This is a genomic window from Blautia sp. AM47-4 (assembly GCF_003479865.1).
GTDB lineage: Bacteria > Bacillota > Clostridia > Lachnospirales > Lachnospiraceae > Fusicatenibacter > Fusicatenibacter saccharivorans.
Genome location: NZ_QUHY01000004.1, coordinates 1 through 115,343, shown reverse-complemented (window position 1 = coordinate 115,343; position 115,343 = coordinate 1). Strand labels below are relative to the sequence as shown.

Here is a 115,343-nt window from a genome sequence, read left to right as displayed (position 1 = left end):
GCTGTGGCGATTCTGATGGTTGTTGCGGGACATTGTGATGGTGGTGGAATTTCTTTGGACTTTGCGCAATGGTTTCCGTATGAGGGAATCCATCTGGCGCTGTTTACTTTTTGTTCAGGATATTTTTTTAAAGATGCAGCACTGAAACGACCGGGGAGATATGTCTGTAAAAAGCTTCGTACCCTGATACTTCCAATGTATGGGTATACGATTGCGTATGGGCTGCTTGTCAGGTTATTACATCGGTGGGGCTTTCAAATCGGTGGAAAATTTAATTTGCACAATATTCTGATTTCACCTTTAAACGATGGGCATCAGTTTGTCCTTAATATGGCCGGCTGGTATATTGTGCCCTTGTTTATGGTAGAAATATTAAATTGTATGATTCGGGCATTTTTTAAGCGAAAAGGATGGCAGATACCGGAATGGATATTTTTTGCAGGGGCAGTACTTATTGGAATGGGCGGCAATTTTTTGGCGATTATGGAATATCGCACCAGCTGGTGGCTGACAGTGGTCAGAATTCTGTATTTTGCTCCGTTTTATGCAATGGGTATTTTTTATAAAAAGATACTGGAGAAATATGTGGACAGGATTCCATCTGTAGTGTATTTTGCGATTGTGTTTGCTGCAAAACTTATGATTTTTCTTCATTATAAAACTAGGTTGGCTTATACGCCAGCGTGGTGCAATGACTTTAATCAAGGACCGGTCATGCCAATTATTATTGGTTTTTTGGGAATTGCACTTTGGATGCGGATTGCAACGATAATGGAACCAGTATTTGGAAGAAAAAAGTGGATTAATCTTCTTGCAGACAACACATTTTCGATTATGGAAAATCAGTTTTTGGGTTTTTTACTTGTAAAAGTTGCTTTCGGAACAATTGCGAATGGCACAAAGCTGTTTTTGAAGTTTGACTGGTCAAGATGTAAAAGTGATATTTGGTGGTATTATATGCCGAAGGACGTAGAACAGACAAAAATTCTGTATTTATTAGCAGCGATTTTTGTTGCCTTACTGATCCAGTGGATCCTTACACAGGTGAAAAAAATGGGAAAAAACATATTTTTGTACGTAAGACAATAGTTAAGCGTATACTGCTTTAAATATTTTGACAAAATAAAATCCCGCAGAAAAAGAAATGAAAACTTTTTCTGCGGGATTTTATTTTATATTGCATAGATCTGAATCGTTATCAAATTTTTATTGATAATCGATAGGAGACAGGTCGTGAGGATCATCTTCCGCAGAAGAGCCTAGATGTCTGATGGTTTTGGAATTATCCTCATTTTCAGAGAAATCGTCCTCATCTATTCCAGAAGAAGAACTTTCGACTGTGGAATCCAAATCGTTTTCTGTAAAAGAAGAAGCGGAGGAAATGTCACTTACCGAAGTGGAGTCGGGTGTTTCCTCTTCCAATTCAGGATTTGTATCGCAAGGACCCTCGATGAGATGGTAATCCGACTCGGAAAAATGATACCATTTCCCATCCTCAAGCTTTTGCCAGCCGGAAACCGCGTGGCCGTCCTTATCAATAAAATAAGACTGCTTACCGTCAGCCCAGAGCTGATGTGGATTGTAAGTTACCCATTCGTTATTGGCAAATCGATCTTCTTCCTTAATATAAAATTTCTGATATTCGCCATCGCCGACCCAGACGGGGGTAAGATCAGCATCAAGTTCATCGAAGAATCGGGAGCCCATAGAGAGCTGGCGATTCAGTTCATCGAAGCCAAGTTCTTCGGCAAGTGTAGGCTTGTCTGAAAAAAGATTCGTACCAAGTCCAAGACGGTCACCGTCAATGACAGCTCCAAGGCTTGCGAGAGTAGTTGGGAACATATCCATCGTGGTGAAAATCCGATTTTTTTCATGAACCGGAAGAATGGGTGAATTTAAAATAGCGTTATAAGTAGAACGTTGATAATCTTCATCGATGTTTTCACAAAAATCAGAGTCCATGGTCAGATGATCACCGGAAAGAATTATAGTCGTGTTTTCATAAAAAGGCTGTTCCTTGATCCAGTCTATAAACTCACTGACACGGGAACTGGAGCAGTCAATCACCATACCGTAGTGGTCATCTCCGTACTGCTTTTCATCACACTCGTCACATTTGTAGCCGTCCTCGAAGTGGGTGGCAACAGTCAGCATACTGAAGTTGAACGGTTCGTCATTCTTGGAAATCTCCGTCAGTTTATCTTTTGCATACTCAAACAGTTTGGCATCTTCATAGCCCCACCACTGGTAGTAGCCTTCCGGGATCAGTCCCTCGCTGATCGCCCAGTAGTAATCGTCAATTTCATAATCACCGTGCGAAGTGAAGTAATTCTTCCGTCCGCCGAATGCGGCATCGGAACCCATCATAAAGTACTGTTTGTAGCCGGCTTCATTGAGAACGTCGCCAAGTGTTGAAAGCTGCGGAAAAAAGCTGTCCTGATAAGCCATCTCATTGCCTTGAATCGAAAGCTTCAGCGGAAGACCGGAAGTCTGTGCAAAGAGACCGCCCATGGTCCAGGTGGTTCCGGTTGTCGGATAAGCGCCGCCCAGCTTGTCGGAGTTGGAAAAATTGATATTGTCCAGGGCAAGATTAGTCAGGGCGGGAATAAAATTGTGGTCGTAAGCACCGCCGTCTTTTTTATCAGAATAGGTGCTTTCCATTGATTCCAGATAAATATAGATCAGATTCCGTTTCTTTTCCGGGAATGTAATCGTTGTCTGGGACGGATTGACGTAATTATCTTCGATCAAAGTGCTGTAGCTGTTCTGAATGTGCAGGTAAGTATCGATATCCAGCGTCGTCCAGACATTATAAAGAGAATAGGAAGAAAGAGCGATTCCCAGGGCAATGCAGATGCAACCGAGAATGATTTCCACTTTCTTCCGATGGCGCAGGATAATAAAAAGCGCGATCAGAATAGCAAGAACGGCAAAAGAGATCATGCCGCAGGACCAGACGTAACTCCAGAGCACATCCTTGCTGGTACCCTCAAGGGGTGCCTTTAAGTGATAAACAAGTTCTTCCATATCAAGATGCGCCCAGGTCGCGAGCATCCAGCGGGAAGACGTAAAAAGAAGGATCCCAAGGAATCCTAACAGAACGGAAAGAATGGAAAAAAGTATCTTTCCAACATGCTGTACTTTTTTGCGAGACACAGTAAATAACCTCCAGTTTTCTTTAGTGTTTTATAATAGGTAACAAACAGGTAGCGTTAGGTATAAAATATAACTGGGAACTTACGATATTATAACAGAAACTTTACGAAAAAAATAGTATTTTCTTAAAAAATACGAGTGGAAAATGAAAATCCGGGAATTTACATAAAAAGCGGCGGGGCGGGCGTGAAAATGGGTTCTTGAGTTTCTCAGAAAGAATGGTATAATAGCAAAGATTGTAGACACAAAAGAGGTCAAAAAAAGATCTGTTCACATTTTTGTGGAGAAGAGAAAGGAAAGAAAAATGGGAAAAATTAAAGTAGAATCTTGTGAAATTGAAGGATTAAAAGTAATTACCCCAACCGTATTCGGCGATGAGCGCGGATATTTTATGGAGACATACAATTACAATGATTTTAAAGAAGCCGGCATTGATGTCCAGTTCGTACAGGATAACCAGTCTGCATCCAAAAAAGGTGTCCTGCGCGGACTTCACTTCCAGATCAATTACCCGCAGGACAAACTGGTACGCGTGGTAAACGGTGAAGTATTCGATGTTGCAGTTGACCTTCGCGAGGGATCCAAAACCTACGGAAAATGGTTCGGCGTGCTGCTTTCAGCAGAAAACAAGAAACAGTTCTTTATTCCGAAGAATTTTGCACACGGATTTATCGTACTCTCTGACTACGCAGAATTTGCTTATAAATGTACGGATTTCTATCATCCAAACGATGAAGGCGGTCTGTATTTTGACGATCCGGAGATCGGCGTGGAGTGGCCGATGCCGGAAGGAATGACAAAAGAAGATCTGATTATTTCGGAAAAAGATCATAAATGGGGCGGAATTAAGGATTTAAAGAAATAAGGAGTAAAAAACATTTATGAACGTATTCAAAGAACTTTATCAGAACCGGAAACTGATCTGGAAACTGTCGAAAAATGATTTCCGCAACAAATTTGCCGGAGCGTATTTTGGCATCGTATGGGCATTCATTCAGCCGATGGTGACGGTTGCTGTTTATTTTGTCGTGTTTCAGCTCGGACTGCGTGTACAGCCAGCTGCCACTGGATATCCGTATATCTGCTGGCTGGTTTCCGGTATTATTCCGTGGTTCTTCTTTTCTGATGCACTGCCAAGTGCGTCAAATTGTCTGCTGGAATACAGTTACCTGGTAAAGAAGGTTGTATTTAAGATCAGTGTGCTTCCAATTGTGAAGGTGATTTCTTCCCTGTTTGTACATCTGTTCTTTATTGTGTTTGCTATTTTGATTTTTGCACTGATGGGAAAACTTCCGCCGGTTCAGATTATCCAGATCGGGTACTATACCTTTGCGGTGATCTGTCTCGTCGTTGTACTTTCCTATCTGACCTGTTCCATCACACCGTTTTTCCGCGATTTCGGCCAGATTATCAATGTAATTCTGAATGTCGGCATGTGGGCAACCCCGATTCTGTGGGATACCACAACAATTCCGAATATTCCGAACTGGCTGAACAGCCTTCTGAAGCTGAATCCTCTGTACTATATTGTCCAGGGATATCGTGACAGCTTTATGAATGGACTCTGGTTCTTCGAGCATCCATGGCACACCCTTTACTTCTGGGCTTTTGTGCTTATGGCAGGACTAATCAGTTCCAAAGTGTTCAAGCGCCTCCGGGTTCATTTCTCAGATGTATTATAGGAGGATGGAATGAGCACAGAAAATACAGAAACAGTAATTTCAATTAACCATGTCAGCAAGGTCTACAAGCTGTTTGAAAAGCCGATGGACCGTCTGAAAGAATCGCTTTCACTGACACATAAAAACTATCACACCGATCATTTTGCGCTGGAGGATATCTCGCTCGAGGTGCACAAAGGCGAGTGTGTCGGTATCATTGGAACGAACGGTTCCGGAAAATCCACACTGCTGAAAATCGTCACAGGTGTCTTAAACCCGACGAGCGGAAACGTGGAGTTAAAGGGAAGAGTCAGTGCCATTCTGGAACTGGGTGCAGGCTTTAACATGGAGTATACCGGTATTGAGAACATTTTCCTGAACGGAACGATGCTTGGCTATACCGAGGAGGAGATGAAGGCAAAGCTCGACGATATCATTGCGTTTGCAGAGATCGGTGACTTTATCAATCAGCCGGTTAAGACGTATTCCAGCGGTATGTTTGCCCGCCTTGCCTTCGCGGTTGCGATCAATGTGGATCCGGATATTCTGATTGTCGATGAGGCCTTAAGCGTCGGAGACATTTTCTTCCAGTCCAAGTGTTACCGGAAATTTAACGATCTGAAAGAAGCAGGAAAAACGATCCTTTTCGTTTCCCACGATATGGGCAGCGTCATCAAGTACTGTGAGAGATGTCTTCTGATTAACAAAGGAAAACAGGTGATGGTTGGAAAATCGTCGGAGGCAGTCGATGTCTACAAGAAGATTCTTGCCAACCAGTACGATGACGAGACAAAAGAAGAGGAAGAGACCGAAGAGAGTGCAGAACAGACCGAAGAGAGAACCGAAGCAGATGCATCCGGTGCCGTATCGGCAGAAAAGCCGAAAAAAGGCCTCTGGAGAGAACGCCTGATTGCGAATGCGCAGCTGGTAGAGTATGGAGACAAGGCTGCGGAGATCGTGGACTTTGCGATTATTGACCACAAAGGTATGATTACATCTTCTGTGGATAAAAACCAGAGATTCCGCATCAAGATGAAAATCAAGTTCCATGAAACGATGGAGCATCCGATTTTTGCCTTTTCGATCAAAGACCGGAAGGGAACGGAGATTACCGGAACGAATACGGCGCTGGAGGATTACACAAAAGACGTGGTGGAAGCGGGAAAGACCGTCACGGTATGCTTTGACCAGATCATGCCGCTGCAGAGCGGACAGTATCTGATGTCGTTTGGATGTACCAGCTACCATCTGGAAGAGCTGGTGATCCACCACAGACTGTACGATGCTTGCTTCCTGGAAGTCTTCTCCATGAAAGACACCGTAGGATTTTTTGATATGAACTCTACCGTGACCTACGAGTAGGATGCGGAGGATAAACGACGGGGGTTATATGAAAGAAACAATAGGAAATGTTCTTTTGAACCTGGATTATTATGACGGCGAAGATGCTTACAGCGACGGCAGCATTGAGGACCGGCTGCTGGAGATCGTCAAGACGACGCCGAAAGAGGATTACCAGAAGGTAATCCTCACAGAAAAAAGCTGGCCGATTTTTTATCATCTCTCTCCGGAACGGGAAAATATTCTGGACTGGTATGAGTGGAAAGACGATGCTTCCGTATTTGAAGTCGGAGCCGGCTGCGGAGCCATTTCCGGCGTGCTCTGCAGAAATGCAAAGCGGGTAGTGGCAAACGATCTGTCGAAGCGGCGCAGTACGATCAATGCCTACAAAAATCAGGATGCGTCCAACCTGGAGATTATGGTTGGAAACTTTAATGTTGTTGCAGAAAAAATGGAAGAACGCTTCGATTACGTGACACTGATCGGTGTTCTGGAGTATGCAAAAAGCTATATTGGAAAGGATAATCCGTATCCGGAATATCTGGAAAAGATCAATCGTCTCTTAAAACCGGGCGGAAAAATCCTGATTGCGATTGAGAACCGTCTGGGACTGAAGTATTTTGCCGGCTGCAGGGAAGACCATGTGGGCCGGGAATTTGTCGGAATTGAAGGATATCCGGGGATCGATTTTGTCGAGACATTCAGCAAACCGGAGCTGGAGCAGATGCTGCAGGAAAACGGTTTTTCGAAGTTCAAGTTTTATTATCCCTATCCGGATTACAAATTTCCGGCGGTCATTTATTCGGATGAATATCTGCCGAAGCCGGGTGAATTGAGAAAAAATCAGCGGAATTTTGATGCTGACAGGATCACACTTTTTGACGAAGGCAAAGCATTTGACGGAATCCTGAAGTCCGGTCTGTTTCCGGTTTTTTCCAATTCCTTTCTGATTGAAGTGGAGAAAAAGGAGTAAACGTATGAGGAAAGTTCTGTATACGAAATTTTCGAGAGAACGTCGGAACGAATTTCAGATTATGACCCGGATTACAGAAGAGGATGGGATCCGGCGTGTGTGGAGCTTCCGCTGCAGAAAGAGGGAGAACTCCACATCCGGCATATGTATGAAAACTATAGAAAGCTGGAGCATCTGTACGCCTATGCGGGCGTACAGATCTGCCCATGCGAACTGGATGAAGAAAAATGCGCGCTTGCATTTCCTTTTGTAGAAGGGGAAAGTCTGGAAACGCGCATTTCCCGTCATGGAAAAGAAAAAGATTTTGCATCGCTGAAAAAGGATTATGAACTGCTGTATCAGATCATTGCATCGGCAAAAGGGAAGAAATCCTTTGTGGAAACCGATGCGTTCTGTGAGGTGTTCGGCCATCCGGCATTGAAAGAAGGACTTGCCGCAGCGGAGATTTCCAATATTGACATGATTCCGGGCAACCTTCTTCTGGATGGAGAAAAGGTCTGGGTGGCAGACTACGAGTGGGTATTCCCGTTTGCCGTACCGATTGCATTTATCTATGCGCGGAGCGTCTTTTTACAGGAGGCGGCGAGTGCACTGACGAAGGAAGAGCAGGAAGAACTGTACGCCATTGGCGGTATTTCCATGGAAGAGATTCCGGTATACTACCATATGGAAGAGTGCTTCCAGGAATTCGCGGCCGGAAAGGGTGAGCCAAATGCGCTCGCCACGTTCTATGGAAAACTGCACCGGCACAATTATCCGCTTTCTATCTGGGAAAAAGAAAAAATGATGTACCGGTTGTGCTCACCGAAACAGCACCGGAGGAGAGAGAACTCTATTATGAGGACTGCTTCGGCTTGGATGAGCAGAAGGTGATGATGCTTGAAAAGGCAGACGCGGACGGAGAGCTTTCCCTTCAGCTGATGCAGGAGGGGGCTGTCATTAAAATCCGTTCTCTCGCGGGCGTATGCAGCGATGGAAAGACGGAACGTATCGCTTTTTCGCACAACGCCGAGCTTGAGATTATCGACGACTATTATTTCCTTGGAACGCCGGTTCTGAAATTCCGGAATGCCGGTTATGAACAGATCCGGATTGATTACCGGATTTACTACAAAGGCGATGGCGTTACGTCCCAGTTTATTCAATATATCCGTCAGAATAAAGATCTGAGGGATGAACTGAACGGGGAGATTTATCGGAAAGGCCAGCTGCAGGCAGAAATCGAAGCAGAAAAAGCGGCACTTGCACACAGGGAAGAAGAACTCCAGGAAACGAGAAAACAGAAGCAGTTTCTGGAGGAAGAGCTGGAGCGGATGCGCCAGCGTAAGGTTGTGCGTATGGCAGATAAAGTGCAGCATGTGATAAAAAGGAGTAAATAACTATGGATGTATCCATTGTCATTCCTACCAAAAATGGTGGGCATCTGTTTGAAAAAGTGCTGGATGCCGTTTTCAAACAGAAGACAGAGTATGAATATGAAGTAATTTGCGTGGATTCCGGGTCAAAGGACGGAACTCTCGATGTGATCCGCAAATATCCATGCCGTTTGTTTCAGATTGAGCCGTCCGAATTTGGACATGGAAAAACGAGAAACTATGGTGCTTCCAAAGGAAACGGAACGTATATCATCTTTATTACGCAGGATGCGCTTCCAGCGACCGATACCTGGCTGCAGAATTTCATTGATGCCATGAAGATGGACCCGGAAATCGTGGGAGGATTCGGGATTCATTATCCGTATCCGGACTGCAATCTGCTTGACAAGCGTGATCTGGACGGCCATTTTAAAGGATTTGGAGAAACTAATACGATTTTCCACCTTGATGATCCGGAACGCTACGAAAGAGAAGAAGGATATCGTCATTATCTGGCGTTTTTCTCCGACAATAACTCCTGTATCCGAAGAGATATTTTTGAAAAATATCCGTATGAGGATGTCAACTTTGCCGAGGATCAGATCTGGGCGAGAAAGATGATTGAACTCGGATTCAAAAAAGTATACTGCCCGTATGCACCGGTATATCATTCCCACAATTTCAAACTCAGAACGTATTTCAAACGGTATTATGATGAGCAGAAGGGATTATATGAAGTTCATCAGTATATGATTGCACAGAAATGGACGCAGCTTCCGGGCATGCTGTACCGGCAGGTGAGAGGGGACTGCGTGTATATCCGTCAGCAGCCGCTCAGTAAAAAAGAGAAAATCCACTGGGCATTTTATTCCCTGTTTCGCAATTTTGACCGCTTTGTGGGCGGCTATCTCGGCGGAAAATACCATCTGTATTCCAAACGGAAACAACAGTTCCTGGATCGTCACATTTCGCAGCAGTACGATCAGAGACATGCATAGAAGAAAGGAAAAAGAAACGTGAAAAAACCAAATGTAGCATACCGTGCGTTACGGTATCTGAAGAATCATGGATTAAAAGAAACGATTGAGCGCGCAAAACAGGGCAATGAGCCGGCTGTACCGCCGAAGAACAACGTCATCGGATTTTACAGATTTGTCGTAGACAACGATCCGATCCCGTTCAATCAAAAAGAGTATGAGAAACATAAAAACGACAAGAAAAAGATCCTGAATTGGGTTGTACCGGAAATGGGACCTGGTTCCGGCGGTCATACCACCATTTTCCGTTTTATTTCCAACCTGGAGCGCCTCGGTTTCCACAGTAGAGTTTATCTCTACATGTCCCCGAATTTTCAGGATAATGCGTCCATCCGCAAATTCCTAAAAGAGTACTTCCCGCTTCTTGTGCCGGAAGTAGAAGTTTACTGCGATGTATCCCAGATGAAATTTGCACATGCAACCGTAGCAACCTCCTGGACCACCGCTTACTACGTAAGAAAATTCCAGAATACGATTTCGAAGTTTTACTTCGTACAGGATTTCGAGCCGCATTTCTATGCACACGGTTCCGAGTATGAATTTGCTGAGAACACCTATAAGATGGGATTCCGCGGAATCACTGCAGGTGATTGGTTAAGAGACATCATGAGAAATGAGTACGGCATGCAGGCAGACAGCTTCCATTTCTCCTACGATGACAAAGTATATCAGCCGAAAGAAAAACCGGACAACGAAAAGAGAGTCTTTTTCTATGCGCGCCCGGTTACCCCGAGACGTGATTTCGAGCTCGGTATGCTGGCACTCAATGAGCTGTGCCGCAGAATGCCAGAGATCGAGGTTGTTTTCGCGGGATGGGATGTCAGCGGCTATGAGATTCCGTTCAAACACAGAAATTTAGGTATCGTAACACCGCAGGTGCTGGCAGATTCCTATGCGATCTGTGATATGTGCCTTGTTATTTCGAATACCAACCTTTCCCTCGTACCGTTCGAGGTTATGGCCTGCAACTCGGTCGCTGTCTGCTCCAAGGGTGCAAACAGCAGCTGGATGGTAAATGAGGAAAACTCCATTCTGGTTGACTATGATCCGATCCAGATCGCAGACAGAATGGAATATTACTTCAACCACCCGGATGAGCTGGCTACAATCCGCAAAAAGGGAATGGATTTCGTAAAGGGAACCTCCTGGTACAAAGAAGCAGAAAAAGTTTATGCAAGCATGTTAAAGGGAATTGAGGAAGATGAGAAAAAACTGCAGTAAGGATGTGAGCAGAGAACACAGAATAGAAATTCTGTTTGTGTTCGGTGTATTCCTGTTTTACTTTTTATGGTCCTGTACGCAGCGATACAATTTTTCGGCGGATGAATCAATGCGCTATCAGATTGCACAGTTTATCTATGAACACGGAAGTCTTCCGCGCGGAGATGATCCACTGATCCGGAATGAGGACTGGGGAACCTCCTATGCGTTTAATCCCATCCTTTCTTACATGGCATCAGCCGTTCTGATGAAAGGCATGAGTCTTTTTACAACAAATGAATGGATGCTGCTGCTTTCCGCCCGGTTTGTTAATGTACTGCTTGGAGCGTTGATGGCATGGGTTGTGTTGAAGGCAGCAAAATTGTTGTTTCCGAGGCGGTATGCATGGATGTTTACCGCACTGGTTGTCTTTCTGCCGGGAAATGTGATTCTGTATTCTTACGTCAACTGCGATGCGCTCGCCATGTGTTCAACGGCTATTATTTTTTATTCCTGGGTCAAGGCGTATAAGGAAGGATGGAACTGGACAACTTGTGCAGTGTCTGCCATTGGAATGGGCCTTTGTTTCCTGTCGTATTACAATGCGTATGGATTTATCCTGACGACATTTTTCTTCTTTGTGGGAACGATGCTGACCGATCAGGAAAAGGCACCAAAAGAGCGTTGGAAAGAGATGATCCAGAAAGGTCTTTTTATTCTTGTGATCGTCTGTGTCATTGCTTTGTGGTGGTTTATTCGAAATGCAATTCTCTATCACGGGGATTTTCTGGGAAGAGAGACATCGAGTGCGTGTGCGGAACTGTATGCGAGAGCTAAGTACAAGCCATCGAACAGCAAAACATTCCAGAAAAAAGGCGACTCCATGCTATGTATGATCTTCTACAGACCAGTTTATCTGGAGCATGACTGGCTTGTGACAGTGCTGTACAGCTTTGTCGGTGCTTTTGGCTATAATAGGATTTATCTTTCCAAAATGATTATTGTTCCATACCTCTGCTGTCTTGGCATCGGCCTCATTCTGATGCGGAACTGTTGCCAGAGAGACTTTTTCTTCTGGAATGCCGATGGCACACAGACGGCGATTGCTGGTAAAACAAAGAGAAAATGGAGTAAAACAGGATGGTTTACCTGGGCAAATGTGTTTGCACTGCTGATTCCAAACTATCTGAATGCATATTATTCCTACAGCTCTGATTTTCAGCCGCAGGGACGATACAGCATGCCGATGCTGATTCCGCTGATGTATTTCGTGACGAAGGGTGTGCAGGCGTTCCTGAAACGGGAGAAAAAACTACAGAAGTATGAAAAATTGTTCTGTATTCTGGTCTGTGTGGCGGCAGCGGCATTAGCGGCATTCACTTGGGCGAGAATCATCTATCCGATGTACTTGCAGAACTACTACGGATTGCGGTAAGCGGAACAGAGAAAGAAAGCGGTGAAACGTTTGGAAAAAATTTCAGTGCTGACAGCAAAATTAAAAAAAGCTGTTGCAGAAGAAGGAATCGGCGGTCTGGCTGGGCGTACGAAAGGGTACCTTGCGCGGGCAAAAAAAGAAAAAGAGTTTCAGAGAGAAAAATCCCGGGTCTACCGGGATATTCTCTTTATCAGTGGCTGCAATGAACAGCTGCCGCATCCACACCGGTACCGCGTGGTGCATCAGATGGAGCAGCTGGAGGCAGGCGGATATACGTGTGATACGGTTTATTTTCAGGAGCTGAAGCCCTGGATGGTACGCTGCTACGGCGCGTTCGTGATTTTCCGCTGCCCGATGACGGACACCCTGCGGGAATTTGCCACAATGGCAAAGCAGATGAACAAGCCTCTGTGGTACGATGTGGATGATCTTGTGATCGATACGAAATACACCGATCAGATTCCGTTTCTCGACCGGATGCAGCCGGAAGAACGGCAGGCATACGATCAGAATGTCCGAAACATGGGCGAGCTGCTTTCCCTCTGTGATGCGGCGGTTACGACGACAGCGGCGCTGGCAGAAGAACTGAAGCAGTACGTACCGGAGGTGCTGATCAACCGCAACTGTGCGTCAGATGAGATGCTGCTACTGTCCGAGGCGGTGTTAAAAGAAAAACAGAAAAAGAACGAAGCAGATGGAACGGCGAAAAAAGTACGCCTTGGCTATTTCAGCGGCAGTGCGACGCATCTGGACGACATCGAGATGATCGTTCCGGTGCTGAAACAGCTGCTTGGCAAAAATCCGAACCTGGAACTCCTCATCGTGGGAATTCTGGAACTCCCGGTGGAGCTGAAACTGTTTGCTTCCCAGATCCAGATGGAGGGATTTGTCGATTACCAAAAACTGCCGGAGCGGATTGCGTCGGTGGATATCAACTTGGCTCCGCTTACCGATACGATTTTTAACCGTGCGAAATCGGAAAATAAATGGGTGGAAGCGGCTCTGGTGCAGACCGTGACAGCAGCCAGCAATCTCGGCGCTTTTGCTGAGATGGTACAGGATGGAGAAGACGGCGTACTCTGCCGAGACGAAGCGGAGTGGTTGGAAAAACTGCAGTGGCTGATCGACGACGAACCGGCACGAAAAGCCATTGCCGGACGGGCATATGGCCGGTGCAGCCGCGAGTGTGTCACAATCTTTCATGCCACCGGGATTTGCGAGTGGGTGGAGCGCCACTGGAATCTACGCTGTGCCTTTGTGCTTCCAGCGATGGAGATCAGCGGAGGCATCCGCGTTGCACTTCTTCATGCGGAAATGCTGGTAAAAGCAGGAGCGCAGGTCAGCCTCTTTACTCTGGAAGGGGAGGCGGAGTGGTATCATGAGGGTGATTTCCATTTTCCGGTGCTGTCGGCCGAGCGAGAGAAACTGCAGGGAACGCTGGATCTTGCGGTAGCGACGATGTGGAATACCGCAGAGTTCGTCGAACAGTCCAGTAAGATCCGAAAGAAAAAATATCTGGTGCAGAATTTTGAAGTTGGATTTTATCCGCCGGGAAGCCCGTACCGGATCGCAACTTCGGCGACTTACCGGATGAGGAGCCCGATGGAGTACGTAACCATTTCCAAATGGTGTCAGAACTGGCTGCGGGAGGAATACCATACCGAAGCAGTCTATCTTCCGAACGGCATCGATCCGTCCTTCTATCCGAAACGGGGGCGGGATCTGCAGGGAAAAATTCGGATTCTGATCGAGGGAGACTGCAGCGCGGAGCATAAAAACGTGGACGAGAGCTTCCGTATCGTGGAACAGCTGGATCTGGAAAAATTCGAGATCTGGTACATGTCCTACAATGGAAATCCGAAATCCTGGTACCGTGTGGACCGCTTTTTACACCGGGTTCCGTATGAAAAAACACCGGAAGTCTATGCGGCGTGTGATATCCTGCTGAAAACAAGCCTGCTGGAGAGCTTTTCCTATCCGCCGCTTGAGATGATGGCGTCCGGCGGCTACGTCGTTGCTGTGCCGAACGGTGGCAATCTGGAATACCTGAAAGATGGGGAAAACTGTATTCTCTATCCGCAGGGAAATCTCGCGGAGGCAAAAGCGGCGATTGAGCGTATTCTGACAGATGCGGAACTGAGGAAAAAACTGGATACGGGAGCAGAAGAGACGGTAAAGGAAAGAAACTGGAAAAGAATCGAACCACAGATTTTAGAACAGTATCTTGGAAAATAAATAAGCAACAAAAAGGGCTGTCGCACTAGCAAATATTTCTGGCGGTAGCTCTGCTTTATACCCAAATGGCATCGAAATCGGTTGCGTTTTCGATGCCATTCTTTACTTCTTATAGGAAAGTTCGACTTCCGTCGAACTCTTGAATCAGGATCACCCGTTGGACGGGAGGTCCTGATTGCTTATAAATTAGAAGATCAGTGCCGTTTGTTTCGGTTATTGCGGCGTCTGTTTCTGCGTTTCCGTCTCTTTCTCGCGTTGTTGATCACGACAATGATCAGAATCAGAAAAGCGACACCGTTCAGGCCAAGCAGAATATAGAGCAGTGTGGAGAGAAAAGAAATTTTCTTGGTTTCTTCCGGTGTTGGAATATCTGTGCTGTCGGTTTCTTCTGATGAATCGGAGGAAACCGAAGAACTGTCGGAAACAGTACATGGAGCGGAAACCTCGGCTGTTCCGATGAAGTGATCATCGAAAAAATACTGGCGGGTGTACGGTTCCTCAACGGAAGCGCCGTCCGGATCGGTGTAGGTTGCAGTTTCAATTTTCGCATTCTTTGGAAGCGTTACCACACCGGAAAGACTTTCCTTTTTTGCGTTCTTCAGGGTATAATGTGTAAAATTATCATAACCGAAATCAAGTACGGTACGGGTATCGTTGATATAATCGAGGTTATCACAGGTTAAAACAACGCAGACCAGCGTCATATTGCCTCGCTTGGCAGCGGTAACGAGTGTGTTGTGTGCCTCATCGGTATAACCGGTCTTTCCGGCGAAAGCACCCTTGTATCCCCACTGACCGTCCTGGAACAGCAATGCGTGGTGGTTCTGAAGATCACGCGGTGTCGAGGTCATATTGGTCGGCTGAATTGTGTAGGTCAGATCGGACTCGATGCGGCAGAAGGTCTCGTTTTTGATGCACTCCTGCATAATGAGTGCCATATCGTGTGCACTGGTGTAGTGGTTCGGATCTGGCAGACCGTTTGCATTGACAAAATGGGTATTCGTGCAACCAAGTGCAGCGGCGCGTTCGTTCATCATGGCGGCGAAACCTTCCTCGCTTCCGGCAATGTCGATGGCAAGCTGTGTGCAGACCTCATTTGCCGAGGCAAGAAGAATCGCGTGAAGAGCATCCTCCACTGTGATCGTTTCGCCAAGCTGAACGTTGATGCGGGCATTTCCCGGAATGGATTCGCTGACAGCATGTTCGCCGAAGGTAACGGTGTCGGTCATCTGCTTGTTTTCAATGATCAGCAGAGCCGTCAGAATCTTGGTGATGCTGGCAGGATAGCGCTGCTCGTCCATGTTTTTATCGTATAAAACAGCACCAGTATCGGCATCGAGTAAACAGACAGCGCCGGAATTGTTTTCCGGTCCTTCGGGCCAGGTGGTGACTGTTTTTTTATCGGTTGTGGCAAAAATCGTCTGCGGGAGGCAGGACGCGGCAAAAACAAAAGCAAGCAACAGGCATAAAAATGTGCGGGCTGCAGAATTCTTTCTAATCATAACTCACTCCTTCTGATCCAGCGGGTACAGCTGCATAAGACTGTCCGGGCAGCGGATCTCTCTAAAATGTATTAGACACACTTTTATTATTATAACATAAAGCGAGCAGGGAAGAAACACATAATTTCTTAATATTTTCAGTCGGGATTTGCAAAATGCAGTAAAATAGAGTATAATGCGAACGAGTTCATACGGAAAAAACAAAAAACCTGAAAAACAAAAACCCCAAGGAGTTAAAAAAAGTGTCAGATATGAAATGGCTCCGTTTTATACGGAAATTGAAACCTTACAACATACAGAAGGGACTGCGTTACCTGAAACATTATGGCCCAAAGGAATTCCTGATCCGTCTTTCGGAGAGGATGGAGCCGGAGGAGGTTCCGTACGGACCGTGGCGGGAGCAGTACTGCGCAAAAGAGGAGGACCTGGCGTGTCAGAAAAATCATAAATTTTCTTATTGTCCGAAGATCAGCGTTGTTGTTCCGGCTTACCGTACGCCGGAAATTTTTCTGCGTCAGATGATCGAATCCCTGGAAAAACAGAGTTATGAAAACTGGGAACTGGTGATCGGAAATGCCAGCCCGGAGGATGAGACTATGGCGCGCATCCTGAAAGAGTATACCGGAAAAGATCCGCGCGTAAAGAACGTTCCGATTCCGGAAAATATCGGCATTGCAGAGAATACAAATGCAGCGCTTGCCGCAGCAGCGGGAAATTTCGTCGGTTTTATGGATCACGACGATCTGCTTGCGCCGGATGCACTCTTTGAAATTGCCATCCGTCTGGAAAAAGATCCGTCCATCGATGCTTTTTATACCGATGAGGACAAGGTACGGACCGATCTGTCCGAGTATTTCCAGCCGCATTTCAAACCGGATTTCAATCTGGATCTGCTGCGGTCAAACAATTATATCTGCCATTTCTTCGTTGTACGGCGGGAGATTGCGGAGAAAACCGGCGGCCTCGTCCGGAATACAATGGGGCGCAGGATTATGATTATATCTTCCGCTGCACGGAAATGGCGGGAAAAATTGTACACATTCCGAGAGTTTTATATCACTGGAGGGTCCACAGCGCTTCCACCGCAGACAATCCGGCAAGCAAGCTGTACGCGTATGAGGCCGGAAAAAAGGCAATTGAGGGAAACCTTGCGCGCTGCGGCGAAGAGGGAACCGTCACACTGCGTTCGGATTATGGCTTCTACGATGTAGATTATAAACTGCAGGGAACGCCTCTGGTTTCGATTCTGATCCCGAACAAGGATCAGGCCGATACGTTACGCACCTGTCTGGAATCCATTAAGAAGAAGTGCATGTATCCATCCTATGAGATTCTGATTATTGAGAACAACAGCACTGAGGAAGCAACGTTTTCCTATTACAAAGAACTCGAAGCACAGGGCATCCGTGTCCTGAAGTATCCAAAACAGGGCTTTAACTATTCTGCGATCAATAATTTCGGCGTCAAAGAGGCAAAGGGAGAGTATCTCCTGTTTCTCAATAACGATATGGAAATCATCACACCCGATTTTATGGAAAAGATGGTGTCCAATCTGCAGAGACCGCAGATCGGGGCGGTCGGCGCGAAGCTGTATTATCCGGACAACACGGTGCAGCATGCCGGCATTATCATCGGGATAGGCGGCATTGCGGGCCACGCCTTTTTAGGACTGGCGCGCGGAAGAAGCGGCTATCTGCATAAGGCATCGCTCCAGATGAATGTGAGTGCGGTGACAGCAGCGTGCATGATGATGAAAAAAGAGGTCTTTGAGGAGGTCGGCGGCTTTGAAGAAGAACTGTCCGTCGCTTTCAATGATGTTGATCTGTGCCTGCGCATTGGAAAAGCAGGTTATAAAATCGTATACAATCCGCACGTGGAGTTGTACCATTATGAATCGAAATCCAGGGGAGCAGAGGATGACGAGAAGAAGGTGCGCCGCTTCCAGTCGGAAATCGAATTTATGCGCAGCCGCTGGATTGGGCTGTTAAAGGCAGGAGATCCCTGCTACAATCCAAATTTAACGCTGGCATCGTGGAACTATGGACTGCGTGCCGACGGCAGGGGAGTAAAACCATGGATAAAGTAGCAGTTGTAATACCAAATTATAATGGATACCGGTATCTGGAGACGTGCTTTGCAGCGCTTGCAAAGCAGACCTTTACGGAATTTACCACATATTTCGTGGACAATGGTTCACAGGATGAGAGCTGTGCGTTTCTGCGGGAACACTACCCGGAGACGAAAATCATCCAGCTCGATGATAACTATGGCTTCAGCCGTGCGGTCAACGAAGGCATCCGCCGGTCGAAGGAGCCGTATGTGATCCTTTTAAACAACGACACCGAAGTGTTCCCGGACTTTGTCGAGCGCCTTTATGAGGGAATCTGTAAAAGAAAGAATGCGTTTGCATGCAGCGCAAAGCTGATTTCCTATCAGGAGCGTGATAAAATCGACGATGCGGGAAATTACTATAATATGCTGGGATGGGCATTCGCAAGAGGAAAAGGAAAACCGGTCAGTGAATTTGAAACGTCCGACCGGATTTTTGCGGCCTGCGCCGGAGCAGCGATCTACCGCCGGGAATTTCTGGAAAAGACCGGACTTTTTGACGAAGAACATTTCGCTTATCTGGAAGATACCGACATCGGCTATCGTGCGCGGCTTTTGGGCTACGAGAACTGGTATGAGCCGTCCGCGAAGGTTTACCACGTCGGAAGCGGAACGAGCGGCTCCCGGTATAACCTCTTTAAAATCCGTTATTCTTCCAGGAACAATATTTATCTGATCTATAAAAATATGCCGGTTTTACAGATTTTGCTTAACCTGCCGGTCTTTATCCTCGGTTTTTCGGCAAAACTGGTCTTTTTTGCATCGAAGGGATACGGAAAAGAATATCTGGCAGGAATCAAGAATGGTTTTTTCATCTGCCGGAAGCCGGAAAACAGAGCAAAAAAGATCCGTTTCGAGTGGAAGCGCCTCGGCACGTATTTTGTCATCGAATGGGAGCTTTTTATCAATGTGTTCCGGAGATTTCTGGAGAGGGCATAAGGATTCTTTCAAAAGATTACGAAAAAGTTAAAAAGTTTACGGAAATAAGAAGAATGTTAGAAAAATATGATTGCTCTTTTTTGGAACTTATTGTATAGTTAGGGGTAGGGAATTTTTAAATCCCGAAAAAAACAGATAAGGTGAACGAATTTGATCAACGATAATCAGAAATATTTTGACCGGATGCACGTTCTGATCGATGCCCTGGTGCTCGCACTTTCCTATGTACTGTCCTGGTACTGCTATGTGCGGCTGGGCGTTATGAATAATCATCCGGAGAGGGGAATTCTGCCGCCGGCGACGTATATGATGGCACTGCTCTATATCGTGCCCGGCTATCTGCTGCTTTACTATGCATTCAATCTCTATGCATCCAAGCGTTTTCAGGGAAGACGTCTGGAATTTGCCAATATCTTAAAAGCGAATACGGTTGGATTTCTGGTCTGGCTGGCCAGCCTTTACATGGTGCGCCAGGTTCACTTTTCCCGTGGTATGCTCTGCATCTTCTTTGTGCTGAATGTGACACTGGAACGATCGTAAGAAATCTGATCCACTATATCTTAAGCAATATGTGGAAACACGGCCGCAACCAGAAGCAGATTCTGATGGTCGGCTACAGCCGTGCGACCGAGGAATACATTGACCGGATCATTGCAAACCCGGAGTGGGGCTATCTCGTCCGCGGAATCCTCGATGACCATGTCAAAGCGGGAACGATGTACCGCGGTATCAAGGTTCTTGGAAGAATCAACAATCTTTCAGTCATTCTGCCGGAAAACAAACTGGATGAAATTGCCATTACCCTTGGACTGAACGAATACTTCCGCCTGGAGGAGATCGTTGCCATGTGTGAAAAATCCGGCGTACATACCCAGTTTGTGCCGGATTACCACAACATCATTCCGACAAAGCCGTACACAGAAGACCTGCAGGGACTTCCTGTCGTCAATATCCGCTATGTGCCGCTTTCCAACACGTTCAACGCGATGCTGAAACGGATTGTGGATATTTTCGGCGCGCTCGTGGCGATCATTCTGTTCTCACCGGTGATGCTGTTTTCCTGCATCATGATCAAGCTGACCTCACCGGGTCCGCTGATCTACCGTCAGACACGCGTCGGACTGCACAACAAACCGTTTGAAATGTACAAGTTCCGTTCGATGGAAGTTCAGACGGAGGAGAAAGAAAAGAAGGCATGGACCGTGAAGAATGACCCGCGTGTGACGGGATTTGGAAAATTCATGCGCCATACCAGCATTGATGAGCTTCCACAGCTCTTTAACATCTTAAAAGGAGATATGAGCCTGGTCGGACCGCGGCCGGAGCGACCTTTCTTTGTGGAAAAATTCCGGGAGGAGATCCCGCGTTATATGGTAAAACATCAGGTGCGTCCCGGTCTTACGGGATGGGCGCAGGTGAATGGATACCGGGGGGATACTTCTATCCGCAAGCGTATTGACTGTGATCTGTATTATATTGAAAACTGGACGCTGGGACTTGATTTTAAAATTCTGTTCCTGACCTTTTTCAAAGGATTTGTGAATAAAAACGCTTACTAAAAGATAAGGGGAAAAGAGATGTCGAAGAAGAATTACAAAAAGAGCAGAAAATACAAAAAAATGCGCCGCAGAAAAATAATTTTCGGAATTGAAATCACCGTTCTGCTGATTCTTTCCGGAATTCTGTTCGTCTACGCATGGATCAACCGTTCGATGGATAAGATGAATCAGGATACGCTGGACAGCTCCCAGATTCAGATCAACAGTGAAGTAAAGGCAAATACCGATCTCTCACAGATGTCCGGTACACAGGTCATCGCGCTGGTCGGCGTGGATGCCAGAGGTGTGGAAGGCTCCGAGCTGGCAGAAAGCATGAACAGTGACACGATTATTCTCTGTTGTATTGATCATGACAAGCAGGAAATCCGTATGGTGTCGATTATGCGTGACACCTGGATGAATATGGCGAAATATACCGATGAATATTATGAGTTTGACAAAGCCAATTCCGCATACAACCGCGGCGGCCCGGAGAGTATGCTCTCCATGCTGAATACAAACCTTGACTTTGCACTGACCGATTACGTTACCGTAAACTTCAAGGCACTCGCCGATGCGATTGATGTCCTGGGCGGTCTCGACATCGAGATGACAAATGCAGAGTGTGTTCATGCAAACAACTACAACAGAGAGGTATCGGAAGCACAGGGCGTAGAGTATGAAGCTATTCCGTATGATGAGGACCTTGGGGATGATTACAGCGAAGTACGTCATGTCAGCGGTGCGCTTGCTACCTCCTATGCGCGGATCCGTTATGGCGGCGGTGATGATGCGAAACGTACGAGCCGTCAGCGAATCGTCATCAATCTCATGGTACAGAAGATTAAACAGAATCCGACCAAGATTCCGGAGATTCTGGATAAAGTGATGGGAAATGTCAGCACCAGCCTTACCAAAAACGAAATTCTGGAGCTTGGCATGCATGCAGTAACGTACAAAATGGGAACATCTTATGCATATCCGTTCCAGCTGTGTTATGGAGAAAATGTAGAAAGCGCACTTGGCGTTGATGTCGTAATTCCGGTTACACTGGAACACAATGTAAAGGAACTGCACGCTTATCTGTATCCGGCGATGAGCTATGATCCATCTGCAGCCGTGATAGAGTACAGTGACTATATTGCAAGAGAGAGCGGCTACGATGATGATATGATTGAGTATGTACTGAATCAGGGACCGGGCGCTGCAACAGATTCTGTGGTAGCAGGAGATTAAAATACAGGGAGAATACGACAAGATGAGTCAATATACCGTTGATGTCATGATACCAACGTATAAACCAGGGCAGGAGTTCGCAGAACTTCTGCCCCGCCTTTTAAAACAGACTTACCCGATCCGTTCGATCCGGGTCGTGAATACGGGGAAAAAGTTCTGGAATCCGGCGTGGGAGCAGCTTTCAGACAAGATTATGGTGGAGCATATTCAGCCGAGCGAGTTCGACCACGGCGGAACGAGAAGGGAGATGGCAGAAAGTTCAGATGCGGATCTTCTACTTTTTATGACCCAGGATGCCATGCCGTACGATAATGCGTGCGTGGAACATCTGGTGGAAAAATTTTCACTGCCGCATGTGAAGGCGGCCTATGCGCGGCAGCTTCCGCGGGATGACTGCCGTACACTGGAACGGTTTACGAGAGGCTTTAACTATCCGGAGGAGAGTGATATCAAGGATGCCGGTGATCTGCCAAAACTTGGTGTTAAGACTTTTTTCTGCTCCAATGTCTGTGCAATGTATGACCGCAGGACATATGAAGAGCTGGGTGGATTTGTAGAAAGCACCTTGTTTAACGAAGATATGATCTATGCCGGGCATCTTGTGCAGGCGGGCTATGCGATTGCCTATGCGGCAGATGCGAAGGTGGTACATTCCCACAATTACGGCTGCATGGCACAGCTTCACCGCAATTTCGACCTCGGTGTATCCCAGGCACAGCATCCGGAGATCTTTGATGCGTATCCGTCTGAGGGTGAGGGAATCCGTATGGTGAAAAAATCGGCATCCTACGTCTGCAAAATTCATAAGCCGTGGCTGCTCGTCACGTTATTTTTTCAAAGCGGATTCAAATATGTGGGATACTTCCTCGGAAAACGATACAAAAGCCTTCCGGACGGTGTGATCCGCTGGTGTACCTCAAACAAAACGTGGTGGGAATATCACGGAAAGATAAGAAAAAAACGAAATAGAAGATAAGTGAAAGTAAAAAACAAAAATAAAAAGATTTTGTAAGTAAATACGAAATGCTCCATAAGGTTGACAGAGAACGGAGCAGCGTGGTAAAAAAGTAAAGAACAAGAAATTAGAAGGCGGCATAACCTGAAAACAGAACAAGGGTGCCGCCTTTTGCTGTTAGGAGGAAAAAATCTATGTGTGGAATTGTTGGATATATTGGAACCTGCCAGGCTGCCCCGGTGCTGCTGGACGGATTGTCAAAGCTGGAGTACCGCGGATACGATTCGGCCGGAATTGCTGTATACGATGGAAACAAAATTCAGATGCAGAAAGCAATGGGCCGTCTGAAGGTGCTTGAGGAAATGACACAAAATGGAGCGACACTTCCGGGTACCGTAGGAATCGGACATACGAGATGGGCAACGCATGGGGCACCTTCCGATCTGAATGCACATCCGCATTTCAATAAAGACCACTCGATTGTCGTTGTACACAATGGAATTATTGAGAATTATCTGAAATTAAAGAAAAAACTGATGTCCAAAGGATATGAGTTCCTTTCGGAGACAGATACCGAGGTAATTGCCCATATGCTGGATTACTATTATAACGGCGATCCGCTTGCAACGATCACAAAGGTTATGCACCGCATGGAGGGATCGTATGCACTGGGTATCCTGTTCCGCGACCATCCGGATGAGGTGTATGCGGTCCGTAAAGACAGCCCGCTGATCGTTGGTACAAGTAAGAGCGGAAACCTGATTGCATCCGATGTTCCGGCTGTCCTGAAATATACAAGAGATGTCTATTTTCTGGAAAATGAGGAGATCGTGAAACTGACCCGCGATGGCCTTCACTTCTACAATATTGACGAGGAGGAGCTGGAGAAAGAGGCAACCCACATCGACTGGGATATGAATGCGGCAGAAAAAGGCGGCTATGAGCATTTCATGCTGAAAGAGATGCATGAGCAGCCAAAAGCCGTAAAAGATACCCTGACGCCGCGTATTAAGAACGGTGATGTTGTGATCGAAGAACTCGGCATGACCGATGAGGAGATCCGCGCGATCCGCAAAATCTTTATCGTTGCCTGCGGTTCTGCATACCACACCGGTGTAACCGCAAAATACGTCTTCGAAAAGCTGGCAAGAATCCCGGTTGAGGTAGATCTGGCAAGCGAATTCCGCTACCGTGATCCGATTCTGCAGGAAAATACGCTCGTGGTCATCGTCAGCCAGTCGGGTGAGACGGCCGATACCCTCGCGGCTCTCCGCCTTGCAAAAGAAAAGGGCGTGCGTACCCTTGGCATCGTAAACGTAGTTGGAAGTTCGATTGCAAGAGAGGCAGACAATGTCATGTACACCTGGGCCGGTCCGGAGATCGCTGTTGCGACAACGAAAGCGTACAGCACACAGCTTATCGCGCAGTACCTTCTGGCGATGAAGTTTGCCAAAGTACGCGGAACCGTTTCGCAGAATGACTTCGATGCGATGATCCAGAGCCTTGAGCGCCTGCCGGAGCAGATTTCCCTGCTGCTGTCCCACAAGGAGAACGTACAGCGTTTTGCCAACCGTTATCTTGCGGCAGAACACGTCTTTTTCATCGGACGCGGCATCGACTATGCAATCTCGATGGAGGGCTCCCTGAAGCTGAAAGAGATTTCCTACATCCACTCCGAGGCGTATGCAGCCGGTGAGCTGAAACACGGAACCATTTCCCTGATTGAGGACGGACGCCTTGTCGTAGCTGTGCTGACTCAGCCGGAGCTCTACAAGAAAACGATCAGCAATATTCAGGAAGTGAAGACACGAGGCGCGTTTGTCATGGCGGTAACGACCGTTGGCAATACAGAAGTGGAAAAAGTAGCCGACTACGTAGTTTACCTGCCGGAGACAAATCCGATTTTTGCAAACTCCCTGGCGATCATTCCGCTGCAGCTCTTTGGCTACTACGTATCGATCGGCAGAGGCCTCGATGTGGATAAACCGAGAAACTTGGCGAAATCGGTTACGGTAGAATAAAAACCGCAGCATAAAATTCCTCTTTTTTCAAAATTATCACAGTTTCAACACAATTCTAACGTACAATAGGCAGTAGAAAATAAAGAAAGAAATAAGAGCACTGTGTATTGGTGCCTGAGATAGAAAAGAGAAAGAGGGATCAGCCATGAGTGAAGAATTCAAAAAAGAAGAAATAAATGGTGAGGCAGCAGAGGAAACCAAAGCTGCAGAGCATACAGAAGAAGTAAAAGCAGAAACGACAGCAGAGCAGAGCGCGGCAGAGACGGAAAAACCGCAGGAAACCGCAGAAGCGCCGAAGGCGGAAGAAAAGAAAACGACAACCTACAGCTGGGTGAATCCGAAAATCAGCGGAAAGACCGGCGAGGAGAATAACAGCGCTTCCTACACCGGAAAACCGGACCCGTCGGAGGCAAAGGCAGAGCAGACATCTTCTGCAAAGACAGAACATTATCAGTACCAGTCACAGACACAGAGTGCTCCGAAGCAGGAAAAACCACAGTTTTCTGCCGTTACGCAGCCGCAGGATCACAAAAAGAAAGCGAAAAAACCAATGTCAGCCGCAAAAAAATGGGGCATGACACTTGCCATGGCAGCGTGCTTCGGACTCGTGGCAGGCGGTGTTTTCATTGGGACTGCAGCAGTCGGTACGAAAGTGATCGGTACAGCAACAGAGCAGAAGCAGGAAGTTACAATTCCGACGACCACCACAACAACGGCAGCAGACAGCAGTGATACCTCCGATACCGTAAAAGCAACCGGCGAGATGTCCGTGAAAGATGTTGCATCGAGTGCGATGCCGTCTCTGGTAGCAATTTCTACGACAACGGTGGAAGAAGTTGAGACATTCTTCGGAACCACAAGCCAGGAAGTTCCTGCAAGCGGAACCGGAGTTATTGTCGGACAGAACGACGATGAGCTCCTGATTGCGACAAACAACCACGTTGTCAGCGGTGCGACGTCTCTTTCCGTCAGCTTTATCGACGATGAGACGGTAGAAGGCCAGATCAAAGGTACCGATGCGGACAATGACCTTGCTGTTGTTGCAGTAAAACTTTCCGACATCAAGGACGAGACAAAGAGCCAGATCAAAATTGCCGTGATGGGAAATTCCGATGACCTTGAGGTCGGTGATCAGGTTGTGGCAATCGGAAATGCACTGGGAACCGGCCAGTCCCTGACGAGCGGATATATCAGTGCAAAAGACCGTACGATCTCCAGTCAGGATGAGAGTACCGGCGAGACGATTACTTCTGAGGGACTGATCCAGACCGATGCAGCCATCAACCCTGGAAACAGCGGCGGCGCCCTTCTGAACATGAACGGTGAACTGATCGGCATTAACGAAGCAAAATACAGCTCCACACAGGTCGAGGGCATGGGCTTTGCGATCCCGATTTCGAAAGCGGAGCCGATTCTGCAGAACCTGATGAACCTGACAACAAGATACAAAGTCAGCGATGATAAGGCCGCTTATATCGGAATCAACATGGCGGATGTCAGCGCAGATGTTTCCCAGAACTACGGTATTCCGACCGGTGTCTGCATCATGAGCGTTGTGGACGGCAGCCCGGCAGCCGATGCGGGCTTCAAGAAAGGCGATGTTATCACCACGTTTGATGGAAGAAGCATCTCGAACGCCAAAGGCTTAAAAGAGACACTGACCTATTATGCGGCAGGCGAGACCGTAGATGTCACCGTACAGCGTGCGGACAACGGTGAGTACAAAGAAGTAACACTGACGTTGACCCTTGGCTCTGCAGCAGATATGCCGCAGACGAGCGGAAGCAGCAACGGAACCACAAACGATGGAACCGGAAGCTCCGATCAGAATGACCAGGGTATTCAGAATCCGTTTGGCAACAGATAAAAACTCGAAATAACTATTTCCTAAGAGAAAAAAGACGGACAGCACAGGAATATGAACGCCTGGCTGTCCGCCTTTTTCTGCATTTTTTGATATAATTTTTTGAATTTGTAAAATTCTTAAAAAAGTTGGTAATTTTTAAGAAAGTTTTTACTTGTGACCCTATGGCTTTTGGGCTATAATCAAGCTAGACCAAGCGATCTATTACAGAAAGGAATTTGAAAAATCATGTCAGAAGAGAAAGACAGAGTGGACGGTACCGCGGACGAAACGAAGGCGGAAACAAAAAGCTCTGACCATCATACAGAAGATACCTATGAAAAAGTCTGCTTCATGTGCCGCAGACCGGAGAGCAAAGCCGGAAAGATGATTACCCTTCCGGGAAACATCAATATCTGCCCGGACTGCATGCAGAAGAGCTTGATGCCATGAACCAGAACCCGGGCCAGATCAATGAGATGATGAATAATATGAACAACATGCCGAATATCGGCATGCTCGATCTCTCCGGGCTTTCCAACCAGATCCCGAACCGGCAGCGGGTAAAGAAAAAAGAAGAAAAGAAGAAAACAAAAGAATTTTCCATCAAGGACATTCCGCCGCCGCACCGGATCAAGGCGATGCTTGACGAATACGTCATCGGCCAGGACCGTGCAAAGAAAGTCATGTCGGTTGCCGTTTACAACCATTACAAACGTGTCTTTGCACCGCAGGACGGAAATATCGAGATCGAAAAATCCAACATGCTGATGATCGGACCGACCGGTTCCGGAAAAACGTATCTGGTGCAGACACTGGCACGCCTCTTAGATGTGCCGCTTGCCATCACGGACGCCACATCCCTTACCGAAGCGGGTTATATCGGTGATGATATTGAAAGCGTGGTATCTAAGCTTTTAGCGGCCGCAGACAACGATGTGGAGCGCGCGGAGCACGGTATCATCTTCATTGACGAGATCGACAAGATTGCGAAAAAGAAAAATACAAACCAGAGAGACGTCAGCGGAGAAGCCGTACAGCAGGGAATGCTGAAGCTCCTCGAGGGCAGCGATATCGAAGTTCCGGTGGGAGCCAACAGCAAAAATGCGATGGTTCCGCTCGAGACCGTCAATACCAGAAACATTCTCTTTATCTGCGGCGGTGCCTTCCCGGATCTGACGGACATCATCAAGGAGCGTCTGAACAAGACAGCTTCCATTGGCTTCCAGGCGGATCTGAAGGACAAGTATGATGGGGATAAGAACCTGCTGTCACAGGTGACCTTAGAAGACCTTCGGACTTTCGGTATGGTGCCGGAGTTCCTTGGCCGTCTGCCGATCGTATTTACGCTGGAGAGTCTCAATGAGGATATGCTGGTCGAGATCTTAAAAGAACCGAAAAATGCGATCCTGAAGCAGTATAAGAGACTGCTCGAACTCGACGAGGTGAAACTGGAATTTGATGATGATGCACTTCGCTCTATTGCAAGAAAAGCGCTGGAAAAAGATACCGGTGCGAGAGCACTCCGTTCGATCATCGAGGATTTCATGCTGGATATCATGTATGAGATTCCAAAGGACAGCAGCATCGGAGAGGTTATCATCACAAAAGACTATATTGAAAAGACCGGCGGGCCGACGATTCTCCTGCGCGGTCAGGAAGTTCCAAAGTTAGAGCAGAAATAAGGTAACTGGAAAACACAGCGGAGCAGACGTGAAACTGGCGTTTTCTTGAAATAAGAGATAAGAAAGAGAGGGTTTTAACTATGGCAGAGGATTTTTTTGGAAATTTAAGTAAAACACTGAAAAAAACAGTGGATACTGTGGGAAAGAAAACAGATGAATTCGTAGAAATTCAGAAGATCCGCACCCGTCAGCATGCGCTTGAGGATCAGATTGAGAAGAATTACCAGGATATCGGACAGATCATCTACAACCGCTATCTGAACGGCGAAGCATTCGACGAGAATCTTGCCGGCATCTGCAAAGATATCACCGATCTGGAAAAAGAGATTGCAGACTGCAGGGAAGACGTGGCAAACAAGAGAGGCCGCATCGTATGCCCGGCCTGCGGCGCAAGTGTTCCGAAAGATGCAGCTTTCTGCATGCGCTGCGGTGCTGCTATGCCGGAGAAGGAAGAAGAGCCGGAGGATGCCGAGTTTGTACACGTAGAACCGGAAGAAAAAGCAGAAGAAACCGAAGCGGCAGCGCCGGAAGAAGAGCCGGAAGAAGAGCCTGAAAAAGAAGCAGAGGTACCGGAAGAGGAATGATCTGGACCCTGCTGCCGGGAGCGGTTTTCCTTGCAGACGGATGCCTGAAAAAGAAGGCAGAAGAGGAGTTAAAGGAAAATGAGCAGATCCCGGTCTGTAAAGGACATATTGTCCTGCGGAAATGTCATAACCGCGGCGTAGCGGGCGGCGGCTTCGCGGACAGCACGAAGAAGGTGGAAATTCTCACCTTCTTTTTGCTGTCCGGACTGTGGGCGCGTCTCGGAGCGCTGGCGGGCAGACGTAAGTGTAAGGTGAAGAAGCTTGGGCTTGCGCTTACGATTGGCGGCGGCATGTCGAACTGGTATGACCGGCATAAGAGAGGTTACGTGACCGACTATGTCAGCTTCCGGTTTGGACCGGAGAAGTTCCGCAGACTTGTGTTCAATGTTTCTGATTTCTGTATTTTCTTCGGAATTGCGCTGCTGACGGCAATTTCCTGCCGGGAGTCCAGGTGATGCAGGATCTCCCGAAAAGCCCTGCAGATGGCGGGCTTTTCGGGGCAAAAAAGAAAATTTGAAATTTTTTGAAAAAATTTGAAAAAAGCTGTTGACAGATTCGGAATCATCTGGTAATATATGTTTTGTTGAACGGCACATGAGAGCCGCAAGACAAGAAATGCAGGAGTGGCGGAATTGGCAGACGCGCAGGCTTCAGGTGCCTGTGGTCGCAAGATCGTGTGGGTTCAAGTCCCATCTCCTGCATTATTTTTTCGCTTTGCGTATCAAGAATTGGTCCGGTGGACCAATTCGGATTGCCCTGATGGGAAGTGTGAAAACTTTCCGTCAGGGTATTTTTATTTTTCCAGAAAAGAAAATAATTCCGACAGGACATTTTATGCCCAATACACACTTCAAAAGTATTCCAGAAAAGAAATTTCCGTAATTCGACAAAAATAGTTGAAATGTTTCCCTGGTTGTGATAGAATCTGAAAGATTAAAGTATGAGATGCATATTTCATACAAACTCAAAACCGAACGAAAAAGAAAGGAAAACGGTGGAATGATGAAAGCTTTTCTAATCTTAGAAGACGGGCATGTCTTTACCGGAACCAGCATTGGTTCACAAAAAGAAGTGATCAGTGAAATCGTATTTAATACATCCATGACTGGATATCTCGAAGTGCTGACTGACCCATCCTATGCGGGACAGGCAGTATGTATGACGTATCCTCTTATTGGAAACTATGGAATTTGTTATGATGATCAGGAGTCCTTAAGACCCTGGCCGGATGGCTATATTGTAAGAGAATTATCCCGTCTCCCCAGCAACTTCCGTTGCCAGGACACCATTCAGAATTTCCTGAAAAAGTTCGATATTCCCGGAATCGCCGGAATCGATACTCGTGCTCTCACCAAAATTCTTCGTGAAAAAGGTACCATGAACGGTATGATCACGACCAACGAAAATTATCACCTCGATGAAATTATTCCAAAATTAAAAGCGTATAATACCGGAAAAGTTGTAGAAAAGGTAACCTGCTCTGAAAAATCAGTTTTAAAAGGAGAAGGCTTTAAAGTTGCACTTCTGGATCTTGGCGCAAAGAACAACATCGCACGTTCCTTAAATGAGCGCGGATGCGAAGTGACCATTTATCCGGCGCTTACTACAGCAGAAGAGATCCTCGCCGCAAATCCGGACGGAATCATGCTGTCCAACGGCCCTGGAGATCCGAAAGAGTGCGTATCCATTATCAAAGAGATTAAAAAACTGTACGATTCCAATGTACCGATCTTTGCAATCTGTCTTGGACATCAGCTGATGGCACTGGCTACCGGCGCAGATACCCACAAGATGAAATACGGCCACCGCGGCGGAAACCACCCGGTCAAGGATCTGGCAACCGGAAGAGTTTATATTTCTTCCCAGAACCACGGCTACGTTGTAGATACCGATACCCTGGATCCGAATGTGGCAGTTCCGGCCTTTGTGAACGTCAACGACGGCACCAACGAGGGACTCAAATACGTCGGCAAAAACATCTTTACCGTACAGTTCCATCCGGAGGCATGCCCTGGCCCGCAGGATTCCGGATACCTGTTTGATCGATTCCTTGAGATGATGGGAGGTAACAAATAATGCCAAAGAATCCGAATATTAAAAAAGTTCTGGTTATCGGTTCCGGTCCGATCGTCATCGGACAGGCAGCAGAGTTCGACTACGCAGGAACACAGGCGTGCCGTTCCCTGAAAGAAGAGGGAATGGAAGTTGTTCTTCTGAACTCCAACCCGGCAACCATCATGACCGATAAAGATATCGCAGACCGCGTTTACATCGAGCCGCTGACCGTAGAAGTGGTAGAGCAGCTCATCCAGAAGGAAAAACCGGACAGCGTTCTTCCGACTCTGGGAGGCCAGGCAGGACTGAACCTTGCGATGGAACTCGAAGAAAAAGGCTTCTTAAAAGAAAACAACGTACGCCTGATCGGTACCACAGCACAGACCATCAAAAAAGCAGAGGACCGTCAGGAATTCAAAGATACCATGGAAAAAATCGGCGAGCCGGTAGCGGCATCCCTGGTTGTCCATGATGTACAGGCTGGTATCGATTTCACCAACAAGATCGGTTATCCGGTTGTACTGCGTCCGGCTTACACCCTCGGCGGAAGCGGCGGCGGTATCGCTTACAACGAAGAAGAGCTGATCGAGATCCTCTCGAACGGACTCCGTCTTTCCCGTGTCGGCGAAGTACTCGTTGAAAGATGTATCGCCGGATGGAAAGAGATCGAGTACGAGGTAATGCGGGACAGCGTAGGAAACTGCATCACCGTCTGCAACATGGAGAACATCGACCCGGTCGGCGTTCACACCGGAGACAGTATTGTCGTAGCACCGTCCCAGACCCTGGGAGATAAAGAGTATCAGATGCTGCGTACTTCCGCACTCAACATCATCACCGAGCTCGGTATCACCGGCGGATGCAACGTACAGTATGCGTTGAATCCGGACAGCTTCGAGTACTGTGTTATCGAGGTAAATCCGCGTGTCAGCCGTTCTTCCGCACTGGCTTCCAAAGCGACCGGTTATCCGATTGCAAAGGTTGCTGCAAAGATCGCACTTGGCTACACTCTGGATGAGATCCCGAACGCCATTACCGGAAAAACCTACGCAAGCTTCGAGCCGATGCTGGATTACTGTGTTGTAAAAATCCCGCGTCTGCCGTTCGATAAGTTTATCAGTGCAAAACGTACCCTGACCACACAGATGAAGGCAACCGGTGAGGTTATGAGTATCTGCAACAACTTCGAGGGTGCGCTGATGAAAGCCATCCGTTCCCTGGAACAGCACGTAGATTCCCTGATGTCCTATGACTTCAGCCACCTGTCAAAAGACGAGCTGATCGAAGAGCTTCACATCGTAGACGATATGAGAATCTGGAGAATCGCAGAGGCGATCCGTCAGGGCATCTCCTACGACGAGATCCACGAGATCACCAAAATCGATGTATGGTTCATCGATAAGCTGGCTATCCTCGTTGAGATGGAGCAGGCATTACAGGCCAAAGAGCTGGATGAGGATCTGCTGCGCGAAGCAAAACGCCTTGAGTTCCCGGATTATCTGGTGGCAAAACTGGCAGGAAAGACCGAAGAAGAAGTAAAAGCGTTAAGAAAACAGTATGATATCACCGCAGCTTACAAGATGGTAGATACCTGTGCCGCTGAGTTCGCAGCAACCACACCGTATTACTATTCCGTATACGGCGGCGAAAACGAAGCTGTCGAGACAAACGACAGAAAGAAAGTCCTCGTCCTTGGTTCCGGCCCGATCCGTATCGGACAGGGTATCGAGTTTGACTTCTGCTCCGTACATTGTACCTGGGCATTCAAGAAAGAGGGCTATGAGACCATCATCATCAACAACAACCCGGAGACCGTCAGCACCGACTTCGATATCGCAGATAAACTGTATTTCGAGCCGCTGACACCGGAAGATGTAGAAAATATCGTCAACATCGAGCATCCGGACGGAGCCGTTGTACAGTTCGGCGGCCAGACCGCGATTAAGCTGACCGAAGCACTCCTGAAAATGGGTGTGCCGATCCTTGGAACATCTGCAGAGAACGTAGATGCCGCAGAGGACCGTGAGCTGTTCGATGAGATCCTGGAGCAGTGTGAAATCCCGCGTCCGAAGGGACACACCGTATTCACCGCAGAAGAGGCGAAAAAAGCAGCCAATGAGCTCGGCTATCCGGTACTCGTCCGCCCGTCCTACGTCCTTGGAGGACAGGGTATGCAGATCGCCATCAGCGATGAGGACGTCGATGAATTTATCGGCATCATCAACCGGATCGCACAGGAGCATCCGATCCTGGTTGATAAATATCTGCAGGGCAAGGAGATCGAGGTTGATGCAGTCTGCGACGGCACCGATATCCTGATTCCTGGTATCATGGAGCACATCGAGCGCGCCGGCGTTCACTCCGGAGACAGTATCTCCGTTTATCCGGCACAGAGCATCAGCCAGCATGCAAAAGACACCATCGTAGAGTATACGAAACGTCTGGCAAGATCCCTGCATGTCATCGGTATGATCAACATCCAGTTCATCGTATGCGGTGAGGATGTTTACGTCATCGAGGTCAACCCGCGTTCTTCTCGTACCGTGCCGTACATCAGCAAGGTAACCGGAATCCCGATCGTGCCGCTGGCAACGAAAGTCATCCTCGGCCACACGATCCGCGAGCTTGGCTACGAGCCGGGTCTGCAGAGAGAGGCAGATTACATTGCCATCAAGATGCCGGTATTCTCCTTCGAGAAGATCCGCGGCGCAGATATCGCCCTTGGACCGGAGATGAAATCCACCGGTGAGTGCCTTGGTATTGCAAAGACCTTCAACGAGGCTCTTTACAAAGCATTCCTCGGCGCCGGAATCAACCTGCCGAAATACAAAAACATGATCATCACCGTAAAGGATGAGGATAAAGAGGATATCGTTCCGATCGCACAGAGATTCCAGGCTCTCGGCTACAAGATCTATGCGACGAGAAATACCGCGAAAGCCCTGAACGAGAACGGCGTCAATGCGATCCGCACCAACAAGATCGAGCAGCCGTCCCCGAACCTGATGGACCTGATCCTCGGCCACAAGATCGACCTCGTCATCGATACTCCGTCCCAGGGTGTTGAGCACTCCAAAGACGGATTCGTCATCCGCCGGAACGCGATCGAGACAGGTGTCAACGTACTGACCTCTCTGGATACCGCAACCGCACTCGTAACCAGTCTGGAAAATACAGATGTGAAGAAGCTGACCCTGATCGATATCGCAACGATCGACAAGAGATAAGCATGATAGAAGCATAAAGCAAAGAAAAGCTCTCTGCTGCAGAAACAAAGCGGCAGAGAGCTTTTTTGGCCGAATGTGGGTTTGAATGGATTTTACAAAAAAGAAAACGTGACGCGCTTGTGTTTTTAGCATAAGTATGATAGATTTTTAATAGAATGCCAGAAAAGGGCATCCAATTCAAAAAGAGAAAGGTACATATCGTATGAACATCATTGAGTGGTTAAAGGTTATCCTGCTGGGTATCGTAGAGGGCATTACCGAGTGGCTTCCGATCAGCAGCACCGGCCACATGATTCTGGTAGATGAGTTTATTAAGCTGAATGTGACAGCTGATTTCAAGAATGTTTTTGAAGTTGTTATCCAGCTCGGTGCAATCCTTGCGGTTGTCGTCATCTATTTCTGGGATCTCTGGCCGTTTCATGGCAAAAGCAAAGCGAAAAGCAAGAGCTATTTTGCCAATCCAAGCGACAACAAGGTCTTTGCAGGTATGCAGAACTTTGTAGACAATTACTGTTATCTGGACAAAATTATCATGTGGTTCAAGATCGTCGTATCGTGTCTGCCGGCAGCCGTGATCGGACTGGCATTCAACGACTGGATCGAGGCCCATCTGATGAATTACGTGATCGTAGCACTGATGCTGATCATCTATGGTGTCCTCTTCATCATCATTGAGAATTACAACAAGACGAGAACACTGTCTGCAACAAAAATCAAAGAGATTACCTGGAAAAATGCGCTGTATATCGGTGTTTTCCAGCTCCTTTCCATCGTACCGGGAACTTCCCGTTCGGGAGCAACCATCATCGGCGGTATCCTGCTGGGATGCTCGAGAGAGCTGGCATCGGAGTACACGTTTTTCCTTGCCGTTCCGGTTATGTTCGGCGCGAGCCTTTTAAAACTGGTAAAACACGGCTTTGCCTTTACCGGTGTTGAGGTGGCGATCATGATCGTCGGCATGCTGGTGGCATTTGCGGTATCGATTTTTGCCATCAAATTCCTGATGCAGTACATCAAGAAGCACGATTTCAAAGCCTTCGGCTGGTACCGTATCGTACTCGGTGTGATTGTGCTGCTGTATTTCGTAATCAAAACCGTAATTCTGAAATCATAAAATCGAACAATTCCGAAAATTTACCAGGAAAAATAGAAGAAGAAGTATCGTAAAATGAAAAAAATTGTGCGATACTTCTTTTTTTACGCAAAAATTACAAAAAACCCTGTAAAAAGTAACCAAAAGCTGATATAATAGGACACAAGAGGGACGCAGAACCAGAAATTAAAAAAAATACCGAAAATTTGCCATATTTTTATTGACTAAAGATATTCTTATGGTAAAATAAATGTGTGCGCCCCGAGGATATCTTTATTTTCGGTGCAATCAGTATAGGGTGAACGTATCATCCAGGGCAATCTGGAAATACTTTACTATAACCTATCAAAATTACAAGTAGGAGGAAAAGTAACAATGGCAAAATGGGTTTACATGTTCACTGAAGGTAATGCAGACATGCGTAACCTTCTCGGTGGAAAAGGCGCAAACCTGGCTGAGATGACAAACCTGGGACTTCCTGTACCACAGGGATTCACGGTAACAACCGAGGCTTGTACACAGTACTATGAGGATGGCAGACAGATCAACGACGAGATCATGGGTCAGATCATGGAAGCAATCGATAAAATGGAAGGAATCACAGGAAAGAAATTCGGAGACGCTAAGAATCCGCTGCTCGTTTCTGTACGTTCCGGAGCAAGAGCTTCCATGCCAGGTATGATGGATACCATCCTGAACCTTGGTCTGAACGAAGAGGTTGTTGAAACTCTGTCACAGGCTTCCGGCAACCCACGTTGGGCTTGGGACTGCTACAGAAGATTCATTCAGATGTTCTCTGACGTAGTTATGGAAGTTGGTAAAAAATACTTCGAAGAGCTGATCGACAAGATGAAAGAGGAGAAAGGCGTAAAACAGGACGTAGATCTTGACGCAGATGACCTCAAAAAACTGGCTGAGCAGTTCAAAGCTGAGTACAAAGCTAAAATCGGTGAGGATTTCCCGACCGATCCTAAGGTACAGCTGATGGAGCTGTAAAAGCCGTATTCCGTTCCTGGGACAACCCGAGAGCAAACGTTTATCGTCGTGACAACGACATCCCGTATTCCTGGGGTACCGCTGTTAACGTACAGATGATGGCATTCGGAAACATGGGAGATGACTGTGGTACAGGTGTTGCCTTCACCCGTGACCCTGCTACAGGAGAGAACGGACTGTTCGGTGAGTTCCTTACCAACGCACAGGGCGAGGACGTAGTTGCCGGTGTTCGTACACCTATGCACATTTCTGAGATGGAAGAGAAATTCCCGGAAGCTTTCAAACAGTTCAAAGAAGTTTGCAAAACTCTGGAAACACACTACAGAGATATGCAGGACATGGAGTTCACTGTAGAGCACGGTAAACTGTACATGCTGCAGACACGTAACGGTAAGAGAACAGCAAAAGCTGCTCTGAAAATCGCCTGCGACCTTGTAGATGAGGGAATGAGAACAGAGGAAGAGGCAGTTGCAATGATCGATCCTCGTAACCTTGACTCTCTGCTTCATCCGCAGTTCGATGCAAAAGCACTGAAAGAGGCTACTCCAATGGCAAAAGCACTGGGAGCATCTCCGGGAGCTGCTTGCGGTAAAATCGTCTTCACAGCTGATGACGCTGTTGCATGGGCTGAAAGAGGAGAAAAAGTTGTTCTGGTTCGTCTTGAGACATCCCCAGAAGATATCACAGGTATGAAATCTGCACAGGGTATCCTGACTGTTCGTGGTGGTATGACTTCCCACGCAGCCGTAGTTGCCCGTGGTATGGGAACCTGCTGTGTATCCGGTTGCGGTGATATCGTAATGGACGAGGCAAACAAGAAATTCACACTGGCTGGCAAAGAGTTCCACGAGGGAGACTGCATCTCTCTGGATGGTTCTACAGGATGCATCTATGACGGACTGATCCCGACCGTAGACGCTACCATCGCTGGCGAGTTCGGAAGAATCATGGGCTGGGCAGATAAATACAGAACCATGAAAGTTCGTACAAACGCTGATACTCCGGCAGACGCTAAAAAAGCTCGTGAGCTTGGCGCAGAAGGTATTGGTCTTTGCCGTACAGAGCATATGCTTCGAAGGCAACAGAATCGATGCATTCCGTGAGATGATCTGCGCTGAAACCGTAGAAGAGAGAGAAGCAGCACTTGCTAAGATCCTTCCGGAGCAGCAGGGAGACTTCGAGAAGCTGTATGAAGCTCTGGAAGGCAACCCGGTTACCATCCGTTTCCTGGATCCGCCGCTTCATGAGTTCGTTCCGACTGAGGAAGAGGACATCAAGAAACTGGCTGACGCACAGGGCAAATCTGTTGAGCAGATCAAAGCAATCATCGCTGGTCTGCATGAGTTCAACCCGATGATGGGTCATCGTGGATGCCGTCTTGCTGTAACTTATCCGGAAATCGCTAAGATGCAGACAAGCGCAGTAATCCGCGCAGCCATCAACGTGAAGAAAGCTCATCCGGATTGGAATGTTAAACCGGAAATCATGATCCCGCTTGTTGGCGATATCAAAGAGCTGAAATACGTTAAGAAATTCGTAGTAGAGACCGCTGACGCTGAAATCGCAGCTGCAGGCAGCGACCTTGAATACGAAGTTGGTACCATGATCGAGATCCCGAGAGCAGCTCTGACTGCAGATGAGATCGCAAAAGAGGCAGACTTCTTCTGCTTTGGAACCAACGACCTTACTCAGATGACTTACGGATTCTCCCGTGACGATGCTGGTAAATTCCTGAACGCTTACTATGACGCTAAGATCTTCGAGAACGATCCATTCGCAAAACTCGATCAGGACGGCGTTGGCAAGCTGATGAAGATGGCTATCGATCTTGGAAGACCGGTTAACTCTTCTCTGCACGTAGGTATCTGCGGTGAGCACGGTGGAGATCCGAGCTCCGTAGAGTTCTGCAACAAACTGGGTCTGGACTATGTTTCCTGCTCACCGTTCCGTGTGCCGATCGCCCGTCTGGCAGCAGCTCAGGCAGCTATCGCTCAGAAGAACGCTTAATTTAAGCAGAATCTGTCCGAATCAGGATTTTCATGCAATAGCATGATTTGTGTTCAAACGTAAGGAGACCCCGGCGGTCTGTAGAAATACAGGCGCCGGGGTCTTTTTTATCAATCGTTTAAAATCAAAGTGGGAGGGAAAACGGATGCAGAATGAAACAGCCAAAGAAAACCTGCTGCGGCAGATCCGGGAATACCGTCCGTACAATGAGCAGGAAGAGCGGGATCGGGCGATTCTGCTGAAATGGATGGAGAGCGGATGCGATATTTTGACGCGGGAAAATGAGACCGCACATCTGACTGCCTCCGCCTGGGTCGTAAGCCCGGATCGGAAGCAGGTGCTGATGGCGTATCACAATATTTACCATTCCTGGGCATGGCTCGGCGGCCACGCGGACGGAGATGCGGATCTTTGCAGCGTGGCGGTAAGAGAAGTGAAGGAGGAATCCGGGATTGAAGAGGTGAAGCTCTTATCGGATCAGCCATTCTCGCTCGAAATCCTGTCGGTGGACGGCCATGTGAAGCGCGGAAAGTACGTGACGACACATCTCCATCTGAATGTGACATATCTCATGGAAGCAGACCCGGTACAGGAAATCCGCTGCAAGCCGGATGAAAACAGCGCAGTCGGCTGGATTCCGGTGGAGCAGATCGCAGAAAAATCGACAGAGCCATGGTTTGTGGAGCGTGTGTATGGCAAGCTGTGTGAGAAAGTGAAAAGAGATTTCTGTGAAGTGTAATATGCAATCCGCGTATGAACTGCCATTTAGAATAAGCATTAGACAAATGAGCTGTTAGATGTCTAAAATAGAGACAGAAAGAAAAATGGCAGGAGGGGTTTTATGTTTACAAATCAGGATTTGAAAAAGCTGATTATTCCGCTTTTCCTAGAGCAGCTTCTGGTGGCTCTGGTCGGAATTGCGGACGTGTTTGTTATCGGATTTGTCGGAGAGGCGGCGGTTTCCGGTGTGTCACTGGTCAATGCGTTCAAAAGGTAGACTTAAGCTTCCAGAAAACGATCCTCTTTTTCTGACGACAGAAAAGTTGTTGGGAAAAGGGGATTTTTGGGGTAAAAGGGATTATTTCGGCGCGTTGAAAATCATGCCGGGGTATGGTAAAATGGACTCCGAAAAACAGCAAAAGGAGGACGTGACAGAAGATGAATGATATGAGCGTCTGCTCTCGTATGCAGGTCCCTACAAGCGGGATATGATTTTCGGAGCAGTGCTGGTATTGGTAGAAACGTGTTTTGAACTTTTTATTCCGATTCTGATTTCCAATCTGATTGACATCGGCGTTGCGAACGGCGATATCCCTTACATTTACCGCAAGGGAATCCAGATGGGAATCTGCGCGCTCTGTGCGCTTGTGACCGGAATTTTATACGCGCACTTTGCGGCGCGGGCGACGTACGGCTGGGGAGCTGAGATCCGGAAGGCGGAGTATGAGAAAATGCAGCAGTATGCATTTTCCAACCTCGACCACTTTGCGGTATCATCCCTGATCACCCGTATGACGACGGATGTTACCGTCATCCAGAATATGGTAAGCGCCGGCTTCCGCCCGATCACGCGCGGACCGTCGCTTCTGATTATGGGAATCGGCCTTTCATTCTATATGAATCCGCGGCTGGCATTTGTATTCCTTGTATGTACCCCGCTTCTTGGCTTTATTCTCTCCCTGATTGTGCGGAGAGTTGCCCCGATGTACACAAAACTGCAGTCCATGGTGGACCGCCTGAACAACGTTGTCCAGGAGGGGCTGACCGCGATCCGTGCCGTCAAAGCTTTCGTGCGGGATGAGTACGAGGAAGACAAATTCAACGAGGTCAACACCGACCTGACCGCAGCGAGCGAGCAGACGTTCCACTACGCCGTGCTGAATCTGCCGGCATTTCAGGGCGTCATGTATACCGCGATCGTGCTGATTCTGTGGTTCGGCGGAAATATGATTCTGAAAAAACAGCTTGCCGTCGGAAACCTGACCGGATTTCTAAGCTACGTCATGCAGGTCATGAACTCGATGATGATGATTGCAAACGTCTTCCTGCTCCTGACCCGTTCCATGGCGAGTGCACACCGGATTGTCGAGGTGCTCGATGAGAAAATCGTGCTCACCTCGCCGGAAAATGGTGTAGCAGAAGTGACAGAGGGCAGCGTGGAGTTTGACAACGTATCGTTTAAATACAAAGAAGAAGCAAAAGAGTACGCACTCTCCGATGTTACGCTGAAGATCAAAGCCGGTCAGACGGTAGGAATCCTCGGAGGAACAGGTTCTTCGAAAACGACGCTGGTGCAGCTCATTCCGCGTCTGTATGACACTAGCCGCGGCACCGTCCGCGTCGGCGGAAAGGATGTGCGCGCGTACGATCTTGCCGCTCTCCGCGATGCAGTCAATATCATTCTGCAGAAAAACGTGCTGTTCTCCGGAACCGTGCGTGAAAACCTGAAATGGGGCAATGTGGATGCATCCGATGAGGAGATCTGGGAAGCATGCCGCGCGGCGTGTGCGGATGAATTTTTGAACCGCATGCCGGACGGCCTCGACACCGTGCTCGAGCAGGGCGCAAGCAACCTCTCCGGAGGCCAGAAGCAGCGTCTCTGCATCGCGCGTGCGCTGATCGGAAAGGCAAAAATCCTGATCTTCGATGATTCGACAAGTGCGGTCGACACGGCAACGGAGAAAAAGATCCGCGAGGCACTGGCGGCGCGGAAGAATGTCACAAAAATTATCATTGCGCAGAGAGTAACATCCGTCATGAATACGGATCAGATCATCATTCTTGATGACGGAAAAGTACACCGGATCGGCACGCACGCTGAACTGCTGGCGGATGACCCGATTTATCAGGAAATTTACGCCTCACAGATGAAAGGAGGAGACGAAAATGGCAGCGAGAGCTTATAGCGGAAAGAAACCAAAGAACCTGAAACACACGCTGCGCGTATTCCTGTCTTATCTGGGACGGCACAAAAAAATGCTCGCAGTCGTAGCGGTACTGGTAACAATCAGCGCGGGAGCCAACCTCCTTGGAACGTATATGATCCGCCCGGTTGTCAACGGACTGGCGGACGGAGATGTGCACACACTGCTGCGCGGCGTGCTGATTACGGCACTCATTTTCGGGTGCGGCGCACTCGCAGCATACGGCTACACGCAGACCATGGTAAAAGCAGCACAGCAGGTTGTCTTTGATATCCGCCGCGATCTGTTCGAACACGTCCAGACACTGCCGCTGCAGTTCTTCGACAGCAGACGCCACGGCGATATCATGAGTCTTTTCACGAACGATATCGACACGATGGCAGATGCCCTGAACAACAGTTTTGCGATGGTTATCCAGAGCTTCATCCAGATTGTGGGAACACTGACCTTGCTGTATATCCTAAACTGGCGGCTCTCGCTGATTGTAACGGTGTGCTACGGTATCATGTTCTGGTATATCAAGTTCAGCGGAAAGCGCAGCAAGGGTTATTATACGAAGCAGCAGAACAGCCTCGGAGAACTGAACGGCTATATTGAGGAGCTGATCACCGGACAGAAAGTCGTCAAGGTGTTCCACCACGAAGAAGAGAGCTTTACGGAATTCTGCAAAAAGAATGAGGAGCTCCGGAAAGCGGGAACCGGCGCGCAGGGGTATGCGGCGACGATGGTTCCTGTCGTTGTCAGCATTTCGTATGTCAATTATGCGATTGTGGCAGTGCTCGGCGGCCTTCTCGCCCTGCACGGAAAAGCCGATATCGGAAGCCTGGCAAGCTACCTTGTCTTTGTCCGCCAGGCGGCGCTTCCGATCAACCAGTTCACCCAGCAGAGCAACTTCCTTCTCTCAGCGCTCGCCGGTGCGGAGCGTGTCTTCGACGTGATGAGCCTGGAGCCGGAAATCGATGAGGGAAAAGTGGAACTGGTCAACGTAAAAGAAGAGAACGGCGCACTTGCCGTCTGCGAAGAGACAACAGGCCGCTGGGCATGGAAGCGCCCGGACGGAACGATGACGGAATTAAAGGGCGATGTGCGTTTTGAAAACGTGGATTTCGGCTACACGGCAGACCGTCTGATCTTAAAGAACATCAGCCTGTATGCCAAACCAGGCCAGAAAATTGCTTTTGTCGGTTCCACAGGAGCCGGAAAAACGACGATCACGAACCTGATCAACCGTTTCTACGACGTCCAGGGCGGCGCGGTTGTCTACGACGGCATTGACGTAAAAGATATCGAAAAAGACGCTCTGCGCCACTCCCTCGGTATCGTTCTGCAGGATACCCATCTGTTCACGGGAACCGTAGCAGAAAACATCCGTTTTGGAAAACTCGATGCCACGCAGGAAGAAATTGAACGTGCGGCCAAAATTGCGAATGCGGATTCCTTCATCCGCCGTCTGCCGAACGGCTACGACACGATGCTGACCTCCGACGGAGCCAACCTCTCCCAGGGCCAGCGCCAGCTTCTCGCGATTGCCCGTGCCGCCGTTGCCGATCCGCCGGTGCTGATTCTTGACGAGGCAACATCCTCCGTTGACACCAGAACCGAGGCGCTGATCGAAAAAGGAATGGACCAGCTCATGGAGGGCAGAACCGTATTTGTCATCGCCCACCGCTTAAGCACCGTGCGAAACGCCAATGCGATCATGGTGCTGGAGCAGGGAAATATCGTAGAGCGCGGCGACCACGACGCACTTCTGGCACAGAAAGGAAAATATTATCAGCTCTATCATGGAATGTTTGAGCTGAGTTAAAAAGAAAGGAGTAAAGAGTATGAGAAAATATAACCGTATTTTTCTGATCGTCCTGGATTCTCTCGGAATCGGGGCGATGGCGGATTCGGAGAAGTTTGGGGATGTCGGTGTCAATACCTTCGGCCACATCTGGGAGAGTCAGGGAGGCCTTGAAATCCCGAACCTGCGCCGCCTTGGCATGGGAAATCTCTGCGGTGTGACAGAGGATGAGGCAAAGGGTTACGCCAGAAGGCTGAACGAGGCGAGCAACGGAAAAGACACCATGACCGGCCACTGGGAGATGATGGGAATTTACACGACAAAGCCGTTCGTTACGTTCACCGACCACGGATTTCCGAAAGAACTGATCGACGAGCTGGAAAAACGAACCGGCAGAAAGATCATCGGCAATAAGGCGGCGAGCGGAACGGAGATCCTCGATGAGCTGGCAGAGCGCGAGATCGAAAACGGAGAACTGATTGTCTATACCTCGGCGGATTCCGTACTGCAGATCTGCGGCAACGAGGAGACGATGGGACTGGAGACGCTGTATCATTACTGCGAGATTGCCCGTGAGCTGACCATGAAAGACGAGTGGAAAGTCGGCCGTGTCATTGCAAGACCGTACGTCGGAAAGAAAAAAGGAGAGTTCGTCCGCACCGCAAACCGTCACGACTACGCTGTCAAACCGACGGGAAAAACCGTGCTCAACGCGATGCAGGAGGCAGGATATGATGTCATCAGCATCGGAAAAATCAACGATATTTTCTGCGGCGAGGGCATCACGGAGAGTCTGAAATCCAAGAGCAGCGTCCACGGCATGGAGCAGACGATTGAGACGGCAGGAAAAGATTTTACCGGACTGTGCTTTGTCAACCTCGTCGATTTCGATGCACTCTGGGGCCACAGAAGAAACCCGGAAGGCTACGGAAAAGAGATTGAAAAATTCGATGTGAACCTTGGAAAGCTGCTGGAGCAGTTAAAAGACGATGATCTGCTCCTGATCACGGCAGACCACGGCAACGACCCGACTTATACCGGAACGGACCACACCAGAGAACAGGTGCCGCTCCTTGCGTACTCACCGTCTATGAAGGAGAGCGGCCTTCAGGAGACAAAGGACACCTTCGCTGTGATCGGCGCATCCGTTGCAGAGAACTTCGGCGTAAAAATGCCGGAGGGAACGATCGGAACATCGATCCTGGAATCGTGGAAATAAGGAAGCGATGGCGTTTTCAGCTGAGGCGGTAAGAACCTTTCGAAAGTTTCACAAGCTGTCCTTCTTCGAGCAGCTTCTTTAAAACTCGCTGGAGCTGGCGGCGGCTGCAGTGGAGCTGCATGGCCATCTTTTCCACGCCGGAAAACGTCTGATCAGGACAGCGCTCTGAGAGATAAGAGAGGAAGGATTCCTCGAGCGTGGAAAAATTCGACTGGGAGCTGGAATAAAGCATCAGCTTTTCGGTGACAGAGTTTAAAAGATATCGTAAAAAGCGGTTGTCGTTCAGCAGAAGCTCTTTCGTGGAAGCGAGCGGCAGAACAATACAAAGCGCGGTGGTGCGTGCCTCGATCTGGTGCGTATCATCGCGTTTTCCGCAGAATTCCATATCGCCGATGCAGGTAAAGCCGTCGAGATAGCCGATCGGGTAGCTCGTGCCGTCGGCGCGGTTGGCGCTGATCTCGATGGAACCGTCCACGAGGAACGAGAGGTATTCCTCCGGATTCAGCGTGTCGAGCCGTTCGCCTTTTTCAAACTGATACAGAGAAAATGCGAGATCCGGGGTATCGAAAAGAGATGGGATCTCATGTTTCTGAAGATAAAAGTCCAGCAGAGCCGGATCAAAAATTCGTTTCATAGGAAAATCCTTTCACAGAAAAATTTTTTGGAAAACTTTTTCTTTATTGTGACATATGACACAAGAAAAAGCAAGAAAGTCTGCTAAGATAAACCAGAATGAAAAATGTTACAGTTCGCTGGGTACCAGTGAACTGTAACCGAAAAAGAGGAAAGGGGAGTTTTCAAAATGGAAAACGAATTATTTGAGAAAACAAAAGTGTCCAAAGCATATATGACGCTCGCACTTCCGGTCGTGCTCGGCATGGTCGTGTCGCTGATCTATAATATGGTAGATACTTTTTTCATCGCGCGGACCGGAAACACGGCACTGATTGCCGGCGTATCGCTCGGCACACCGATTTTCACGCTGATGATTGCACTCGGTGACATCTTCGGTGTCGGCGGCAGTTCCGTCATTTCGCGCCTCTTCGGTAAAAAAGAGTACGAGGACGGAAGACGGATCAGCGTATTCTGCTTTTACGCGGCGATTGCTGTCGGCATTGCGGTCAGCATCATCCTGCTTGCCGCCAAACAGCCGATCCTTGGCCTGCTTGGCTGTGATGAGACGACGTGGCAGTATGCGGGGGACTATTACCAGTGGATTGCACTCGGCGCACCGTTTATCATCCTGCAGCTGACGCCGAACAATCTTCTTCGGACCGAGGGCTTCGCAAAAGCCTCGATGATCGGAACAATGCTGGGAGCCGTTGTCAACATCATTCTTGACCCGATCTTTATTTACACGCTCGGCATGGGAGCAGCCGGAGCAGCGATTGCAACGGTGATCGGCAACATCTGCGGTGATATTTTCTATGTTATCTTTATGATAAAGAAATGCCGCTATCTCTCCGTCGATTTCCGAAAACTGAAAATGACCGGAGCAGAGGTGCTCGCCGTTCTTGCCATCGGCATTCCGGCATCCGTCACAAACTTCATGCAGAGCATCGGCGTGACGCTGACGAACCGATTTTTGCAGCCGTATGGAACGGACAAAGTTGCAGCGATGGGAATTGCTTTGAAAATTATTATGATTTCTGTTCTTGTGATGGTCGGTTTCGCTTTTGGCGGACAGCCGCTGGTCGGATACAATTATGGAGCGAAAAATAAAAAACGTCTCAGTGAGACGATCCGCTTTGCCTTCCTCCTGGAAGTGCTGACCGGTGCCGGAATGGCGGTTGTGCTCGGTGCGGCGGCTCCGCTTCTCGTGGGACTGTTCTTAAAAGAGGCGGATGTCATTGCAGTGGCCCAGCAGATCCTTCGCGTCCAGCTCATTGGTATGCCGTTTGTTGGTATCGTACTCGCATCGACCTGTATTTTCCAGGCGATCGGAAACGGGGCAGGAGCAATGATTCTTTCAGCAGGACGTCAGGGCGTGATTTTTGCCATTGTAATTTTCTGCGCTTCAAAACTTGCCGGTTTTTCCGGTGTTATTGCCTCCCAGCCGGTTTCTGATTTTCTGACCGCATCGGTGGCTGTGATGATTCTGCTTCAGTGGAAAAAGAAAGAATTTGCAAAATAAGAAAGAACAGCAAAGCGGCTGCGGCACAGCGTTCCGGAACGGGAACCTGCCGCAGCCGCTTTTGGCGTGCGCAAAAAAACAGAATTCCTGCACAGGCGGCCGCCATGTCAAAAACACGTAAAAGTGATGAAAAAACGTCTCTTAATTCGGCAGTATTACGGGATTGCATTCTGAGAAAACAAGATATAAAATGGCATGAGATTCGACAAAAAGGGGAAGCAAAAACATACGACAATAGGGAGGACATCACATGGCAACAAAGAAAAGTGCAGTAAAAGATCTGACAAACGGCAGCCCGGTAAAACTGATTCTGGGGTTTGCACTGCCGCTGCTGCTCGGCATGCTGTTCCAGCAGTTTTACAGCATGGTCGATACGATTATTGTAGGAAAATTCTTAGGCGCGAAAGCGCTCGCGGCTGTTGGCAGTACAGGTTCGATCAACTTCATGATCGTGGGATTCTGTATGGGAGTCTGCAGCGGATTTGCAATTCCGGTTGCGCAGATGTTCGGGGCAGGAGACCGGAAAGCGCTGTGCCGGTATGTAGGAAATGGAGCCGTCCTGGCCGGTATTCTTTCCGTGGTGATGACCGTTCTTGTCTGCATCTGGTGCCGCGACATTCTGATTCTGATGAAAACCCCGTCCGATATTCTGGACGGTGCATACGCTTACATCTTTGTTATTTTCCTCGGAATTCCGCTTATGGTGCTCTATAACCAGACATCAGCAATCATGCGGAGCCTCGGCGACAGCCGCTCCCCACTGATTTTCCTCGGTATCTCTTCAATACTGAATATCGTGCTAGATCTTGCGCTGGTCCGCCCGATGGGAGTAGCGGGAACCGCGTGGGCGACGATTATCGCGCAGGGAGTCTCTGGATTCCTGTGTCTCTTTTATATGAAGAAAAAATTCACCATCCTTGCTTTTACGAGAGAGGACTGGAAGCTGCACAAGCATTATGTGCTTAATCTGTGCAATATGGGAATCCCGATGGGACTGCAGTATTCAATCACCGCGATCGGAAGTGTTATTTTGCAGACCGCTGTCAACGGCCTTGGTTCCACTGCGGTTGCATCTGTTACGGCTGCCGGTAAAATTTCCATGTTCTGCTGCTGCCCGTTCGACGCGCTCGGCTCCACTATGGCGACGTATGCCGGACAGAACGTCGGTGCGAAGAAGATGGATCGTGTCAACACCGGTATTTTGACAAGTTCCATTATTGGAAGCGTGTATTCCGTGGTCATTTTAGGAGTTATGTTTCTGTGGTCCCGCCAGATTTCGCTTCTCTTTGTAGATGCATCCGAGACGGTCATCCTCGACCAGGCGCGTCAGATGCTGCTGATCAACATGGTATTTTACATTCCGCTGACCCTTGTCAATGTCGTACGCTTTACCGTGCAGGGCATGGGCTTCAGCAAATTTGCAATCCTTGCCGGCGTCTGCGAGATGATCGGCCGTTCGGTGGTAGCCTTTTTCCTGGTTCCGTATTTTGGTTACACCGCAGTCTGCTTCGCAAGCCCGGTGGCATGGATTCTCGCCGATCTGTTTCTCGTTCCGGCGTACCTGTACTGCGCAAAAACGCTTCGTTCTCTTTTTGAGAAAAATGCGCAGATGATGTAAGCCGTGCCGCAAGATGGACAAGCTGTTTCAATTCTGGTATAATGGAGCCTGGATTTTAGGAAAGCTGAAAAAGAATCCCATAGAAGAGAGGAAGATATCCTATGAAACAGTCGGTATTAGAATATAAGAAACTTCTGGAGCAGGAAGGCCTTCTGGTGGAATTTGCAGAGCCGGAAGGAAAAGAAGGAGAGGACAGACCCGTTACCCTCGTAACGTATTTTTCGGGCGGAGCGGATCAGGGAACGCTGTTTCTCTGCAAAGGAGCTGCATTCAAAGAGGCATACTTAAAAGACGCCGTAAACCGCGGTGCTGTTGCCTATGTAAGTGAAAAAAAATACGAAGCGGGAAAAGAAATTCCGGCGCTCATCGTCAACGATGCCAGAAAAGCACAGTTTGTGCTGGGTGAGGCGTTTTACGATTATCCGGCAAAGTCGCTGCATGTCACGGCGCTGACCGGAACAAAAGGAAAGACAACGACAGCCTACTACCTGCAGTCGATGCTCGATGCCTGCCTGAAAAAACAGGGCGGAAACGGATGTGCACTGTTAAGTTCGATTGAATATTACGACGGAAAGACGAGAGAAGCATCAACGCTCACCACGCCGGAATCCCTGGAGCTGTGCCGTCATATGCGCAATGCCGTAGATGCAGGCCTTTCCCATATGGTGATGGAAGTATCCTCCCAGGCGCTCAAATACGAGAGAGTCGGAAACACGCATTTTGATACCGCCATTTTCCTGAACATCTCCAAGGACCACATCAGCCCGACGGAGCACAAGGATTTTGATGATTATTTCCAGTCGAAATTAAAGATCTTCGACCGCTGCACCTGCGCCTGCGTGAACCTGGACAGCGACCATATCGGGGAAATCCTGAAAGCTGCGGCAAAATGTGAGCGCGTCGTTACGTTTGGATCGAAAGAAAATGCTGTAATCCGCGTGAGTGATATCAAGCCGGGCAGAGGAAAATTCTATTTCCATGTGGCAGGACCGGATTTCTCGGAAGATTTTACCCTGCCGGTGCACGGAGCCTTCAATGTGGAGAATGCCGTAGCTGCCATTGCGGCTGCCTGGTCGATGGGAATCCCGGTTTCGCTGATCAAGGAAAGCCTCCTTGGCGTCACCGTTCCGGGAAGGATGGAGACGTATGAGAGCAGCGCGGGCGAGGTCACGGCGATCGTGGATTTCGCGCACAATGGCCTGAGTTTTGAAAAAATGTTTGATACCGTAGCACTCGAATATCCGGGGAGCCGCGTAAGCGTTGTGTTCGGAACCCCGGGCGGAAAAGCATTCAACCGCAGAAAAGATATGGGTGAGATTTCCGGAAAACGGGCGGACCGGATTTTCCTCGTACCGGATGATCCGGGAAACGAAGATCCGCAGGCGATCTGTGAGGAGATCGGCGGGTACATAGCAAAGGAAGGTGCATCCTTCCAGATCCGCATGGACCGCGGAGAAGCAATCCGGGAGGCGATTCTTGGCGCCGTACCGGGAGAGGTTGTTCTGATCCTTGGAAAAGGCGCGGACGTGACGATGCACGTCGGAAACGGAAATGTGCCGTACCGGTCAGATGCCGTCTATGCAAAAGAGGCGCTTGCCGAATATGGAAATGCATTTGCCGAAGCGGCAACGGCTCGTGAAACAGAAGAATAGAAGCAAAAACAGAAAAAAACAGAGCAAAAAAGACACGGAACAGAAAAATCCGTGTCTTTTTTGCGTCTGGCGGCAGCAGAAATGAAAATCAGACAGGAAATTTGGCGGATACATCCTACAAAATGTAGAAAAGAAGGACAGAAACTAGCCCGTATGACGAAAAGTTGTTAAAAATATAACGAACGAAAGTTAGACGTGTGAAACTAAACACAGAAAGCAAAAACCCGGGAACCATGCGGAAAAAGACGAATTCTGCGGGATGAAGGACAAAGCTGTAAGTTTTTGGAAAGAATTCTTGTGAAAAAGAACAAAAAATGGTATAATTGTATTGAAATATATCCAGAACACCCCTTCTGGAAGCGTACGGGCTCAGTGAGAAAAAAGATTTCACGAAAATGCTCGAAAAAAACACTTGTTAAATTCTTGTCATAGTGCTATGATAAGGAAAGTGAAAAATTTATCAATCACAAAAACCAACTAGGGGTATTTTAGAAAGGAGTATTTATGAGCAGCAAGATTACCATCATTGGAGCTGGAAGCGTTGGATCTACGATCGCCTATACACTGTCGAACGAAGACATCGCGTCTGAGATTGTTCTCATCGATATTAACAAGAAAAAAGTAGAGGGAGAGGTTATGGATATCGCGCAGGGTACCTGCTTCCGCGATCCGGTCTCCATCATCGCAGGTGAGTATGAGGATGCCAAGGACTCTGATATCGTAATTATTACTTCCGGTATTGCAAGAAAGCCTGGCCAGACCCGTATTGAGCTGACCCAGACCAACGTAAACATCTTAAAATCCATCACACCGGAAATCGTAAAAGCGGCTCCGAATGCCATCTACATCATTGTAAGCAACCCGGTTGATATCATGACCTACGTGTTTACAAAGATCTCCGGACTTCCGGAAAACCAGATCCTTGGTTCTGGTACCATGCTGGATTCCGCGAGACTTCGCTGCGGACTGTCTGAACACCTCAACATTGCCCAGAAAAACATCCACGCTTACGTATTCGGTGAGCACGGCGATACTTCCTTCATTCCGTGGAGCGGCGCTTACGTTTCCGGTGTCAGTCTGGACGAGTACTACGAGACCGTAGAAAAAATGGGCAGGAACGTAACCAAGATCGACAAAGATGCTATGCTGGAGTACGTAAGAACTTCCGGCGGACAGGTTATTGCAAACAAAGGAGCTACTTTCTATGCAGTATCTGTTGCAGTATGCAAACTGGTAGCAACCATTCTTTCTTCTTCCGATTCTGTAGCAACCGTATCTTCCATGATGCACGGTGAGTACGGCATCGAGGATGTATGCTTAAGCACACTGACCCTCGTTGGACCGAAAGGCGTACAGGGCAAGATTCCGATGCGTATGACAAAAGAGGAAGTAGAAAAACTCAAAGCAAGTGCCGACGCATTAAAAGCAGTTATCGCACAGATCGAGCACTAAGAGCGGGCAATAAGCTCAAAACATAAAATTTATGGCAGTGGCAGAAAGTGCGAAAGAGCGGTATCTCCCACTGCCTTAACGTGCGCCTGAAGAAATTTTCCGCCGGGTGTACATAAAAAGAGTACCGGAAACTTTTCCGGTGCCGGACAGAAGATACCGCAGGCAAAATGGAAACCAATAGGAGTAACAAGAAAGGAGCAATTCCATGACCTACAGTTATTTTCCGGGCTGTACGCTGAAGAACAAAGCAAAAGATCTGGATCACTATGCCAGAGAATGCGCAAAAGTTCTGGGATTTGAACTGGAAGAAATTGAAAACTGGCAGTGCTGCGGAGCTGTGTATCCACAGGCATCCGATGAAATCGCTACCAAACTTTCTTCGGTTCGCGCCTTAGCAGACGCCAAAGAAAAAGGACAGGATCTGATCACAGTCTGTTCCGCCTGTCATCACGTGATCAAACGCGTAAACGATGACATGGCGAATGTAGAAGACATTCAGACAAAAGTAAACAACTACATGGCTCTTTCCGAGCCATATCTTGGCGAAACGAAAGTACTTCATTATCTGGAAGTGCTGCGTGACGTCGTTGGATTTGACAAGATCAAAGAGAAAGTGGTAAACCCATTAAAAGGAAGAAAAATCGGCGCATATTACGGCTGTATGCTGCTTCGTCCGAGCACCACAATGCAGTTTGACGATCCGGAAAATCCGACAATCATTGAAGACTTTATCAAGGCCCTTGGCGCAACACCGGTCGTATATCCGATGAGAAATGAGTGCTGCGGCGGCTACATATCCCTCAAAGAAAAGAAAATGGCATCCAACATGGTAGACCAGATCATGGCATCCGCATCCTACAAAGGAGCAGAAGAACTGATCACTGCATGTCCGCTTTGCATGTACAACCTGCGCAATAACGGAACAAAAGAAGGTCTTCCGGTTACCTACTTTACCGAGCTTCTTGCAGAAGCACTCGGCATCAAAGAGGAGGTGCAGGCATGAAAATTGCAACATCCGATGAAATCCGTGCCATCGCCGGTGTGGATACCAGAAAATGTATGAAATGCGGTAAATGTTCCGCATCCTGTCCTGCTTATAACGAAATGGACATCCGTCCGCATCAGTTGTATCTTACGTACAGAACGGCGATGTGGAAGCACTGATGAACTCCAAGTCCATCTGGAAATGCCTCTCCTGCTTCGCATGTGTAGAGCGCTGTCCAAGAGACGTAAAACCTGCCAAACTGATCGAGGCAGTTCGTCTTTCCGTGATCCGTCAGAGAGGAGAGAATTATCTTTCTCCGGATGAAATTCCGGCTCTTCTGGATGATGAGACTCCGCAGCAGCTTCTGATGAGTGCATTCCGTAAATATAGAAAGTAAAAAACAACCCATCCACAGAAAGGTGAGAGAAAAGTGCAAAGAATAGGAGTATTTGTCTGCCACTGCGGTACAAATATTGCGGCTACGGTTGATGTCAAAAAAGTTGTTGACGTCATCAGCAAAGAGCCGGGTGTTGTTCATGCAGAGGATTATCAGTATATGTGTTCCGAAACGGGTCAGCAGAAAGTGATCGATGCCATTCAGAACGAGCATCTGACCGGCGTTGTCATCTGTTCCTGCTCTCCGCGTATGCATGAAGGAACGTTCCGCAAAGCAGCAGAAAAAGCGGGCCTGAACCCGTATCAGCTGGAGATTGCAAACATTCGTGAGCAGTGTTCCTGGATTCATAAAGACATGGAAGAGGCTACCGAGAAGGCCGTAATTCTGGCCCGTGCAGCCGTTGCTAAAGTTATGCTGGATACCCCGCTTACCCCGGGCGAGAGCCGCGTTGTAAAACGTGCGCTGGTGATCGGAGGCGGTATCGCAGGTATTCAGACTGCACTGGATATCGCAGATGCAGGCTATGAAGTAGATATCGTAGAGAAGACCCCGAGTATCGGCGGAAGAATGTCCCAGCTCGATAAAACATTCCCAACCCTTGACTGTTCTTCCTGTATCCTGACTCCTCGTATGGGAGAGGTAAACGCCCATGAGAAGATCAATATCTATACCTACAGTGAAGTAGAGAGCGTTGGCGGATTTGTCGGTGATTTCAAAGTAGATATCCGCAAAAAAGCAAGATACGTAGATATGGACAAATGTACCGGATGTGGTCTCTGCCAGGAGAAATGTCCATCTAAGAAAAACTTAAGTGAGTTCAACCGCGGACTGTCCACACGTACTGCAATTTACACACCGTTCGCACAGGCAGTTCCGAATGTACCGGTCATTGATACTGCAAACTGTATCCATTTCAAAACCGGAAAATGCGGTATCTGTTCCAAAGTCTGCGCAGCAGGTGCAGTAAATTACGATCAGAAAGATGAAGTAATTACAAGAGAGTACGGTGCTATCGTTGTTGCAACCGGTTTTGATACCATCAATCTGGATAAGTTTGATGAATATTATTACAACCAGAGCAAAGACGTTATTACCTCTCTTGAAATGGAACGTCTGATGAACGCTGCCGGCCCGACAGGCGGTAAAGTAGTACGTCTTTCCAATGGCGAGCATCCGAAGGATATCGTATTTATCCAGTGCGTTGGCTCCCGTGACGTAACCTGCAGAGGAAAGAGCTATTGCTCCAAGATCTGCTGTATGTACACCGCAAAACAGGCCATGCTGGTGCGTGACCATTATCCGGATGTCAATGTACATGTCTTCTACATTGATGTTCGTACCCCGGGTAAGAACTTCGATGAGTTCTATCGCCGTGCAGTAGAAGAGTTTAGCGTAGATTATATCAAGGGTCAGGTAGGAAAAGTATCTGAGGCTCCGAACGGACGTCTTCTGGTACAGGGATCCGACCTTCTGGACAACCGTCAGATCAAGATGGAAGCAGACCTTGTTGTCCTTGCAACGGCAATCGAGCCGAGTAAAGATGCAAGAAAACTGGCTACCATGCTGACTGCAAGTATGGATACCAACGACTTCTTTACCGAGGCACACGCAAAACTGCGTCCGGTAGAGTCTCCGACCGCAGGAGTTTTCCTCTCCGGTGTATGCCAGGGACCGAAAGATATTCCGGAAACCGTTGCACAGGCCGGAGCAGCTGCTGTCAAAGTAGTCGGACTGCTTGCAAAAGACAAACTGACCACCAACCCGTGTACAGCAGAATCCAATCCGCTGTTCTGTAACGGATGTGCATCCTGTGAAAAAGTCTGCCCATACGGCGCGATTTCTTACGAAGATCGTCAGGTCAACGACCACGGAATCCGCGAAACCAGACATGTGGCAGTCGTTAACGGCGCACTTTGCCATGGATGTGGTGCATGTACCGTTGCATGTCCGTCCGGCGCTATGGACCTGAAAGGATTCTCCAATAGACAAATTCTCGCGGAGGTAGATGCAATATGCCGATAGATAACAACGAAAACAAAGAATTTAAGCCAGTCATCGTGGCATTCTGCTGCAACTGGTGCTCCTACGCAGGAGCAGACCTAGCAGGTTCCAGCCGTCTTTCCTATCCGGCAGACGTAAAGATCATCCGTGTTCCATGTTCCTGCCGTGTCAATCCGCTCTTCATCTTAAGAGCATTCCAGAAGGGCGCTGACGGAGTCATCCTCTGCGGATGCCATCCGGGAGACTGCCATTACAGCACAGGAAACTATTATGCAAGAAGACGTATGACCCTGCTGTTCTCCATGCTGGATTACATGGGCGTTGAGAACGGACGTACCCGTGTGGAATGGGTATCCGCCGCAGAAGGTGTGAAATTCTCCCAGACCATGAACGAGTTCATCGAGCAGGTTACAAGCCTTGGTAAGAATGTCAGATTGGAGGATTTACGATGCAAGAAAAATTAGTATCCCGCGCAAAAGAGCTTCTGTCTGACGGTACCGTAGTCCGTGTTCTTGGCTGGAGAAAAGGTGACACTGATTTCAGTGCAGAGCCTGCATTCTTCGAGACTGCCGAGAGCCTTTCCGAGTTTACCTACGACGGATTCTGCGGCGCAAACCTTAGCAAATACATGATTAAAGCATCGAAAGAAGAAGGAAAAACACTCGTTTTCTTAAAACCGTGTGATACTTACAGCTTTAATCAGTTAATCAAAGAGCATCGTGTGGATCGCGAGAAAACCTATATCGTCGGCATCGGCTGCGATGGAAAACTCGATATCGAAAAGATCCGTGAAGCAGGATGCAAGGGTATTACCGCTGTAACAGAAGACGGCGATACCATCAAAGTGGCAACTGTTTACGGCGACAAAGAGCTCGCAAGAGAGGATGTTATCCTGGAAAGATGCAAAGCCTGCAAGGGCGGAAAACACGTTGCCTACGACGAGCTGGCAGAGAACTGCGACGAAGAGAAACCGGCAAAAGAAGGCCGTTTTGAACTGGTTGAGAAGCTCGAGGCAATGGCTCCGGAAGAGCGTTTCGCATTCTGGCAGAACGAACTGTCCCGCTGTATCCGCTGTAATGCATGCCGTAACGTATGTCCGGCCTGCAGCTGTATCAAATGTGTCTTCGATAATGACCGTTACGATACCGCACAGAAAGCAAATACGACTACATTTGAAGAGCAGATGTTCCACATTATCCGTGCATTCCACGTTGCCGGACGCTGCACCGACTGTGGCGAGTGTTCCCGTGTATGTCCGCAGCACATTCCGCTGCACCTGCTGAACCGTAAATTCATCAAAGATATCGACGAGTTCTACGGAGAGTATCAGGCAGGCGCCGATACCGACAGCCGTGCACCGCTCACCAACTTCACACAGGAAGATGTAGAGCCAAGTATCGTTAAGGAAAGGGGTTAAGGGATGTATCAGATTAGCAGAGAAAAAATGCCGGAGCTCCTTGCCGCTGTTGCAAAGGAGATGGATCTTTTCCTTCCGGTACAAAACAATGGAATTACCAATTTCGGTTTCTGGACCGAGGACGCAGACGTGGATCTCGATACCTTAAAAACCGTAAAATCCCCGAAAGATGCCTTTTTCCCGCAGAGTGAAATTCTTTACTCCTGCTATCAGAAGGCAAATAAAACCAGCATTGAACCGGCTGCATTAAAAGACGCACCGTTTGCTATCTTCGGCGTTCGTCCGTGCGATGTCAGAGCGTTCGATGTTCTGGACCGCGTTTTCTTAAGCGAGCCTGCAGACGTTTACTATGCAGCAAGAAGAGAGCACGGCATCGTTGTTTCCCTGGCTTGTCATGAGCCGGAAGACAGCTGCTTCTGTAAAACCTTCGGCATCGATGCTGCAGAACCGGCAGCAGATGTTGCTATGTGGCAGGTAGCTGACGGTTATGCATGGGAAGCAAAAACCGAAAAAGGCCAGAAACTGACCGAGCTTGTAAAAGCTTACCTGACCGAGCAGGATCTTACCAAAGAAGTAGAGGCTGAGAAAGAAGCAATCCGTACTCTGATCGACAAGATGCCAAACAGCAACCTTTCCCTCGAGGGATGGGGCGTTGGCAAGACAAAAGAACGTTTTGACGATCCGAAGTGGAAAGAACTTTCCGATGCCTGCTTAGGCTGCGGAACCTGTACGTTCTCCTGCCCGACCTGCCAGTGCTACGATATCAAAGACTTTAACACCGGAAACGGTGTACAGCGTTACCGCTGCTGGGATTCCTGCATGTACTCTGATTTCACCATGATGGCAGCAGGAAACAACCGTACCACACAGCTGCAGCGTTTCCGTCAGCGTTTCATGCACAAACTGGTATACTTCCCGGACAACAACGACGGAATGTATTCCTGCGTCGGATGTGGACGCTGCGTAGAGAAATGCCCGCAGTCGCTGAACATTGTCAAAGTAATCAAACGCATGGGAGGTACCAAGTAAATGTGCAATTGTAGTTGTGGAAGCGAAGAAAAGAAAAACGCTTTGCTGCCGCAGGTCGGTATCATCACAGATATCCGCCGCGAAACACCGGACGTAAAAACATTCCGTATCGTTCGTCCGGACGGCACCAAGCTGTTTGAACATATGCCTGGCCAGTGCGCAATGCTCTGTGTACCGGGTGTCGGAGAGGCACTGTTTTCCATTACCTCTTCCCCGACAAACAAAGAGTACCAGGAGTTCTCCATCAAGGAGTGCGGTACTTTAACGAATTATCTTCACAACATGTCCGTAGGAGATGAAATCCTGGTTCGTGGACCGTATGGAAATCATTTCCCGGTAGAAACCGTATTAAAAGGACAGGATCTGCTGTTCATCGCCGGAGGTATCGGACTTGCTCCACTGCGTTCTGTTATTAATTACGTACTGGACAATCGTGATAACTACGGTACCGTAGATATCGTTTACGGTTCCCGTTCCAAAGACGATCTGGTACAGTTAAAAGAGATCCAGGAAGTATGGGCGAAAGCAAAAGATGTCAACGTGCATCTGACGATTGACCGTGAACAGGAAGGCTGGGACGGCCATGTAGGATTCGTTCCGAATTATGTGAAAGAACTGAACATGTCCGTTGACAAAACAGCTCTGATCTGCGGACCGCCGATCATGATCAAATTTGTCCTTCAGGGACTTCAGGAGCTGGGCTATGAGAAAACACAGGTTTACACTACTTTGGAGCTTCGTATGAAATGCGGTATCGGAAAATGCGGCCGTGCAACATCGGAGATAAATATGTCTGCAAAGACGGCCCGGTTTTCCGCTGCGACGAGATTGACGAATTACCGAACGAATATTAAACGGAGGTTGAAGAAAATGCAGGAAATGGTAAATATTTACGTTTACGGCAAGAAGTATTCCGTACCTGGCGATCTGACCATTATGACCGCTATGGAGTATGCCGGATATCAGTTAAAACGCGGATGCGGATGCCGTCACGGATTCTGCGGTGCATGTGCGACCATCTACAGAATCAAAGGAAAGAATGAGCTGAAAACCTGTCTGGCATGTCAGACACAGGTAGAAGACGGTATGTATATCGCAAGCCTTCCGTTCTATCCGATCGACAAGAGAACCTACGATATCGAAGAGATCAGCGCAGAGCAGAGAGTCATGATGGATCTGTATCCGGAAATCTACAGCTGCGTTGGATGTAATGCATGTACCAAAGGATGTCCGCAGAGCCTGAACGTTATGCAGTATATTGCATACGCACAGAGAGGCGACTTCAAGAAATGTGCAGAAGAGTCCTTCGACTGCATCGGCTGCGGAATCTGTGCATCCCGCTGTCCGGCTGGTATCTCCCATCCGATGGTAGGAGAACTGGCAAGACGTCTGAACGGAAAATACATTGCTCCGAAGTCTGAACATGTAAAGAACCGTGTAGCAGAGATCAAAGAAGGAAAATTCGATGATCTGATCGAGCAGGTTATGCAGAAACCGATCGAAGAAATGCAGGAACTTTACAACAACCGTGAGATCGAGAAATAAGGAGGGAATTTCGAATGTATACACTGGCCAATATGCAGGACTCTATTAAAAAGGTAGAAGCTACCAGAGCCCAGAGAATGGCAACAGAGCCAAGAAGAATGACAGCGGATGAGAAAGATGCCCTTCTTGCAGCATATCATCCGGACTATAAAGAGGAAGGCTTCATCACCCTGAAAGTCGGTCCGAACAAAGGCGAGAAAGTTCCGACAGAGCTCGGCTATCTGCTGGAGTCCAACAGCCGTATCCTCGGTGTTGACATCGACCTTGACAAAGTAGATTATGACGTAGATGTACTGGTTATCGGTGCCGGTGGAGCAGGTTCTTCTGCAGCTATCGAGGCTCACGAGGCTGGCGCAAACGTTATGATTACCACCAAACTGAGAATTGGTGATGCAAACACCATGATGGCAGAAGGTGGAATCCAGGCAGCGGACAAAGAAAACGATTCCCCGGCACAGCATTATCTGGATGCGTTCGGCGGCGGACACTTTGCTGCAAGACCGGAACTGCTCCGCAAGCTCGTAATGGAAGCTCCGGATGCAATCTCCTGGCTGGAAAACCTCGGCGTTATGTTCGATAAAGATGAGAACGGCCGTATGGTAACTACGCACGGCGGCGGAACTTCCAGAAAACGTATGCATGCATGCCGTGACTACTCTGGAGCAGAGATCATGAGAACACTGCGTGATGAAGTCATCAACCGCGGTATTCCGGTGATCGAGTTCTCTTCCGCAGTAGAATTGATCAAAGACGATAAGGGACAGGTTGCAGGTGCTGTTCTCCAGAACATGGAGACTGGCGAGTACCAGGTAGCAAAGGCAAAAACCGTTATCATCGCAACCGGTGGTGCGGGACGTCTTCACTACAACAACTTCCCGACATCCAACCATTACGGTGCAACCGCTGACGGTCTGATCCTTGGATACCGTGCAGGCGCTCCGCTTCTGTATCAGGATACCATTCAGTACCATCCGACCGGAGCTGCTTACCCGGCTCAGATCTTCGGTGCTCTGGTAACCGAGAAAGTACGTTCTCTGGGCGCAATGCTCGTAAACGTAGACGGCGAAGCATTCATGCATCCGCTGGAAACCCGTGATGTATCTGCAGCAAGCATCATCCGCGAGTGCTCCGACGACCGCAACGAGGGCGTTGAGACTCCACAGGGCAAGGCTGTATGGCTGGATACTCCAATGATCGAGCTGATCCACGGAGAAGGCACCATTGAGAAGAGAATCCCGGCTATGTTCCGTATGTTCATGCAGTATGGCATCGATATGAGAAAAGAGCCGATCCTGGTTTACCCGACGCTGCATTATCAGAACGGTGGACTGGAAATCAACGGCGAAGGCTTTACCAACACCGTAAGCAACCTGCTCGTAGCAGGTGAGGCAGTTGGAGGAATCCACGGAAGAAACCGTCTGATGGGTAACTCTCTGCTGGATGTTATCGTATTTGGCCGTGATGCAGGAAAAGCTGCAGCAGCAAAAGCAAAAGACGTAACACTTGGAAAGATGAATCTGGATCATGTGGAGAAATATGCTGAGACCTTAAAAGAGGCAGGCATTGACACCGGTATGGTATCTCCGCAGCTTCTGCCGGATTATGCAGGAAAGAGACACCTGTAAAATGCAGTAACCGCGAAAAAGCGTGTCGGAAGGGGGCGGCGTTTAAAAGCCGCTTCCGGGACACGCTTTCCGTGCTGAAATCCAAAAGGTTTTTCGGTACGATAAATCATAGAAGTAAAGAAAGGTGGAGAACCCCATGCGTGAAATTCAGGCTAGTACCATTACGGATGTGGTAGAGAAACTTTGTATCGAAGCAAACTACCATCTTCCGGAAGACGTAAAATGTGCCATCACAGGCTGCCGTGCCTGCGAGGATGGCGAGATTGCAAAAGGTGTTCTGGACAAAATCGTAGAAAATTATGAGATCGCAGACGCACAGAACGTGCCGATCTGCCAGGATACCGGAATGGCATGTGTTTTCCTGGAAATCGGACAGGATGTGCACATCGCAGGAGGAGATCTTGCAGAGGCAGTCAACGAAGGTGTCAGAAGAGGATATGACAAAGGATACTTAAGAAAATCCGTTGTCAAAGATCCGGTCAGAAGAGGAAACACCGGCGACAATACACCGGCTATGCTCTACACCGAGATCGTTCCTGGCGATCAGATCAAAGTAACCGTAGGCCCGAAAGGCTTCGGAAGCGAAAATATGAGTATGATCCGTATGTTCAAACCGTCCGCAGGTCTTCAGGGAATCAAGGATTTCATCCTGGAAGTTGTTGAGACAGCAGGCCCGAACCCATGCCCGCCTATGGTAGTCGGCGTTGGTATCGGCGGAACCTTCGATAAATGTGCACTGCTTGCGAAAAAAGCACTGATGCGCCCGATCGATTCCGAGAACCCGGATCCGTTCTACGCAGATCTGGAAAAAGAAATGCTGGAGAAAGTCAACAAACTCGGCATCGGACCGCAGGGCTTTGGCGGAAAAACCACAGCCATCGGCCTCAATATCGAGACAATGCCGACTCATATTGCGGGAATGCCGTGTGCAGTCAACATCAACTGCCATGTTACCCGTCATAAAACGGAGGTGATCTGATCATGGAAAAACATATTCAGCTGCCTTTAACAGAAGAACTGGCAAAAACACTGCATGCCGGAGATACCGTATATCTGACCGGAACTATCTATACTTCCCGTGACGCCGGACATAAGAGAATGTGTGAAGCGCTCGCAAGAGGAGAAAAAATCCCGTTTGATCCGACAGACGCTACGATTTACTACGTAGGACCGACCCCTGCAAAACCAGGCCAGGTCATCGGATCTGCAGGTCCTACCACCAGCGGCCGTATGGATGCGTATGCTCCGACCATGATGTCCGTAGGCGCAAGAGGAATGATCGGTAAAGGCGCACGTCTTCCGGAAGTTGTAGAAGCCATGAAGAAATATCATGGCGTATACTTCGGAGCCATCGGCGGAGCCGGCGCACTGCTTGCAAAATGCATCAAAAAAGCAGAGCTGATCGCATACGAAGATCTTGGCGCAGAAGCACTTCGCCGTCTGGAAGTAGAAGACATGCCGCTTTTTGTTATCATCGACTGCGACGGAAATAATCTGTATGAGATGGGAAGAAAAGAATACTTAGAAGCGCATAAAGAAGACTAAAGGTTACATTTGTAACGACGAAATACAAGAGAGACCATAGACCCGTCTGATTATTTCAGACAGGTCTCAAGCTGAAAAGACATCAGGGCATTAACACTTGCAAGCGACTTTCGGCAGAAAAAGAAATGAAAGAGGAAGAAAAACATGACTGTAGAAATGATAAGCCACTTACTGGAAGCACTGATGATCCTGTGCTTTGGCCTGTCCTGGCCGCTGTCCATTTATAAATCCTGGACTTCAAGAACAGCAAAAGGAAAGAGCCTTTACTTTGAGGTGTTCATCTGGATCGGATATATTTTCGGTATTGCTAACAAATTTATCAGCTATATGAACAATCCGGACAAAGACTGGATCTTTTTCCTTGCATGGGCTTTCTATTTCCTGAACATTGCAGAGATCACCGTAGATATGGTGCTGTACTTCCGCAATGTAAAACTGGATAAGAAAAGAGAAGCAGAGAAATAAAGCAGCGGAATACAGTTAAACTTACAGAATCCCCGGCGGTGCGGCATTTGAGGCGGCATCGGCGGGGATTCTTATTTCTATACGATGACTCACACTGCGAAAAGAAAACATTGCGGGAACGCAGAAAGCAGGGTATACTTGTGTATAGAATCTGCTTGACTTAAAGTGCACTTCATAGTTTAAAATAAAGAAAGCTGGAGATTTGCGGTGTCAGAAAAGAGAAGGTTCTGACAAAGCAGAGGTTTCGGCTTTCTTTTTATGTTGTATCGTATTTGGGTGTGAAAAAAAGGAAAAAACGAAAACGAGGTGAATGCTTTGGAGGCAAGAGAGGTATTAGAAAAAGTAAAAAACAACGAAATCTCGATCGAGGAGGCAGAGAAATATTTCAAAAAAGAGCCGTTCGAGGAGATGGGATATGCTAAGCTGGATACGCACCGTGAAATCCGGAGCGGATTTGCGGAGGTCATTTTCTGTGCGCGGAAGGCGGATGAACATCTGCTGAAGATTTTTACGCGTCTGTACGAGCAGGATGGGGAGGTCTTCGGAACGAGAGCCAGTGAGCATCAGTATGAGCTGATCCGCGAAAAGTTTCCGGAAGTGGTGTATGATCCGCTGTCGCATATTTTAAAAATAGAAAAGAAAGACAAGAAGCGGATCGGAAAAATTGCGGTCTGTACGGCTGGAACTGCGGATATTTCCGTTGCCGAGGAGGCGGCGCAGACCGCAGAATACTTCGGTGCAAACGTTGAGCGTATCTACGATGTCGGTGTGAGCGGTATCCACCGCCTGCTGTCGCGTCTCGATACGATTCAGAGCGCCAACTGCGTTGTAGCCGTTGCCGGAATGGAGGGGGCGCTGGCGAGCGTGCTCGGCGGCTTGGTGGACAAGCCGGTGATTGCTGTTCCGACATCCGTTGGCTACGGGGCCAGCATGAACGGTCTTTCGGCGCTGCTTACGATGATCAATTCCTGCGCGAACGGAATTGCCGTCGTGAATATCGACAACGGCTATGGAGCCGGATATATTGCAACACAGATTAACAGAATGGGAGTACATCAAGATGAGTAAAAGTTTATATCTGGAGTGCGGGAGCGGAATCAGCGGAGATATGACCGTTGCAGCGCTGCTCGACCTGGGAGCAGACCGGGAAGTACTGGAGAAATCACTGGAAAGCCTGAAACTGCCGGGATACGAAATTGCGATTACAAGAGTGAAAAAGTCGGGGCTGGATGCCTGCGATTTCAATGTGATTCTGGATGCAGAGCATGAGAACCATGATCACGATATGGCGTATCTGCACGGGGATGGGGCGGAAGTGCATGACCATCCACATGATCACGAGCATCATCATGACCACGAGCATGCGCACAGCCATGACCACGATCACACAGGGGAGCATCATCACCATCATGAGCACCGCGGGCTGCCGGAGATTCTTGCGATTATCCGCAGCGGCGGTCTGACACCGGGAGCAAGAGCGCTGGCGGAGCGGATTTTCCAGATTCTTGCCGAAGCGGAAGCAAAAGCCCATGGCGTTCCGCTTGATCAGGTGCATTTCCATGAGGTGGGAGCTGTCGATTCCATCGTTGATATTGTGGCTGCCGCTGTCTGCCTGGATAACCTGGCGCCGGATGAAGTCATCGTGACGGGTCTCAGCGAGGGAAGCGGCTTTGTCAGATGCCAGCACGGCATGATCCCGGTTCCGGTACCGGCTGTTTTAAATATCGTACAGGCACATGGCCTGACCCTCGTTCCGACCGGAATCCAGGGTGAACTGGTCACACCGACCGGAGCAGCCATTGTTGCGGCAATCCGTACCAAAGAGACACTGCCGGCATCCTTCAAATGTACCAGAACAGGTCTTGGCGCCGGAAAACGGACGTATGAGCGCCCGTCACTGCTGCGTGCAATGATGCTCGAAACAGAAGAAAACGACGAGAAAGATACGATCTGGAAGCTGGAGTGCAACATTGATGACTGCACCGGCGAGGCGCTCGGCTACTGCATGGGAAAACTGCTGCGATCAGGCGCAAGAGATGTCCATTACATCCCGGTCTATATGAAGAAAAACCGCCCGGCTTACCAGCTGGATGTAATCTGTGATGATAAAACGCGGGAGACGTTGGAAAATATCATATTCGCCGAGACCACCACAATCGGCATCCGCCGCTGCCGGATGGAGCGCACCGTGATGAAACGCGAGTTTGCGACAATCGCAACCGAGTACGGCCATGTGACAGTCAAGATCTGCCGCCACGGCGAGATCGAAAAAATTTACCCAGAGTACGAGAGTGCCGCAGTAATTGCAGAAAAAAGCGGCATGCCGGTCGGCGAGGCTGGTGCGTGGATCGTACAGAAATATAAAGAAGGAAACAAAAAAGCATGAGATATTTAAAACCACATTTTTACGACCAGTTTGTATGCACCGCCGGAGACTGCCCGGATACGTGCTGTGCCGGCTGGCAGATCGTGATCGACGAGGATTCCCTGGAGCGGTATGGAAATGAGAAGAGTGAGTTTGGAAAGCGCCTGCGCAATTCGATCGACTGGGAGGAAGAGTGTTTTTACCAGAACAACCGCCGCTGTGCCTTTCTGAATGATGAAAATCTCTGCGATCTTTACAAGGAACTGGGGCCGGATTCCTTATGTGACACCTGCCGCCTTTACCCGCGCCATACGGAGGAGTACGAGGGTCTGCGTGAATTATCCCTGTCCCTTTCCTGCCCGGAAGCTGCACGGATTATCCTGTCCTGCAAAGAGCCGGTGCGTTTTCTGGAGGAGGAGACCGACGAGGAGGATGATTTTGAAGAGTTTGACTTCATGATGTTCTCCCAGCTGGAAGACACGAGAGATGTTTTGTTCCGGATTCTGCAGAACCGCGAACTGCCGCTGCAGGAGCGCATGACGGCGGCAGAGCAGCTCGCAGAACAGTATCAGATCTGTATGGAGGAGCAGCGGGAGTATGATATCGATGACCTGCTTCGGAAGTATGAAAAGCATCTGGAAGAGGGAACCTTAAGCGAGTGCGTGGCGGAGAGCCTTGCGGAAAAAGGTGTGGATGCTGCATCCTTTCATGCATATGACCGCCAGGTGAAGGAACTTGCCGTTCTCCGCGGTCTCGAGCGTCTTCGTCCGGAATGGGATACTGTGCTTGACGGCACAGAAAAAGCGCTGTATCAGAACGGAGAAACCGCTTATCAGGCCATCTGTGAAGAATTCCATCGCACCTGGGGCGCTGCAGGTGAACGCCGTGCAGAGTGGGAAAACATCGGTGAGCAGCTTTTGATGTTTTTCGTCTACACCTATTTCTGCGGCGCCGTCTATGACGATATGGTCTGTTCCAAAATGGAACTCGCGCTGTTCTCTGTCCGTTGGATTCAGGAAATCCTGGTTGCACGGTGGCTGGAAAATGGAAAAACGCTTTCCATGCACGACATCGAGGAGCTTTCCTGGCGCTATGCGCGTGAGGTCGAGCATTCCGATGATAATCTGAATGCGCTTGAGGACTGGCTTTTTGAAACTTATGCACCAGAAGGCTGTGTGCTGGAGGAGGAGTAATCCTGCATCCGATAGACTTACTGCACATTTTCCCTGATGTGTGTTAAGATAGAAGCGTTGTTACAGAAAGAAAAGAGGGAAAATTATGCAGGAAAAACAAAAGAAATGGATTCTGCGCATTGCGCTTTATCTGATTGGAATTATGGTGCTGGCACTCGGTATCACACTGAATACGAAGACGAACCTCGGCGTATCGCCCATCATCTCCATGCCGTACGCCGTGGCACAGATCTTCGGCTATGAAACAGGAACCGCCGTCTTCGTGGCGTATTTGATCTTCATCGTATTACAGATCGTACTGCTGAAAGGAAAATTCCCGCCGTTCCAGCTTCTGCAGGTTGCCGCAAGTTACCTGACGAGCGCCTTTATCACCATCTTCGACCGGATTTTCCCGGCACCTGACCAGATGGGAATGCGGCTTCTCGTTCTTGTCCTTGCCATCATTCTTACGGGAATCGGCGCCGCTGTGACCGTAGACGTCAACATCGTCCCAAACCCGGCCGACGGCCTGGCAAGAGTTCTCGGCGAGCGCTGCGGAAAGAACATGGGTTTCGGAAAAAATCTTTTTGATTTCTCCGCCATCGTCATTTCCCTTGCGATCGGCCTCATCGATGCCGGCCGCCCGGTAGGAATCGGAATCGGCACTGTTATAGCCATGGTCTGCACAGGAAGAGTCATCGCGGCATTCAATCATTTCGCAAAAAAGAAAATAGAAGAAATCACCATCGCCTGAGTGATCCATGCCCCTGTCGAAAAACCTTGAGTTTTCGGTGGGGGTTTGTTATAATAAAAGACAGCGAAAGAAAAATTTTTTGATTTGTCATAAGGCGTTTGTTTGCGTTATGAGAAGTGCGAAGGAGGAAGTGGCAAATGAACTTAGTTATTACGATGAGCCGCCGGTTTGGTACTGGGGCGAGTATTATTGCGAAAGAACTTTCCGAGAGACTGCATATCCCGGTATATGATAAGGACGATGTAGAGCACGGCATGCGTGAAAATGCCTTTGAATCTGAGGCGGATGCGATCCGCGAGCTGGCGAAACAGCCGTGTATTATCATTGGACGGTGTGCTTCGGAGTTTCTGAAAGATAAAAGCAACGTCATCAATATTTATGTCTGCGCGGACAAAGAGGACCGGATCAAACGTATCATGAAGCTGTTTTCCCTGACAAGAGAGGCGGCTGAGGTGATGCTGGAAGAGACAGACAAGCAGCGTGCCGAGTATTATTATAAAAATACCGGAAAGACATGGGGCGATGTCAATAACTACCATATGATCCTGAATACCTCGGATCTTGGCATCGAGAACTGTGCCGATATTCTGATGCGGTATTTTGAAATGAAAGATTATATCTAAGAGATATTTAAAAAGAAATACATAAAAAATCAGGTGCTTCCCGAAAAAGAGAAGCACCTGATTTTTTGTGCGGTTTAGTAAGCCTGATACGTATTGCCATAACTCCGGCTGGAGAAGTAATTCTGTTTCAGAACCAGGAACAGTTCGGCATCGGTTGCATATTTGTACGGATACAGATAGAAAATACCGACAAGATTGCAGGTGATTCCGGAAAGAATATACCATCCGATAAAGGAGAGATCAAGAATAAATGTATTCATCTTTTCACCGTTCATCATTTCACGGCTGATGCGGAATGCTTCTTCGGTCGAAAGTTCCGGGTAGTCGGCGAGAAGATAAGGACCATGCGGTATTCATAAGCTTTCACAATTCCAGGAATCAGAAGAAGCAGCGACCAGAGGAATATATAAAGATTTTTTAAAAACAGAGTCCACACAGTTTTTCCATAGTAGCCGTTCTGGAATCCGAACAGTATGTTGCCAAGTCCCGCTTTTTCCATCGAGTTTTCAATGAAAAACCTCGAGCCTCCTACCTCAAATGGTGCAAGAACAAAAATACGGATCAGAATAAAGGCAAGACCAATGACAAGAAGTACAATGCCGCTGAAGACAGTAAAAACAAATTTAACCGGTCCAAGCGGGGTGAATTTTTCTGCAAAGGATTCCACATTGAAGTTATCGGAAGAAATCGTAAATCCAGATATACCGACCGAGTTAGTCTGATTGCTGTCATTGTTGGAATTTCCAGAATTAGAAGTACCGCTTCCGACCAGCAGAGTCAGAATCAAGGCGGCTACCACACAGATCCAGTAATTGCGTAAAAATGCGGCTTTTCCGCGGGTTTTCAGTTCCTCTCGAGTCCACATAAAAAAGACCTCCCTCTTAATGTAAGTGTAAACAGCAGACAATTCTGCCAAGTCACGATTATCTTACCATGGGGCAGGTGAAACATCAAGACAGCTTAAGGAAAGTTTAAGAAATTGGCAGAAAGATTAAAGTGGAAATGTGCATTCTTAAATAAAGATTTTACTTGTGAAGCGGGGATGAATGTGCTATAATCTCTCCGGTGCGTCAGAACGCAGCGGGGCCGGGTTTCTCCGGGGTGCGTTCTGAAAAAAAGAAACCTGTACGTTGAATTGACAAAGAGAGCGAGGAATCTACGTGTATCTGACAAAGGACGAGTTTTTGCAGAAATTCGGAATTCTGCCGCAGGAATTTGAGGAAGCAGATATTTCCTGGGAAGAACTGCTGGAAATTGCGGATGATTATGAACGGCGCCGTCCGACGCTGGAAAAGATCCGAAAAGAATTTGTGGCAGAGTTTTTGCAGGACAAGGAAAAAGAGATCGGACTGCAGTCGTACCACAGCCGTCTGAAGGACACCGAACATCTGGTGGAAAAGCTGGTGCGCAAGCGCCTAGAAAATTATGCAAAGTACCGGAAAATGGATTCGACAAGCTATATGCGTTACGTGACAGATCTGATCGGAATCCGGGGACTTTTGCTGTATCGGGAGGACTGGGTAAACTTCCATAAATACATTACGCACTGGTTTAAAAATGATCCGGAGAAATACATCCGTGATTACGGCCGTGACTACGACCAGAACGCATCGGGCTATATGGCAGAGCCGCCGAAAGTCCATACAAGACTTGGCGATTACGCCGACATTTATGTGAACTGGATTCCGGAGGAGAACATTCTGGACCGGAAACATTACCGTGCGGTGCATTACATTGTCGTTTACCGCGGCGTCTACATTGAAATTCAGATTAAGACGCTGTTCGAGGAGGGCTGGGGAGAGATTGACCACAGCATTCTTTACCCGCGGCGCAAGGGAAACGCCATGCTGACAGAGTTTTCCGAGCTGCTGAACCGTCTGGCGGGCATGGGAGATGAGATGGGATCGTTCTACCGCCGTCTCCAGGTTGTGCCGGATGAGAAGTTCCAGAGCAAGGAAACGATCGTGCGCAAGCGTGAATTAAAACCGCAGGTCAAGGCAGCGGTGGAAAAACGCGATCTGAATGAAATTCATACGATGGATGATGCCGTCTGGAGCATACTGAAAGAATAAAACTGCTTTTCAGACATGGGAAAGGATAAAAAATGGATGGAAGAAACACGGGCCGCATGGGCTTCTCTCATGCAGCAGAGGACTCTGCGGAGAATATGATGGCGGCAGTCAAAGCCGGAAAAATCCGAAAACATCTGATGGGAAATACCTCGCCGATCCGCTACGGAACAATGGAAAAACGCGAGATGACCGAATATACCGACTTTGTCCGGACGAAACTCTGCTATGAAATCCTGAATCTGCCCGGGGAGGAAAAATGAATACAATAGAAAAAATATACACAAACTACGACGGACTTCTGGAAGAATTTTCCGAGGAAGTAATCCAGAGCCGTTACGCTGTTTTTTACGAAGAAATCGAGGAATTTGCCAAGAGTCTCGGCATCCGCGAGAAAATCCAGATCAGCGAGTCGCTGTTGAGCCATGCAGTGCTGGACTATTTCACGGATATTTCCCGCCTGAAACATTTTCATCAGGCAAAGCATATCAATTCATTGAAAGTGATCTCCTATGAGACCTACTGGCTGCTGCGGAGAAAACCGATCCAGATCCTGGTGGAGGATGAGACATCGGATGCGATGGCATTTCTGAACGAAAAGTTCGTCTTTTCCCGGATTGCCAAATATCTGATGGGCGACGGAAAACGGGTGATTTTAAGTCCGGAGACGAAAAAAGGCTTTCTGAATTATCTCGATTCGCTGTTTTATTACCTGAAATACCGCAATTACGATGCAGAAATGCTCGAGATGATGCTGATGGGCTTCAAAGCGGGTGTTCTCGTGGCGGATGATTTAAAGGAGCAGGAGTCCTGAAAAACGGGCGGAAGCGGAATACAACAAAATAAGATGAAGATCGAAAGAACCGGACGGGCCGTAAGGCTGCTGTCGGGTTCTTTTTTTGTGCGGTGCTGCATAAAGTGCAGAGAAAACATTGCGATGCATGGACAGAAAACCGTTTAACAATGGAGGGACGGGAACTGCTTTCCTTTGGAACTTTGTACAGGGAGGAATGGATATGGCCACGCTTGAAAAAATCAATGCATTTCTAAAAGCGGTGAATGCAGCCGCCTGGGGACCGCCGCTTCTTTTTCTGCTGCTTGGGACAGGCATTTTTCTGACCATCCAGCTTCGCGCGCTACCCATTCGACGGTTGTTCTTTGCGCTTCGTACAGCATTCGGCCGTGAGGCGAGATACAGCGGGGAGAAAACAGAAGCAGGAGTTTCGCCGTTCGCATCGCTGATGACGGAACTTGCGGCGGAAATCGGGACGGGCAATATCGTGGGGGTTGCCTCCGCAATGGCGCTTGGAGGACCAGGAGCACTGGGATGGATGATGCTGGCGGCGGTTGTGGGACTTGCTTTGAAATTTTCTGAGAGTTTTCTCTCGGTGCAGTACCGGATGCAAAGAAAAGACGGAACATACTGCGGCGGTCCGATGGTGACGCTGACCAGAGCATTTCCGGGGGAGCGGCTGGCGAAGATGCTGGCTGTGTTTTTTGCCGGAAGCACCGTGCTGGTATCTCTCGGAATGGGCAATATGACGCAGGCAAACTCGATTGCGCTGGCGATGCAGGATACGTTTGGCGTGGCAAGAGAAAAAAGCGCGTTGGTGCTGACGATTCTTCTTCTGCTCGTGGTGACAGGCGGACTGCGTTCCATTGCAAAAGCGGCGGAGGTGCTGGTACCGGGAATGGCACTCTTTTATCTGGGCGGGGCAGGAATGGTAATCGGTCTGCACGCCGGAGAGCTTCCGCGGACACTGCTTGCGATAGTACGGGACGCGTTTTCTTTCCGGGCGGTATCGGGAGGAGCGGTGGGTGCGGGAATTTCCCTGCTGCCGCCGGCCTTGCGGTATGGAATTTCCCGCGGTGTGTTTTCGAATGAAGCAGGGCTTGGAGCAGGCGGAATCAGTGCTGCGGCGGCACAGACCGACGATCCCGTGCGGCAGGGGTACATCAGCATGACAGGTGTGTTCGTTGATACCATGGTGATCTGTCTTGTGACCGGCCTTGCCGTTGGAGTGACCGGGGCGGCAGAGGGGATACTGGAGGCGGAAAAAGCGGATGGAGCGGCGATGGTAATTCAGGCCTTTGAAAGTGTGTTCGGACCGGCGGGAGGCTATGTTGTCGCGGTCGGGATTCTGCTGTTCGCATTTGCAACGATGGCCGGCTGGGCATACCAGGGGGAGCAGGCGTTTCTCTGGCTGGTGAAAAAGGATAGCTTCGGAATGGTTTACCGTGTTTTCTTCTGTTTTGCAGCGTTTGCCGGGTGCGTCTGCATGGCAGAAACGGTCTGGAATTTTGCGGAGCTTGCCAATGCCTGCATGGCGGTGCCGAACCTGCTCTGTGTGCTGCGGCTCTGGAAGGAAGTAAAAGAGGAGGCATTCCGGTTTGAAAGCAGGATAAAAAAAGCAGAACAAAAGAAAGATAGAAATACATGAGAAACCGTATTTCCGGTCCTCAGGCAGATTTCGATGCGAGCTGATCGAGAGAGCCGAAAGAATATCCCATTTCTTCCCATTTCGTCAGCAGCTCATCGAGAATCTCCGCGTTGGTGGATGAGGTATTATGAAGCAGGACGATGGCACCGGGATGAATGCGTCCGGTCAACTTTTTGAAAGCCTCCTCGTGGGTCGGCTGCTGATCCTGGTACCAGTCTACATAGGCGAGACTCCAGAAAAACGTATGGTATCCGAGGTCCTTTGCCATCTGCAGGTTCTGTGTGCTGTATTTTCCCTGCGGCGGCCGGTAAAATTTCACCATTTCCTGGCCGGTGGTCTCCTGATAAAGTGTGGAGACGCGGTTCAGTTCTTCGGAGAAGGCTTCCTGCGTGGAGATTTTGGACATATCCGGGTGCGACCAGGTGTGGTTTCCGACGATATGGCCTTCTGCCGCCATGCGTTTGACAAGATCCGGCTGGTCGGAGAGAAAATTGCCGACGACAAAGAACGCTGCGGGTGCCTGATGCTTCTGGAGCGCGTCAAGGATCGCCGGGGTGTTGCCGTTTTCATAGCCGCAGTCAAACGTCAGATAGATGATGTTTTCTTCCGGTGAAGCGGCAAACCAGGCGTTGTAGGCGGCAAGCTCTTCGGATGTAGCATTGCCGACGGGAGTCTTCCCTTTTTCCGGGAAGGAGAGCCCCCAGTTTTCGGCAGCAGAGGAGAGGACGGGCATCGAAACGGAAGAAACAGGTGTCTCCGGCGCAGCAGAGAGAAAAACTGGGGCTGCCTTTCGGAGCGCACGGCAGGTAAAGTGGGACAGAACAGAGCCAAAAAGAAAAGCGGAGCAGAAAAAAGCGGCGGCGATACCGGCTTTTTTCAGGATCCGGCGGGAAAGGGGTGAAAGAGAACGCATAAAATCCCCCTCCAGGACTTTTTGAGACAATATATGTATGGATGAAAGAAAACATGCGGCACACATCTGTTTGACTTTACCTGCAATCTATGTCACAATGGAGGTAGAGTGGATGGAAAGGGCAGAGAAAAACAAGATGACAAAATATGAGGTTTTAAAAAAGTACTTCGGTTACGATTCCTTCCGGGAGGGGCAGGAGATGCTGGTGGATGCGCTTCTGAACGGACAGGATGTGCTCGGCATTATGCCGACCGGAGCAGGAAAATCGCTGTGTTATCAGATTCCGGCGCTTCTGCTGCCAGGAATTACCCTGGTGGTATCACCGTTGATTTCTCTGATGAAGGATCAGGTATCGACCCTGAACCAGGCGGGGATTCACGCTGCGTTTCTGAACAGCTCCTTAAGTGCGGCGCAGTACCGGAAGGCACTCGGCTTTGCCATGGAGGGCCGGTACAAGATTATTTATGTCGCCCCGGAACGCCTTCTGACACCGGAATTTTTGTGCGCGGTGCAGTCGATGGAAATTTCGATGCTTAGTGTTGATGAGGCACACTGTATTTCCCAGTGGGGTCAGGATTTCCGCCCAAGCTACCTGAAAATCACAGAGTTTGTCAAGCAGCTTCCCGCACGGCCGGTGATCGGTGCCTTTACGGCAACGGCAACAAAAGAGGTACGGGATGATATTGAAGCACTGCTGTCTTTGCGTGATCCGGTACGTCTGGTCACAGGCTTTGACCGGAAAAATCTGAAATTTACGGTACAGCAGCCGAAAGATAAATTCGCAGCCGTGGAATCATTCCTTGCAGAGCACGAGGCGGACTGCGGAATTATTTACTGTCTGACCAGAAAAAATGTGGAGGAGGTCTGTGAGAAACTCGAGCAGAAAGGATATTCTGTCACAAGATACCATGCGGGTCTCTCTGACCTGGAACGGAAGGAAAACCAGGAAGATTTTATTTATGACCGGAAGCAGATCATGGTAGCGACAAACGCTTTTGGTATGGGAATCGATAAATCGAATGTGCGGTACGTCATCCATTATAATATGCCGAAAAATATGGAAAGCTATTACCAGGAGGCCGGCCGTGCGGGACGGGATGGCCTTCCGGCGGAATGCATTCTGCTGTACGCGGGACAGGACGTCATCACAAACCAGTTTTTTATCGAAAACATGGCGCAGGAGAGTGAGGATCCCGAGACGACAGCGCTGATCCGTCAGCGGGAGGAGGAACGGCTGAAGAAAATGACGTTTTACTGTTTCACCCATGAGTGTCTCAGAGATTATATCCTGCGGTATTTCGGGGAATACGGTTCCAATTACTGTGGAAACTGTTCCAACTGCCTCTCGGAATTTGAAACGGTGGATGTGACAGCGGCGGCAAAGGCAATCCTTGGCTGTGTGCGGGAATGCCGTCAGCGCTACGGCACGACGGTGATTCTCGATACCCTGCACGGTGCGAATACCGCGAAAATCCGCCAGTACCGCATGGATGAAAACTCCCATTACGGGGAACTGGCAAAAGAGCCGGTCTACCGGCTGCGGCAGATCTTAAATGAACTGCAGGTCCGGGAATATCTCTATGTAACGGCCGACACATACAGCATTGTGCGCCTGTTGCCAAAAGCGGCGGAGCTGCTGGATGAGGACGGCACGATGCTGATGAAGATGGCAAAAGAAGAAAAACGGATTCCGAAAGCCGCAAAAGAGAAGACAAAGACAAAAACCTCGGCAGCGGCAAAGGATCTTTCCAACGAGGAGGCCGCGGTATTCGAAAAACTGCGGGCACTCCGGATGGAGCTTGCAAAGGAGCATAAAGTGCCTCCGTATATTATCTTCTCGGATAAAACACTGATCCAGATGGCGATGGAGAAACCGTCCAACAAAGAGGAAATGCTGGCGGTCTCTGGTGTCGGCGAGAGCAAATTTGAAAAGTACGGGGAACCGTTTCTTGCATGTCTTGCAGAAAGATAAAACAAGTCGTGTAAAAAAACGGGAAAACAACAGGAAAGGAAGAATACGCTTATGAAAAAAGAAAACGCAGTTATTTTTGGAGTGACCGGTGTTGTAGTTGCCGCCGTGCTGATTGGAGGCGGAATCTATATGAAAACGGAACGGGACCGAAATCTGAATGCAGATACAGCAAGTACTGCAGCGGACAGCAATAGGGCAGAAGAAGTACAGAAAGCCGTATTTCTTGCAGAAGATTCCGGGTTATGGTACCTGGGAGATCTGGAACACGGAAACATCTATGTGACACATACACCGTCCGACACACTTTACGATGAAAATGGAAATGCTATTGATCCGTCCGAGATCAAAAAAGGAGATTTTCTTCAAGTGGAGGGCGACGGTATTATGCTGAACTCCTATCCGGGACAATATCCGGGTATCAGCCGTATTATGAGAATCAGCGGCGGTACGGAGGCGGATGCAGAAAAATTCGATGAGGAACTTTCCCAGATTCTGCCGGAAAAGGATCCATCGGAAATTCCGTTTCTGAATCTGTGCTACACACAGCCAAATGCCCAGGTGACAGCTATGGCAACACAGGGAGGTTATACCTGGTCTTATGTTGATGAGGACGGCAATGGTCAGAACGTCGTTGCGGACAGTGCGTTCATTCTGGAATGGACGGAACTGAGTGATCTGCATACAGCAAATGACGAAGGAAAAACCGATCTGGAGCTTGTCTTCTCGGAGGAGCCGGATTCTGTCACAGCAGAAAGATGGCCGGCCGAAGACCGGGGGCAGAACTTTGGCAATGGTTACCCGGAGGGAGAAAGCGTTTCTGTGGAGCATGCGGAGAGCTGGAGCATTCCGGGAGCCGAGGCCGGCTACATCTACGAAGTGGACGCGGTATTCGAAAATGGAACCGTGTCATACGGATTTGAAGTGAAAAAGTAAAAAAAGACTTTCTTTTTCCGTGACATTATGCTATTTTTACTGTGAAAACAGAAAAATGCAATGTGCCATACGGCATAAGCAGCTGACTTTTCAAAAATCAGAATCCGTTTGACCGGAGGATGCGAGGAGGAATTTGTATGAAGTTAATTGTTGCTGTATTACGGAAAGAGGACGAGGCAGACACCATTGCCGAGTTGAACAAAAAAGGCTTTTTTGTGACGGAGCTTGCCACGACCGGCGGTTTCCTGAAGGAGAAGAACACAACACTGCTGATCGGAACCGATGATCATAAGCTCGACGCTGTGCTTGCGATCTTAAAACAGGAAGCAGGGCTTCGGAAAACAGTTACCTATGCGGCTACCCCGATGGAAAGCGGAAACTTCTGCCCGGGCGGAAATTACTCTGTTCCGATTGATACCCAGACAGGAGGCTGTACTGTGTTTGTGCTGAACATGGAACAGCTGGAAAAATTCTAAGACTCTAAAGATTTTTAAATTCCGGCATATGATCCTGGTAGTGGAGCGGCAGATGCGTACGCTGACAGTCGGGATTGGAACGCTCTTTGATGGCAATTGCGGTGAAAAATCCTTTCCAGAGTTCTTCGTAAGGATCCGAAGTGGATTCCGTGAGGGAAAGGCGTTCTATTTCACCCGGAGAAAGACGGGTCAGATAAAAGGGCCGGTCAGCGGGATGCACGACGGCAAGCTGCCGGTTATCATCGAGAATCATCCAGTTTTCTGAGGGGAGCCGGTCAGAAAAATGGGGAGCGACCAGGGTCAGCACATTAGCTTTCGGGGAAATATGCGAGACCAGGATCGGAAAACCGGAGGAAATATTTGCAAAACGGATAAATTCCCGGAACGAATGCGCTTCATTTGTGACCTGACGGGAAACTTCAAAAGCGTGGAATACCGCCGGTTCCTGCAGCATATGCAGGGTATCCTTTCCATAGGAAAAGCCGTAGAGCAGAAAACGATAAATGATGTCGGGAGCGTCGCTTCTCTCGGACATTGCACAGAGATAGACGAGCCGCCAGGCTGTTGCGCCGATCTTCTTTTGAATGGATCGCGTGACGCTGGCGGCTTTTTCTGTGTCCGGCTCAACATGGCAGTAATCGCAGAACAGCTCCAGATTGCCGACTGGTTCCGTCATCAGCTGTACATTGCGGTAGCCGAGACGGGAATTCCAGGCTTCATAGATGCAGGTCAGGATCGACGCAAGATCCGGGCTGCAGGTGTAAACAGTCATAATAAAATCCTTTCTGAAATCAATTGATACAGACAACAGCCTTCTGCAAAAAAGCGCAGATACAGCAAAAAGGCTTTTCCGTGAGAAGAACGCCCGGGATTATATATGCCCAGGTACGGCAGCATCAAACAGAGAAAGCTGCTGATACTGTTCCGGATGGGAAACCTCCCAGTTGGAGGCGGCTTCCTCTCCCGTGAGCTGCCGGGTCAGAAACTGCTGTTCCAGCCGCATGTGATACATCATTTTTCCCTCGCAGGTGATAAAATATTTGGCGCGTTTCAGTACCACACCGATCTTTTTCAGGTGCTCAAATGAAAGATGGGAGCTTCTGCGGCTCTTTAAAATCCGCATGGCCGATTTCGGCCCGATGCCGGGAACGCGCAGAAGGTCGGCATACTCAGCCGTGTTGATCTCCACCGGAAACAGCTCCATATGGCGCAGCGCCCAGTCGCATTTCGGGTCGAGCTGTGCATGAAAGTTCGGGTGGGCTTCATCGAGCAGTTCATCCGCCTGAAAACCGTAGAAGCGGAGCAGCCAGTCTGCCTGATAAAGGCGGTGTTCCCGAAGAAGCGGCGGCTTGGTTTCACGTGAGGGCAGGGCGGAATCCTCGTTGACCGGAATGTAGGCGGAGTAAAAGACGCGCTTCAGGTCATACTGCTGGTAGAGAAGCTGTGAGGTGGAGAGAAGCTGGTAATCGTTTTCCTTTGTCGCACCGATGATCATCTGCGTGCTCTGACCGGCAGGAACGAAGGGAGCAGAGCGTTCCTTTTCCGGCAGTGACCGCGCGGAGGAAGAAGAGATCCAGCCCAGATCGGCAGCGGAGGCGGAAATCTGCTTTCGTGTATCGAAAATGGAGTGGGAGAGATAGCGGTTTCCCGAGGAACGCTCTAAAAAAGCGCTTTTCCCTGCGGTCAGCCGGTAATCTACAATACCGGACTGGATCTGGCGCATGGGTTTTAAAATCGCTTTCTGTGTCTTCTGCGGGGCCAGTTTCTGCAGCCCTTCTCCGGTCGGGAGTTCCAGATTGACGCTCATGCGGTCGGCGAGATAGCCGGTCTTTTCGATCAGCTCGGCGGGTGCGCCCGGGATAGCTTTGACGTGGATGTAGCCGTTAAAGCGGTAACGATTACGTAAAAGATGCAGAGTGCGGTACATGAGCGCCATCGTATGGGCAGGATTTTTGCAGACGGCGGAACTTAAAAAGAGTCCCTCAATATAGTTTCGGCGATAAAATTCCGTGACGAGTGTACAGACCTCCTCCGGTGTAAACGTGGCGCGCTGCCGGTCATTCCCGGCGCGGTTGACGCAGTATTTACAGTCGTAGATACAGTCATTGCTCTGCAGAATTTTCAACAGAGAGATACAGCGTCCGTCGGAAGAAAAGCTGTGGCAGATACCGCAGGAGACCGAATTGCCGAGATGTCCCTGTTTTCCGGCACGGTTCACACCGCTGGAAGTGCAGGCAACGTCGTATTTGGCGGCATCGGCGAGAAGATTCAGCTTCTCGGAGAGAGAAAGTGTTTGTGATGATAACTGCATGGCAGAAAAATTCCTTTCTATGTCCAAATGAATACGAATAAAAGTAAAACAATAAGATAACAGGTATTTTATAAAAAGAACAACTGTTCGATAAAAGAAGTGTAACACAAATCGAACGAATGTTCAAGAGGAAAAATGAAAATAGTACAAGAAAATACTGGAAGAAAAGAAACAGAATTCGATCCGGAAAAACGTGAACAGGAAACAGCAGGGAAAATTTCTGTTAGAAAAAAGTTATACAAAAACAGCCGCACAGATCGGAAAAACAAATCTGTGCGGCTGTAAGCCAAATTTTATGGAATTGAAACGGAAGCAGAGCCGTTTACGCCAAAAGCGCCCCAATTGCCCCGAATACGCCGGAACTTGCAAGCAGCATGATGACGCTTGCAAGGAGAACACCGCCCATGATGGCGAGAACGCTGGTCTTAAAGTCCATATCGAGGATACTTGCGGCCAGTGTGCCGGTCCATGCGCCGGTTCCCGGGAGCGGGATGCCGACGAAGAGCAGCAGGGCGAGCGGAAGTCCGCGGCCGGCTTTTGCTTTCAGTTTTTCCCCGCCTTTTTCGCCTTTTTCCAGACACCAGGTGAAGAACTTTCCGATATACTTTTTATCACATCCCCAGACAAGAACCTTTCGAGCGAACAGGAAAATAACCGGAACCGGAAGCATATTTCCGATGACGGCGATCAGATAGGCCGGAAGCGTCGGAATATGGAAAGCTACCGCGTACGGAATCGCACCACGCAGCTCGATGAGCGGAACCATGGAAATCAAAAATACAATCAGATATTTGGTAATCATATACACCTCTCGTTTTTTACAAAATGTTATCGTTTCTTAGTGCAACGCTCTTATTGTAGCGTGATGCCCGCCATTTGTCCAGTATAAAAAGAAAGAAAGGAGCGGGAGTAAAAGAAATCTTAAGAATTTCTGCATTTTTGTATAATTTTATAACTTTCAAAATTTGAATTTTAGAAAACGGTATGTTAGAATGAAGTGTACTGTTTGCAAAAGAACAGCAGAGATGCCCCCAATGACAGGGGGCGTGGACTGAAATAACAAACGAGGAGGACCCACCTATGATTGCACTGATCGATTATGATGCCGGAAATATAAAAAGCGTGGAAAAAGCCTTTCAAAGCCTTGGAAAAGAGGTTGTACTGACCAGGGATCCAGACGTGTTAAAACGCGCAGATCACGTCGTTCTGCCGGGTGTCGGCAGCTTTGGAGATGCGATGGAAAATCTGAACCGCTATCATCTGGTACCGGTTATTCATGAAATCGTAGAAAAAGGGACTCCGTTTCTTGGAATCTGCCTCGGACTTCAGATCCTGTTTGAACGCAGCGAAGAGAGCCCGGGCGTTGCAGGCCTTGGCCTGTTAAAAGGAGAAATTCTCCGGATTCCGGACAAAGAGGGCTTAAAGATTCCGCACATGGGCTGGAATTCCATCCATCTGCAGAACGGTGGACGCTTATTCAAAGGCATCCTGCAGGAATCGTATGTTTACTTTGTCCACTCCTACTATCTGAAAGCAGAAGAGGAGGAAATTGTAAAAGCAACGACAGAGTACAGTACACACATCCATGCATCCGTGGAAAAAGAAAATCTGTTCGCCTGCCAGTTCCACCCGGAAAAGAGCTCAGATCTTGGGCTTGCCATTCTGAAAAATTTTGCGGAAATTGGAGAGGAGGACTGACGGATGTTTACAAAACGAATTATCCCATGCCTGGATGTAAAAAACGGAAGAGTCGTAAAAGGCGTTAATTTCGTCGATTTAAAAGATGCCGGCGACCCGGTGGAGATCGCAAAAGCGTACGACAAGGCAGGAGCCGATGAAGTTGTTTTTCTTGATATCACTGCTTCCTCCGATCAGAGAGGAACCGTCGTTGATATGGTACGCAAAGTAGCAGCAAACGTTTTTATCCCATTCACCGTTGGCGGCGGAATCCGTACCGTGGATGATTTCAAGATGCTGCTCCGCGAAGGAGCCGATAAAATCTCGATCAACTCCTCTGCCATCAACAATCCGCAGCTCATCCACGACGCGGCACAGAAATTCGGCAGCCAGTGCGTGGTCGTTGCGATCGACGCCAAGAAAAGAGCGGACGGAAGCGGCTGGAATATCTATAAAAACGGCGGCCGCATCGATGTCGGCATCGATGCCGTTGCGTGGGCAAAAAAAGCAGAAAGCCTTGGCGCCGGAGAAATCCTGCTCACCAGCATGGACTGCGACGGAACAAAGGCGGGATACGATATTGAGCTGACAAGAACCATCGCAGAAAGCGTCGGTATCCCGGTCATTGCATCCGGCGGCGCAGGAACGCTGGAGCATTTCTATGACGCTTTAACCGAAGGAAAAGCCGATGCTGCACTTGCCGCATCCCTGTTCCACTACAAAGAACTGGAAATTCGTGAAGTCAAAGAATATCTGGCAGGCCGCAATGTGCCGGTCCGCCTGTAAAAGGAAGGGAGAAAACGATATGCCGCCTCTTAGCGGAAGCTGGGCCAATGCCCTGAAAGGAGAATTCTCCAAAGATTATTATAAAAAACTGTTTCAGACGGTGGGAGCGGAGTACAAAACCCACACGATTTACCCGCCGGCTGATGATATTTTCAATGCGTTCCACTTTACCCCGCTCGAGCAGGTCAAAGTGGTCATCTTAGGCCAGGATCCGTACCACGAGCCGGGACAGGCGCACGGACTCTGCTTTTCCGTAAAACCGGAAGTAGACATTCCGCCGTCTCTGGTCAATATTTACAAGGAACTCGAAGACGATCTGGGATGCTACATCCCGAACAACGGTTATCTCGAAAAATGGGCACGGCAGGGTGTTCTGATGCTGAACACGGTGCTGACTGTGCGTGCGCATCAGGCAAATTCCCACAAGGAAATCGGCTGGGAGCAGTTCACGGACGCGGCAATCAAAGTGCTCGCCGGGCAGGACCGCCCGATGGTATTCATCCTCTGGGGCCGTCCGGCGCAGCGGAAAAAAGAGATGATCCACAATCCAAAGCATCTGGTGCTGATGTCCGCTCATCCGAGTCCGCTCTCTGCATACCGTGGATTTTTCGGCAGCCATCCGTTTTCCAGAACAAACGAATATCTGGAAGAAAACGGTCTTGCGCCGATTGACTGGCAGATCGAAAATGTAATACGGGAGCAAAAGCATGAGTAAAAAGAAAAATACATTATTGAGAAATACTTCTATTTTAATGGCGGCAACGATTATCTCACGTGTGATCGGTCTTTTATACCGGTCACCGCTCGGCGAAACGATTGGAAATGAGGGACTTGGCTATTACAGTACGGCGAGTAATCTGTATACGATTCTGCTTCTGATCTCCTCCTATAGTATTCCGATGGCAGTGTCAAAAATCGTATCCGAACGTCTGGCATTAAAAGAGTACCGAAATGCACATCGCGTGTTCCACGGTGCTCTTCTTTACGCCGTGATCGTAGGTGGAGTTGCTGCACTGGTGGCATTCTTTGGCGGGAAATTCCTTCTGCCGTATAACCAGCAGAATGCACTCCTCGCCCTGCGTGTATTGGCGCCGACGATCTTTTTCTCGGCTGTTCTCGGCGTTCTGCGTGGCTATTTCCAGGCCCACAGCACGATGATGCCGACCTCAATTTCACAGATCATCGAGCAGGTATTCAACGCCGCATTCAGTATTGGCGCCGCCTGGTTCTTCATCCAGCAGTTCGCGACAAACGATACCGAACATGCCAAATTCGGTGCCGCCGGCGGAACCCTCGGAACAGGAGCCGGTGTCCTGGCAGGCCTCTGCTTCATGGTGATTGTCTATGGCGTAAATCGGAAAACCATTCTACGGAAAGTGGCAAAGGACACGCGCCACCGCGAAGAATCCTACCGCGAAATTTTTCAGGTTCTTTTTCTGATGGTAACACCGGTTATCTTTACGACCTTTATTTATAACTGCAACGCTTACCTGGACAATTACCTGTTCTTCACCATCCTCGGATGGCACGGAGAGAATCAGAAAGCACTGAATGCCGCATATGGAGAGTTTTCCAACTATTATGTTACCCTGATCAACGTCCCGCTTGCTATGGCAAGTGCATCCGCATCCGCGATGATGCCGGAGGTATCCTCGTGTTATGCGACCGGTGATCTCGATGAGGCAAACGACAAGATTCTTGAGACGATCCGTCTGACGATGTTCATCTCCATCCCGGCAGCTGTCGGTCTTGGCGTCCTGGCATTCCCGATCACAGGAGTTCTGTTCCCGTCAAGCTCGAGCCTTTCCGGCAAACTGTTGATGATGGGTGCAGTCTCAGTTGTGTTTTCGGCACTGTCCACCATTACCAACAGCGTCCTGCAGTCCATCGGCCAGCAGAAAAAAGCCCTGCACAACGCTGCCATTTCCCTTGGAATGGATCTTGCCATCCTGGCTTTGATTCTCACAGTCTTCCCGAAGACAAATATCTATGCTGTTGTCTTTGCGGGAATCTTGTTTTCCTTAAGCATGTGCATACTAAATAATCTATCAATCCGCAAACACTTGAATTTCCGCAACGAATTCAAAAACACCTACGTAAAACCATTGATTGCAGCTGCAATCATGGGCGTCGTAACCTGGGTTGTTTACTATGGCTCTTTGCCATCACCAAACGCCCATCCATCAGCATGCTGATCGCAATCCTGATTGCAATTGTTGTATATTTGATTGCTTTTGTGGTTGTAACCGGGACAACCGAGGCCGAAATGCGCCGCATGCCAATGGGAACAAAACTGGTAAAGGTTCTCCGTATCCTGCGGATTTACCGCTAAAACCAATAGAAAAGGCGGTCAGAGTTTTTCGACTCTGACCGCCTTTTCGGTTAACTGAATCAAGCAAATAGCAAAGCGGATTGCGAATATCCGCTTTGCTTGAAACTATGTAAATTTACACGTCTTTTTCTTCACGCAATTCCTGCTTCAGATTCTTATTTGCAGTAGAAAGCATCAGTTTAATACGGTTCAGCTGATTCACCTCCGAAGCACCGGGATCGTAGTCGACAGCCACGATATTTGCCTTCGGATACTCCTTACGGATTGCCTTAATCACACCCTTACCAACAATGTGGTTCGGCAGGCATGCAAACGGCTGGATACAGACGATGTTGTAAACATCACTGTGAATCAGCTCCATCATCTCGCCCGTCAGGAACCATCCCTCACCGGTCTGGTTACCACAGGATACAATCGGGGAAGCATATTTTGCCAGATCCCGCACATCGGCCGGTGGATCAAAATGCTCACTCTTCTTGAACTCCGCAACCGCCGCACTGCGCAGCCAATTGATCAGTTTAATACCGGTATTTCCCAACATCGAAGAACTTTTTTTGAATCCCAGGTGCTCTACCTTGAAGTTCGTATTGTAGAAGCAGTAACAGAAGAAGTCGATCAGATCCGGGACAACCGGTTCCGCGCCTTCACTCTCAAGCAGCTCCGCCAGATGGTTGTTAGCCGCCGGAAGGAACTTAACAAGAATCTCGCCGACAATACCGACACGCGGTTTCTTTTCATCGGTGATCGGAATGTGGTCGAAATCGCGAATCATCGTGCGGCAGATCTGTTTGAAGCGGGTATGGCTTAAGCGTTTTGCTGAAATAAAATCAATACAGATCTTTTCCCATTTCTGATGAATCCGGTCTGTTGTACCCTTCTTCTGCTCATAAGGACGCATCCGGTAAATACATTTCATCATGATATCGCCGAATTCTGCTGCATAGCAGAGACGAATCGCAAGATCCGGCGTGATCTTGAAGCCCGGATTTTCCTCCAGACCGCTCAAGTTAATCGAGATGACCGGAATCTGCGTCATATCGGCCTTCTCCAGCGCACGGCGGATAAATCCGATGTAGTTCGAAGCACGGCAGCCGCCGCCGGTCTGGCTCATGATGACAGCCACTTTGTTCAGGTCATACTTGCCGGAGAGCAGCGCCTGCATAATCTGTCCGACTACCATCAGAGACGGATAGCAGGCATCGTTGTTGACGTATTTCAGTCCGACATCAACCGCCTCTTTGTTGTCGTTCGGAAGCACTTCCAGATTGTATCCGGCTGCGTTGAACGCCGGCTGCAGAAGCGAGAAGTGGATCGGTGACATCTGCGGGCAGAGGATTGTGTAGTCTTTCCGCATTTCTTTCGTGAAGACCGGTTTCTGGATCGAGGACGGAAGAATCTCGCGTACCGCCTGTTTCCGATCATGTGCACGGAGGGCAGCGAGCAGAGAGCGGACACGGATTCTGGCAGCGCCGAGGTTGTTGACCTCATCGATCTTCAGGCAGGTATAAATCTTGCCGCTTCTGGTCAGAATCTCATAAACCTCATCGGTGGTAACGGCGTCGAGACCGCAGCCGAACGAGTTCAGCTGAATCAGGTCAAGATCGTCGCGTGTCTTTACATAGTTTGCAGCTGCATACAGACGGGTGTGGTACATCCACTGGTCATTGACACGGAGCGGACGCTCGAGCGGTGCCAGATGGGAAACAGAGTCCTCCGTCAGCACGCACAGTCCGTAGGAGTTGATCATATCCGGGATACCGTGATGGATTTCCGGATCGATGTGGTACGGACGGCCGGCAAGCACGATGCCTCTGCGGCCGGTTTCTTTCATATACTGAAGCGTTTCCTCGCCTTTTTTCTGCATATCGCGTCTTGCAGCGCCAAGCTCTTCCCATCCGGCATGAACAGCAGCACGGACTTCATCCTCCGGCAGACCGGAGAACTCTTTGACAAGACCATCGGCAAGCACCTTTTCACTCGTAAACGCAAGGAACGGATTGCGGAACGTAATGGAATCGTCCTGCAGCTCGTCCACGTTGTTTTTGATATTTTCCGCATACGAGGTAACGATCGGGCAGTTGTAGTGGTTGATGGCTTCCGGGAACTCGGTGCGCTCGTACGGGATACACGGGTAGAAGATGAACTTCACACCGTGGCGTAAGAGCCAGGTCACATGGCCGTGCGCCAGTTTGGCCGGATAGCACTCGGATTCACTTGGAATCGACTCAATACCGAGCTCGTAGATCTTGCGGCTCGAGGTCGGAGAGAGTACCACGCGGTATTTCAGCTGCGTAAAGAAGGTGTACCAGAACGGATAATTCTCAAACATATTGAGGACTCTCGGAATGCCGACCTCTCCGCGGATCGCTTCATCCTGCGGCAGCGGCTGGTAGCCGAAGATCCGTTTGTATTTGTATTCGAACAGGTTCGGAATATGATCTTTGTTTTTCTCTTTTCCGATACCGCGCTCGCAGCGGTTTCCGCTGATGTACTGACGGCCGCCGGAGAATTTGTTGATGGTCAGACGGCAGCTGTTCGTACATCCCTTACAGTTTGCCATCGTGGTCGAATATTTCAGCTCGTTGATCTTTTCAATGGAGAGCATCGTGGTCTCCTGATCGGCGGAGTAGCGCTCTCTTGCGATCAGCGCCGCACCGAACGCACCCATGATGCCGGCGATGTCCGGGCGGATGGCTTCGCAGTTGGCGATCCGTTCAAAGCTTCGGAGAACAGCGTCGTTGTAGAACGTACCGCCCTGTACGACGATGTGGCGTCCCAGCTCGGTGGCATCCGAAACTTTAATTACCTTATATAATGCGTTTTTAATAACGGAGCAGGCAAGTCCGGCAGAAATATCGGCGACGGATGCGCCCTCTTTCTGCGCCTGTTTTACCTTGGAATTCATAAATACGGTACAGCGGGTACCAAGATCGATCGGGTGTTTTGCAAACAGCGCCTCATGCGCGAAATCCTGCACGCTGTAGTTCAGGGACTGCGCGAACGTCTCGATGAAGGAACCGCAGCCGGAGGAACATGCCTCGTTCAGCTGTACGCTGTCTACAGTGCCGTTTTTGATCTTGATGCACTTCATATCCTGGCCGCCGATGTCGAGAATACAGTCGACTTCCGGATCGAAGAACGCGGCAGCGTAATAATGGGAAATCGTCTCTACCTCACCCTCGTCCAGCATCAGTGCAGCTTTGATGAGCGCCTCGCCGTAACCGGTCGAACAGGACCAGGCGATCTGTGCGGAATCCGGCAGTTTGGAGTAGATCTCCTGGATCGCGCGGATCGATGTGCCGAGCGGATTTCCGTGGTTGTTGCTGTAGAAGGAATAGAGAAGAGCACCGTCTTCGCCGACGAGTGCAGCTTTGGTCGTCGTGGAACCGGCATCAATACCGAGATAGCAGTTTCCCTCGTAGGTGGAAAGATCGGCGGTCACGACGTTGTTGACACTCTGGCGCGCCAGAAATTCGTCATACTCGGCCTGATCTTTAAACAGCGGCTCAAGACGGGCAACCTCAAAATCGATAGCAACTTTCTCTTCGAGCCGTTTTTTCAGTGCGAGAAGGGAAATCTCGGTTTTTCCGTCTGCATTCATCGCAGAACCGATGGCTGCAAACAGGTGGGAGTTGTCCGGTACGATTGTATGCTCGTCATCCAGTTTTAAGGTACGGACGAATGCTGTCTTTAATTCCGAGAGGAAGTGCAGCGGGCCGCCGAGAAAGGCAACGTGGCCGCGGATCGGTTTACCGCAGGCAAGACCAGAAATGGTCTGGTTGACAACTGCCTGGAAAATGGAAGCGGAAAGATCCTCTTTTGTTGCACCGTCGTTGATGAGCGGCTGGATATCGGTTTTTGCGAATACACCGCAGCGTGCTGCGATCGGATAAATCGCCTGGTAATGCTTCGCGTATTCGTTGAGTCCGGTTGCATCGGTCTGCAGAAGAGAAGCCATCTGGTCGATGAAAGAACCGGTGCCGCCGGCGCAGATACCGTTCATACGCTGCTCCACATTGCCGCCCTCAAAATAGATGATCTTGGCATCCTCACCGCCGAGCTCGATGGCAACGTCGGTCTGCGGAGCGAGTGCTTTTAACGAAGTGGAAACCGCGATAACTTCCTGCGTGAACGGGATGCCGAGGTGGTTGGCAAGCGCAAGTCCGCCGGAACCGGTGATGACCGGCTGCAGGGTCAGTTCGCCCAGTTTTTCGTGTGCTTCCCCGAGCAGGTGGGCAAGGGTTTCCTGAATGTTTGCAAAATGGCGCTCGTAATCGGCAAAGAGAAGCTGGTTCTCTTCGTCGAGGATCGCAATTTTAACAGTGGTGGAACCGATGTCGATTCCGAGAGTATATTTTTTATCAGTCATGAATCAAACTCCTTTTATAATAAGAAACAATCTCAACACATTATACGACAAAAAATAAGGAAATACAATTGGAAAAAGGGCGATGTCTTACGAAAAAAGTATAAAGTCCTTGTGAAAAATGGAGAAACCAGGAGGGAAAAAGGCAGAAAAAAGAAAATTCAGGCATTGTCAAAAACGGGTTTTGCCTGTATACTAAAAATAGTATACCCTGCATGAAAAACAGGCGGCAGGGATCATGAGAAAGGATGAAAAGCGTTATGTATAAAATTCTGAAAATGGAAGGAAGAGCGAAGCGCGCCCACATGGAAACCGTGCACGGCAATATCGAGACGCCGGTATTCATGAATGTCGGAACCGCGGCAGCGATCAAGGGAGCCGTTTCCACTGAGGATCTCCAGCAGATCGGCACGCAGGTAGAGCTCTCCAACACGTATCACCTCCACGTGCGTCCGGGCGACGAGGTCGTAAAGAAGATGGGCGGACTCCACAAGTTTATGGTCTGGGATAAACCGATCCTGACCGACTCCGGCGGATTCCAGGTATTCTCTCTTGCAGGCCTTCGGAAAATCAAGGAGGAGGGAGTTTATTTCCACTCCCACGTAGACGGAAGAAAGATCTTTATGGGACCGGAGGAGAGTATGCAGATTCAGTCCAACCTGGCATCCACGATTGCGATGGCCTTCGACGAGTGCCCATCGAGTGTGGCAGACCGCCGTTATGTGCAGAATTCCGTGGACCGTACGGCAAGATGGCTGCAGCGATGCAAGGATAAAATGCAGGAACTGAACCAGAGAGAGGATACCATCAACAAGCACCAGCTGCTGTTTGGTATCAATCAGGGAGCAATCTATGAAGATATCCGTATCGATCATGCAAAACGGATTTCCGAGATGGATCTTGACGGATATGCCGTCGGCGGTCTTGCGGTAGGAGAGACACACGAGGAGATGTATCATATTCTCGATGAAGTGGTTCCGTATCTGCCAAAAGAAAAACCGACATATCTGATGGGTGTCGGAACACCGGCCAATATTCTCGAGGGTGTAGAGCGCGGCGTTGATTTCTTCGACTGTGTATATCCGAGCCGGAACGGACGTCACGGTCACGTTTATACAAATCATGGAAAAATGAATTTGTTCAACCAGAAATACGAATTGGATCCGCGTCCGATCGAGGAAGGCTGCCAGTGCCCGGCGTGCCGTCACTACAGCAGAGCCTACATCCGTCATCTGCTGAAAGCAAAAGAGATGCTCGGCATGCGGCTCTGTGTTCTGCACAACCTGTATTTCTACAACAATATGATGACAGAAATCCGGACCGCGCTGGACGAGGGCAATTTTGCTTCCTACAAACGGGCAAAACTCGCAGGATTTGAGGAATACGACAAAAAGTAATCGGGAAAGTATGAAATCTTTGGAAAATATCCGAAAAAGACTTGCCCATCGGTTCCGGATTGTGTATTATGATAGGTGTGTCTAAAGAACGGGATGTACTCTCGAATAACAGGAGGAAAGAAAATGTTTTTAGCAACAACAACAGCAGCAAACAGCGGTGTGATGAGCACTGGTATGTTAATTATGTGGCTGGTCATCATGTTCGGTATGATGTATTTCTTAATGATCCGCCCGCAGAAGAAAGAGCAGAAAAAACTGCAGGCAATGCTGAATGACCTCGCAGTCGGCGATGCAGTCATCACAACAAGCGGTTTCTACGGCGTAGTCATCGATATCACAGACGACGATGTCATCGTAGAGTTCGGAAACAACAAAAACTGCCGTATCCCGATGCGCAAAACAGCCATCACAGAGGTTGAAAAACCGGAGACAGCAGTCGTTGAAGAGAAAACAGAAAAGAAAAAATAATTTCACACGGCGAAAAGCAGGAAAAACGCAGGTATTCAAAAAGAATGAATGCCTGCGTTTTTTTCGCCCCCGAAACTTCTTCGGCGGAACACGGCGAAAACGGGGAAAAATGCCGCGTATTTTTCTTTTAAATGGCAAAAAAGCAAAAAGATTATTGCGTTTCGTCCGATGCAAAGAAATTTCGTGTTGAAATTACCGGAAAAATGGCGTATAATTTAGAAATGCTATAGACGCAGAGAAAATAGAACGGTTTTTCAGCCGGAAGAAAAGAGGGAGAAAGATATGGAATACCGTATTGGATTAATTCACGGTGACGGAATCGGACCGGAAATTGTAAAGGAAGCAAAAAAAGTTCTGGACGCTGTCTGCGAGAAATATGGACATAAGTTTGAATATACCAACCTTCTGCTGGGCGGAGCTCCATTGATGTGCACGGCGTGCCGCTGACAGATGAAACCATAGAAGAAGCAAAAAAATGTGACGCTGTTCTGATGGGCTCCATCGGAGGAGATGCCAAGACCTCCCCATGGTACAAATTAAGCCCGGATAAGCGCCCGGAGGCCGGACTTTTAAAAATCCGGAAATCGTTAGGCCTGTTTGCAAACCTGCGCCCGGCGTACCTGTATCAGGAATTAAAGGATGCCTGCCCGTTAAAAGAAGAAATTATCGGTGAGGGCTTTGACATGCTGATCATGCGTGAACTGACCGGCGGCCTGTATTTCGGAGAGCGCAGCACCGTAGAAGAGAACGGCATCAAAAAAGCAACGGATACCCTGACTTACAGCGAGCCTGAAATCCGCCGTATTGCAATCCGTGCCTTCGACATCGCCAGAAAGAGAAAGAAAAAAGTAACAAGTGTAGATAAAGCAAATGTTCTCGACTCCTCCCGTCTGTGGAGAGCTGTTGTGGAGGATGTTGCAAAAGATTATCCGGACGTTACGTTAGAGCATATGCTGGTTGATAACTGTGCAATGCAGATTGTTCACAATCCGTGCCAGTTTGACGTAGTTCTGACAGAAAACATGTTCGGAGATATCCTTTCCGATGAGGCAAGTATGGTGGCAGGTTCCATCGGAATGCTTTCTTCCGCCAGTTTGAACGAGACAAAATTCGGCCTGTACGAGCCAAGTCACGGCTCTGCACCGGATATCGCAGGAAAAAACATTGCAAACCCGATTGCAACGGTTCTGTCCGCGGCCATGATGCTCCGCTACTCTCTGGATCTCGATAAAGAGGCAGAGGCAGTAGAAAATGCTGTACAGAAAATCTTAAAAGGCGGATACCGCACCGTAGACATCATGTCCGAGGGATGCACTAGAGTTTCTACATCCGAAATGGGAGATCTGCTGGTAAAAGCACTGGAGTGAGGCTTGCAGATTGCGGAAATGGTTTTTCAGACACACTCTAGCATAAAACTGTAAGATAAGAAAAGAGGAAAAGATCATGAGAAGTGATGCTGTAAAAAAAGGAATCGCACAGGCACCGCAGCGTTCTCTGATGCGTGCGCTGGGTCTGACCGAAGAAGAAATGAAAAAACCGCTCGTAGGAATCGTAAGCTCCTACAATGAGATTGTACCGGGCCACATGAACCTGGATAAAATTACAGAGGCTGTAAAAATGGGCGTTGCCATGGCAGGCGGAACACCAATCGTATTCCCGGCCATTGCAGTCTGTGACGGTATCGCCATGGGACACATCGGAATGAAATATTCCCTCGTTACCCGTGACCTGATCGCCGATTCCACCGAGTGTATGGCAATGGCACATCAGTTTGATGCCCTGGTATGTATCCCGAACTGTGATAAAAACGTACCTGGTCTTCTGATGGCAGCAGCAAGAGTCAATGTTCCGACCGTATTTGTCAGCGGCGGCCCGATGCTTGCCGGCCACGTAAAAGGCGAGAAGAGAAGTCTTTCGAGCATGTTCGAGGCAGTCGGCTCCTACGCTGCCGGAACCATGACAGAGGAAGACGTCTATGATTTCGAGTGCAATGCGTGCCCGACCTGCGGTTCCTGCTCCGGTATGTACACCGCAAACAGCATGAACTGCCTGACCGAGGTTCTCGGTATGGGCTTAAAAGGCAACGGAACGATTCCGGCCGTATACTCCGAGCGTCTGCGCCTGGCAAAGAGAGCCGGTATGCAGGTTATGGAGCTGTTAAAACAGGATATCCGTCCAAGAGACATCATGACAAAAGAAGCATTCTTAAACGCTCTGACCGTCGATATGGCACTGGGATGTTCCACCAACAGTATGCTGCATCTGCCGGCCATTGCGCATGAGGCAGGCGTAGAGCTGAATCCGGAGATGGCAAACGCCATCAGCGAGAAGACCCCGAACCTCTGTCATCTGGCTCCGGCAGGATACCACTACATCGAGGAGCTGAACGAGGCAGGCGGTGTTTATGCCGTTATGAATGAGCTGAACAAGCTGAATCTGCTGCACACAGAGTGTATGACAGTAACCGGAAAGACCGTAGGAGAGAACATCAAAGGATGTGTCAATAAAAATCCTGAGATCATCCGCCCGGTTGAGAATCCATACAGCAAGACCGGCGGTATCGCCGTTCTGAAAGGAAACCTGGCACCGGATACCGCAGTTGTCAAACGTTCTGCCGTTGTTCCGGAGATGCAGGTTCATGAAGGCCCGGCCAGAGTCTTTGACTGCGAGGAGGATGCCATCGAGGCAATCCGCGGCGGCAAGATCGTGGCAGGCGATGTTGTTGTGATCCGCTATGAGGGACCAAAGGGCGGTCCTGGTATGCGTGAAATGCTGAATCCGACTTCTGCCATTGCAGGTATGGGACTTGGTTCTTCCGTAGCCCTGATCACAGACGGCCGTTTTTCCGGCGCATCCCGCGGTGCGTCCATCGGTCATGTAAGCCCGGAGGCAGCAGAGGGAGGTCCGATTGCACTCGTTGAGGAAGGCGATCTCATCCGTATCAATATTCCGGAGCATAAGCTGGAAGTTGTCGTATCGGACGAAGAGCTGGCACGCAGAAAAGCTGCATGGACTCCGAGAGAACCAAAGGTAACGACAGGCTATCTGAAACGCTACGCAAAGATGGTTTCCAGTGCAAATAAGGGAGCTATTCTGGAGTTCTAATTCAGAAAAACTATGAGAAACACGCTCTGCGAGTTTCTCATAGTTATCGCGGCAGTCGCCAAGGTCTCGTGCAAGCACGGACTTTGGCTCGTTGCCCGCGTAAATCATAAAATCATATCAGCCGTCCGAACGCGCTTTTTCTCGGATGGCTGATTTCATAAACAGATTTCATACACAAAGCGAAAAACATAAGGAAGGAATCATACAGACATGGAATTAACTGGATCACAGATTGTTATCGAGTGCCTGAAGGAGCAGGGTGTGGATACCGTGTTCGGCTATCCGGGCGGAACCATTTTAAATATCTATGATGAACTTTACCGTCATCCGGAAATCCACCATATCCTGACTTCACACGAGCAGGGTGCTGCGCATGCGGCGGACGGATATGCGCGTGCTACTGGAAAAACAGGCGTCTGCATGGCTACAAGCGGCCCGGGCGCAACGAATCTTGTCACCGGAATTGCAACCGCCTACATGGATTCTACACCGATGGTAGCGATTACCTGCAACGTAGGAAAGGCACTGCTTGGAAAAGACAGCTTTCAGGAGATTGACATTGCGGGTGTCGCAATGCCGATCACAAAATACAGTGTGATTGTAAAAGATATCACCGTTCTTGCAGATACGCTGCGCCGTGCGTTTACGATCGCAAAGAGCGGAAGACCGGGCCCTGTACTGGTGGATATTACCAAGGATGTAACGGCGGCAACCTGCGAATACGAGCCGAAAACACCGGAAAAAATTGAACCATTTACCGAAAGAATCACAGAAGAAGGACTGGATCACGTTGTATCCATGATTCAGGAGTCGAAATGTCCCTACATTTTTGTGGGCGGCGGCAGTGTTATCTCGGGTGCATCCGAAGAAGTACGCGAACTGGCACACCGGATCCAGTCGCCGGTCTGCGACACTTTGATGGGAAAAGGAGCATTTCCGGGAACAGATGAGCTGTACACCGGCATGCTTGGCATGCATGGAACAAAAACCTCAAACTACGGTGTGACAAAGTGCGATCTTCTGATTGTACTCGGGGCAAGATTTTCCGATCGCGTCACCGGAAATGCCGCAAAATTTGCCAACCATGCGAAAATTGTTCAGATCGATGTAGATGCCGCAGAAATCAATAAGAACGTTGCGGTTGAGTACAGCATCATCGGAGACGTCAAAGAGGTCTTAAAACGGCTGAATGCGAAGCTGGAGCCGATGCACCATGATGAGTGGATTGCAAAGATCAGGGAAATGAAAGAAAAATACCCGTTAAAGCATGAAGAGGGGCTTACCGGACCGTATGTGATCGAGGAGATCTATAAGGCAACGGACGGACAGGCAATTATCACAACGGATGTCGGCCAGCACCAGATGTGGGCGGCACAGTATTACCGCTATACGAAGCCGAGAACGCTTCTGACATCAGGCGGTCTTGGAACGATGGGCTTTGGTCTTGGAGCAGCGATGGGTGCAAAAATGGGACGCCCGGACAAGGTTGTCATCAACATCGCAGGAGACGGCTGCTTCCGTATGAACATGAACGAGCTGGCAACCCTTTCCAGACATAACATTCCGGTCATTGAGGTTGTTGTCAATAACCACGTGCTCGGTATGGTGCGCCAGTGGCAGACTCTGTTCTACGGAAAGCGGTATTCCAACACGGTTCTGCAGGATCAGGCAGACTTTGTAAAGGTTGCCGAGGCGCTCGGTGTAAAGGGAATCCGTGTGACAAAAAAAGAGGAGATGGGTCCGGCGATCCGTGCAGCAATCGAGAGCGGAAAACCGGCGCTGATAGATGTGTGGATTGACTGTGATGAGAAGGTATTCCCGATGGTTCCGGCCGGAGCACCGATCGAGGATGTTTTCGATGCGGAGGATCTGGCAAAAAAGGAGCAAGAAAAGGATTGACAGATTTCTGACAAAGGGGTATCATAGTTTCAACGTGGTAAAGCAATACCGTATTACCATATGAATTACATACTTGTAAGAAAAGATACAAAGAAAATACATAAGATTACAATGGAAACCACCGGTATAGAAACGGTGGTTTCCAAGTAATATAAAGCAGTAAGAGAAACAGGAGGACAAAAAAATGAGCAGAGTCTATAATTTTTCCGCAGGACCGGCGGTTCTGCCAGAGGAAGTGTTGAAAGAAGCCCAGGAGGAAATGCTGGATTACCGCGGATGCGGCATGTCCGTCATGGAGATGAGCCACCGTTCCAAAGTATTCCAGAACATCATCGATGAGGCAGAAGCAGATCTTCGTGATCTGATGGGAATCCCGTCAAATTACAAAGTTCTGTTTCTCCAGGGCGGTGCATCCCTGCAGTTTTCCATGATCCCGATGAACCTGATGAAAAACGGTGTCGCAGATTACATCGTAACAGGCCAGTGGGCAAAGAAAGCATACGCAGAGGCACAGAAATACGGAAAGGCAAACAAAATTGCCTCCTCTGAGGATAAAACATTTTCCTATATCCCGGACTGCAGCGATCTTCCGATCAGCCCGGATGCCGACTATGTTTATATCTGCGAAAACAACACCATTTACGGTACCAAATACAAAAAACTGCCGAATACCAAGGGCAAAACCCTGGTGGCAGACGTCTCCTCCTGTTTCCTCTCCGAACCTGTCAATGTCTCTGATTACGGCATCATCTACGGCGGTGTCCAGAAAAACATCGGACCTGCCGGAATGGTCATCTCCATTGTCCGTGACGATCTGATTACCGACGATGTCCTGCCGGGAACACCGACCATGATGAAATTCAAAACGCATGCAGACGCAGGCTCTCTGTATAACACGCCGAACTGCTACTGCATCTACATGTGCGGCAAAGTGTTCAAATGGCTGAAGAAAATGGGCGGACTGGAAGTCATGAAACAGCGCAACGAAGAAAAAGCAAAACTGCTGTATGATTTCCTGGATCAGAGCAAGCTCTTCAAAGGAACCGTTGTACCGGAAGACCGTTCTCTAATGAACGTTCCGTTTATCACCGGAAATGCAGATCTGGATGCCAAATTCGTCAAAGAGTCCAAGGAAGCCGGACTTGAAAACCTGAAAGGCCATCGTACCGTCGGTGGTATGCGTGCAAGCATCTACAATGCAATGCCAAAAGAAGGCGTTGAGACACTTGTTGCCTTCATGAAAAAGTTCGAGGAGGAAAATCTCTAATGTTTCAGTATCATTGCTTAAATCCGATTGCAGGCGTAGGCCTTGCAAACTTTAATGAAAACTATCAGCAGACCGAGAGCCTGGAGGGAGCCGATGCGGTTCTCGTCAGAAGTGCAGCCATGCACGGCATGGAGTTGCCGAAGAGCCTCCTTGCCGTAGCAAGAGCAGGAGCCGGTGTCAACAACATTCCGCTTGCCGACTGCGCAGAGCAGGGTATCGTGGTCTTCAATACACCGGGAGCCAATGCAAATGGTGTCAAAGAGCTTGTACTTGCCGGTATGCTGCTGGCATCCCGTGATATCGCAGGTGGTATTGAATGGGTGAAGAGCGACAAAGAAGACGGCGACATCGCAAAGACAGCAGAAAAACAGAAAAAGAAATTTGCCGGCTGTGAGATCAGCGGAAAGAAACTCGGTATCATCGGCCTTGGTGCCATCGGCCAGCTTGTGGCAAATGCAGCCACCCATCTTGGTATGGAAGTATATGGATATGATCCATACATCTCTGTCGATGCAGCATGGAACCTGTCCCGCGACATCCATCACATCCAGAATGTAGAAGATATCTATCGCACCTGCGATTATATCACCATCCACGTGCCGCTTTTGGACAGCACCAAGGGCATGATCAACAAAGCGGCGATCGAAGAGATGAAAGACGGCGTGGTTCTTCTGAACTATGCAAGAGATCTTCTCGTTGACGAGGATGCTGTTCTCGCGGCTTTAAAGGCCGGAAAAATGAAGAAATATGTGACCGACTTTGCAAATCCGAAGGTAGTCGGTGCAGAGGGAACGATCGTTACCCCGCACCTTGGAGCATCCACCAAAGAATCCGAGGACAATTGTGCTGTGATGGCAGTCAAGGAAATCCGTGATTTCCTTGAGAACGGAAACATCAGAAACTCCGTCAACTTCCCGAACTGCAGCATGGGCGTATGCACAGGCGCAGGCCGTGTGACGATCTGCCACAAGAATATCCCAGGTATGCTGGGAGCCTTCACAACCGTTATGGGTAATGCGGATGTCAACATCAGCGATATGACAAACAAAGGTAAAGGCGATTACGCTTACACGATGATGGATCTGGAAAGCGAAGCAACCGAGGAGATAGTAAAAGCCCTCGAAGCAGTTGATGGTGTATTAAAGGTTCGTATCATTAAATAAAGAGAATCAAAGAAAATCAAAAAGTGACAGGAAAAGGCGGTGCCCGAAAACAGGGGTACCGCCTTTTCTTGTCAAGAACGGCAGAAGTTACTGCTGTTTGACTTCCTTTGGGTAAAGAATAGCACAAAAAAGAGAACTGCCCTGGGACAGTTCTCTTTGCCTGTAATGTATGGTTACGAAAAGATTTTCAGATCCGTTTCCAGACGGCTCCGCCGCGTACATCGGTAACTTCAATGCCCTGTGCTTTCAGACCGTCACGGATCTTATCTGCTTCCGCAAAGTTTTTGGCTTTCTTTGCTTCATATCGTTTAAACGAGCGCATCAATCTCCGGATCTCCCTCGCCGGTAATCTGATAACCGGATGCAGTGGAAGCGGAAGTTGTCTTTGCGGCCTCTTTTCTCTTTGCTTCTGCATGAGCGAGAAGGGAAAGACCGAGTACCTGATCGAAACTGTCGAGAAGCGCCAGCTTTGCAGCATCATGCATGTCTGCTTTTAACACATCGTACAGCGTTGTGATGGCAAGCGAGGTGTTGAGGTCGGCATCGAGCGCTTTCTGGAATTTCTCTTTTAAAGCAGTCATAGAAGCTTCCTCGGCCGGTCCGTCTTTCGGGTCTAAAGCGGCGATGCGGGCGATCAGCTTGTCGTAGGCAATTTTGGCGTTGTCCAGGTTTTCCCAGGTGAAGACAAGCGCCTTACGGTAATGAGACTGGAGGCAGAAGAAACGGTAGACGAGAGGATCATAACCTTTTTCCTCAAGAAGAGAAACGGTTAAAAACTCACCTTTCGATTTCGACATCTTTCCAGTCGATGTATTCAGGTGATGCACATGGAACCACTGCGGGCACCAGGCGTGGCCAAGGTAGCTTTCGGACTGTGCAATCTCGTTTGTGTGGTGCGGGAATGCATTGTCTACGCCGCCGCAGTGCAGGTCAAGGTATTCGCCATTGTATTTCATGGAGATACCGGAGCACTCGATGTGCCATCCCGGATAACCGACGCCCCACGGGGAATCCCATTTCAAGGCCTGGTTCTCAAATTTGGATTTCGTAAACCAGAGAACGAAATCATTTTTGTTGCGTTTGTTTGTATCTTCCTCTACGCCCTCACGCACACCGACCGCGAGGTCATCCTCGTCGTGATCGTTGAATACGTAGTAGTGGTCGAGACGGCTGGTGTCAAAGTAAACATTTCCGCCGGCAAAGTAAGCGTAGCCGGTGTCCATCAGTTTTTCAATGATTCTGATATATTCGTCAATGCATCCCGTTGCCGGCTGTACGACATCCGGGCGCTTGATGTTCAGCTTTTTGCAATCCGCAAAGAATGCATCGGTGTAATACTGTGCGATTTCCATGACTGTTTTGTGCTCGCGCTTTGCACCTTTGACCATCTTGTCCTCGCCGGTGTCCGCATCGGAGCTTAAATGGCCGACATCGGTGATGTTCATGACACGGTTGACGTCGTAGCCTTCATAGCGGAGTGCCTTTTCCAGGACATCCTCCATAATATAACTGCGCAGGTTTCCGATGTGCGCAAAATGATAAACGGTAGGTCCGCAGGTGTACATTTCTACACGGCCCGGTGTGTGTGTCAGGAATTCAGCTTTTTTATGGGTTGCAGAATTATAAAGATACATAAAAGAAGTCTCCTTTTTTCTTTTCGTGCGGATACGGATGCAGAAGTGATGATACACAAGAAAGCAAAAAAGCGTCTGCTGTATCCGACAAGGATATCAGAGACGCCGCGTGCGGTGCCTGTTTTCCGTGTACTGCACTGGTTCCTTATTAAAATTAATATTAGCAGGATTTTTTTTTGCTGTCAATAGTCCGGAGACTGTCGAAGACAAAAAGTAAGAAAGTGTTACTGTTCACACGCTACTATCCCGCGAGGCGTTTTGGCATGAATATGCCAAAATCCCGAGACATACAGCGCGAATTTATGCGGTTAGCATAAATTCTGTGCATCGCGAAGCGTGTTACTGAGAACGGAGTGAACAGTAACAAGAAAGTGATTTCGGTGTGAGCGGTCTTCATGGAAGGCTTTGCTTTGTAAAAGAAGGAAACGAAAGTAAAAAACAGTATGACGCTCTTAAATAAGAAGAAATGTGATTTTCAGAAGTCTGTTTTTGCGTCCGGCAGGATTCTTTCCCGGAGCAAAATCTGAAACAAATACAAAAAGACAGTGCTGCAGAACGCAAATGGAAAGAAACAATTATTTGTGTAATCTTTTTTTATTCTAAAACCGAAGAATACAGGAAAATAGAAAAACGGCATCAGAACAATACCCAAAAAGAGGAAAATAGAGGATTTTGATTACTTTAAATGCAGTTTATACACTTTTCTCCTGCATCGGATATTGACAAACAGAGAGAGTTCGGGTTATAATGAACCCAGTTGTTTTTGGACAAACGGACAAATGTACGGGCATGAGGGATGAAGAAAACAAATCTTGTTGGACGCATCTCCTTTTTGTGCTATTCGTTTTGATGTGGTAAAGTGCCAAAATGAAAAACGGTGGAATGGCGAAGCGTTCCGGCAAATGTCCGGATGATGCAAAAACAACGCGAATCCATGAAAGGAGTTAGGAAGAAATTATGAAAAGAAAAATTGTAAGCGCATTACTTGTTATGAGTATGACTGCAAGCCTGGTTGCCTGTGGAAATTCCGGCAGCGGAAGTTCTGATCCGGCGGATGAGAGTGTAAGCGTAAGCAGCAGCGCATCTTCCGAAAGCGATGCAAGCGCATCTGCAAGCAGTGAGAGCGAAGCCGAGGCAGAGGAGTCCGAAATGCCGGAAGGATACGACGAGACCAGCACAGAGCTCTATAACGAGGCACTGGGCGATTTCAACGATGCACTTGCTACTGCAAAGGAAGCAGAAACGGTGGATGAGAGATATGCCTGATGGCAGTTGCCGAGGGAAAACTGATGGAGTCCGCCATGATGTACCCGCTCACCTCAAGAGGTGGTACGTACGCGATGTACAGAATGGCTCCGCGCACCAAGGACTATACCCTTTGGGGAAGCGATAAAGACCGTTATCATCAGTATGTTGTAACAACTGACTTTATCAAAGCAGAAGATTACAACGAGATGAGAGCAAAATGGGATGAGCTCAAAGGAACAGGAACCTATGAGAGCTGGGTAAAAGAATATCTGGCAGGAAAAGGTTACACCTTAAAAGACAGCTTCTCCATGCCGTATGCGAGTGATCCGGTAACATGGGACGGACTTGCAACTTCCCGTGCGGCAGATACCGATGCGATCATCAATACCTATGACGGACTGATGGAGTACGATGTAGAGGGAACTCTGCAGCCGGCACTGGCAGAATCCTATGAAGTATCCGATGACGGACTGACCTATACCTTCCACCTTCGTAAAGATGTAAAATGGACCGATTCCCAGGGACGTGAAGTGGATACTGTAAAAGCAGATGACTTCGTGGCTGGAATGCAGCACATGTGTGATGCACAGGGCGGTCTGGAATACCTGGTACAGGGCGTGATCAAAAACGTATCCCAGTACATCAGCGGTGAAGTTACCGATTTCGACGAGGTTGGTGTAAAAGCTGTTGATGACTATACCGTAGAGTACACACTGGAAGAGCCATGCAGCTACTTCATGACCATGCTTGGCTACACCATCTTCATGCCGATGAGCAGAAGCTACTATCAGTCCCAGGGCGGTAAATTTGGTGCTGAGTACGATTCCTCCGCAGCAGATTATCAGTACGGAAAAGATTCCAACTCGATCGCATACTGCGGACCGTACCTGGTAACCAACGCTACAGCGAAAAATACCATCGTATTTAAACTGAGCGATTCTTACTGGAACAAAGACAACGTAAACATTAAAACCCTGACCTGGCTGTTCAATGACCAGTCTGATGTTACCAAAATGTACACAGATGCAAAAGCAGGTACCGTTGACTATGTAAACCTGAACACCTCCACTATGGAGACAGCAAAATCCGAAGGTCTGTACGACCAGTACGCAGTAGTTTCAGATACCGACGCTACTTCCTTCATGGGATTCTACAATATCAACCGTACTGCGACTGCAAATGCCAACGACGGAACAACAGCAAAGAGTACAAAGTCTGACGAAGAAATCCAGAGAACAAACAAAGCACTGCAGAACGTTCACTTCAGAAGAGCGATCAGCTTTGCAGCAGATCGTGGCGCTTACAATGCACAGCAGGTTGGCGAGGATCTGAAGTATACTTCCCTTAGAAATACCTTTACCCCGGGATATTTCGTAAGCCTGTCAAAAGACACTACCATTCAGATCAACGGAACCGACACAACCTTCCCGGCAGGCACCTACTATGGTGAAATCGTACAGAAACAGATCGACGCCGACGGCGTGAAGATCAAAGTATGGGATGCCGAAAACAAGACCAGCGATGGTTTTGATGGATGGTACAATCCGGAAAACGCAGTAGAAGAACTGAATACCGCAATCGAGGAGCTCGCAGAAGACGGTATCACCATCGATGAGAGCAACCCGATCCAGATTGAGTATCCATATCCGTCTGCAGTAGAAGTTTACACCAACAAAGCAAACTCCTACAAGAAATCAGTAGAGGCTGCCCTTGGCGGAAAAGTTGTGATCAATCTGGTTGATGCCGTAGACCTGGATGGATGGTACTATGCAGGATACTATGTAAACTATGGTTATGAACAAAACTACGACGTATATGATGTCTCCGGATGGGGTCCGGACTTTGGTGATCCGTGCTCTTATCTGGATACCATGCTTCCGGACTACGAAGGATACATGACCAAATGTTTCGGTATCTTCTAATTTTGGAAAAGGTAAAATTGGAAAGACCAGAATAGTTGAAAGCCAATGAATAAACCGGCAGGGGGATGGGGACAAAAAAAGCCATTCCCCTGTCATATTGTGTTAAGGAATGAGAGAATATGACAAAATATCTTTTTAAGCGTTTGTTGCATGGCCTTGTTTCCGTAGTAATCGTCGTTGGATGCGTTATGACTATGATCTATTCTCTGATGGACCGAAATCTGATTTTCGCACAGGATACCACCTATTCCCATCAGAGCAATAACCAGAAAAAGGTGTACAAATATCAGAAGTGGGAGACATACGGATATCTTGATTATGTAACCTATGCAGATTATTTGAACGCTCTCAAAGCAAAAGGCGAAATTGACGAGGATACGAGATCCAAAGCAGTAGCATTCGGAAGAACGAAAGACCAGGATTCAGAACTGGTATCTGAATATGTAAAGGAATTTACAGCTTATTATAAAGCAAAAGGTTACACCGTAAGAAGATACGATGCGATCATGATGGGTAAGAAAAAATATGCCAACGGCGGACAGCAGCAGCTGTTTGCATACAGGGATATTCCGCTTGCAACGCGTCTCGGAAAATATTTTTCCGGTTTGATTGACATCGACAGCATTCACGATGCTGCAAAGGTAGAAGGTAAGAGGGGGATTACATTTACCTTACACGATCCGGTATATGGGGGAAAGAAATTTTCACCGGCCATCATGGGAAATGGCACAACACACAAGTACCTGATGTACTTTGACTCAAAATTCCCATATTTCCATCAGAATATAATCACCATAAATTTAGGAAAGTCCTATTCCGTAAATGAGGGTGTGGATGTAGCACTGACCATGACCCGCGCGCAGGGATCCTACGTAAAATCGGAGATTACCTACCAAGCGGTCTGGTGGAATACAGTGCAGACGATCTGCACAGCGCAACGTATATGAGCGAATCTCAGGATGCAAGCGCTGTTCATTCCGATCGGTTCGCAGATGACTATACCAACGTGGATACAGTTAAGAGTGGTAAATCAAAAATCGGCTATTCCTTTGTAATCGGTATCATTGCCGTAATTCTTTCCTATCTCATCGCAGTGCCGCTTGGCATTCTGATGGCGAGAAAGAAAGACAAACTGGTTGACCAGCTTGGAACCATCTATATTGTATTTATTATAGCAGTACCTTCACTGGCCTATATCTTCCTGTTTAAAGCAATTGGAGGAAAAATTGGTCTGCCGACCACCTTTGACATGGATTCGAAGAGCAAGCTGATGTATATTCTGCCGATCGTTTCCCTGGCACTGCCGCAGGTGGCAAACCTGATGAAATGGCTGCGTCGATACATGATCGACCAGATGAACTCCGATTACGTAAAATTCGCAAGATCCGGTGGTCTGACAGAGGGAGAAATCTTTACGAAACACATTTTGAAGAATGCAGCGATTCCGATCGTGCAGGGTGTTCCGGCGAGCGTACTGTTCGCACTGACCGGAGCCATCATCACCGAGCGTGTGTACGTAGTACCTGGTGCCGGTAATCTGCTGACCGAAGCAATCAGCAAATATGATAATGGTGTTATCGTAGGTGTTACACTGTTCTACGCAGTGCTCTCCGTGATTTCCATCATCCTGGGCGACGTTTTGATGTCCATGGTGGATCCGCGAATCTCATTCTCAACGAAAGACAGGTAGGGACTTATGAATTATGATTTAGATAAATTCGGTCTGTCTGAGGAAGAACTGTTTTCTCCTGTAGATAACAGCTCTCTGGAGTCTGAGAAAATTACGGCTCCGAGATATTCCTACTGGCATTCCGTGTTCCGCGTATTTTTTAAGAAAAAAATCAATATTGCCGTACTTTGCCTCCTGGGTGTGATTCTGCTGATGACGTATGTGTATCCGCTCTTTGTGGAGTACGACCGTTTCGCCAATCTGATGAACGGCGCGACAAAACATCTGTCTCCAAGCAAAGCCTTGCAGCAGCTTGGATTCAATATTCACTGGATTTTAGGATCCGGTGCTTCCGGACAGTCGACATTTGACGCTGTCTGGTTTGGTTCCAGAATTTCAGTTTCCCTGGCGTTTATCTGTGCGCTCATCAACCTTTCGATTGGTGTAATTGTCGGATCTGTCTGGGGATTTTCGAAGAAGGTTGACGTTTTCATGATGGAGGTTTACAACATCATCGGAAATATTCCGTATGTACTTCTGATCTCCGTCCTGGTGCTTATTTTTTCTCCGAGCTTCTGGACCATGGTATTTGCACTGACCGTTACCGGATGGCTTGCCATCGCGTACTTTATCCGTACGCAGGTCGTTATCATCCGTGACAGAGAGTATAATCTGGCATCGAAATGTCTTGGAACTTCGATTTTCCGCATTGCGATGAAGAATATTCTCCCGTTTATGACATCTGTCATTGTTACTCTGGCGGCAACTGAGATTCCGTCCTACATCTCTTACGAGGTGTTCCTGGCTTACATCGGTATGGGACTTTCTGACATGTCTCTGGGAAGACTGATTTATGAGGCTGAGGGCGCCATGCTGACACCGGGATGGGGATTCGAATTCTGGAGTCCGGTTGTTGTCGCTTCAATTATCACCGTAGTATTATATGTAGTTGGACAGAACCTTGGAGATGCGTCCGACCCGAGAACACATATGTAGGAAGGAAAGCCGCATGGAAGATAAAAAAGTATTATTATCGATTAAGGACTTACAGGTAAAATTCCGTGTCCGCGGCCGTATCCTGACGGCAATTCGGGGCGTAACGCTGGATATTTACGAGAACGAGTCCATTGCTATCGTAGGAGAGTCCGGCGCCGGTAAATCCGTATTCACAAAAGCGTTTGCGGGAATGCTGGACAGCAACGGCTTCATCGACCAGGGAGATATCATTTTTAACGATGCCGAGCTGAGCGATACCGTTGTGCCGCTGAACTCTTATGCGAAAAAGACCATCGCATCCACCTGGGAAAAGCTGAATGACTATTCCAAACTGGAATATGGTTCAGAAGTATTTCTGAAAATGAAGGCTCTGGAGCAGGAAAAAGAAGAAAAAATGACACTGAGCGAGGAAGAGCGCGAGAAAGCAGATGCTGAAATTAAGAAACTCGTAGTAAAGAGAACCGAACTTTTCAACTACAAGCAGACACTCGATACTTCCAAAGAAAAAGCGAAGGTTAAAGAGACATCCGCCGAGATTTCCAGACTGGATGGAGAAATTAAGGCTCTGCAGAAAGCAAAAGAGGAAAAAATCAAGGCTCACAAACAGGCTGCCATGAACGATACGGCCTACAAACAGGCATATGATGCAAAGATGGCAGAGTACAAAAAAGAGTACGCCGGCCTGACAGCAAAAGAAATTACGGACGAGACGAGAAAGAGAAACGAGATTCTTGCCAAAGAGATTTATCTTTCCGTCGGACGTTACAAACTGCGCAAAAAAGTCCGCATGATTAAAAAGCTGCACGAGGCATTCAAAGCTGCAATGGAGCGCGGTGTGGATCTGAACGATGAGCAGAAACGGAACAGCGTTTTCGACCAGGCAACTTTCCGTGTACGCTATCTGGATGAAACGCCGGAGCAGCTTCATGGAACCTGTATCATTAACCTGGCAAAAATCCAGGATCCGAATGACTGGGGCCAGATCCGCGGCAAGAAAATTGCAACCGTATTCCAGGATCCGATGACTTCCCTGAACCCGATTATCACAATCGGAAAACAGATCACTTCTGTTATCATGAAGCATCAGAATGTTAGCGAGGTGGAAGCGAGAGCACAGGCGCTTGAGCTGATGGAAAAGGTTGGTATTCCGAACGCAGAGCAGCGTTTCGATGATTATCCGTTCCAGTATTCCGGCGGTATGAGACAGCGTATCGTTATTGCGATTGCACTTTCCTGCCGTCCGAAGATTCTGATCTGCGATGAGCCGACAACTGCGCTGGACGTTACGATTCAGGCACAGATCCTGAAGCTGATCAAGGATCTTCAGAAAGAGTACAACTACACCATCGTGTTTATTACCCACGACCTTGGTGTCGTAGCGAATATCGCAGACCGTGTTGCCGTTCTGTACGCAGGACAGATCATCGAGTTTGCGAACGTAGAAGAGCTGTTCTACGATCCGCGCCATCCGTACACCTGGGCGCTGCTTTCTTCCCTGCCGCAGCTTGCGGAGCGGAATACAAAGCTGTTTTCCATTACCGGTACGCCGCCGTCTCTGTACAATAAGATTATCGGAGACCCGTTTGCACCGCGTAACCAGTACTGTCTGAAGATTGATACTCTGGAGGAGCCGCCGATGTTCAAGGTAACGGATACCCACTATGCCAAGACATGGCTGCTGGATCCGAGAGCGCCGAAGACAGAAAAACCGGAAGCTATTCAGAATATTCACGAAAAACTGTTAAAAGCATATAACTTATAGGAGAGTTTGAAAGTGTCTACAAAGCAGGAAAGCAAGACCACTGTTTCGCATCTGCCGGAGCATGGTCCGATTGACGAAAATGGAAGAGAAATCTTACTGCAGGTAAAAAATGTAGATATCACTTTCGGCAAGGGCGATGACGCAGTCAAAGCGGTAAAAAATGCTTCTTTTGACATCTATAAGGGAGAAACCTTCTCCCTCGTAGGCGAGTCCGGTTCCGGAAAGACCACGATCGGCCGTGCGGTCATTCGTGTCAACCCGTGTTCCGCAGGAGAGATCCTGTACAAGGGTGTTAAAATTTCCGGCAAGATTCCGCATTCCCTGGACCGGGAGGTTATCCGAAACATTCAGATGGTATTCCAGGATCCTGCCGCATCGTTAAATGAGCGTGCGACGGTCGATTACATCGTATCCGAGGGTCTTTACAACTTCCATCTGTACGAGAACGAGGCAGACCGTGTGAAAAAGGTAGAGAACATGATCAACGAAGTTGGTCTTCTGCCGGAGCACCTGACCCGTTACCCACATGAGTTCTCCGGTGGACAGCGCCAGCGTATTGGTTTGGCCCGTGCCATGGTTATGGAGCCGGAGCTTGTTGTAGCCGATGAGCCGATCTCCGCACTGGACGTATCGATCCGTGCCCAGGTCCTCAATCTGCTGAAAAAATTCCAGAGAGAAAAACAGGTTACTTATCTGTTTATTGCTCATGACCTTTCCATCGTTCGGTTCATTTCCGACCGTATCGGTGTTATCTACAAAGGAAATATCGTAGAGGTTGCGGATGCAGAGGAGCTGTTTAACTTCCCGCTGCACCCATACACGCATTCTCTGATTTCTGCGATTCCGATTCCGGATCCGCAGCTCGAGAAGAATAAGGTGCTGTACACCTACGACCCGTCCATCCATGATTATTCCGTGGACAAACCGGAATTCGTGGATATCGGACACAACCACTTTGTATATGGAAATAAAAAAGAGATCGAAGAGTACAAGGCACTCCGTGAAAAGGGAGAGCCGCTGCAGCCGATCACCATCCGAAAGCCTGGCGAGGAAGTAAAAGAGGAGAACCACGAGGTTCATCTTTCCAAGGCAGAAGATGAATTCCTGAAAACTCCGGTTCACGATACCGGAAGCGTCTGGTACAAAGTGCTGTCATTCTTCTTCCCGATCATCGGTATCATCGCAGCGATGGTATACAAAAAGAAACAGTACTATCACAACTACAAAGCATGTAAGCAGGGCGCGCTGTACGGATTCGCCGTACTGGCCGTGATTCTCCTGATCTTTATCATTGCATTGATTTTAGTTGCCCTATAGTGGACAGGAAAGAAAAAGTGGCCCGGAACCAGAAAAAAGGTTCCGGTGCCGCTTTTTTTGATTTACGCGAGCAACGAGCCAAAGTCCGTGCTTGCACGAGACCTTGGCGACTGCCGCGATAACTTGAGAAACTCGCGGAGCGTGTTTCTCATAGTTTACAGGAAGCTTCGTTGAACTTTCCTGCAAATCAAAAAGCCTTCCGGGCAGAACGCTTTCTTATGCCGGTTCACAAAAGAGAAGCGTGAGAAGAATTCCGTTCCGATTTTACTTGACGGGAGATGTGTTTTTTGGGACAATAAATCACAGCAAAAAAGAAAATAAAAGGAAAGAGGAGCAACAGAATGGGAAGAACAGTAAAAGATCCGAACAGACGGCTGCCAAAGCCGGTACAGAAGGTCTGGCTTTCCGAAAAAAATGTCGGACGGCGCATCCTGCTTGTAGTACTGCTTCTGGCGATTGGATCCGGTTTTCTGGTGTATGGTTTTATGAACTTTCTGCACGGAGATTCCGGCTGGCGTGAGATCAGTGTAAAGGCAGGCGCGGATTTGAACTGCGGTGAGGATTTTACCTTGAAATATAACGTTGGCGCAAGCGGGGTTTCCGCAGGCGGGGAGGCAAAGGCACTTTCGCTGCTTTACACAGATGCGGCGGTGAAAGGCTACCGGCTTTTCAATATAGATGAGAGCTTTGAGGATGTGACAAACCTGTATGATATCAACCAACATCCAAATGAAGTGCTGACGGTAGATCCGGTTTTATACGATGCACTGAAAAAAGTATCCGATGCCAATTGCCGGGAAATTTATCTGGGACCGCTGTATGCGTCCCTGGAAAATCTCTGCGCCAGCAATGATGATGCGGCTGCAGCGCAGTTTGATCCGAACCGGAACGATGCGGCATCAGAAGAAACGGCAGCAGTTGCTGCCTTTACACAGAACCCGGATGATATTTCACTGGAGCTGTCAGGGGAAAACCAGGTCTGTCTGCATGTGTCAGACGCGTATCAGGCGTATGCCGCAGAGATGGGCTATACCGCATATCTCGACTTTTTCTGGATGAAAAATGCTTTTTTGATTGATTATCTGGCGGATACGATTCGCGGCGAGGGCTATCAGCTCGGCATTATTTCCAGTAAGGACGGTTTCGTGCGCTGTCTCGATGAAACGGGAGAAAAAGAGTACCGGTATCCGCTGTATCATCTTTCCGGGAACGAAATCCAGTCATACGGAACAATGACGTATGAAGGACCGAAAAGCATCGTGTTTTTCCACGCTTACCAGGCGGGCAGCCCGGATGCGTACCGCTATTATCAGTATCAGGACAAAACGATGTGCACGCCGTATCTTAGCGCGGCAGACGGAAAAGACCACACAGCAGCATCCGAACTGATCGTCTATTCCGGTGAATATGGCTGTGCCAATACGCTGCTTGCAGCATTTTCTGATTATCAGGCCGAATCGCTTTCCAGGGAGTCCCTGGAAACACTGACTTCACAGAACATTTACAGCATCTGGTTTGAGGACGATGAGATGCAGACGACAGATGAAGATCTTGCCGTAATCGTAGGAAATGAATAAAAAACAAACCAGATTTGCATTGTACAATCGCAGTTAGGATGGTAGAATAAAAACAGAATTTGAAAAATCATTTCCACAATCTGCAAGCCCCACTTCGCGATCTGTTTTGACCTTATCCGGTTGCTGCAGACCGTTTGGGCTGAAAATGGGACTCGCAGCTCACGAAAAGCTTTTTTCAAACACGCTCTGGCATGAATGAGTGCTTTTTTATGCGATTTTGTATGGGGGAAGCAGCAGCGAGAGCACGTAAAATAAAAAAGGAGGGGTTATAATTTTGAAAATGGAAGAAAAATTATACGATTATATGGATTGGGCGGAAATAGAAGCCGTGGTCTATTCCGAGGAAAATCATCCAAGAGACATCTTGGGACCGCGCGTAACGGAGGATGGTATTTTGATTCAGGCGTTTTTCCCGGGCGCAACCCGTGCAGCCGTACATACGATCCGCGACGGAAAACAGACCGAGATGGTTTGCGAGGATGAGGCGGGATTTTTCGCTGTGCTGCTTCCAGGAAAGAAAATTCCGTCCTATACGCTGATCTACTGGGACGGCGACGGAAACCAGATGGAGCATTACGATCCGTACGCCTATCCGATGCAGTTCACCGAGCAGGAACAGAAACAGTTTGAAAACGGCATCTGTTATTCCATCTATGAGAAGCTGGGTGCACACCCGGTAAAGATCGATGGTATCAGCGGTGTTTACTTCGCTGTCTGGGCACCGAATGCGATCCGTGTCAGTGTTGTCGGAAATTTCAATAACTGGGACGGAAGAGCATATCAGATGAATCTTCTGGAGTCCGGAATCTACGAGCTCTTTATCCCCGGTGTTCGCGCGGGCGACATCTATAAATATGAAATTAAGGCAAAGGGCGGTCTGACGTATCTGAAATCGGATCCATACGCGAATGCAGCACAGCTGCGTCCGAACAATGCGAGTGTTGTGGTTGATCTTGGAAAATATGCCTGGCAGGATGAGAACTGGATGAAGAAGCGTGGTGTCACACAGGGCGACAAAGCGCCGATTTCTGTTTATGAAGTGCATCTTGGCTCCTGGAAAAAACCGGACGATGGCCGTGAATTTTATAACTACCGTGAGATCGCTCCGATGCTGGCTTCCTACGTCAAAGAGCTCGGCTACACCCATGTTGAGCTGATGCCGGTGATGGAGCATCCGCTCGATGAATCCTGGGGTTATCAGGTAACGGGCTATTACGCACCGACAGCACGATACGGAACGCCGGATGATTTCCGCTATTTTATGGATACGATGCATCAGAATGACATTGGTGTTATTCTCGACTGGGTACCGGCACACTTCCCGCGCGATACCTTCGGACTTTCTGCATTTGACGGAACGTGTCTGTATGAGCATTTCGATCCGAGACAGGGATCCCACCCACACTGGGGCACACTGATTTACAATTACGGCAGACCGGAAGTAAAGAACTTCCTGATCGCCAATGCGCTTTTCTGGGCAAAAGAGTACCATGCCGACGGAATCCGTATGGATGCGGTTGCCTCGATGCTGTATCTTGATTATGGCAAGCAGGACGGGGAGTGGGTCGCAAATATCTACGGCGGAAATGAGAACCTTGAGGCAATCGAATTTTTAAAACATCTGAACTCCATCTTCAAAAAAGAGTTCCCGGATGCGCTTCTTATCGCAGAGGAATCGACCGCATGGCCGAAGGTGACGGGAGAACTCGACGATGAAGGACTTGGCTTCGACTACAAGTGGAACATGGGCTGGATGAATGATTTTACGGAATATATGAAAAACGATCCGGTATACCGCGGGGCACATCACGACCAGCTGACTTTTTCTATGGTATATGCATATTCGGAGAAATTCATGCTGAGTCTGTCGCACGATGAAGTGGTTCACCTGAAGGGATCCATGTATACCAAAATGCCGGGTACACCGGAGCAGAAAATGGCAAATCTTCGTCTGGCGTACGCTTATCAGATGGTGCATCCCGGAAAGAAGCTTCTGTTTATGGGACAGGAATTCGGACAGGAAAAAGAGTGGAATGAGAAACAGTCCCTGTCCTGGGAGCTTCTTGAGGACAAGGAACATCTGCAGCTAAAAAACTATATGGCGGCACTTCATGCATTCTACAAAGCAAATCCGGCATTGTATCAGCTTGACGAAAAGCCGGAGGGCTTTGAGTGGATCAATGGCATGGAGTGGGAAAAGAATCTTCTGATCTTCCTTCGCAGAACAAGGAAGAAAGAAGATACGCTGCTTGTCGTATGCAACTTCTCGAATGTCGAGTACGATGATTTCCGCATTGGTGTGCCGTATCCAGGAAAGTACAAAGAGATGTTCAACAGCGATGCGGAAAGCTATGGCGGAACAGGCGTCGGAAATCCACGCGTGAAAATGTCGAAAAAAACAGAGTGCGATGAGCGGAAAAACTCGATTACCGTAAAACTCGCACCGCTTTCTGTTCAGGTATTTTCTTATACGAAGCCGGAGACGGGCGCTGCAAGCAATAAGAGCGCAAAGGCAAAAACTGCAGCGAAAGCGGCAGCAGAGAAGAAAACCGGAAAGAAGGGAAAACCGGCTGGAAAAACGGAAGAAGCAGTAAAAGCAGTAAAAGCAAAGAAAACAACAAAGACTGCCCAAAAAGCAGAGAAAAAGGTATCGGAAAAAACGGTGAAAACCGCAGAGAAAAAGCAGGGAACTACGACTGCGACAGAGAAGGTGGAGAAAGCCGTAAAGCAGGCGATCGACAGCAAACCGGTGAAAACGGTAGAGCAGACGGTGGACAAGCTGGTGAAAGCCGGAAAATCCGCAGCGGCAGAGGCAGCAAAAGCCGTGGAAAAATACCGCGCAGCCGCCGATCCGGAAAAGAAGCCGGCTACAAAGCCGAAAACAAAGCCGGAAACCAAGTCGGAAGCAAAATTAGAGGCAAAACCAGAGACAAAAACGAAAAAAAGCACAGGCATGAGTGAACTCGGCGAGGAGCTGCAGAGAAAATTCGAGACAGAGGAGAGATAACACATGGTGAATCTGACAGCGGCGGAACGCGTCTATGAATACTGGATCGACAAGGCCTCTTCGGCTGCCGATCTGGTGCTGAAGATCGTGTTTGCAGTAATTCTGTTTCTGGTTGCACGCAAACTGATCCTGTGGCTCTGCGATCTGATCCGGAAAAACATGCGGCGTTTTCACACGGAGGAGGCGGTGGTCAGTTTCACCGCTTCCATGGTGAAATACAGTCTGAACACGCTGCTGGTGCTGACCATTATCGTTCAGCTCGGCATCGTATCCGAAGCGTCGATCGCAGCAGCCATCGCCTCCGCCGGCGTTGCCGTATCCCTGGCATTGCAGGGCGGCCTCTCGAACTTTGCAGGCGGGGTGATGATTCTGCTGCTGAAGCCATTTAAGGTCGGTGACTACATTATCTTCCCGGGCGAAGGCCAGGAGGGAACGGTCAAAAAGATTGAGATGTATTACACGACAATCAACAGCATCGACAACCGTACCATCATGATCCCGAACGCCAATCTTACGAATCACACCATCATCAACGTGACGGCAATGGACCGCAGAAAGCTGGAAATCAAAGTCGGCATTTCTTATGAGTCCGATATCAGAAAAGCGAAGGACATCCTGCGTCGCCTCGTTGAGGAGGAGCCGCATTTTCAGTCGGAGGAGCAGCAGTTTTTCGTAGATGAGCTGGGCGAGAGCGCGATCACGGTCGGTCTGCGCGCCTGGGTCGCAACGGAAAATTACTGGCCGGTCAAATGGAAAATGAATGAGCGCATCAAAGAAGAGTTTGACGCGGCGGGAATTTCCATCCCGTATAACCAGCTCGATGTCCACATCTGCCCGGAACCGGCGAACAAAAAAGCCGGAAAAGGCGATAAATAAAGGATATTTTGAAAATTAACCCTTGCAATTGCACGGAAAAGGTGCTATAGTAAAGTTGTTAATAAGTGACTGTTAAGGAGTGGACGATTTCGTCCACTCTTTCTTGTGTACAGGGAAATGAAAGAATTTTTCGAAAGTTTCCCTGAATCAAAAAGGTGGTGAGGATTTGAGCAGAAGAGAAGAATACGAACAGAAGGCAGAAGAACTGATCACTCCGATTGTAGAAGCCAATGGTTTTGAACTGGTGGATGTGGAGTATGTCAAAGAGGGCGGTACCTGGTACCTGCGTGCTTACATCGACAAAGAAGGCGGAATTACCGTGGATGACTGCGAAATCGTCAGCCGTGCATTTTCTGACCGGCTGGACGCAGAGGACTTTATCGATGACGCTTATATCATGGAGGTCAGCTCCCCGGGCCTTGGACGTCCGCTGAAAAAAGAGAAAGACTATAAGAGAAGCATGGGAAAAGAGCTGGAAATCCGGACATACCGTGCGATCGAGAGAAACCGGGAATTTTACGGAATACTCACCGCATATGATGATAACAGTGTGACCATTTTGGAGGAGGACGGAACAGAGCGCGTCTTCCAGAAAAGCGATATTGCATTGATCCGTTTAGCATTTGATTTCTAAACAGACGCAGATACAGGAGGAAAAGAGAAAAATGAATACAGAATTAATGGAGGCCCTTGAAGTTCTTGAGAAAGAGAAGAATATCAGCAAAGATACCCTGCTTGAGGCAATTGAGCAGTCGCTGATCCAGGCCTGTAAAAACCATTTTGGCAAAGCAGATAATGTAAAGGTAAGCATCAACGCCCAGACTGGTGATTTCAAAGTCGTAGCAGAGAAAACCGTTGTTGATCTGGTACAGGATCCGATCATGGAGATCGCCCTTTCCGATGCAAAACGTGCAGACTCCCGCTATGAACTCGGCGATATCGTTCCGGTAGAAATCAAATCCAAGGAGTTCGGCCGTATTGCAACCCAGAATGCCAAAAACGTCATTCTTCAGAAGATCCGTGAGGAAGAGCGTAAAGTTCTGTTTGATCAGTACTTCGAGAAAGAGCACGATGTGGTTACCGGTGTGGTACAGCGCTATGTAGGACGCAACGTCAGCATCAACCTCGGTAAAGTAGACGCTCTGCTGACCGAGAACGAGCAGGTCAAAGGCGAGAAATTTGAGCCGACCCAGCGTGTGAAAGTATACGTTCTGGAAGTAAAGAATACAACCAAGGGACCGAAGGTTATGGTATCCCGTACCCATCCGGAACTCGTAAAACGTCTCTTTGAGTCTGAGGTTTCCGAGGTTGCGGAAGGCATCGTAGAGATCAAGAGCATTGCCCGTGAGGCGGGAAGCCGTACAAAAATGGCAGTATGGTCCAACGATCCGAATGTCGATGCAGTCGGCGCATGCGTCGGTATGAACGGAAGCCGTGTCAACGCGGTTGTCAACGAGCTGAACGGCGAGAAGATCGACATCATCACATGGGATGAGAACCCGGCACTCCTGATCGAGAACGCACTGAGCCCGGCAAAAGTTATCTCCGTTATGGCAGACCCGGATGAGAAGACCGCAAAAGTGATCGTTCCGGATTACCAGCTTTCCCTTGCCATCGGTAAAGAGGGACAGAACGCAAGACTTGCCGCACGTCTGACCGGGTTCAAGATCGACATCAAGAGCGAGACCCAGGCACGCGAGGCAGGAGACTTCGACTACGTAGAAGAAGAGGAATACGAGGAAGAGGGCAATTACGATGAGTCCGCAGCAGAGGAGGAAACCATCTCTGCAGAAGAAGACTTCGACGAGAATGATGTAGAAACAGCAGAGAAAGCCGGAGACGAAGAGTAATTAAAATAAAAACAAAGGCGGGATGAGCATTTGAGTACAGTTCGTAAAGTGCCGCTGCGTAAATGCATTGGCTGCAATGAAATGAAAAACAAAAAAGAAATGATCCGCGTGGTGAAAACCACCGAAGGAACGATTGTTCCGGACACAACCGGAAGAATGAACGGACGCGGTGCTTATGTCTGCTCTCTGGAATGTCTGGGGAAAGCAATGAAAAACAAAGGACTTTCCCGTTCTCTGAAGGCAGAAATTCCATCAGAGGTTTATGAGCAGTTAAAGGAGGCATTTGCGAAGATTGAACAGTCAAAGTAAAGGATTATCCATGCTGGGCCTTGCCATGAAGGCGGGTAAGGTATCGAGCGGCGAATTTGCGACCGAGCAGGCCGTAAAGAGCGGCAGCGCATACCTTGTCATTCTGGCGGAAACGGCGTCGGCCAATACACAGAAGAAATTTCGCAATATGTGTGCATACTATAAAGTGCCATGCATTCTTTTTGGGGACAAAGAGCAGCTTGGAAGAGCCATCGGAAGAGAATACCGTTCTTCCCTTGCCGTATGTGAAGCGCATTTTGCAGAAAAAATAGCAGCATTGTTGGCAGAAGCGTAAGGCGTAAGGCCGGAAAGGTCGGTGGATGGATGCAGGAAACACGAAAACCGCAGAAAGAGGAGAAAAGATCATTGGAAAAGAAAGATACAGAAAATATGGAAATGAAGAAACCGGAAGAGCAGGCAAAACCGAAGAAAAAGAAAATTATTTCCGTTGTGCGTCCGCAGAACGCAACAAGTAAAGAAGCAAAAGAGTTCACAAAGAACCAGGGACAGAAAAAAGACCGTCCGTCCCGCGGAAACGGCCGTCCGGAAGGAAACCGCAATGGAAACGGAAGAAGCGAGGACCGTCCGAACCGTGGAAACGGAAACGGCGGAAATGGAGATCGTCCGAACCGCAATGGAGACCGTCCGCAGGGAGAGCGCCGTTTCAACAATAACGGAGACCGTCCGAACCGCAATGGAGACCGTCCGCA

95 protein-coding genes, 1 tRNA gene and 6 pseudogenes (1 of these 102 running past the window's edge) are annotated in these 115,343 nt (G+C 48.7%); 89 read left to right on the top strand and 13 right to left on the bottom strand.

Annotation, left to right across the window (positions count from 1 at the left end; translation table 11 throughout):
* On the top strand, positions 1 to 1,089 hold the 3' portion of the coding sequence (locus tag DW965_RS04095; protein ID WP_055227568.1) for an acyltransferase family protein. Its footprint begins 42 nt before the window's first position; only the last 1,089 of its 1,131 coding nucleotides appear in the window; the start codon falls outside the window, past its left edge; it ends in the stop codon at positions 1,087 to 1,089.
* Positions 1,090 to 1,206: 117 nt separating this feature from the next.
* Here the strand turns inward: DW965_RS04095 and DW965_RS04090 are convergent, their stop codons facing one another.
* The gene (locus DW965_RS04090; RefSeq protein ID WP_070103202.1) at positions 1,207 to 3,156 is read right to left on the bottom strand and encodes a sulfatase-like hydrolase/transferase; all 1,950 of its coding nucleotides are present in this window, start codon (positions 3,154 to 3,156) and stop codon (positions 1,207 to 1,209) included.
* Positions 3,157 to 3,460: 304 nt separating this feature from the next.
* Here DW965_RS04090 and rfbC point away from each other — a divergent pair, with 304 nt between their 5' ends.
* From rfbC to DW965_RS04040, 10 genes are all read left to right on the top strand, one after another.
* Complete coding sequence (rfbC, locus tag DW965_RS04085; RefSeq protein ID WP_022462980.1) at positions 3,461 to 4,021, top strand: dTDP-4-dehydrorhamnose 3,5-epimerase; 561 nt, start codon at positions 3,461 to 3,463, stop codon at positions 4,019 to 4,021.
* 16 nt (positions 4,022 to 4,037) lie between these two features.
* Entirely contained in the window at positions 4,038 to 4,838 is an 801-nt protein-coding gene (locus tag DW965_RS04080; RefSeq protein ID WP_055227566.1) for an ABC transporter permease, read from the top strand.
* Positions 4,839 to 4,847: 9 nt separating this feature from the next.
* Positions 4,848 to 6,179, top strand: coding sequence for an ABC transporter ATP-binding protein (locus tag DW965_RS04075; RefSeq protein WP_117801715.1), 1,332 nt, complete (start codon positions 4,848 to 4,850; stop codon positions 6,177 to 6,179).
* A gap of 28 nt (positions 6,180 to 6,207) precedes the next feature.
* Positions 6,208 to 7,131 carry a class I SAM-dependent methyltransferase gene (locus DW965_RS04070; RefSeq protein WP_055227563.1) on the top strand — a complete coding sequence of 308 codons (924 nt, stop codon included), beginning with the start codon at positions 6,208 to 6,210 and terminating at the stop codon, positions 7,129 to 7,131.
* Positions 7,132 to 7,230: 99 nt separating this feature from the next.
* On the top strand, positions 7,231 to 8,004 hold the full coding sequence (locus DW965_RS04065; RefSeq protein WP_119198062.1) for a hypothetical protein: 774 nt from the start codon (positions 7,231 to 7,233) through the stop codon (positions 8,002 to 8,004).
* Complete coding sequence (locus DW965_RS04060) at positions 7,986 to 8,510, top strand: hypothetical protein (protein ID WP_119198061.1); 525 nt, start codon at positions 7,986 to 7,988, stop codon at positions 8,508 to 8,510. Before DW965_RS04065 ends, DW965_RS04060 begins: the two co-directional genes overlap by 19 nt.
* A gap of 2 nt (positions 8,511 to 8,512) precedes the next feature.
* Positions 8,513 to 9,484: a glycosyltransferase family 2 protein gene (locus tag DW965_RS04055; RefSeq protein ID WP_022462975.1), complete on the top strand. Its 972-nt coding sequence runs from the start codon at positions 8,513 to 8,515 to the stop codon at positions 9,482 to 9,484.
* An 18-nt stretch (positions 9,485 to 9,502) separates the two neighbouring features.
* Complete coding sequence (locus DW965_RS04050; protein WP_022462974.1) at positions 9,503 to 10,744, top strand: rhamnosyltransferase WsaF family glycosyltransferase; 1,242 nt, start codon at positions 9,503 to 9,505, stop codon at positions 10,742 to 10,744.
* On the top strand, positions 10,725 to 12,158 hold the full coding sequence (locus DW965_RS04045) for an ArnT family glycosyltransferase (protein ID WP_022462973.1): 1,434 nt from the start codon (positions 10,725 to 10,727) through the stop codon (positions 12,156 to 12,158). The genes DW965_RS04050 and DW965_RS04045 overlap by 20 nt, the downstream gene beginning before the upstream one ends.
* Before the next feature lie 30 nt (positions 12,159 to 12,188).
* On the top strand, positions 12,189 to 14,393 hold the full coding sequence (locus DW965_RS04040) for a glycosyltransferase (RefSeq protein WP_055219407.1): 2,205 nt from the start codon (positions 12,189 to 12,191) through the stop codon (positions 14,391 to 14,393).
* Positions 14,394 to 14,587: 194 nt separating this feature from the next.
* Here DW965_RS04040 and DW965_RS04035 read toward each other — a convergent pair whose 3' ends face one another.
* Positions 14,588 to 15,895, bottom strand: coding sequence for a D-alanyl-D-alanine carboxypeptidase family protein (locus DW965_RS04035; protein WP_118640230.1), 1,308 nt, complete (start codon positions 15,893 to 15,895; stop codon positions 14,588 to 14,590).
* A 251-nt stretch (positions 15,896 to 16,146) separates the two neighbouring features.
* Here DW965_RS04035 and DW965_RS20765 point away from each other — a divergent pair, with 251 nt between their 5' ends.
* The 22 genes and pseudogenes from DW965_RS20765 (at position 16,147) to DW965_RS03930 (ending at position 44,112) form a co-directional block, all read left to right on the top strand.
* Entirely contained in the window at positions 16,147 to 17,106 is a 960-nt protein-coding gene (locus tag DW965_RS20765) for a glycosyltransferase (RefSeq protein WP_330420884.1), read from the top strand.
* Positions 17,001 to 17,981 carry a glycosyltransferase family 2 protein gene (locus DW965_RS20760; RefSeq protein ID WP_330420883.1) on the top strand — a complete coding sequence of 327 codons (981 nt, stop codon included), beginning with the start codon at positions 17,001 to 17,003 and terminating at the stop codon, positions 17,979 to 17,981. Before DW965_RS20765 ends, DW965_RS20760 begins: the two co-directional genes overlap by 106 nt.
* Positions 17,969 to 18,943, top strand: a complete 975-nt coding sequence (locus DW965_RS04025) for a glycosyltransferase family 2 protein (protein WP_022462968.1) — start codon at positions 17,969 to 17,971, stop codon at positions 18,941 to 18,943. Before DW965_RS20760 ends, DW965_RS04025 begins: the two co-directional genes overlap by 13 nt.
* Positions 18,944 to 19,093: 150 nt before the next feature.
* Positions 19,094 to 20,502, top strand: a pseudogene (locus tag DW965_RS04020) (undecaprenyl-phosphate glucose phosphotransferase).
* Between the two features lie 18 nt (positions 20,503 to 20,520).
* A complete protein-coding gene (locus DW965_RS04015; RefSeq protein WP_119198060.1) occupies positions 20,521 to 21,717 on the top strand; it encodes an LCP family protein in 1,197 nt (398 codons plus the stop codon).
* Between the two features lie 22 nt (positions 21,718 to 21,739).
* Positions 21,740 to 22,693, top strand: coding sequence for a glycosyltransferase family 2 protein (locus DW965_RS04010; RefSeq protein ID WP_119198059.1), 954 nt, complete (start codon positions 21,740 to 21,742; stop codon positions 22,691 to 22,693).
* 173 nt (positions 22,694 to 22,866) lie between these two features.
* Complete coding sequence (gene glmS, locus DW965_RS04005; protein WP_118640232.1) at positions 22,867 to 24,693, top strand: glutamine--fructose-6-phosphate transaminase (isomerizing); 1,827 nt, start codon at positions 22,867 to 22,869, stop codon at positions 24,691 to 24,693.
* A 145-nt stretch (positions 24,694 to 24,838) separates the two neighbouring features.
* Positions 24,839 to 26,560: a trypsin-like peptidase domain-containing protein gene (locus DW965_RS04000; protein WP_055219395.1), complete on the top strand. Its 1,722-nt coding sequence runs from the start codon at positions 24,839 to 24,841 to the stop codon at positions 26,558 to 26,560.
* Between the two features lie 225 nt (positions 26,561 to 26,785).
* Positions 26,786 to 28,221 (top strand): annotated as a pseudogene (gene clpX, locus DW965_RS03995) (ATP-dependent Clp protease ATP-binding subunit ClpX).
* A gap of 80 nt (positions 28,222 to 28,301) precedes the next feature.
* Entirely contained in the window at positions 28,302 to 28,805 is a 504-nt protein-coding gene (locus DW965_RS03990) for a zinc-ribbon domain-containing protein (protein ID WP_055265359.1), read from the top strand.
* Complete coding sequence (locus DW965_RS03985) at positions 28,802 to 29,260, top strand: signal peptidase II (protein WP_118700696.1); 459 nt, start codon at positions 28,802 to 28,804, stop codon at positions 29,258 to 29,260. The genes DW965_RS03990 and DW965_RS03985 overlap by 4 nt, the downstream gene beginning before the upstream one ends.
* 162 nt (positions 29,261 to 29,422) lie before the next feature.
* Positions 29,423 to 29,506 (top strand) — tRNA-Leu (locus DW965_RS03980).
* Between the two features lie 301 nt (positions 29,507 to 29,807).
* Entirely contained in the window at positions 29,808 to 30,881 is a 1,074-nt protein-coding gene (locus tag DW965_RS03975) for a carbamoyl phosphate synthase small subunit (protein ID WP_055219571.1), read from the top strand.
* Positions 30,881 to 34,087 carry a carbamoyl-phosphate synthase large subunit gene (carB, locus tag DW965_RS03970; RefSeq protein ID WP_022462958.1) on the top strand — a complete coding sequence of 1,069 codons (3,207 nt, stop codon included), beginning with the start codon at positions 30,881 to 30,883 and terminating at the stop codon, positions 34,085 to 34,087. The genes DW965_RS03975 and carB overlap by 1 nt, the downstream gene beginning before the upstream one ends.
* Before the next feature lie 202 nt (positions 34,088 to 34,289).
* On the top strand, positions 34,290 to 35,201 hold the full coding sequence (locus tag DW965_RS03965) for an undecaprenyl-diphosphate phosphatase (protein ID WP_118595187.1): 912 nt from the start codon (positions 34,290 to 34,292) through the stop codon (positions 35,199 to 35,201).
* A gap of 354 nt (positions 35,202 to 35,555) precedes the next feature.
* A pseudogene (gene ppdK, locus DW965_RS21975) lies at positions 35,556 to 38,183 on the top strand (pyruvate, phosphate dikinase).
* A 145-nt stretch (positions 38,184 to 38,328) separates the two neighbouring features.
* The gene (locus DW965_RS03955; RefSeq protein ID WP_022462955.1) at positions 38,329 to 38,922 is read left to right on the top strand and encodes an NUDIX hydrolase; all 594 of its coding nucleotides are present in this window, start codon (positions 38,329 to 38,331) and stop codon (positions 38,920 to 38,922) included.
* Positions 38,923 to 39,024: 102 nt separating this feature from the next.
* A pseudogene (locus DW965_RS03950) lies at positions 39,025 to 39,168 on the top strand (MATE family efflux transporter); the annotation flags it as partial.
* Positions 39,164 to 39,349 (top strand): hypothetical protein, encoded by a 186-nt coding sequence (locus tag DW965_RS19045; protein WP_117509218.1) that lies wholly within the window; start codon positions 39,164 to 39,166, stop codon positions 39,347 to 39,349. The pseudogene DW965_RS03950 and the gene DW965_RS19045, both read left to right, overlap by 5 nt.
* A 42-nt stretch (positions 39,350 to 39,391) precedes the next feature.
* Positions 39,392 to 41,089, top strand: a complete 1,698-nt coding sequence (locus DW965_RS03940) for an ABC transporter ATP-binding protein (RefSeq protein WP_119198058.1) — start codon at positions 39,392 to 39,394, stop codon at positions 41,087 to 41,089.
* Positions 41,070 to 42,914 (top strand): ABC transporter ATP-binding protein, encoded by a 1,845-nt coding sequence (locus DW965_RS03935; protein ID WP_117509216.1) that lies wholly within the window; start codon positions 41,070 to 41,072, stop codon positions 42,912 to 42,914. Before DW965_RS03940 ends, DW965_RS03935 begins: the two co-directional genes overlap by 20 nt.
* Before the next feature lie 19 nt (positions 42,915 to 42,933).
* Positions 42,934 to 44,112, top strand: a complete 1,179-nt coding sequence (locus tag DW965_RS03930) for a phosphopentomutase (RefSeq protein ID WP_055219378.1) — start codon at positions 42,934 to 42,936, stop codon at positions 44,110 to 44,112.
* 16 nt (positions 44,113 to 44,128) lie between these two features.
* On the opposite strand, the gene DW965_RS03925 is transcribed toward DW965_RS03930, so the two are convergent.
* Complete coding sequence (locus DW965_RS03925) at positions 44,129 to 44,746, bottom strand: hypothetical protein (protein ID WP_055219376.1); 618 nt, start codon at positions 44,744 to 44,746, stop codon at positions 44,129 to 44,131.
* Positions 44,747 to 44,914: 168 nt separating this feature from the next.
* Here DW965_RS03925 and DW965_RS03920 point away from each other — a divergent pair, with 168 nt between their 5' ends.
* The 22 genes from DW965_RS03920 (at position 44,915) to DW965_RS03820 (ending at position 66,891) form a co-directional block, all read left to right on the top strand.
* Positions 44,915 to 46,246, top strand: a complete 1,332-nt coding sequence (locus tag DW965_RS03920; RefSeq protein WP_117509215.1) for an MATE family efflux transporter — start codon at positions 44,915 to 44,917, stop codon at positions 46,244 to 46,246.
* Complete coding sequence (locus DW965_RS18950; protein ID WP_147326094.1) at positions 46,219 to 46,521, top strand: hypothetical protein; 303 nt, start codon at positions 46,219 to 46,221, stop codon at positions 46,519 to 46,521. Before DW965_RS03920 ends, DW965_RS18950 begins: the two co-directional genes overlap by 28 nt.
* Positions 46,497 to 47,864: an MATE family efflux transporter gene (locus DW965_RS03915; protein ID WP_055219374.1), complete on the top strand. Its 1,368-nt coding sequence runs from the start codon at positions 46,497 to 46,499 to the stop codon at positions 47,862 to 47,864. The genes DW965_RS18950 and DW965_RS03915 overlap by 25 nt, the downstream gene beginning before the upstream one ends.
* Positions 47,865 to 47,965: 101 nt before the next feature.
* The gene (locus tag DW965_RS03910) at positions 47,966 to 49,516 is read left to right on the top strand and encodes a Mur ligase family protein (protein ID WP_119198057.1); all 1,551 of its coding nucleotides are present in this window, start codon (positions 47,966 to 47,968) and stop codon (positions 49,514 to 49,516) included.
* 504 nt (positions 49,517 to 50,020) lie between these two features.
* Positions 50,021 to 50,968 carry an L-lactate dehydrogenase gene (locus DW965_RS03905; RefSeq protein ID WP_055219369.1) on the top strand — a complete coding sequence of 316 codons (948 nt, stop codon included), beginning with the start codon at positions 50,021 to 50,023 and terminating at the stop codon, positions 50,966 to 50,968.
* Positions 50,969 to 51,173: 205 nt separating this feature from the next.
* Positions 51,174 to 51,971: a CoB--CoM heterodisulfide reductase iron-sulfur subunit B family protein gene (locus tag DW965_RS03900; protein WP_022461168.1), complete on the top strand. Its 798-nt coding sequence runs from the start codon at positions 51,174 to 51,176 to the stop codon at positions 51,969 to 51,971.
* On the top strand, positions 51,968 to 52,132 hold the full coding sequence (locus tag DW965_RS20725; protein WP_330420856.1) for a 4Fe-4S dicluster domain-containing protein: 165 nt from the start codon (positions 51,968 to 51,970) through the stop codon (positions 52,130 to 52,132). The genes DW965_RS03900 and DW965_RS20725 overlap by 4 nt, the downstream gene beginning before the upstream one ends.
* Entirely contained in the window at positions 52,120 to 52,350 is a 231-nt protein-coding gene (locus DW965_RS20720) for a hypothetical protein (protein ID WP_330420855.1), read from the top strand. Before DW965_RS20725 ends, DW965_RS20720 begins: the two co-directional genes overlap by 13 nt.
* Positions 52,351 to 52,383: 33 nt before the next feature.
* Positions 52,384 to 54,372, top strand: coding sequence for a CoB--CoM heterodisulfide reductase iron-sulfur subunit A family protein (locus tag DW965_RS03890; RefSeq protein WP_022461170.1), 1,989 nt, complete (start codon positions 52,384 to 52,386; stop codon positions 54,370 to 54,372).
* Positions 54,363 to 54,815: a hydrogenase iron-sulfur subunit gene (locus DW965_RS03885; protein ID WP_055265382.1), complete on the top strand. Its 453-nt coding sequence runs from the start codon at positions 54,363 to 54,365 to the stop codon at positions 54,813 to 54,815. The genes DW965_RS03890 and DW965_RS03885 overlap by 10 nt, the downstream gene beginning before the upstream one ends.
* The gene (locus tag DW965_RS03880; protein WP_055265384.1) at positions 54,800 to 55,768 is read left to right on the top strand and encodes a 4Fe-4S dicluster domain-containing protein; all 969 of its coding nucleotides are present in this window, start codon (positions 54,800 to 54,802) and stop codon (positions 55,766 to 55,768) included. The genes DW965_RS03885 and DW965_RS03880 overlap by 16 nt, the downstream gene beginning before the upstream one ends.
* A 3-nt stretch (positions 55,769 to 55,771) precedes the next feature.
* Complete coding sequence (locus DW965_RS03875) at positions 55,772 to 56,797, top strand: 4Fe-4S dicluster domain-containing protein (protein ID WP_117801696.1); 1,026 nt, start codon at positions 55,772 to 55,774, stop codon at positions 56,795 to 56,797.
* The gene (locus DW965_RS20715; protein WP_330420854.1) at positions 56,798 to 58,342 is read left to right on the top strand and encodes a 4Fe-4S dicluster domain-containing protein; all 1,545 of its coding nucleotides are present in this window, start codon (positions 56,798 to 56,800) and stop codon (positions 58,340 to 58,342) included.
* Between the two features lie 14 nt (positions 58,343 to 58,356).
* The gene (locus tag DW965_RS03860) at positions 58,357 to 59,967 is read left to right on the top strand and encodes an FAD-binding protein (RefSeq protein ID WP_055265391.1); all 1,611 of its coding nucleotides are present in this window, start codon (positions 58,357 to 58,359) and stop codon (positions 59,965 to 59,967) included.
* A gap of 136 nt (positions 59,968 to 60,103) precedes the next feature.
* Positions 60,104 to 60,946 (top strand): fumarate hydratase, encoded by an 843-nt coding sequence (locus DW965_RS03855; protein WP_055265393.1) that lies wholly within the window; start codon positions 60,104 to 60,106, stop codon positions 60,944 to 60,946.
* 2 nt (positions 60,947 to 60,948) lie between these two features.
* Positions 60,949 to 61,512 carry a Fe-S-containing hydro-lyase gene (locus DW965_RS03850; protein ID WP_117509210.1) on the top strand — a complete coding sequence of 188 codons (564 nt, stop codon included), beginning with the start codon at positions 60,949 to 60,951 and terminating at the stop codon, positions 61,510 to 61,512.
* Between the two features lie 144 nt (positions 61,513 to 61,656).
* Entirely contained in the window at positions 61,657 to 61,977 is a 321-nt protein-coding gene (locus DW965_RS03845; protein ID WP_022461179.1) for a hypothetical protein, read from the top strand.
* 315 nt (positions 61,978 to 62,292) lie between these two features.
* On the top strand, positions 62,293 to 63,045 hold the full coding sequence (larB, locus tag DW965_RS03840) for a nickel pincer cofactor biosynthesis protein LarB (protein ID WP_055219567.1): 753 nt from the start codon (positions 62,293 to 62,295) through the stop codon (positions 63,043 to 63,045).
* Positions 63,038 to 64,363: a nickel pincer cofactor biosynthesis protein LarC gene (gene larC / locus DW965_RS03835; protein ID WP_117509209.1), complete on the top strand. Its 1,326-nt coding sequence runs from the start codon at positions 63,038 to 63,040 to the stop codon at positions 64,361 to 64,363. Before larB ends, larC begins: the two co-directional genes overlap by 8 nt.
* Positions 64,360 to 65,535, top strand: a complete 1,176-nt coding sequence (gene fliB / locus DW965_RS03830; RefSeq protein WP_055265399.1) for a flagellin lysine-N-methylase — start codon at positions 64,360 to 64,362, stop codon at positions 65,533 to 65,535. The genes larC and fliB overlap by 4 nt, the downstream gene beginning before the upstream one ends.
* 85 nt (positions 65,536 to 65,620) lie before the next feature.
* Entirely contained in the window at positions 65,621 to 66,268 is a 648-nt protein-coding gene (locus tag DW965_RS03825) for a YczE/YyaS/YitT family protein (protein WP_117509208.1), read from the top strand.
* A gap of 137 nt (positions 66,269 to 66,405) precedes the next feature.
* Positions 66,406 to 66,891 (top strand): cytidylate kinase-like family protein, encoded by a 486-nt coding sequence (locus tag DW965_RS03820; RefSeq protein ID WP_022461910.1) that lies wholly within the window; start codon positions 66,406 to 66,408, stop codon positions 66,889 to 66,891.
* 74 nt (positions 66,892 to 66,965) lie between these two features.
* On the opposite strand, the gene DW965_RS19635 is transcribed toward DW965_RS03820, so the two are convergent.
* Complete coding sequence (locus tag DW965_RS19635; RefSeq protein ID WP_243036387.1) at positions 66,966 to 67,181, bottom strand: DUF975 family protein; 216 nt, start codon at positions 67,179 to 67,181, stop codon at positions 66,966 to 66,968.
* A complete protein-coding gene (locus DW965_RS03815; RefSeq protein ID WP_243036358.1) occupies positions 67,166 to 67,756 on the bottom strand; it encodes a hypothetical protein in 591 nt (196 codons plus the stop codon). Before DW965_RS03815 ends, DW965_RS19635 begins: the two co-directional genes overlap by 16 nt.
* 295 nt (positions 67,757 to 68,051) lie before the next feature.
* On the opposite strand from DW965_RS03815, the gene DW965_RS03810 reads away from it, so the two are divergent.
* From DW965_RS03810 to DW965_RS03795, 4 genes are all read left to right on the top strand, one after another.
* Positions 68,052 to 68,963, top strand: coding sequence for a GTP pyrophosphokinase (locus tag DW965_RS03810; RefSeq protein WP_226906353.1), 912 nt, complete (start codon positions 68,052 to 68,054; stop codon positions 68,961 to 68,963).
* 32 nt (positions 68,964 to 68,995) lie between these two features.
* On the top strand, positions 68,996 to 69,223 hold the full coding sequence (locus DW965_RS03805; RefSeq protein WP_055227506.1) for a hypothetical protein: 228 nt from the start codon (positions 68,996 to 68,998) through the stop codon (positions 69,221 to 69,223).
* Positions 69,220 to 69,774 carry a hypothetical protein gene (locus DW965_RS03800; RefSeq protein WP_022461914.1) on the top strand — a complete coding sequence of 185 codons (555 nt, stop codon included), beginning with the start codon at positions 69,220 to 69,222 and terminating at the stop codon, positions 69,772 to 69,774. Before DW965_RS03805 ends, DW965_RS03800 begins: the two co-directional genes overlap by 4 nt.
* A 202-nt stretch (positions 69,775 to 69,976) precedes the next feature.
* A complete protein-coding gene (locus tag DW965_RS03795; protein WP_158554960.1) occupies positions 69,977 to 71,401 on the top strand; it encodes an alanine/glycine:cation symporter family protein in 1,425 nt (474 codons plus the stop codon).
* 19 nt (positions 71,402 to 71,420) lie between these two features.
* On the opposite strand, the gene DW965_RS03790 is transcribed toward DW965_RS03795, so the two are convergent.
* Entirely contained in the window at positions 71,421 to 72,314 is an 894-nt protein-coding gene (locus DW965_RS03790) for a polysaccharide deacetylase family protein (RefSeq protein WP_243001856.1), read from the bottom strand.
* A 136-nt stretch (positions 72,315 to 72,450) separates the two neighbouring features.
* Between DW965_RS03790 and recQ the strand changes: the two genes are divergently transcribed.
* The 3 genes from recQ to DW965_RS03775 all read left to right on the top strand — a co-directional run bounded on the left by recQ (position 72,451) and on the right by DW965_RS03775 (position 75,695).
* Complete coding sequence (gene recQ, locus DW965_RS03785; protein ID WP_119198083.1) at positions 72,451 to 74,286, top strand: DNA helicase RecQ; 1,836 nt, start codon at positions 72,451 to 72,453, stop codon at positions 74,284 to 74,286.
* 51 nt (positions 74,287 to 74,337) lie between these two features.
* Positions 74,338 to 75,219, top strand: coding sequence for a hypothetical protein (locus tag DW965_RS03780; RefSeq protein WP_117509205.1), 882 nt, complete (start codon positions 74,338 to 74,340; stop codon positions 75,217 to 75,219).
* 137 nt (positions 75,220 to 75,356) lie between these two features.
* Entirely contained in the window at positions 75,357 to 75,695 is a 339-nt protein-coding gene (locus DW965_RS03775; RefSeq protein WP_055227503.1) for a cyclic-di-AMP receptor, read from the top strand.
* Between the two features lie 4 nt (positions 75,696 to 75,699).
* Here the strand turns inward: DW965_RS03775 and DW965_RS03770 are convergent, their stop codons facing one another.
* From DW965_RS03770 to DW965_RS03760, 3 genes are all read right to left on the bottom strand, one after another.
* The gene (locus DW965_RS03770) at positions 75,700 to 76,467 is read right to left on the bottom strand and encodes a TIGR03915 family putative DNA repair protein (protein ID WP_119198056.1); all 768 of its coding nucleotides are present in this window, start codon (positions 76,465 to 76,467) and stop codon (positions 75,700 to 75,702) included.
* Positions 76,468 to 76,566: 99 nt separating this feature from the next.
* On the bottom strand, positions 76,567 to 78,006 hold the full coding sequence (locus DW965_RS03765; protein ID WP_119198055.1) for a putative DNA modification/repair radical SAM protein: 1,440 nt from the start codon (positions 78,004 to 78,006) through the stop codon (positions 76,567 to 76,569).
* Positions 78,007 to 78,328: 322 nt separating this feature from the next.
* Positions 78,329 to 78,808, bottom strand: coding sequence for a COG2426 family protein (locus DW965_RS03760; RefSeq protein ID WP_055265411.1), 480 nt, complete (start codon positions 78,806 to 78,808; stop codon positions 78,329 to 78,331).
* 278 nt (positions 78,809 to 79,086) lie between these two features.
* Here DW965_RS03760 and hisH point away from each other — a divergent pair, with 278 nt between their 5' ends.
* The 5 genes from hisH to DW965_RS19040 are packed head-to-tail and all read left to right on the top strand — an operon-like array spanning position 79,087 to position 82,801.
* Positions 79,087 to 79,704 (top strand): imidazole glycerol phosphate synthase subunit HisH, encoded by a 618-nt coding sequence (hisH, locus tag DW965_RS03755; protein WP_119198054.1) that lies wholly within the window; start codon positions 79,087 to 79,089, stop codon positions 79,702 to 79,704.
* A 3-nt stretch (positions 79,705 to 79,707) separates the two neighbouring features.
* The gene (gene hisF, locus DW965_RS03750) at positions 79,708 to 80,469 is read left to right on the top strand and encodes an imidazole glycerol phosphate synthase subunit HisF (RefSeq protein WP_055265415.1); all 762 of its coding nucleotides are present in this window, start codon (positions 79,708 to 79,710) and stop codon (positions 80,467 to 80,469) included.
* 19 nt (positions 80,470 to 80,488) lie between these two features.
* Positions 80,489 to 81,184, top strand: coding sequence for a uracil-DNA glycosylase (locus DW965_RS03745; protein WP_119198053.1), 696 nt, complete (start codon positions 80,489 to 80,491; stop codon positions 81,182 to 81,184).
* Positions 81,177 to 82,664, top strand: coding sequence for a putative polysaccharide biosynthesis protein (locus tag DW965_RS03740; protein WP_119198052.1), 1,488 nt, complete (start codon positions 81,177 to 81,179; stop codon positions 82,662 to 82,664). Before DW965_RS03745 ends, DW965_RS03740 begins: the two co-directional genes overlap by 8 nt.
* Positions 82,658 to 82,801, top strand: a complete 144-nt coding sequence (locus DW965_RS19040) for a hypothetical protein (protein WP_158582799.1) — start codon at positions 82,658 to 82,660, stop codon at positions 82,799 to 82,801. The genes DW965_RS03740 and DW965_RS19040 overlap by 7 nt, the downstream gene beginning before the upstream one ends.
* A gap of 115 nt (positions 82,802 to 82,916) precedes the next feature.
* Here the strand turns inward: DW965_RS19040 and DW965_RS03735 are convergent, their stop codons facing one another.
* Complete coding sequence (locus DW965_RS03735; RefSeq protein ID WP_119198051.1) at positions 82,917 to 87,170, bottom strand: 2-hydroxyacyl-CoA dehydratase; 4,254 nt, start codon at positions 87,168 to 87,170, stop codon at positions 82,917 to 82,919.
* A gap of 257 nt (positions 87,171 to 87,427) precedes the next feature.
* Here DW965_RS03735 and tgt point away from each other — a divergent pair, with 257 nt between their 5' ends.
* From tgt to DW965_RS03695, 7 genes and pseudogenes are all read left to right on the top strand, one after another.
* Positions 87,428 to 88,564 (top strand): tRNA guanosine(34) transglycosylase Tgt, encoded by a 1,137-nt coding sequence (gene tgt, locus DW965_RS03730; RefSeq protein ID WP_119198050.1) that lies wholly within the window; start codon positions 87,428 to 87,430, stop codon positions 88,562 to 88,564.
* Between the two features lie 123 nt (positions 88,565 to 88,687).
* Positions 88,688 to 89,032 (top strand): preprotein translocase subunit YajC, encoded by a 345-nt coding sequence (yajC, locus tag DW965_RS03725; RefSeq protein ID WP_117509198.1) that lies wholly within the window; start codon positions 88,688 to 88,690, stop codon positions 89,030 to 89,032.
* Positions 89,033 to 89,314: 282 nt separating this feature from the next.
* Positions 89,315 to 90,399, top strand: a pseudogene (gene leuB, locus DW965_RS03715) (3-isopropylmalate dehydrogenase).
* A gap of 76 nt (positions 90,400 to 90,475) precedes the next feature.
* Positions 90,476 to 92,137 carry a dihydroxy-acid dehydratase gene (ilvD, locus tag DW965_RS03710; protein WP_055228625.1) on the top strand — a complete coding sequence of 554 codons (1,662 nt, stop codon included), beginning with the start codon at positions 90,476 to 90,478 and terminating at the stop codon, positions 92,135 to 92,137.
* 210 nt (positions 92,138 to 92,347) lie between these two features.
* Positions 92,348 to 94,036 (top strand): biosynthetic-type acetolactate synthase large subunit, encoded by a 1,689-nt coding sequence (gene ilvB, locus DW965_RS03705; protein ID WP_119198049.1) that lies wholly within the window; start codon positions 92,348 to 92,350, stop codon positions 94,034 to 94,036.
* Between the two features lie 184 nt (positions 94,037 to 94,220).
* Complete coding sequence (serC, locus tag DW965_RS03700; protein ID WP_119198048.1) at positions 94,221 to 95,303, top strand: 3-phosphoserine/phosphohydroxythreonine transaminase; 1,083 nt, start codon at positions 94,221 to 94,223, stop codon at positions 95,301 to 95,303.
* A complete protein-coding gene (locus tag DW965_RS03695; RefSeq protein WP_119198047.1) occupies positions 95,303 to 96,466 on the top strand; it encodes a phosphoglycerate dehydrogenase in 1,164 nt (387 codons plus the stop codon). The genes serC and DW965_RS03695 overlap by 1 nt, the downstream gene beginning before the upstream one ends.
* A gap of 187 nt (positions 96,467 to 96,653) precedes the next feature.
* On the opposite strand, the gene DW965_RS22435 is transcribed toward DW965_RS03695, so the two are convergent.
* Together DW965_RS22435 and cysS are read right to left on the bottom strand one after the other, a co-directional pair.
* Positions 96,654 to 96,788, bottom strand: a complete 135-nt coding sequence (locus tag DW965_RS22435; protein WP_330420846.1) for a hypothetical protein — start codon at positions 96,786 to 96,788, stop codon at positions 96,654 to 96,656.
* Positions 96,775 to 98,100 carry a cysteine--tRNA ligase gene (gene cysS, locus DW965_RS03690; RefSeq protein ID WP_119198046.1) on the bottom strand — a complete coding sequence of 442 codons (1,326 nt, stop codon included), beginning with the start codon at positions 98,098 to 98,100 and terminating at the stop codon, positions 96,775 to 96,777. Before cysS ends, DW965_RS22435 begins: the two co-directional genes overlap by 14 nt.
* A 957-nt stretch (positions 98,101 to 99,057) precedes the next feature.
* Between cysS and DW965_RS19630 the strand changes: the two genes are divergently transcribed.
* The 8 genes from DW965_RS19630 (at position 99,058) to DW965_RS03660 (ending at position 108,591) form a co-directional block, all read left to right on the top strand.
* Positions 99,058 to 99,366 carry a hypothetical protein gene (locus DW965_RS19630; RefSeq protein WP_243036351.1) on the top strand — a complete coding sequence of 103 codons (309 nt, stop codon included), beginning with the start codon at positions 99,058 to 99,060 and terminating at the stop codon, positions 99,364 to 99,366.
* Positions 99,366 to 101,270 (top strand): ABC transporter substrate-binding protein, encoded by a 1,905-nt coding sequence (locus tag DW965_RS03685; RefSeq protein WP_243036350.1) that lies wholly within the window; start codon positions 99,366 to 99,368, stop codon positions 101,268 to 101,270. Before DW965_RS19630 ends, DW965_RS03685 begins: the two co-directional genes overlap by 1 nt.
* 119 nt (positions 101,271 to 101,389) lie before the next feature.
* The gene (locus tag DW965_RS19625; protein ID WP_243036349.1) at positions 101,390 to 102,217 is read left to right on the top strand and encodes a hypothetical protein; all 828 of its coding nucleotides are present in this window, start codon (positions 101,390 to 101,392) and stop codon (positions 102,215 to 102,217) included.
* The gene (locus DW965_RS19620; protein WP_243036347.1) at positions 102,175 to 102,960 is read left to right on the top strand and encodes an ABC transporter permease; all 786 of its coding nucleotides are present in this window, start codon (positions 102,175 to 102,177) and stop codon (positions 102,958 to 102,960) included. Before DW965_RS19625 ends, DW965_RS19620 begins: the two co-directional genes overlap by 43 nt.
* 6 nt (positions 102,961 to 102,966) lie before the next feature.
* Complete coding sequence (locus tag DW965_RS03675; protein WP_022461048.1) at positions 102,967 to 103,935, top strand: ABC transporter permease; 969 nt, start codon at positions 102,967 to 102,969, stop codon at positions 103,933 to 103,935.
* A 13-nt stretch (positions 103,936 to 103,948) separates the two neighbouring features.
* Positions 103,949 to 105,697, top strand: a complete 1,749-nt coding sequence (gene oppD, locus DW965_RS20480) for an oligopeptide ABC transporter ATP-binding protein OppD (RefSeq protein ID WP_119198045.1) — start codon at positions 103,949 to 103,951, stop codon at positions 105,695 to 105,697.
* Between the two features lie 12 nt (positions 105,698 to 105,709).
* Positions 105,710 to 107,014, top strand: a complete 1,305-nt coding sequence (locus DW965_RS03665) for an ATP-binding cassette domain-containing protein (protein ID WP_270423095.1) — start codon at positions 105,710 to 105,712, stop codon at positions 107,012 to 107,014.
* Between the two features lie 341 nt (positions 107,015 to 107,355).
* A complete protein-coding gene (locus DW965_RS03660) occupies positions 107,356 to 108,591 on the top strand; it encodes a hypothetical protein (protein ID WP_119198044.1) in 1,236 nt (411 codons plus the stop codon).
* Here the strand turns inward: DW965_RS03660 and DW965_RS22430 are convergent.
* Positions 108,516 to 108,770, bottom strand: coding sequence for a DUF6783 domain-containing protein (locus DW965_RS22430; protein ID WP_416388117.1), 255 nt, complete (start codon positions 108,768 to 108,770; stop codon positions 108,516 to 108,518). The genes DW965_RS03660 and DW965_RS22430 overlap by 76 nt on opposite strands.
* A gap of 101 nt (positions 108,771 to 108,871) precedes the next feature.
* On the opposite strand from DW965_RS22430, the gene glgB reads away from it, so the two are divergent.
* The 7 genes and pseudogenes from glgB to DW965_RS03625 form a co-directional block, all read left to right on the top strand.
* A complete protein-coding gene (gene glgB / locus DW965_RS03655) occupies positions 108,872 to 111,598 on the top strand; it encodes a 1,4-alpha-glucan branching protein GlgB (protein WP_119198082.1) in 2,727 nt (908 codons plus the stop codon).
* Positions 111,599 to 111,601: 3 nt separating this feature from the next.
* The gene (locus DW965_RS03650) at positions 111,602 to 112,474 is read left to right on the top strand and encodes a mechanosensitive ion channel family protein (RefSeq protein ID WP_055228615.1); all 873 of its coding nucleotides are present in this window, start codon (positions 111,602 to 111,604) and stop codon (positions 112,472 to 112,474) included.
* A gap of 166 nt (positions 112,475 to 112,640) precedes the next feature.
* On the top strand, positions 112,641 to 113,108 hold the full coding sequence (gene rimP, locus DW965_RS03645; RefSeq protein WP_022462927.1) for a ribosome maturation factor RimP: 468 nt from the start codon (positions 112,641 to 112,643) through the stop codon (positions 113,106 to 113,108).
* Between the two features lie 31 nt (positions 113,109 to 113,139).
* Positions 113,140 to 114,324 carry a transcription termination factor NusA gene (nusA, locus tag DW965_RS03640; protein WP_055221526.1) on the top strand — a complete coding sequence of 395 codons (1,185 nt, stop codon included), beginning with the start codon at positions 113,140 to 113,142 and terminating at the stop codon, positions 114,322 to 114,324.
* 30 nt (positions 114,325 to 114,354) lie between these two features.
* A complete protein-coding gene (gene rnpM, locus DW965_RS03635) occupies positions 114,355 to 114,633 on the top strand; it encodes an RNase P modulator RnpM (RefSeq protein WP_022462929.1) in 279 nt (92 codons plus the stop codon).
* On the top strand, positions 114,617 to 114,928 hold the full coding sequence (locus DW965_RS03630) for a L7Ae/L30e/S12e/Gadd45 family ribosomal protein (protein WP_055221524.1): 312 nt from the start codon (positions 114,617 to 114,619) through the stop codon (positions 114,926 to 114,928). Before rnpM ends, DW965_RS03630 begins: the two co-directional genes overlap by 17 nt.
* A 71-nt stretch (positions 114,929 to 114,999) precedes the next feature.
* Positions 115,000 to 115,343: pseudogene (locus DW965_RS03625) on the top strand (hypothetical protein); the annotation flags it as partial.

Bases quoted from the DNA above. Each gene is read 5' to 3' on its own strand.
- rfbC (WP_022462980.1), top strand. From the start codon at position 3,461: ATGGGAAAAATTAAAGTAGAATCTTGTGAAATTGAAGGATTAAAAGTA.
- DW965_RS04080 (WP_055227566.1), top strand. From the start codon at position 4,038: ATGAACGTATTCAAAGAACTTTATCAGAACCGGAAACTGATCTGGAAA.
- DW965_RS04075 (WP_117801715.1), top strand. From the start codon at position 4,848: ATGAGCACAGAAAATACAGAAACAGTAATTTCAATTAACCATGTCAGC.
- DW965_RS04070 (WP_055227563.1), top strand. From the start codon at position 6,208: ATGAAAGAAACAATAGGAAATGTTCTTTTGAACCTGGATTATTATGAC.
- DW965_RS04055 (WP_022462975.1), top strand. From the start codon at position 8,513: ATGGATGTATCCATTGTCATTCCTACCAAAAATGGTGGGCATCTGTTT.
- DW965_RS04045 (WP_022462973.1), top strand. From the start codon at position 10,725: ATGAGAAAAAACTGCAGTAAGGATGTGAGCAGAGAACACAGAATAGAA.
- DW965_RS04035 (WP_118640230.1), bottom strand. From the start codon at position 15,895: ATGATTAGAAAGAATTCTGCAGCCCGCACATTTTTATGCCTGTTGCTT.
- DW965_RS20765 (WP_330420884.1), top strand. From the start codon at position 16,147: ATGAAATGGCTCCGTTTTATACGGAAATTGAAACCTTACAACATACAG.
- DW965_RS04025 (WP_022462968.1), top strand. From the start codon at position 17,969: ATGGATAAAGTAGCAGTTGTAATACCAAATTATAATGGATACCGGTAT.
- DW965_RS04015 (WP_119198060.1), top strand. From the start codon at position 20,521: ATGTCGAAGAAGAATTACAAAAAGAGCAGAAAATACAAAAAAATGCGC.
- DW965_RS04010 (WP_119198059.1), top strand. From the start codon at position 21,740: ATGAGTCAATATACCGTTGATGTCATGATACCAACGTATAAACCAGGG.
- glmS (WP_118640232.1), top strand. From the start codon at position 22,867: ATGTGTGGAATTGTTGGATATATTGGAACCTGCCAGGCTGCCCCGGTG.
- DW965_RS04000 (WP_055219395.1), top strand. From the start codon at position 24,839: ATGAGTGAAGAATTCAAAAAAGAAGAAATAAATGGTGAGGCAGCAGAG.
- DW965_RS03990 (WP_055265359.1), top strand. From the start codon at position 28,302: ATGGCAGAGGATTTTTTTGGAAATTTAAGTAAAACACTGAAAAAAACA.
- DW965_RS03985 (WP_118700696.1), top strand. From the start codon at position 28,802: ATGATCTGGACCCTGCTGCCGGGAGCGGTTTTCCTTGCAGACGGATGC.
- DW965_RS03975 (WP_055219571.1), top strand. From the start codon at position 29,808: ATGAAAGCTTTTCTAATCTTAGAAGACGGGCATGTCTTTACCGGAACC.
- carB (WP_022462958.1), top strand. From the start codon at position 30,881: ATGCCAAAGAATCCGAATATTAAAAAAGTTCTGGTTATCGGTTCCGGT.
- DW965_RS03965 (WP_118595187.1), top strand. From the start codon at position 34,290: ATGAACATCATTGAGTGGTTAAAGGTTATCCTGCTGGGTATCGTAGAG.
- DW965_RS03955 (WP_022462955.1), top strand. From the start codon at position 38,329: ATGCAGAATGAAACAGCCAAAGAAAACCTGCTGCGGCAGATCCGGGAA.
- DW965_RS19045 (WP_117509218.1), top strand. From the start codon at position 39,164: ATGCGTTCAAAAGGTAGACTTAAGCTTCCAGAAAACGATCCTCTTTTT.
- DW965_RS03940 (WP_119198058.1), top strand. From the start codon at position 39,392: ATGATTTTCGGAGCAGTGCTGGTATTGGTAGAAACGTGTTTTGAACTT.
- DW965_RS03935 (WP_117509216.1), top strand. From the start codon at position 41,070: ATGGCAGCGAGAGCTTATAGCGGAAAGAAACCAAAGAACCTGAAACAC.
- DW965_RS03930 (WP_055219378.1), top strand. From the start codon at position 42,934: ATGAGAAAATATAACCGTATTTTTCTGATCGTCCTGGATTCTCTCGGA.
- DW965_RS03925 (WP_055219376.1), bottom strand. From the start codon at position 44,746: ATGAAACGAATTTTTGATCCGGCTCTGCTGGACTTTTATCTTCAGAAA.
- DW965_RS03920 (WP_117509215.1), top strand. From the start codon at position 44,915: ATGGAAAACGAATTATTTGAGAAAACAAAAGTGTCCAAAGCATATATG.
- DW965_RS03915 (WP_055219374.1), top strand. From the start codon at position 46,497: ATGGCAACAAAGAAAAGTGCAGTAAAAGATCTGACAAACGGCAGCCCG.
- DW965_RS03910 (WP_119198057.1), top strand. From the start codon at position 47,966: ATGAAACAGTCGGTATTAGAATATAAGAAACTTCTGGAGCAGGAAGGC.
- DW965_RS03905 (WP_055219369.1), top strand. From the start codon at position 50,021: ATGAGCAGCAAGATTACCATCATTGGAGCTGGAAGCGTTGGATCTACG.
- DW965_RS03900 (WP_022461168.1), top strand. From the start codon at position 51,174: ATGACCTACAGTTATTTTCCGGGCTGTACGCTGAAGAACAAAGCAAAA.
- DW965_RS20725 (WP_330420856.1), top strand. From the start codon at position 51,968: ATGAAAATTGCAACATCCGATGAAATCCGTGCCATCGCCGGTGTGGAT.
- DW965_RS03885 (WP_055265382.1), top strand. From the start codon at position 54,363: ATGCCGATAGATAACAACGAAAACAAAGAATTTAAGCCAGTCATCGTG.
- DW965_RS03880 (WP_055265384.1), top strand. From the start codon at position 54,800: ATGCAAGAAAAATTAGTATCCCGCGCAAAAGAGCTTCTGTCTGACGGT.
- DW965_RS03875 (WP_117801696.1), top strand. From the start codon at position 55,772: ATGTATCAGATTAGCAGAGAAAAAATGCCGGAGCTCCTTGCCGCTGTT.
- DW965_RS20715 (WP_330420854.1), top strand. From the start codon at position 56,798: ATGTGCAATTGTAGTTGTGGAAGCGAAGAAAAGAAAAACGCTTTGCTG.
- DW965_RS03860 (WP_055265391.1), top strand. From the start codon at position 58,357: ATGTATACACTGGCCAATATGCAGGACTCTATTAAAAAGGTAGAAGCT.
- DW965_RS03855 (WP_055265393.1), top strand. From the start codon at position 60,104: ATGCGTGAAATTCAGGCTAGTACCATTACGGATGTGGTAGAGAAACTT.
- DW965_RS03850 (WP_117509210.1), top strand. From the start codon at position 60,949: ATGGAAAAACATATTCAGCTGCCTTTAACAGAAGAACTGGCAAAAACA.
- DW965_RS03845 (WP_022461179.1), top strand. From the start codon at position 61,657: ATGACTGTAGAAATGATAAGCCACTTACTGGAAGCACTGATGATCCTG.
- larC (WP_117509209.1), top strand. From the start codon at position 63,038: ATGAGTAAAAGTTTATATCTGGAGTGCGGGAGCGGAATCAGCGGAGAT.
- fliB (WP_055265399.1), top strand. From the start codon at position 64,360: ATGAGATATTTAAAACCACATTTTTACGACCAGTTTGTATGCACCGCC.
- DW965_RS03825 (WP_117509208.1), top strand. From the start codon at position 65,621: ATGCAGGAAAAACAAAAGAAATGGATTCTGCGCATTGCGCTTTATCTG.
- DW965_RS03820 (WP_022461910.1), top strand. From the start codon at position 66,406: ATGAACTTAGTTATTACGATGAGCCGCCGGTTTGGTACTGGGGCGAGT.
- DW965_RS03815 (WP_243036358.1), bottom strand. From the start codon at position 67,756: ATGTGGACTCGAGAGGAACTGAAAACCCGCGGAAAAGCCGCATTTTTA.
- DW965_RS03805 (WP_055227506.1), top strand. From the start codon at position 68,996: ATGGATGGAAGAAACACGGGCCGCATGGGCTTCTCTCATGCAGCAGAG.
- DW965_RS03800 (WP_022461914.1), top strand. From the start codon at position 69,220: ATGAATACAATAGAAAAAATATACACAAACTACGACGGACTTCTGGAA.
- DW965_RS03795 (WP_158554960.1), top strand. From the start codon at position 69,977: ATGGCCACGCTTGAAAAAATCAATGCATTTCTAAAAGCGGTGAATGCA.
- DW965_RS03790 (WP_243001856.1), bottom strand. From the start codon at position 72,314: ATGCGTTCTCTTTCACCCCTTTCCCGCCGGATCCTGAAAAAAGCCGGT.
- recQ (WP_119198083.1), top strand. From the start codon at position 72,451: ATGACAAAATATGAGGTTTTAAAAAAGTACTTCGGTTACGATTCCTTC.
- DW965_RS03780 (WP_117509205.1), top strand. From the start codon at position 74,338: ATGAAAAAAGAAAACGCAGTTATTTTTGGAGTGACCGGTGTTGTAGTT.
- DW965_RS03775 (WP_055227503.1), top strand. From the start codon at position 75,357: ATGAAGTTAATTGTTGCTGTATTACGGAAAGAGGACGAGGCAGACACC.
- DW965_RS03770 (WP_119198056.1), bottom strand. From the start codon at position 76,467: ATGACTGTTTACACCTGCAGCCCGGATCTTGCGTCGATCCTGACCTGC.
- DW965_RS03765 (WP_119198055.1), bottom strand. From the start codon at position 78,006: ATGCAGTTATCATCACAAACACTTTCTCTCTCCGAGAAGCTGAATCTT.
- DW965_RS03760 (WP_055265411.1), bottom strand. From the start codon at position 78,808: ATGATTACCAAATATCTGATTGTATTTTTGATTTCCATGGTTCCGCTC.
- hisH (WP_119198054.1), top strand. From the start codon at position 79,087: ATGATTGCACTGATCGATTATGATGCCGGAAATATAAAAAGCGTGGAA.
- hisF (WP_055265415.1), top strand. From the start codon at position 79,708: ATGTTTACAAAACGAATTATCCCATGCCTGGATGTAAAAAACGGAAGA.
- DW965_RS03745 (WP_119198053.1), top strand. From the start codon at position 80,489: ATGCCGCCTCTTAGCGGAAGCTGGGCCAATGCCCTGAAAGGAGAATTC.
- DW965_RS03740 (WP_119198052.1), top strand. From the start codon at position 81,177: ATGAGTAAAAAGAAAAATACATTATTGAGAAATACTTCTATTTTAATG.
- DW965_RS19040 (WP_158582799.1), top strand. From the start codon at position 82,658: ATGCTGATCGCAATCCTGATTGCAATTGTTGTATATTTGATTGCTTTT.
- DW965_RS03735 (WP_119198051.1), bottom strand. From the start codon at position 87,170: ATGACTGATAAAAAATATACTCTCGGAATCGACATCGGTTCCACCACT.
- tgt (WP_119198050.1), top strand. From the start codon at position 87,428: ATGTATAAAATTCTGAAAATGGAAGGAAGAGCGAAGCGCGCCCACATG.
- yajC (WP_117509198.1), top strand. From the start codon at position 88,688: ATGTTTTTAGCAACAACAACAGCAGCAAACAGCGGTGTGATGAGCACT.
- ilvD (WP_055228625.1), top strand. From the start codon at position 90,476: ATGAGAAGTGATGCTGTAAAAAAAGGAATCGCACAGGCACCGCAGCGT.
- ilvB (WP_119198049.1), top strand. From the start codon at position 92,348: ATGGAATTAACTGGATCACAGATTGTTATCGAGTGCCTGAAGGAGCAG.
- serC (WP_119198048.1), top strand. From the start codon at position 94,221: ATGAGCAGAGTCTATAATTTTTCCGCAGGACCGGCGGTTCTGCCAGAG.
- DW965_RS03695 (WP_119198047.1), top strand. From the start codon at position 95,303: ATGTTTCAGTATCATTGCTTAAATCCGATTGCAGGCGTAGGCCTTGCA.
- DW965_RS22435 (WP_330420846.1), bottom strand. From the start codon at position 96,788: ATGCGCTCGTTTAAACGATATGAAGCAAAGAAAGCCAAAAACTTTGCG.
- cysS (WP_119198046.1), bottom strand. From the start codon at position 98,100: ATGTATCTTTATAATTCTGCAACCCATAAAAAAGCTGAATTCCTGACA.
- DW965_RS19630 (WP_243036351.1), top strand. From the start codon at position 99,058: ATGAAAAGAAAAATTGTAAGCGCATTACTTGTTATGAGTATGACTGCA.
- DW965_RS03685 (WP_243036350.1), top strand. From the start codon at position 99,366: ATGGCAGTTGCCGAGGGAAAACTGATGGAGTCCGCCATGATGTACCCG.
- DW965_RS19625 (WP_243036349.1), top strand. From the start codon at position 101,390: ATGACAAAATATCTTTTTAAGCGTTTGTTGCATGGCCTTGTTTCCGTA.
- DW965_RS03675 (WP_022461048.1), top strand. From the start codon at position 102,967: ATGAATTATGATTTAGATAAATTCGGTCTGTCTGAGGAAGAACTGTTT.
- oppD (WP_119198045.1), top strand. From the start codon at position 103,949: ATGGAAGATAAAAAAGTATTATTATCGATTAAGGACTTACAGGTAAAA.
- DW965_RS03660 (WP_119198044.1), top strand. From the start codon at position 107,356: ATGGGAAGAACAGTAAAAGATCCGAACAGACGGCTGCCAAAGCCGGTA.
- glgB (WP_119198082.1), top strand. From the start codon at position 108,872: ATGGAAGAAAAATTATACGATTATATGGATTGGGCGGAAATAGAAGCC.
- DW965_RS03650 (WP_055228615.1), top strand. From the start codon at position 111,602: ATGGTGAATCTGACAGCGGCGGAACGCGTCTATGAATACTGGATCGAC.
- nusA (WP_055221526.1), top strand. From the start codon at position 113,140: ATGAATACAGAATTAATGGAGGCCCTTGAAGTTCTTGAGAAAGAGAAG.